This is a genomic window from Rhizobium ruizarguesonis (assembly GCF_012349115.1).
Classification (GTDB): Bacteria; Pseudomonadota; Alphaproteobacteria; order Rhizobiales; family Rhizobiaceae; genus Rhizobium; species Rhizobium ruizarguesonis.
Genome location: NZ_PQIG01000133.1, coordinates 111,593 through 225,686, shown reverse-complemented (window position 1 = coordinate 225,686; position 114,094 = coordinate 111,593). Strand labels below are relative to the sequence as shown.

107 protein-coding genes, 1 tRNA gene, 1 other RNA gene and 1 pseudogene (2 of these 110 cut by a window edge) are annotated in these 114,094 nt (G+C 61.3%); 74 read left to right on the top strand and 36 right to left on the bottom strand.

Annotated features, from left to right (window positions below):
• Together C3Y91_RS35845 and C3Y91_RS35840 are read left to right on the top strand one after the other, a co-directional pair.
• Positions 1-252 carry the 3' end of a Crp/Fnr family transcriptional regulator gene (locus C3Y91_RS35845; protein ID WP_024319583.1) on the top strand. It extends 468 nt beyond the left edge of the window, so only the last 252 of its 720 coding nucleotides appear in the window; the start codon falls outside the window, past its left edge; the stop codon is at positions 250-252.
• A 78-nt stretch (positions 253-330) separates the two neighbouring features.
• Entirely contained in the window at positions 331-1,266 is a 936-nt protein-coding gene (locus tag C3Y91_RS35840; RefSeq protein WP_024319584.1) for a LysR family transcriptional regulator, read from the top strand.
• Between the two features lie 140 nt (positions 1,267-1,406).
• On the opposite strand, the gene C3Y91_RS35835 is transcribed toward C3Y91_RS35840, so the two are convergent.
• Both C3Y91_RS35835 and C3Y91_RS35830 read right to left on the bottom strand, forming a co-directional pair.
• A complete protein-coding gene (locus C3Y91_RS35835; RefSeq protein ID WP_018074055.1) occupies positions 1,407-2,333 on the bottom strand; it encodes an NADP-dependent oxidoreductase in 927 nt (308 codons plus the stop codon).
• Entirely contained in the window at positions 2,333-2,800 is a 468-nt protein-coding gene (locus C3Y91_RS35830; protein ID WP_018074056.1) for an ester cyclase, read from the bottom strand. The genes C3Y91_RS35835 and C3Y91_RS35830 overlap by 1 nt, the downstream gene beginning before the upstream one ends.
• Positions 2,801-3,037: 237 nt before the next feature.
• On the opposite strand from C3Y91_RS35830, the gene C3Y91_RS35825 reads away from it, so the two are divergent.
• From C3Y91_RS35825 to C3Y91_RS35795, 7 genes are all read left to right on the top strand, one after another.
• Complete coding sequence (locus tag C3Y91_RS35825) at positions 3,038-4,258, top strand: MFS transporter (RefSeq protein ID WP_130655939.1); 1,221 nt, start codon at positions 3,038-3,040, stop codon at positions 4,256-4,258.
• A 96-nt stretch (positions 4,259-4,354) separates the two neighbouring features.
• Entirely contained in the window at positions 4,355-4,951 is a 597-nt protein-coding gene (locus tag C3Y91_RS35820; protein ID WP_130655938.1) for a DUF922 domain-containing Zn-dependent protease, read from the top strand.
• A gap of 108 nt (positions 4,952-5,059) precedes the next feature.
• Positions 5,060-5,413: a DUF1428 domain-containing protein gene (locus tag C3Y91_RS35815; RefSeq protein ID WP_130664884.1), complete on the top strand. Its 354-nt coding sequence runs from the start codon at positions 5,060-5,062 to the stop codon at positions 5,411-5,413.
• Between the two features lie 175 nt (positions 5,414-5,588).
• Entirely contained in the window at positions 5,589-6,338 is a 750-nt protein-coding gene (locus tag C3Y91_RS35810) for a carbonic anhydrase (protein WP_168576376.1), read from the top strand.
• Positions 6,339-6,521: 183 nt separating this feature from the next.
• Positions 6,522-6,944, top strand: coding sequence for a secondary thiamine-phosphate synthase enzyme YjbQ (locus C3Y91_RS35805; RefSeq protein WP_018486007.1), 423 nt, complete (start codon positions 6,522-6,524; stop codon positions 6,942-6,944).
• 209 nt (positions 6,945-7,153) lie between these two features.
• Positions 7,154-7,465 (top strand): SRPBCC family protein, encoded by a 312-nt coding sequence (locus C3Y91_RS35800; protein WP_168576375.1) that lies wholly within the window; start codon positions 7,154-7,156, stop codon positions 7,463-7,465.
• 177 nt (positions 7,466-7,642) lie between these two features.
• Positions 7,643-8,002 (top strand): hypothetical protein, encoded by a 360-nt coding sequence (locus tag C3Y91_RS35795; protein ID WP_130655934.1) that lies wholly within the window; start codon positions 7,643-7,645, stop codon positions 8,000-8,002.
• A gap of 503 nt (positions 8,003-8,505) precedes the next feature.
• On the opposite strand, the gene C3Y91_RS35790 is transcribed toward C3Y91_RS35795, so the two are convergent.
• The gene (locus C3Y91_RS35790) at positions 8,506-9,246 is read right to left on the bottom strand and encodes an SIMPL domain-containing protein (protein WP_130686701.1); all 741 of its coding nucleotides are present in this window, start codon (positions 9,244-9,246) and stop codon (positions 8,506-8,508) included.
• 311 nt (positions 9,247-9,557) lie between these two features.
• Between C3Y91_RS35790 and C3Y91_RS35785 the strand changes: the two genes are divergently transcribed.
• The gene (locus tag C3Y91_RS35785) at positions 9,558-10,109 is read left to right on the top strand and encodes a hypothetical protein (RefSeq protein WP_024320729.1); all 552 of its coding nucleotides are present in this window, start codon (positions 9,558-9,560) and stop codon (positions 10,107-10,109) included.
• A gap of 164 nt (positions 10,110-10,273) precedes the next feature.
• Here C3Y91_RS35785 and C3Y91_RS35780 read toward each other — a convergent pair whose 3' ends face one another.
• Positions 10,274-10,420, bottom strand: coding sequence for a hypothetical protein (locus C3Y91_RS35780; RefSeq protein ID WP_003561157.1), 147 nt, complete (start codon positions 10,418-10,420; stop codon positions 10,274-10,276).
• Between the two features lie 254 nt (positions 10,421-10,674).
• Between C3Y91_RS35780 and C3Y91_RS35775 the strand changes: the two genes are divergently transcribed.
• Positions 10,675-10,866 carry a hypothetical protein gene (locus tag C3Y91_RS35775; protein ID WP_018074065.1) on the top strand — a complete coding sequence of 64 codons (192 nt, stop codon included), beginning with the start codon at positions 10,675-10,677 and terminating at the stop codon, positions 10,864-10,866.
• Positions 10,867-10,969: 103 nt separating this feature from the next.
• On the opposite strand, the gene C3Y91_RS38315 is transcribed toward C3Y91_RS35775, so the two are convergent.
• Positions 10,970-11,164 (bottom strand): hypothetical protein, encoded by a 195-nt coding sequence (locus tag C3Y91_RS38315; protein ID WP_024320730.1) that lies wholly within the window; start codon positions 11,162-11,164, stop codon positions 10,970-10,972.
• Between the two features lie 336 nt (positions 11,165-11,500).
• Between C3Y91_RS38315 and C3Y91_RS35765 the strand changes: the two genes are divergently transcribed.
• Positions 11,501-12,205, top strand: a complete 705-nt coding sequence (locus tag C3Y91_RS35765) for an FkbM family methyltransferase (RefSeq protein ID WP_024320731.1) — start codon at positions 11,501-11,503, stop codon at positions 12,203-12,205.
• A 779-nt stretch (positions 12,206-12,984) separates the two neighbouring features.
• Positions 12,985-14,154: a phage exclusion protein Lit family protein gene (locus tag C3Y91_RS35760; protein ID WP_130655928.1), complete on the top strand. Its 1,170-nt coding sequence runs from the start codon at positions 12,985-12,987 to the stop codon at positions 14,152-14,154.
• Between the two features lie 82 nt (positions 14,155-14,236).
• On the opposite strand, the gene C3Y91_RS35755 is transcribed toward C3Y91_RS35760, so the two are convergent.
• A tRNA-Ile gene (locus C3Y91_RS35755) sits at positions 14,237-14,312 on the bottom strand.
• Between the two features lie 200 nt (positions 14,313-14,512).
• On the opposite strand from C3Y91_RS35755, the gene C3Y91_RS35750 reads away from it, so the two are divergent.
• Complete coding sequence (locus C3Y91_RS35750; protein WP_018074071.1) at positions 14,513-14,881, top strand: response regulator; 369 nt, start codon at positions 14,513-14,515, stop codon at positions 14,879-14,881.
• A gap of 118 nt (positions 14,882-14,999) precedes the next feature.
• On the opposite strand, the gene C3Y91_RS35745 is transcribed toward C3Y91_RS35750, so the two are convergent.
• From C3Y91_RS35745 to C3Y91_RS35735, 3 genes are all read right to left on the bottom strand, one after another.
• Complete coding sequence (locus C3Y91_RS35745; protein ID WP_018074072.1) at positions 15,000-15,203, bottom strand: hypothetical protein; 204 nt, start codon at positions 15,201-15,203, stop codon at positions 15,000-15,002.
• Positions 15,200-15,865, bottom strand: coding sequence for an acyl-homoserine-lactone synthase (locus C3Y91_RS35740; protein WP_003541559.1), 666 nt, complete (start codon positions 15,863-15,865; stop codon positions 15,200-15,202). The genes C3Y91_RS35745 and C3Y91_RS35740 overlap by 4 nt, the downstream gene beginning before the upstream one ends.
• A gap of 260 nt (positions 15,866-16,125) precedes the next feature.
• Entirely contained in the window at positions 16,126-16,851 is a 726-nt protein-coding gene (locus C3Y91_RS35735) for a LuxR family transcriptional regulator (protein WP_018074074.1), read from the bottom strand.
• A 123-nt stretch (positions 16,852-16,974) separates the two neighbouring features.
• On the opposite strand from C3Y91_RS35735, the gene C3Y91_RS35730 reads away from it, so the two are divergent.
• The gene (locus C3Y91_RS35730; protein ID WP_018074075.1) at positions 16,975-17,169 is read left to right on the top strand and encodes a hypothetical protein; all 195 of its coding nucleotides are present in this window, start codon (positions 16,975-16,977) and stop codon (positions 17,167-17,169) included.
• A gap of 335 nt (positions 17,170-17,504) precedes the next feature.
• On the top strand, positions 17,505-19,430 hold the full coding sequence (locus C3Y91_RS35725) for a DUF5054 domain-containing protein (RefSeq protein WP_130664879.1): 1,926 nt from the start codon (positions 17,505-17,507) through the stop codon (positions 19,428-19,430).
• A 67-nt stretch (positions 19,431-19,497) separates the two neighbouring features.
• Here C3Y91_RS35725 and C3Y91_RS35720 read toward each other — a convergent pair whose 3' ends face one another.
• Together C3Y91_RS35720 and C3Y91_RS35715 are read right to left on the bottom strand one after the other, a co-directional pair.
• Positions 19,498-19,737, bottom strand: coding sequence for a DUF2934 domain-containing protein (locus C3Y91_RS35720; protein ID WP_024320734.1), 240 nt, complete (start codon positions 19,735-19,737; stop codon positions 19,498-19,500).
• Positions 19,738-19,762: 25 nt separating this feature from the next.
• Complete coding sequence (locus C3Y91_RS35715) at positions 19,763-19,969, bottom strand: hypothetical protein (RefSeq protein ID WP_018074078.1); 207 nt, start codon at positions 19,967-19,969, stop codon at positions 19,763-19,765.
• 360 nt (positions 19,970-20,329) lie between these two features.
• Between C3Y91_RS35715 and C3Y91_RS35710 the strand changes: the two genes are divergently transcribed.
• Entirely contained in the window at positions 20,330-20,713 is a 384-nt protein-coding gene (locus C3Y91_RS35710; RefSeq protein ID WP_024320735.1) for a BRA0787 family protein, read from the top strand.
• 199 nt (positions 20,714-20,912) lie between these two features.
• A complete protein-coding gene (locus C3Y91_RS35705) occupies positions 20,913-21,326 on the top strand; it encodes a DUF4174 domain-containing protein (RefSeq protein WP_018074080.1) in 414 nt (137 codons plus the stop codon).
• A gap of 66 nt (positions 21,327-21,392) precedes the next feature.
• Here C3Y91_RS35705 and C3Y91_RS35700 read toward each other — a convergent pair whose 3' ends face one another.
• Entirely contained in the window at positions 21,393-22,103 is a 711-nt protein-coding gene (locus C3Y91_RS35700; protein WP_024320736.1) for a GntR family transcriptional regulator, read from the bottom strand.
• Between the two features lie 267 nt (positions 22,104-22,370).
• Here C3Y91_RS35700 and C3Y91_RS35695 point away from each other — a divergent pair, with 267 nt between their 5' ends.
• The 8 genes and pseudogenes from C3Y91_RS35695 to C3Y91_RS35660 all read left to right on the top strand — a co-directional run bounded on the left by C3Y91_RS35695 (position 22,371) and on the right by C3Y91_RS35660 (position 29,280).
• A complete protein-coding gene (locus C3Y91_RS35695) occupies positions 22,371-23,459 on the top strand; it encodes an ABC transporter ATP-binding protein (protein ID WP_168576374.1) in 1,089 nt (362 codons plus the stop codon).
• A 53-nt stretch (positions 23,460-23,512) separates the two neighbouring features.
• Positions 23,513-24,811, top strand: a complete 1,299-nt coding sequence (locus C3Y91_RS35690; RefSeq protein ID WP_018074083.1) for an ABC transporter substrate-binding protein — start codon at positions 23,513-23,515, stop codon at positions 24,809-24,811.
• Between the two features lie 278 nt (positions 24,812-25,089).
• Entirely contained in the window at positions 25,090-26,004 is a 915-nt protein-coding gene (locus C3Y91_RS35685) for an ABC transporter permease (RefSeq protein ID WP_018485015.1), read from the top strand.
• A 1-nt stretch (position 26,005) separates the two neighbouring features.
• Entirely contained in the window at positions 26,006-26,827 is an 822-nt protein-coding gene (locus C3Y91_RS35680) for an ABC transporter permease (protein ID WP_024320739.1), read from the top strand.
• Between the two features lies 1 nt (position 26,828).
• Positions 26,829-27,572 carry an aspartate/glutamate racemase family protein gene (locus C3Y91_RS35675; protein WP_024320740.1) on the top strand — a complete coding sequence of 248 codons (744 nt, stop codon included), beginning with the start codon at positions 26,829-26,831 and terminating at the stop codon, positions 27,570-27,572.
• Between the two features lie 4 nt (positions 27,573-27,576).
• Positions 27,577-27,883 (top strand): annotated as a pseudogene (locus C3Y91_RS35670) (flavin reductase family protein); the annotation flags it as partial.
• A gap of 143 nt (positions 27,884-28,026) precedes the next feature.
• Complete coding sequence (locus C3Y91_RS35665; RefSeq protein ID WP_130686699.1) at positions 28,027-28,524, top strand: heme-degrading domain-containing protein; 498 nt, start codon at positions 28,027-28,029, stop codon at positions 28,522-28,524.
• Positions 28,525-28,656: 132 nt separating this feature from the next.
• Positions 28,657-29,280 carry a DUF2799 domain-containing protein gene (locus C3Y91_RS35660; protein ID WP_075224138.1) on the top strand — a complete coding sequence of 208 codons (624 nt, stop codon included), beginning with the start codon at positions 28,657-28,659 and terminating at the stop codon, positions 29,278-29,280.
• Between the two features lie 9 nt (positions 29,281-29,289).
• Here the strand turns inward: C3Y91_RS35660 and C3Y91_RS35655 are convergent, their stop codons facing one another.
• Positions 29,290-30,549 (bottom strand): AGE family epimerase/isomerase, encoded by a 1,260-nt coding sequence (locus C3Y91_RS35655; protein ID WP_075224137.1) that lies wholly within the window; start codon positions 30,547-30,549, stop codon positions 29,290-29,292.
• Positions 30,550-30,718: 169 nt separating this feature from the next.
• On the opposite strand from C3Y91_RS35655, the gene metH reads away from it, so the two are divergent.
• Positions 30,719-34,492: a methionine synthase gene (gene metH / locus C3Y91_RS35650; protein WP_075224136.1), complete on the top strand. Its 3,774-nt coding sequence runs from the start codon at positions 30,719-30,721 to the stop codon at positions 34,490-34,492.
• A 134-nt stretch (positions 34,493-34,626) separates the two neighbouring features.
• On the opposite strand, the gene C3Y91_RS35645 is transcribed toward metH, so the two are convergent.
• Positions 34,627-35,391 carry a GntR family transcriptional regulator gene (locus C3Y91_RS35645; protein WP_011652849.1) on the bottom strand — a complete coding sequence of 255 codons (765 nt, stop codon included), beginning with the start codon at positions 35,389-35,391 and terminating at the stop codon, positions 34,627-34,629.
• Positions 35,388-36,272, bottom strand: coding sequence for a glucosamine kinase nucleotide-binding domain-containing protein (locus tag C3Y91_RS35640; RefSeq protein WP_075224135.1), 885 nt, complete (start codon positions 36,270-36,272; stop codon positions 35,388-35,390). The genes C3Y91_RS35645 and C3Y91_RS35640 overlap by 4 nt, the downstream gene beginning before the upstream one ends.
• A 526-nt stretch (positions 36,273-36,798) precedes the next feature.
• On the opposite strand from C3Y91_RS35640, the gene C3Y91_RS35635 reads away from it, so the two are divergent.
• The 5 genes from C3Y91_RS35635 to C3Y91_RS35615 all read left to right on the top strand — a co-directional run bounded on the left by C3Y91_RS35635 (position 36,799) and on the right by C3Y91_RS35615 (position 42,143).
• Positions 36,799-38,058, top strand: coding sequence for an ABC transporter substrate-binding protein (locus C3Y91_RS35635; RefSeq protein WP_018074093.1), 1,260 nt, complete (start codon positions 36,799-36,801; stop codon positions 38,056-38,058).
• Between the two features lie 215 nt (positions 38,059-38,273).
• Positions 38,274-39,221 (top strand): carbohydrate ABC transporter permease, encoded by a 948-nt coding sequence (locus C3Y91_RS35630; RefSeq protein WP_018074094.1) that lies wholly within the window; start codon positions 38,274-38,276, stop codon positions 39,219-39,221.
• A gap of 9 nt (positions 39,222-39,230) precedes the next feature.
• The gene (locus C3Y91_RS35625; RefSeq protein ID WP_018074095.1) at positions 39,231-40,070 is read left to right on the top strand and encodes a carbohydrate ABC transporter permease; all 840 of its coding nucleotides are present in this window, start codon (positions 39,231-39,233) and stop codon (positions 40,068-40,070) included.
• Positions 40,067-41,131: a Gfo/Idh/MocA family oxidoreductase gene (locus C3Y91_RS35620; protein WP_168576373.1), complete on the top strand. Its 1,065-nt coding sequence runs from the start codon at positions 40,067-40,069 to the stop codon at positions 41,129-41,131. Before C3Y91_RS35625 ends, C3Y91_RS35620 begins: the two co-directional genes overlap by 4 nt.
• A 10-nt stretch (positions 41,132-41,141) precedes the next feature.
• Positions 41,142-42,143 carry an ABC transporter ATP-binding protein gene (locus tag C3Y91_RS35615; RefSeq protein ID WP_130769100.1) on the top strand — a complete coding sequence of 334 codons (1,002 nt, stop codon included), beginning with the start codon at positions 41,142-41,144 and terminating at the stop codon, positions 42,141-42,143.
• A gap of 74 nt (positions 42,144-42,217) precedes the next feature.
• Here C3Y91_RS35615 and C3Y91_RS35610 read toward each other — a convergent pair whose 3' ends face one another.
• The 6 genes from C3Y91_RS35610 to C3Y91_RS35585 all read right to left on the bottom strand — a co-directional run bounded on the left by C3Y91_RS35610 (position 42,218) and on the right by C3Y91_RS35585 (position 47,709).
• Positions 42,218-42,523 (bottom strand): NIPSNAP family protein, encoded by a 306-nt coding sequence (locus C3Y91_RS35610; protein WP_018074098.1) that lies wholly within the window; start codon positions 42,521-42,523, stop codon positions 42,218-42,220.
• 195 nt (positions 42,524-42,718) lie between these two features.
• Positions 42,719-43,780 (bottom strand): ABC transporter ATP-binding protein, encoded by a 1,062-nt coding sequence (locus C3Y91_RS35605; protein ID WP_024320751.1) that lies wholly within the window; start codon positions 43,778-43,780, stop codon positions 42,719-42,721.
• Between the two features lie 12 nt (positions 43,781-43,792).
• Entirely contained in the window at positions 43,793-44,581 is a 789-nt protein-coding gene (locus C3Y91_RS35600; protein ID WP_024320752.1) for an ABC transporter permease, read from the bottom strand.
• Positions 44,578-45,471: an ABC transporter permease gene (locus tag C3Y91_RS35595; protein WP_020397649.1), complete on the bottom strand. Its 894-nt coding sequence runs from the start codon at positions 45,469-45,471 to the stop codon at positions 44,578-44,580. Before C3Y91_RS35595 ends, C3Y91_RS35600 begins: the two co-directional genes overlap by 4 nt.
• A gap of 71 nt (positions 45,472-45,542) precedes the next feature.
• A complete protein-coding gene (locus C3Y91_RS35590; protein WP_024320753.1) occupies positions 45,543-46,646 on the bottom strand; it encodes an ABC transporter substrate-binding protein in 1,104 nt (367 codons plus the stop codon).
• A gap of 190 nt (positions 46,647-46,836) precedes the next feature.
• The gene (locus C3Y91_RS35585) at positions 46,837-47,709 is read right to left on the bottom strand and encodes a MurR/RpiR family transcriptional regulator (protein WP_024320754.1); all 873 of its coding nucleotides are present in this window, start codon (positions 47,707-47,709) and stop codon (positions 46,837-46,839) included.
• A gap of 179 nt (positions 47,710-47,888) precedes the next feature.
• Between C3Y91_RS35585 and C3Y91_RS35580 the strand changes: the two genes are divergently transcribed.
• From C3Y91_RS35580 to C3Y91_RS35555, 6 genes are all read left to right on the top strand, one after another.
• The gene (locus C3Y91_RS35580; protein WP_130775693.1) at positions 47,889-48,659 is read left to right on the top strand and encodes an N-formylglutamate amidohydrolase; all 771 of its coding nucleotides are present in this window, start codon (positions 47,889-47,891) and stop codon (positions 48,657-48,659) included.
• A 120-nt stretch (positions 48,660-48,779) separates the two neighbouring features.
• Entirely contained in the window at positions 48,780-50,342 is a 1,563-nt protein-coding gene (locus tag C3Y91_RS35575) for an amino acid permease (RefSeq protein ID WP_024320756.1), read from the top strand.
• 145 nt (positions 50,343-50,487) lie between these two features.
• On the top strand, positions 50,488-51,855 hold the full coding sequence (locus tag C3Y91_RS35570; RefSeq protein WP_131707124.1) for a glutamine synthetase family protein: 1,368 nt from the start codon (positions 50,488-50,490) through the stop codon (positions 51,853-51,855).
• Between the two features lie 232 nt (positions 51,856-52,087).
• The gene (locus C3Y91_RS35565) at positions 52,088-53,473 is read left to right on the top strand and encodes an aldehyde dehydrogenase family protein (RefSeq protein ID WP_168576372.1); all 1,386 of its coding nucleotides are present in this window, start codon (positions 52,088-52,090) and stop codon (positions 53,471-53,473) included.
• Entirely contained in the window at positions 53,470-54,621 is a 1,152-nt protein-coding gene (locus tag C3Y91_RS35560) for an iron-containing alcohol dehydrogenase (protein WP_018074108.1), read from the top strand. The genes C3Y91_RS35565 and C3Y91_RS35560 overlap by 4 nt, the downstream gene beginning before the upstream one ends.
• A 230-nt stretch (positions 54,622-54,851) precedes the next feature.
• Positions 54,852-55,565 carry an AAA family ATPase gene (locus C3Y91_RS35555; RefSeq protein ID WP_018074109.1) on the top strand — a complete coding sequence of 238 codons (714 nt, stop codon included), beginning with the start codon at positions 54,852-54,854 and terminating at the stop codon, positions 55,563-55,565.
• A 73-nt stretch (positions 55,566-55,638) separates the two neighbouring features.
• On the opposite strand, the gene C3Y91_RS35550 is transcribed toward C3Y91_RS35555, so the two are convergent.
• Positions 55,639-57,039 carry a L,D-transpeptidase gene (locus tag C3Y91_RS35550; protein WP_018074110.1) on the bottom strand — a complete coding sequence of 467 codons (1,401 nt, stop codon included), beginning with the start codon at positions 57,037-57,039 and terminating at the stop codon, positions 55,639-55,641.
• Between the two features lie 360 nt (positions 57,040-57,399).
• On the opposite strand from C3Y91_RS35550, the gene C3Y91_RS35545 reads away from it, so the two are divergent.
• From C3Y91_RS35545 to C3Y91_RS35535, 3 genes are all read left to right on the top strand, one after another.
• Positions 57,400-58,239 (top strand): aldose 1-epimerase family protein, encoded by an 840-nt coding sequence (locus C3Y91_RS35545; RefSeq protein ID WP_130791756.1) that lies wholly within the window; start codon positions 57,400-57,402, stop codon positions 58,237-58,239.
• Positions 58,240-58,310: 71 nt separating this feature from the next.
• Positions 58,311-58,649, top strand: coding sequence for a protein tyrosine phosphatase family protein (locus tag C3Y91_RS35540; protein ID WP_018074112.1), 339 nt, complete (start codon positions 58,311-58,313; stop codon positions 58,647-58,649).
• Positions 58,650-58,722: 73 nt separating this feature from the next.
• On the top strand, positions 58,723-59,067 hold the full coding sequence (locus C3Y91_RS35535) for a RidA family protein (protein ID WP_018446572.1): 345 nt from the start codon (positions 58,723-58,725) through the stop codon (positions 59,065-59,067).
• A 149-nt stretch (positions 59,068-59,216) separates the two neighbouring features.
• Here the strand turns inward: C3Y91_RS35535 and C3Y91_RS35530 are convergent, their stop codons facing one another.
• Genes C3Y91_RS35530 through C3Y91_RS35515 form a run of 4 tightly spaced genes read right to left on the bottom strand, consistent with a single transcriptional unit; the run spans position 59,217 to position 64,026 of the window.
• Entirely contained in the window at positions 59,217-60,875 is a 1,659-nt protein-coding gene (locus C3Y91_RS35530) for a thiamine pyrophosphate-binding protein (protein ID WP_168576371.1), read from the bottom strand.
• A gap of 13 nt (positions 60,876-60,888) precedes the next feature.
• Positions 60,889-62,091 carry a succinate--glutarate CoA-transferase gene (gene caiB / locus C3Y91_RS35525; protein ID WP_130791755.1) on the bottom strand — a complete coding sequence of 401 codons (1,203 nt, stop codon included), beginning with the start codon at positions 62,089-62,091 and terminating at the stop codon, positions 60,889-60,891.
• Between the two features lie 17 nt (positions 62,092-62,108).
• Entirely contained in the window at positions 62,109-63,065 is a 957-nt protein-coding gene (locus C3Y91_RS35520) for a DMT family transporter (protein ID WP_130791754.1), read from the bottom strand.
• Between the two features lie 13 nt (positions 63,066-63,078).
• The gene (locus C3Y91_RS35515; RefSeq protein ID WP_168576370.1) at positions 63,079-64,026 is read right to left on the bottom strand and encodes an alpha/beta fold hydrolase; all 948 of its coding nucleotides are present in this window, start codon (positions 64,024-64,026) and stop codon (positions 63,079-63,081) included.
• A gap of 158 nt (positions 64,027-64,184) precedes the next feature.
• On the opposite strand from C3Y91_RS35515, the gene C3Y91_RS35510 reads away from it, so the two are divergent.
• The 4 genes from C3Y91_RS35510 to metF all read left to right on the top strand — a co-directional run bounded on the left by C3Y91_RS35510 (position 64,185) and on the right by metF (position 68,765).
• Positions 64,185-64,925, top strand: coding sequence for a ribonuclease T2 family protein (locus C3Y91_RS35510; protein WP_168576369.1), 741 nt, complete (start codon positions 64,185-64,187; stop codon positions 64,923-64,925).
• Positions 64,926-65,023: 98 nt separating this feature from the next.
• A complete protein-coding gene (gene ettA / locus C3Y91_RS35505) occupies positions 65,024-66,673 on the top strand; it encodes an energy-dependent translational throttle protein EttA (RefSeq protein WP_011652822.1) in 1,650 nt (549 codons plus the stop codon).
• Between the two features lie 162 nt (positions 66,674-66,835).
• A complete protein-coding gene (locus C3Y91_RS35500; RefSeq protein WP_018494816.1) occupies positions 66,836-67,861 on the top strand; it encodes an ArsR/SmtB family transcription factor in 1,026 nt (341 codons plus the stop codon).
• A 1-nt stretch (position 67,862) separates the two neighbouring features.
• A complete protein-coding gene (metF, locus tag C3Y91_RS35495; protein WP_168576368.1) occupies positions 67,863-68,765 on the top strand; it encodes a methylenetetrahydrofolate reductase [NAD(P)H] in 903 nt (300 codons plus the stop codon).
• A 479-nt stretch (positions 68,766-69,244) separates the two neighbouring features.
• Here metF and C3Y91_RS35490 read toward each other — a convergent pair whose 3' ends face one another.
• From C3Y91_RS35490 to C3Y91_RS35470, 5 genes are all read right to left on the bottom strand, one after another.
• Positions 69,245-70,150 (bottom strand): DMT family transporter, encoded by a 906-nt coding sequence (locus tag C3Y91_RS35490; protein WP_168576367.1) that lies wholly within the window; start codon positions 70,148-70,150, stop codon positions 69,245-69,247.
• A gap of 133 nt (positions 70,151-70,283) precedes the next feature.
• Entirely contained in the window at positions 70,284-71,501 is a 1,218-nt protein-coding gene (locus C3Y91_RS35485; protein ID WP_026171052.1) for a lytic murein transglycosylase, read from the bottom strand.
• An 81-nt stretch (positions 71,502-71,582) separates the two neighbouring features.
• The gene (locus tag C3Y91_RS35480; protein ID WP_018485179.1) at positions 71,583-72,380 is read right to left on the bottom strand and encodes a glycoside hydrolase family 25 protein; all 798 of its coding nucleotides are present in this window, start codon (positions 72,378-72,380) and stop codon (positions 71,583-71,585) included.
• 126 nt (positions 72,381-72,506) lie between these two features.
• A complete protein-coding gene (locus C3Y91_RS35475) occupies positions 72,507-73,181 on the bottom strand; it encodes a class I SAM-dependent methyltransferase (RefSeq protein WP_024320767.1) in 675 nt (224 codons plus the stop codon).
• Positions 73,178-74,422, bottom strand: coding sequence for a BtaA family protein (locus tag C3Y91_RS35470; protein ID WP_024320768.1), 1,245 nt, complete (start codon positions 74,420-74,422; stop codon positions 73,178-73,180). Before C3Y91_RS35470 ends, C3Y91_RS35475 begins: the two co-directional genes overlap by 4 nt.
• A gap of 218 nt (positions 74,423-74,640) precedes the next feature.
• Between C3Y91_RS35470 and C3Y91_RS35465 the strand changes: the two genes are divergently transcribed.
• On the top strand, positions 74,641-76,065 hold the full coding sequence (locus C3Y91_RS35465; RefSeq protein WP_024320769.1) for a serine hydrolase domain-containing protein: 1,425 nt from the start codon (positions 74,641-74,643) through the stop codon (positions 76,063-76,065).
• Positions 76,066-76,094: 29 nt separating this feature from the next.
• On the opposite strand, the gene C3Y91_RS35460 is transcribed toward C3Y91_RS35465, so the two are convergent.
• From C3Y91_RS35460 to C3Y91_RS35450, 3 genes are all read right to left on the bottom strand, one after another.
• Positions 76,095-77,027: a lytic transglycosylase domain-containing protein gene (locus tag C3Y91_RS35460; RefSeq protein ID WP_168576366.1), complete on the bottom strand. Its 933-nt coding sequence runs from the start codon at positions 77,025-77,027 to the stop codon at positions 76,095-76,097.
• A 115-nt stretch (positions 77,028-77,142) separates the two neighbouring features.
• Positions 77,143-77,778, bottom strand: coding sequence for a LysE family translocator (locus C3Y91_RS35455; protein WP_024320771.1), 636 nt, complete (start codon positions 77,776-77,778; stop codon positions 77,143-77,145).
• 57 nt (positions 77,779-77,835) lie between these two features.
• Positions 77,836-79,047, bottom strand: coding sequence for a pyrophosphate--fructose-6-phosphate 1-phosphotransferase (locus C3Y91_RS35450; protein WP_168576365.1), 1,212 nt, complete (start codon positions 79,045-79,047; stop codon positions 77,836-77,838).
• Positions 79,048-79,456: 409 nt separating this feature from the next.
• Here C3Y91_RS35450 and C3Y91_RS35445 point away from each other — a divergent pair, with 409 nt between their 5' ends.
• From C3Y91_RS35445 to murB, 18 genes are all read left to right on the top strand, one after another.
• Positions 79,457-80,164 carry a J domain-containing protein gene (locus tag C3Y91_RS35445; RefSeq protein WP_003561040.1) on the top strand — a complete coding sequence of 236 codons (708 nt, stop codon included), beginning with the start codon at positions 79,457-79,459 and terminating at the stop codon, positions 80,162-80,164.
• Entirely contained in the window at positions 80,161-80,922 is a 762-nt protein-coding gene (locus C3Y91_RS35440; RefSeq protein WP_024320772.1) for an N-acetylmuramoyl-L-alanine amidase, read from the top strand. Before C3Y91_RS35445 ends, C3Y91_RS35440 begins: the two co-directional genes overlap by 4 nt.
• A 262-nt stretch (positions 80,923-81,184) precedes the next feature.
• The gene (locus tag C3Y91_RS35435; protein ID WP_024320773.1) at positions 81,185-81,712 is read left to right on the top strand and encodes a lytic transglycosylase domain-containing protein; all 528 of its coding nucleotides are present in this window, start codon (positions 81,185-81,187) and stop codon (positions 81,710-81,712) included.
• 99 nt (positions 81,713-81,811) lie between these two features.
• Positions 81,812-83,053, top strand: coding sequence for an NAD(P)/FAD-dependent oxidoreductase (locus C3Y91_RS35430; protein WP_024320774.1), 1,242 nt, complete (start codon positions 81,812-81,814; stop codon positions 83,051-83,053).
• An 11-nt stretch (positions 83,054-83,064) separates the two neighbouring features.
• Positions 83,065-84,240 carry an NAD(P)/FAD-dependent oxidoreductase gene (locus C3Y91_RS35425; protein ID WP_130655907.1) on the top strand — a complete coding sequence of 392 codons (1,176 nt, stop codon included), beginning with the start codon at positions 83,065-83,067 and terminating at the stop codon, positions 84,238-84,240.
• Positions 84,241-84,397: 157 nt separating this feature from the next.
• Positions 84,398-84,795: RNase P RNA component class A (gene rnpB, locus C3Y91_RS35420), an RNA gene on the top strand.
• A gap of 411 nt (positions 84,796-85,206) precedes the next feature.
• On the top strand, positions 85,207-85,644 hold the full coding sequence (mraZ, locus tag C3Y91_RS35415) for a division/cell wall cluster transcriptional repressor MraZ (protein ID WP_024320776.1): 438 nt from the start codon (positions 85,207-85,209) through the stop codon (positions 85,642-85,644).
• A gap of 17 nt (positions 85,645-85,661) precedes the next feature.
• Positions 85,662-86,687, top strand: a complete 1,026-nt coding sequence (rsmH, locus tag C3Y91_RS35410) for a 16S rRNA (cytosine(1402)-N(4))-methyltransferase RsmH (RefSeq protein WP_024320777.1) — start codon at positions 85,662-85,664, stop codon at positions 86,685-86,687.
• Between the two features lies 1 nt (position 86,688).
• Positions 86,689-87,192, top strand: coding sequence for a cell division protein FtsL (gene ftsL / locus C3Y91_RS35405; protein WP_024320778.1), 504 nt, complete (start codon positions 86,689-86,691; stop codon positions 87,190-87,192).
• The gene (locus C3Y91_RS35400; protein ID WP_017965108.1) at positions 87,192-88,952 is read left to right on the top strand and encodes a peptidoglycan D,D-transpeptidase FtsI family protein; all 1,761 of its coding nucleotides are present in this window, start codon (positions 87,192-87,194) and stop codon (positions 88,950-88,952) included. Before ftsL ends, C3Y91_RS35400 begins: the two co-directional genes overlap by 1 nt.
• A 6-nt stretch (positions 88,953-88,958) precedes the next feature.
• A complete protein-coding gene (locus tag C3Y91_RS35395; RefSeq protein WP_168576364.1) occupies positions 88,959-90,479 on the top strand; it encodes a UDP-N-acetylmuramoyl-L-alanyl-D-glutamate--2,6-diaminopimelate ligase in 1,521 nt (506 codons plus the stop codon).
• Positions 90,476-91,909, top strand: a complete 1,434-nt coding sequence (locus C3Y91_RS35390; RefSeq protein ID WP_130763640.1) for a UDP-N-acetylmuramoylalanyl-D-glutamyl-2,6-diaminopimelate--D-alanyl-D-alanine ligase — start codon at positions 90,476-90,478, stop codon at positions 91,907-91,909. Before C3Y91_RS35395 ends, C3Y91_RS35390 begins: the two co-directional genes overlap by 4 nt.
• 22 nt (positions 91,910-91,931) lie before the next feature.
• Positions 91,932-93,032, top strand: a complete 1,101-nt coding sequence (gene mraY / locus C3Y91_RS35385) for a phospho-N-acetylmuramoyl-pentapeptide-transferase (protein WP_003541415.1) — start codon at positions 91,932-91,934, stop codon at positions 93,030-93,032.
• A 7-nt stretch (positions 93,033-93,039) separates the two neighbouring features.
• Positions 93,040-94,452 carry a UDP-N-acetylmuramoyl-L-alanine--D-glutamate ligase gene (gene murD, locus C3Y91_RS35380; RefSeq protein WP_130763639.1) on the top strand — a complete coding sequence of 471 codons (1,413 nt, stop codon included), beginning with the start codon at positions 93,040-93,042 and terminating at the stop codon, positions 94,450-94,452.
• A 1-nt stretch (position 94,453) separates the two neighbouring features.
• Entirely contained in the window at positions 94,454-95,608 is a 1,155-nt protein-coding gene (gene ftsW / locus C3Y91_RS35375) for a putative lipid II flippase FtsW (protein ID WP_012758288.1), read from the top strand.
• A gap of 6 nt (positions 95,609-95,614) precedes the next feature.
• Complete coding sequence (gene murG / locus C3Y91_RS35370; RefSeq protein WP_075224111.1) at positions 95,615-96,739, top strand: undecaprenyldiphospho-muramoylpentapeptide beta-N-acetylglucosaminyltransferase; 1,125 nt, start codon at positions 95,615-95,617, stop codon at positions 96,737-96,739.
• A complete protein-coding gene (gene murC / locus C3Y91_RS35365; protein ID WP_168576363.1) occupies positions 96,736-98,151 on the top strand; it encodes a UDP-N-acetylmuramate--L-alanine ligase in 1,416 nt (471 codons plus the stop codon). Before murG ends, murC begins: the two co-directional genes overlap by 4 nt.
• A complete protein-coding gene (gene murB, locus C3Y91_RS35360) occupies positions 98,148-99,122 on the top strand; it encodes a UDP-N-acetylmuramate dehydrogenase (RefSeq protein ID WP_130655905.1) in 975 nt (324 codons plus the stop codon). The genes murC and murB overlap by 4 nt, the downstream gene beginning before the upstream one ends.
• Before the next feature lie 3 nt (positions 99,123-99,125).
• On the opposite strand, the gene C3Y91_RS35355 is transcribed toward murB, so the two are convergent.
• Positions 99,126-100,055 carry a UDP-glucose 4-epimerase family protein gene (locus C3Y91_RS35355; protein WP_130763638.1) on the bottom strand — a complete coding sequence of 310 codons (930 nt, stop codon included), beginning with the start codon at positions 100,053-100,055 and terminating at the stop codon, positions 99,126-99,128.
• Positions 100,056-100,169: 114 nt separating this feature from the next.
• A complete protein-coding gene (locus C3Y91_RS35350; RefSeq protein WP_168576362.1) occupies positions 100,170-101,483 on the bottom strand; it encodes an MFS transporter in 1,314 nt (437 codons plus the stop codon).
• Positions 101,484-101,702: 219 nt separating this feature from the next.
• Between C3Y91_RS35350 and aqpZ the strand changes: the two genes are divergently transcribed.
• The 10 genes from aqpZ to ligA form a co-directional block, all read left to right on the top strand.
• A complete protein-coding gene (gene aqpZ / locus C3Y91_RS35345; RefSeq protein WP_130655902.1) occupies positions 101,703-102,389 on the top strand; it encodes an aquaporin Z in 687 nt (228 codons plus the stop codon).
• 274 nt (positions 102,390-102,663) lie between these two features.
• Positions 102,664-103,590, top strand: a complete 927-nt coding sequence (locus tag C3Y91_RS35340; RefSeq protein ID WP_018074148.1) for a D-alanine--D-alanine ligase — start codon at positions 102,664-102,666, stop codon at positions 103,588-103,590.
• On the top strand, positions 103,578-104,510 hold the full coding sequence (locus C3Y91_RS35335; RefSeq protein ID WP_130763635.1) for a cell division protein FtsQ/DivIB: 933 nt from the start codon (positions 103,578-103,580) through the stop codon (positions 104,508-104,510). Before C3Y91_RS35340 ends, C3Y91_RS35335 begins: the two co-directional genes overlap by 13 nt.
• A complete protein-coding gene (gene ftsA, locus C3Y91_RS35330; RefSeq protein WP_003561012.1) occupies positions 104,507-105,838 on the top strand; it encodes a cell division protein FtsA in 1,332 nt (443 codons plus the stop codon). Before C3Y91_RS35335 ends, ftsA begins: the two co-directional genes overlap by 4 nt.
• Before the next feature lie 55 nt (positions 105,839-105,893).
• Complete coding sequence (gene ftsZ, locus C3Y91_RS35325) at positions 105,894-107,612, top strand: cell division protein FtsZ (protein WP_018074150.1); 1,719 nt, start codon at positions 105,894-105,896, stop codon at positions 107,610-107,612.
• A gap of 262 nt (positions 107,613-107,874) precedes the next feature.
• Positions 107,875-108,831: a UDP-3-O-acyl-N-acetylglucosamine deacetylase gene (lpxC, locus tag C3Y91_RS35320; RefSeq protein WP_018483854.1), complete on the top strand. Its 957-nt coding sequence runs from the start codon at positions 107,875-107,877 to the stop codon at positions 108,829-108,831.
• A gap of 257 nt (positions 108,832-109,088) precedes the next feature.
• On the top strand, positions 109,089-109,958 hold the full coding sequence (locus tag C3Y91_RS35315; RefSeq protein WP_174827208.1) for an outer membrane protein assembly factor BamD: 870 nt from the start codon (positions 109,089-109,091) through the stop codon (positions 109,956-109,958).
• A 5-nt stretch (positions 109,959-109,963) separates the two neighbouring features.
• Positions 109,964-111,637 (top strand): DNA repair protein RecN, encoded by a 1,674-nt coding sequence (gene recN, locus C3Y91_RS35310; protein ID WP_168576361.1) that lies wholly within the window; start codon positions 109,964-109,966, stop codon positions 111,635-111,637.
• A gap of 99 nt (positions 111,638-111,736) precedes the next feature.
• Entirely contained in the window at positions 111,737-112,264 is a 528-nt protein-coding gene (locus C3Y91_RS35305) for a DUF6886 family protein (protein WP_168576360.1), read from the top strand.
• Between the two features lie 307 nt (positions 112,265-112,571).
• Positions 112,572-114,094, top strand: the 5' portion of a protein-coding gene (ligA, locus tag C3Y91_RS35300; RefSeq protein ID WP_168576359.1) for an NAD-dependent DNA ligase LigA. 634 nt of this gene lie beyond the right edge of the window; only the first 1,523 of its 2,157 coding nucleotides appear in the window; the start codon lies at positions 112,572-112,574; its stop codon lies off the right edge, out of view.

Here is a 114,094-nt window from a genome sequence, read left to right as displayed (position 1 = left end):
GAACTCTTCGTGCGGCTGCAGGTGGTGAAGCGGACGCGCGGCGCAAGCTTCCAGTTTCCGTTGACGCAGATCGAGATGGCCGACGTGCTCGGCGTTTCCGTCGTCCACCTGAACAAGACGCTGCAGGCGCTGAGGCGCGAGGGCGTGTTCACCTGGGAGAACCGGACGATCACCATCGTCGATTGGGAACGCCTGCAGGAAATCGCCGAATTCGATCCCGGCTATCTCAGTATTTCCAGGGAACCGCGCTAAACGTCGACGGTTCTTGCATATGAAGAGGGCTTTCAACATGATCCCGGTCGATAGTCATTTACTGGGATCATCCACACCATGAATAATCTTCAAGCGGTCGATCTCAACCTCCTCGTCGCCTTCGACGCGATCATGGCGGAGCGCAGCGTCACCCGGGCCGGCGCCCGCATCGGCCGCACCCAGCCGGCGATGAGTGCAGCACTTGCCAGGTTACGGCAGCTTTTTCAGGATGAGCTCTTCGTGCGCAGTCCGAGCGGATTGGAGCCGACACCGCGTGCGCTCGATCTGGCCGAGCCGATCGGAAAATCTCTGCGGCATGCGCAAGAGGCGCTGGCTTTCAGTGGCGTCTTCGACCCGCGGTCGTCATCGGCTTCGTTCCGGCTCGGTCTTTCTGAGCATCCAGCCTTCGTGCTTCTGCCGAAGCTGCTGGCGGCGATCAGGCAGGCCGCGCCGAATATCAGTATCGACGTCAAGGGTTTCGTTGCCCGCGAAAGAGCGGTGGAAATGCTCGATGCCGGCGAGGTGGATGCGGCGGTCGGCGTGCCGGTTTCATCCTCGCCACGCATCCTTTCCCGGCTGCTTTTCGAGGAGAGCTTCGTTTCGATCGTCCGCGCCGATCATCCGGCGGCGGCAAGGGGCCTTGATCTCGAAACCTTCGTTGGTCTCGACCACCTGCTCGTATCACCGGAAGGCGATCGTTATGGCCATGTCGACCGGAAGCTTTCGGAATTCGGTCTGCGCCGCAGGCTCGGCCTGACACTGCCGCAAATGTATGCGGCGCCGGCGATCGTCGCCGAGACCGATCTCGTCGCCACGCTGATGCGCGGCATCGTCGAGGTCTCGGACAGCCGTGCCCGGCTGTCGATCCACAAGCCGCCGATCGAACTGTTGCCGGTCTCCTTTGCGCTGTCATGGCATCGCCGCAACGATTCCCATGTCGGCCAGCAGTGGTTCCGCGAACTGATCCGCTCCGTCGCGGCCGCGAAACAGGATCAGTCCGAGGAATTGCGCTGATCCCGCCTTTGGGATCAGCCGGCTCGTTTAGAGCATGATGCCGAAAAGTGTGAGCGGTTTTCGGACGACATCATGCTCTAACTCTTTAATTTAGAACAGGATTCAGATTTTAGGCCGAACGGACCTAAAATCATCCTGTTCTAGGGTCTGACCAGCGTCTTGCCGCGAGCGCCGCCCTTCGACAGCGACCGCAAAGCCTCGACCGTGCTTGCAAGGGCGAACTCCTGGCCGATGACGCTGTGGAGACGACCATCGGCGGCAAGTGCTGCCACTGCGGCCAGGCGGCCGGCATCGCTCTCATGAAAGAGAAACTGCGCATCGATGCCGCGCGCCTTCGGCCCTTCGGTGTCGAACGGTGCCGAAAGGCCGATGAGTTTTCCGCCGGGGCGGATGATGCCGAGCGAGCGCTCCAGCGTTTCGCCGCCGACCGTGTCGATCACCAGGTCGACGGCCCCAGCGAAGGCAGTAAAATCCTGGTTGCGATAGTCGATCACCTCGTCAGCGCCAAGCGAGCGGACGAGGTCGAGATTGGCCGCAGAGGCTGTCGCCGTCACAGACGCGCCGGCACGCTTTGCGAGCTGAATGGCGAAGCTGCCGACGCCACCGGCGCCGGCATGGATGAGCACCGATTGACCGGGCTGGACCGCTGCGGCCTCGAACAGCGCCTGCCAGGCGCTGGCTGCAGCGGTCGGCAGGCCGGCGAGGCTTGCGAGCGGCAGATCGGCCGAAACCGGAACGACCAATCGAGCAGGCACCGCCGCCAGTTCGGCAAAGGCGCCGCCGCCCGCCGGATCGGTGCGCGCGATCACCCTGTCACCCGGCCTGACGGTGGCGACAAGCGGGCCGGTTGCAACCACCGTTCCGGCGAGATCGGTCCCCAGCGTATAGGGGAAGGCGAGAGGGAAGAAGTCCCTGAGATATCCGGCAAGCAGTTTGTTATCCATTGGATTGAGGGCGGCTGCCTCGACGCGGATGAGCACCTCGTCAAGGCCGGGTACCGGCTCGGGCACATCTTCGATCCGGATATCGTCGATCGCGCCATAGGCATGGATGCGGGCGGCCTTCATCACGCGCTCTCCGGATGAAGGGACGTCGTCTTCGGCGGCCAGGCGCCGAGCTGGTGCAGCATGCCGAACCAGTCCTCGAGATGCCAGGTGTGGGAGATCCTGTCGCCTTCGAAGCGGTGGAATTCATGGAGCGCGATCTCGATTCGGCGGTTCGTCGCCGGAATGCCGAAAAGCGCGCCGCGCTGGGTGCCGATGATACGGGCACGGACGCCGGCGCGGTCGTTGAAGCCGATCACTTCGTCGACCACGATCTCCACATCCGGCAGGGATTCGATAAAGCCGAGGATGATCGGTTTCAGTCCGGCTGGCCCCGGACCCTGGCCCGGTGCCAGCGGAATATCCTGCCAGTCTGATGTGACGGCTTCGTCGAGAAGATCGGGATTTTTGCGCGTGAAGGCGCCGTAGAAGGTTTCAAGCGTTGCATGCTGACCTGCAGTCAGTGCGCTTGCTGTTGTATCGAAGGTCATCGAGAGCCTCTTTGTTTATGACAAGAGGAGGTTAGGGCATGCGGCCGTCATATCGGAAATCGATATAATATATGAACGATCATTGATAATTGATATGCCGACGGGCTGAGACCAATACAAACCGGCGGCTGCTGGGCATTGCGATTGACAAATCGTCCATTCGGGCAGAACAACGCTCCGACCTTCCTAAACTCCTTATAAAGGCTGGCGCGACCGCAGCCGGCCGGTGACATCGCAATGGACATATCCCAAGGACCGGGGAGCGTTCTTCGCCACCCCGGCTATCTGAACTTCGCTGCCTCCCGCGTTTTTTCCTCGCTCTCCTTCCAGTCCATTGGCATCGCCATGGGATGGATGATCTACGACCAGACGCACAGCGCCTTTGCGCTCGGCCTCGTCGGCTTCTGCCAGTTCCTGCCGATGGCGGTGCTGACCTTCGTCGTCGGCCATGTCGCCGACCGGTTCGACCGGCGGCGCATCGGGCTTGTCTGCCAGTTGGTCGAGGCGGTGACGGCGCTGGTGCTGGCGATCGCCACCTGGCAACAATGGCTGACGCCGGCCGGCATCCTCGCCGCCGTCACGGTGCTCGGCGCCGTCGTCGCCTTCGAGCGCCCGACCATGGCGGCGCTGCTGCCGAACATCGTGCCGGTCTCGATGCTGCAGAAGGCGGTCGCAACCTCGACCTCGATGATGCAGACGGCGCTGATCATCGGCCCCTCGCTCGGCGGCCTGCTTTATGGCCTCCACCCCGTCGCGCCCTTTGCTATAGCAGCGCTGCTTTTTGCCGTTGCGAGTTTCAACGTCATCTCGATCCGGATGCAATGGAGCCCTGCCAAGCGTGAGCCGGTGACATTAGCCTCGGTCTTTGCCGGCGTCTCCTTCATCCGCAGCCGGCCGGTGATGCTCGGCACGATCTCGCTCGATCTCTTCGCGGTGCTGCTCGGCGGCGCCACCGCGCTGCTGCCGATGTTTGCCCGCGATATCCTGCATGCCGGTCCGTGGGGGCTCGGCCTGCTGCGCGCGGCGCCGGCGATCGGCGCGCTCGCCATGTCGATCGTGCTTGCCCGCCGGCCGCTCGAGAGCAATGTCGGGCGCAAGATGCTTGCCGCCGTCGCCGTGTTCGGCGTCGCCACCATCGTGTTCTCGCTTTCGACCAATATCGCGCTTTCCGTCGTGGCACTGTTTGTCGTCGGCGCATCCGATACGGTGAGCGTCGTCGTGCGCAGCTCGCTGGTGCAACTGCTGACACCGGACGAAATGCGCGGCCGCGTCAGTGCTGTCAACTCGCTGTTCATCGGTACCTCTAACCAGCTCGGGGAATTCGAATCCGGCATGATGGCGGCAGCCCTCGGACCGGTCGCTACAGGCGTTGTCGGCGGGCTTGGTACGATCGTCGTCGTGCTCCTGTGGATGCGGCTCTTCCCCGATCTCACCAAGGTCAAGACGCTGCAGGGTTAGCCAGGTCGTTCTTCGACGTGCGGCTCATTCAGCCTTGTTGAATGCCGCGCTCGGCCCCATTAGGTTCGGCGCGAACATCATAGGGCAGGGGTTGGCGTGACGAGGCATTTTCTATCTGTTGTGCTGGCGGCGGTTTTCACGTCGGTGCCGGCCATGGCGCTGGCTGAGTGGCAGGCGGTCGAAGAGGTGCGGCCTTATTCGATATCAGGCAAAACGGGCGCTGAGCTCTATGAATCGATCGGCGCGCGAGGGCCCGAAGCCGGTGCGGGCAGGGCGATCGCGCATACGACTTTCAAGCTGACCTGGACCAGGAAATACGAACCGCAGGGAAATGCTTGCGTCATCGTGACCAACCGGCCGAAGCTCATCATCACCTATACGCTGCCGAAACCATCTGGTGAGCTGCCGGCGGCCGCCAAGAGCAGTTGGGAGGCCTTCATATCAGGCGTGCAAGCCCATGAGCGGGTGCACGGCGAGACCATCAAGGAGATGGTCAAGGAAATCGAGGCGACGAGCATCGGCCTCACCGTTGCCGACGATCCTGATTGCAAGAAGATCAGGATCGAGCTGACCCGCCGGCTCGGCGAGATCTCCCAAAGACAGCGCCAGCGCGGCCGCGACTTCGACAAGATCGAAATGGGTGATGGCGGCAATATCCAGCAGCTCATCCTCAAGCTGGTGAATGGTCCCTGATCGCCAGGAGGCTGATAAGGGCGCGCGGTAGCCGCTCGGCAGCGGACTGGACCCGTTTGGCAAGTCTCCTATCTCCTCCACGATAACGACACGCAGAGGAGGAGCGAGATGTCCTATGTCGATGGTTTCATCGTCGCGGTGCCGAAGGGGAATATCGAGGCCTACAAGGAATTCTCGACCTTCGCCGGCTCGATCTGGAAGGAATATGGCGCGCTCGAATATGTCGAATGCATCGGCGATGACGTGCCCTACGGCGAGTTGACCTCCTTTCCCCGCGCCGTGCAGGCGAAGGAGGACGAGGTGGTGGTGTTTTCCTGGATCGTCTACGGCTCGCGCCAGGAGCGTGACGATATCAATGCCAAGGTGATGGACGATCCGAGGCTCAAGGGCGACCAATGGCAGATGCCATTCGACGGCAAGCGGATGATCTATGGCGGCTTCGAGATGCTGCTCAAGCTTTGAAGCTTGACTTCCAAACTCTGCCGCCGCTCAGGAATGACGATGCGCATGCAAGACTTCAGGCGAGCCGTGCGAATGGCAGGATGCTTGGCCTCCCATGTTCCCTTCTGCCTTGCGCGAGCGCATAATCGCTCCGCGGGGCTCGGCAGGCCGCCGGCTGCCACCGTGGGGGACGGACATGCAGCGACGTGATTTCATCAAGGGAGTGATCGTGCTTGGCGCCTGCCCGGCTTGTGCCGGCGCTGGCTTTGCCGCCGAAGGTGCGCATTGGAGCTACGAGGGCCAGTCAGGCCCGGACCACTGGGGCGCGATGGCGCCGGAGAATACCGCCTGTTCAGCCGGCTCGCAGCAATCGCCGCTCGATCTGACCGGTGCTGTCAAGGCGGAGCTTCCGCCGATTGCGATCGACTGGAAGGCCGGTGGCAAGATCGTCAACAACGGCCACACGATGCAGGTCAACATGCCTGGTGGCAGCCGGCTTTCGCGCGCCGGCAACAGCTACGAGCTGCTGCAGTATCATTTCCATGCGCCGAGCGAACATCATGTCGACGGCAGGAGCTTCCCAATGGAGGCGCATTTCGTCCACAGGCACAAGGAGACCGGCACGCTTGGGGTGCTTGGTGTATTCGTGACGCCGGGTGCCGCCAATCCCGGCTTCTCGCGGCTGGCGGCCGCCTTTCCGAAAACGGCAGGCGGCGAAGCCGCGGTCGATGTCGACCCAAACGGCCTGCTGCCGAAAGAGCTCACCTATTGGTCCTATGAGGGGTCGCTGACGACACCGCCTTGCAGCGAGATTGTCGATTGGATGGTGCTCAGGCAGCCGATGGAGGTCGACGAAAGGGATATAGGAGCCTTCACGACGCTCTATCCGATGAATGCCCGGCCCGTGCTTGCCGCTAACCGGCGCTTCATCCTCTCTTCTTTCTGAAGCGATCATCGACTTCCCACGCAAGCTTGACTTGCACACGCAAGCTTGACTTGCGCACGCAAGCTTGACTTGCACACGCAAGCTTGACTTGCGCACGCAAGCTTGACTTGCACGCGCAAGCTTGACTTGCGGCAAGCAGCGCGCCAACTCGCGAGACATGTCATCTCGAAGCGGGAGAGCGCCTTGCCCCAGACGATCCTCACTTTGTCCACACGCGGACAGGGCCTTTACGAATTCACCGGTGAGGCGGAGGCCTTCGTCAGCGCGTCGGGGCGGGAGGAGGGGCTTCTCACGGTCTTCGTGCGCCACACATCCTGCTCGCTGCTGATCCAGGAAAATGCCGATCCTGACGTGCGCACCGATCTTCTCACCTTCTTCCGCCGCCTCGTGCCGCCGGCCTCCGATCCCGACATGAGCTGGGTCGTTCACAGGGCCGAGGGGCCTGATGATATGCCGGCCCATATCAAGGCGGCGCTGACGCAGGTCTCGATCGGCATTCCCGTTGCCGACGGGCGCTTAACGCTCGGCACCTGGCAGGGGCTCTATCTCTATGAGCATCGCGACCGGCCGCACCGGCGCGAAATCGTGCTGCATCTCAGCTCATGAAAGAGTTAATCCCAGATCCGGATGATCATCCGGATCTAAATCGAAGAAGGAGGGCATGATGTCGTCCGAAAACCGCTTACACTTTTCGGCATCATGCTCTTGTGAATGCAAACTGAATGTCTGGTTCGAGCGCCGTTCAGTTTGCGGCGGTTACTGTCGAGACAATCCCTAAAGGGAGAGCTTGGAATACCAATCGACGGAGACACTCCATGACGCATTTCCTGACCAAGGCTTCGCTTGCCGCATTGCTCGCCCTCTGCTCCATTCCGGCCACCGTTTCCACGGCGGCAGCCGCAGGGCCGCAGACGGGCCTCGTCGTCGAGGCGCAATATTACCACCGCCCACCGGTGCGTGGCAGCTCGCCGGTGCACGCGGTGCGCAAGGCGCGTTATTTCGGCCTGCGGAATGCCCATATCACCCGCATGTCGCCGCGGGTCATTGTCGTGGCAGGACGCGACCGTCGCGGCTGGGACAGGATGACCTTTGCGAATGTCCGCGGTTGCCCGCTGATCCGCCGCTGAGGACTGCGGCCGGAGGCGCCGATGCGGCGCTTCCGGTCCGTTTTTGCCTTGACGCTGACACTTTCCGCCGTCTCTTCTCTGACCTGTATGAGTGATTCCCAAATGACGCCTCGGCGTAATGCGGACTAATGGGGAGGGCGGCTTGACCGGCCCGACTTTCAAACGAAAGGTTTTTCGATGATGCAGTTTCTGGCAAAGGCGGGTCTTGCCGCCATGCTGACAGCCGGTACCCTGGCCGGCACGGTGGCCCCCGCTGCCGCCCAGTTGAATATCATTATTGGTGAGCCGGACCGTGGTCCGCCGCAGGATTACCGCCGTCCGCCTCCGGGTTATGACCGTCCGCCTCCGGGCTACGGCCGCCCGTCGCGCGGCTGCAATCCGCAGCTCGCCGAAAATCTCGCTCGGGATTACGGCTTCCGCCGTGCGCGGGTCGTCGACATCACGCCACGCCGCGTGATCGTCCAGGGCTGGACGCGTCGCGGCCCCGATGAGATGAGCTTCGCCAATGTCCGCGGTTGCCCCGCCCTGCGCCGTTAATCGTTAGAAGAAAACGCCGCCCCGTCTCCCCGATGCGGCGGCACTGCATAATTTCCTAAATCGGAATCGATTTAGGGATAAAATTATGCAGCAATTCAAAGTGTTACAGTGTCCTTTGCGCGTCTGAAAAGACGCGCGGCGCTGTAAAAACCGCCTTTGCCAGTCTCCCCGGATCGGCAAGGGCGGTTTTCTTTTTGCGCTCAGTCTGACTGCGCTCTTTCCTCCGGCATTCATCGTGGGTCTTGTGCCACGGCTGTCCGGTTGGCGCCAATGGCTGCCCCTCACCCTAACCCTCTCCCCGTAAAAACGGGGCGAGGGGACGTGCCCTGCGAGGGGCTGGTGGTGAACGGGGAGGGTGCGGCATGGTCCCTTCGCCCCGTTTACGGGGAGAAGGTGGCGGCAGCCGGATGAGGGGCCGGCATCGGCGTTCTCTCGGGCCGAGGCGCAGAAGATGACATTGAACCGAGCGCCGTGCGCCTGAAAAGATGCGCGGCGCTTTCATTTTACTGTTCGATGGCGAAGGTCACGGTGACGCTGACATTGTAATTGTTCTCGCCGCTCTGGACGGGAACGGCAGCGTCGGAGGCCTCCTTCATCATCGTGGCGCGATAGACCGGCTGCGGCATCGCGCGCGGCACATTCTCGTTGATCTCGAGAATGCGGCCGAGCTTGACGCCGGCGGCTTCACTCAGCGTCTTCGCCTTCTTGACGGCACTGGCGACAGCATTCTTGCGTGCCTCGTCGATCACGGCGTCCGGCTTGTCGTTGGTGAACTGGATATCGCCACCCTGGTTGATCCCGAGGCTGACGGACTGGTCGATCACCTCGCCGAGCTTGGCGAGATCGCGCAGCCTGACGGTGATCGAATTGATGGTCTGGTAGCCGATCAGCTGCGGCTGCTGCTGCTGGCCGTCGACCGGCTGCGGATAGTTGTATTGCGGCTGGATGGAAAAGCCCGAGGTCTGCAGATCGCGCTCGGCGATGCCGCCGCTCTTCAGTGCGGCAAGCACGTCGTTCATCGCCTTGTTGTTCTCATCGAGCGCTTCGCGGGCGGTTTTCGCCTGTTTGACGACGGCGAAATTGACGACGGCCATATCGGGAGCGATGGACGATTCGCCATCGCCGGTCACCGAAATCACCGGCTCACGCGGCTTCATCTCCTGCGCGAAGGCGGGCGCTGCGGCGGCGAGCGGCAGCGCCAGAAGGGCGGTCATCAGGACAGTTCTGGTATAGTTCGGCGCCATGTTTTCATTCCTTGGTTGTCGATTCCCTGAACAGCTTTCTGTCGGTTGATTGTGAAGCTATTGCGGCGGAAAAGACAGGCGGATGCGTAGCGGGAGAAAAATGTGGGGTAACGAGGAGAGGGGCTCACACGGCGGCACTGATCATCATCACAATGCCCGGATCAGAAACGCCGGACACCGGCAAATAATGCTCCTCTCCGCACACCGACCTAGCGACTCGACCGCTTCCCAAATCCCGCAAACCTGATAGCAAATACGGCGGGTTAAGGAACAAGCGGCGGCCGCGCTATGTGGCCGACAAGGGGGGCAGCATGCGCTTCATGGCAATTCTTTCGATCAGCCTCGCCATCGGTCTGGCGGGGTGCTCTCAAGTGGCGGAAAAGGCGGAGAACGCCGCCAACCGCTCTTACACCAGCTATGCGCTGGGCAAGCCCTATACAGAGGTCGCCAATCTTGGCCAGTCGCCAATGGCGCGGCTTTCCGGCTCCGAAGCGACCTTCGGGCCGATGATCGGCGCAACGCCCTTGAAGAACGGCATGACGATCTACCGGCATATGGCGCCCGGCGCTCAGACCGAGACCGGCACGAATTTCGCGGGTCTGGTCGGCAGCTCCACCGTTTCGCAGAACAACCGGCTTTCCTATTTCCTGGTGGGCGCCGATGGGATCGTCAAGGATTGGGCCACGGGCTCCGTGCAGGGCAGCGCCAGCGACTGCGTGCAGTATATCGGCGGCATCATCAACCGCTGCAACGATATGCGGCAGCTCCAGGCTTCGCTCGCGCTCTACGACATGAGGGTGGCGACCAAGGCCGGCCAACCCATTTCCAGCTGGGGCGAACCAGCCGCACCCGCAGTCAACTGAGGATGCGCGCCAGCCGGGATGAGGTCACTACCTTACCCGGCGGCGAGCGGATGCCTTGGATGGCCAAAGCATGTCGTGCAAATGTGTGGAGCGGTTTTGCGATAAAGAGATGCGCAAAACCAAAGCTAAAGCGGGGCAGGGAATCTAAAAGATCGCTACGCGCTTCAGGCGCCGAAATCGTCCATGAAGGATGGATGGATGGCGGGCTTGCGCTCTTCGCGTGCGTCGCGAATGCGCTGGGGAACCGCACCGAGACCAGCGACGAAGCGGGTCAGGAGATTGCGGTTGAAAAGTTTATGTATGGCACTCATGGCAGTTCACTCATTCTTTTTTTTGTTAGCCGGCAGCATATATTTTGCCCAGGCTGCCGTAACAATGGGCAATTTAGCATGACAGTTATGCGACAGTGCATGGCTGGAGAGCGGCTGGCCTAAAAGGTGATCACATTGGCGTTAGAAGGGGCCGCCGAGAGCGGTCGGGCGCTATAAATCCTCGTCGGTATTCGCCGTGGGTGGTAGATTGCCCGCTTGGGGTAAAACCATGCCCTTCCGAAGGAGAAGCTCAGATGAACCGATTTTTCGCATTTGTCGCGACCGGAACGCTGATCAGCCTTGCCACGATCATTTCGGCTTGCACTTCGTCCGGAAGCCTCGACCAGACTTCGTCGATCGGCGGCGGTTATTATGAGAGTCAGCCGCTTAATCCGGCGTGTGGGGGTGGGTTCAGGCCGAGCGATGGGCGTTCTTGTAGCTATTAGAAATGTGCACCGATCGGGCATGATGCCGTCGGACGAAGTCGTGTGCTACTGGCCATCGCCGGAAGCGAACTATCGCGGCAATTAGACTTCTAATTTCCCAGCGCTAATAGCTGCATGGGCGATCATTGCCGAATCCATCGCGGCAGGCGGGCCGAAGGGCAAAGTCAGCGCTATGAGCGGTATAGCCGATCGAGCCCGTTTGTATCGAGTCGTTTGGGCTCGTGCTGCAGGCCGATGCCGACATGGCAATGACGAAGACGGCTGTCATGGCCTCCAATAGTTTGCGAGTTTGAAGCATCTCCCCACTCCTCACTGTCCAAAGTGTCCGTATAATCCTGGCAAGTAGGGCCATGGGGCGTCCTGATAACTGTCATTGTCGATCAAGATTTTGTTATTGGCTGAAAACCCCTTCGCCAGCGCTCGCTGCCACGATCAAGGTTGCATGGCAACGCCTACAGAAGGGATCCACGGCTACGTCGGCTTCACCTAAAGAACTAGGCTTGGTGAAATGGCCGCGCAAGGCATCAACTATCGATGATCTAGCCACGGGTTGCCAATTCACCGAAGATGGAAAAACAGGGTCACGCCGCTCGACGAGCGGATAGCGCATGCGTTCGAGTTACCGGGAGCCTACATGCTTCATATCGCTAATATTGCGCCACCTCGGCTCAGGCTATGGACGCGCGCTTCACGAGAATGGCGCCATGGTGAGCCCGAGCTTCGGATCCTCGATAGATTATGCCGTCGGGGCCAGACTGCAATCGATATAGGTGCGAACTACGGTGTCTATTCCTGGTACTTGACCAAGTATGCGGGCGATGTCGTCGCCTTCGAACCTCAGCCTCACATGGTCGCTTTTCTGAAGGCTGCGCTTGGTTCGTCGGTTCGGGTCGAGCAGGTCGCACTTTCCGACAGCGCTGGCGTTGCAACGATGCGGATCCCCAGTGATCAGCTCATGGATGGCTGCGCCACGATTGAGGAGCAGAATACGCTTTCGACGCAAAATGTTGAAGAAATTTCCGTTCCAACCCGGCGCCTGGATAGCTATCAGTTCGGCCCTGTAGGCTTCATTAAGATCGACGTTGAAGGGCACGAACTAAAAGTACTCAAAGGCGCGCAGGCTATACTGAACCGGGATCACCCAAACCTGCTCATCGAAGCGGAAGACCGACATCGACCCAACGCTGTCGCCAGCGTGATCGACTATCTTAAGCCGTTTGGCTATTCTGTATATTGCCTGAAAGATCGAAAATTTCGTTCCCTGTCGATCGACGAGGTCCAGAAGGACTCTTCCGGAACGCCCTATAACTACGTCTTTTCTATTCGCAAGGATCTATAAAGCGCCTTTCGTGTGCCCCGTGCCCACCACCCCTTCATCAGATGCTGTCATGGCGGCAGCCGATGTTTCGCCCCATATCGCCCCTATGGCCCAATCCATGACTGGCTTTCCATGGACCGAGCGAGCGGAGATTGCAGTTGGGCGATTGCGGCCAACTGCCTACAGCCGGCGGCTCCGCTCTCCCTTCTGACAACCATCGCCGTGCCGAAAGATGCGGATCAAGGCTGCCTCGGACACGCTTAAGATGTCGTTTGTTTGGACAACGACGATATGGGGAGCCGCAGCCTGTCGAAGGGGTCCCATTCACCCCGGTCGATTGCCGATCTGGAGTAGTAGGAGGCTCATGCGTGCGGCCATGAATCCAGAGCGAAGGTCAAGCCCGGTCGGCGACGAATTCACCGAGGTGGTAGCCTTTCGCAAAGGAGATAAGGCGGCCGAATAGGCACTCTGCTCGAACATCCGCCATCTGCGCCAGCAGCTTGCATTGGCAGAAGGCGCCTTGAGGCGCGGATGCCGTATCCGGCGCCCACCGGGTCAGGTCGCATTGAAACCCTTGGGTTCCACGGCAAAAAACAGCAAGCGGCAACGAACAGGGCTTTGGAAAACAAGGCAGAAGTCCTGTCGCAAGTCCTTCCAACCAGGAGAGAACTTAAGTTTATAGGGAGAACAACCTGCGACAGGGAAATTCGGCTTCTGCGCTGGAGCTATCAAATTGACATATTAAGTTGCCGGCGGAAAAGGTGTCGCCGCTGCCGGGTTGATTATACAAGGGTAGAACGATGCCTGACGAGAAGCCCATCGAGTCGCCAATATTAAATTACGCGCCCGATCACTTAGTTACAAAAACAATGAATGGAGGGCGAAGCGGTGCAGTTCATGTGTACACACTAGATGAAGCCACCTCGAAGTTTGATTATTTCGTCAGACGGTTCGAGCAGGTATTTTCCGGTCTAAAATGGGCTTTGCCAATCGAACGAGGAAGCGTCTTTTTCGCATTTGTAGGAGGTGGTGTTCCCTTTAGAGCCGCGCCTGTAGAGCCCGATGCGTTTGTTATTTTAGCTGACCCGCGAGCGATCGATTATGCGCTGGTTCTGACATCGCGTCTCCAGGTGTTAGGCCCAATGGCCAAACGTTTTCGGACCGAAAGCGTCGAGCCCACCAAAGATTACTCCGGCATGTACCTGCTGGACATCGCAAAGGACCTAATATTTCACGAGGAGTTGGTTCGAGAATCGATCGAGGCCAATGGTGTCACCACCAACGTGTTCTTCTCTTTGCTTTGCTATGTCATATGCCACGAATATGCTCACATTGCCCACGGACATCTCGATTTCCGGTTGTCCAATGACTTTCGCGAATTTACTGCCACCCAACAGGATTCGGAGCTTACGGCTCGGACACTCGAGATGGATGCTGACGCATCCGCGGTGACTTTAACCTTTACGCTCTTGGAGCAAATTTTTCTTGCAGGTATCAAGCCTCGCATTCCAGCCGAACGTGTTGAGGAGTTTACTGCGCAATATCGTCTACAATACTTAGTCGGTATCACGTTGGCCCATATCTTCCTTGATTCCCTGGCCGGCAAGGACACGGTGCCGAGATATCACCCGATGACCTACGTCAGGTTTGTTGCCTTTCAGATAGTGCTTCTGAAGGTCGGTGAGAGCCAGGGCATCGATACTGATTTCGTCGAAGAAGCCCGAAAACTGGTGGTCGACACGTTCGTCCACCTTAGTGGAGACGTTTCGAACCTACATCATCCAATCGCGGCAAACACGCTGGTCCACGAAGGAGAGGGCGAGCCAGTCGGGGAATACACCTCGCTGGGCTTTCATTCAGCAGCGGCCCATCTTGAGGACTGCGGTAGACGGTGGACGAGGCTTTATCCGATTCTTGCTAAATTCTTACGAGGTGGCCGATTGGCGCCACCGTATGCAGATCCACTTTGAAGAGCACTGTCTCCTTCAAAGCCGGCTTCGAGGAAGCTTTGAAAGATTTTCAAAAATTCCGGAACCTCGAAACTAAACGGAATGGTGGGCCCGGAGGGACTCGAACCCCCAACCAAGCGGTTATGAGCCGCCGGCTCTAACCATTGAGCTACAGGCCCTGGCGTCGGGTGTCCGGCGCTGTGATGCTGGGGCAATGGTTCCCGCAGCACGGGTTTCGCTCTAACGCAAATCCGGGGGAGCCACAAGCGGTGAGCGCAAGCATCTGTGGACGATGTATATTTCGTGGGCAGCCACTGGAACCTTCTCGGGCGGGCTACACTTATTCAAGTGACATTCCGCATGAAGAGGGCGATCGCAGATGGTGGCTTCGAACAGTGCCGTGGTGCTCATCGTGGAGGACGAGCCGCTGATCCGGTTCAATATCCTCGATGTGCTGGAGGATGTCGGTCACGTGGCGCTGGAGGCGGCGAATGCCGATGAGGCTCTGGTGGTGCTGAAGGGCAGGCAGGATGTCGATATCCTGTTCACCGACGTCAATATGGCCGGTTCGATGGACGGTCTGCAGCTTGCCAATCGGGTGAGGGCGATGCGTCCGAATATCGGCATCATCATCACCTCGGGCATGGTGCGGCTCGATCCGATGGCGTTGCCCGCCAATACCGCCTTCCTGCCGAAGCCCTACATGCACGACACGCTGATTTCAACGATCGATACCCTGATGACGTAACGGCAATACCCTGATGACTGGACAGGGGCGCGCAGCCGCAAAACGNTGTTTTTGCGGCTGCGCGCGAGGCGCCGGGAGACATGCTCGTCTTCAGGCGGGGCGGAGGGGAACCACACCCTCAGCTGAAGCTGCTCCTCAGCGCCTCGTTCTCGTGATGGGCCTTCTTCTCGTAGATCGTGAACAGCGCCATCGAAAGGAGATAGGAGAGGAAGGGATCCCCTATCTGCGTGGCGATGTCGCGGGATGCGAGAACATGGCGCTCCAGCGCGCCGATATCCTTCTGCATTGCGGTCTGCGTGGCGGTTTCAGCGAGGCGGTTCATGCTGCCATCTCCAGGAATTGGGTCACGACCGAGCGGGCCGGCACGTGCCTGACATAAAGGGGTAGGGTGAGGCCGAGGGCGGCGCGCATCTTGCGCAGCACCCGGTCCGATACTTCGAAGGCGCCGCAGCAGACGGGGTATTTGCCGTAACCGTCTGCACGGCCGAGTTCTTCCACTTCGGCGCCGGCGCGCTTGTAGACGCGCTTGAGGTAGGGCTCGTAGTTGGAAATCATCGTATGGATGCCGTGATCGAGCGCGCATTCGCAAAGCGCAAGCAGCATCATGGAGAAGGCGCGACCGGCATCGACATTGGAGAAATCCTTGGCGATCGCCTCCTCGTCGATGCACATGCGCGTGCCTTCCCAGATGCCAGGGGCGATGAGATTGGCGGCATCGGGAAACGTCTCGCGGAAGACGTCGTAGAGAAGGGTCGGGCCTGTCGTCGGCATCAGGCGCATGCCGCCATAAAGGCGGGTGCGGCTGTCGTTGCACCAGACGAGATAGGCGGGGGCGAGCGAATCGTAGCTGTCGCGTTCGTAGGGGCCGATGACGGGAACGTCCCAGCCGAGCGTATCGGCGAAGACCTTCTTGCGCAGGCGAAACATCTGGTCGAGTACGGCAGCGTATTTCTGATACTCATGTGCCTGAATGATAACGAACATTTTGCCCTCCAGCGTTTTCAAGTTCGTGGAAAGCAGAATGGTTCAGGCGAGCCGGATCGGAAATTCCCTCAGATGGGCCCCCTCAGATGAGGGGGTAGAGCATGTCACGCAAAAGTGCGCAGCGGTTTTGCGAGAACGACATGCGCCAACAAAAGACCTAGAGCGCCGTGCGTCCTTTCGGACGCACAAAGGACGCTCTAACACTTTGAACCTACGCATCGTGCTTTGCGAAAATCGATTCCGATTTTCGGGCCGATGCGCTAGGGATTGATGATGCGCAATTGAACGGCCCGGGAGGCGGCGGCCGAGATCGTGGCGCAGCCGAGCTTGAAGCGGGCGGTCTTCAGATAATCGCGCGTCGTGTGCTCCGATATGCCGAGGATGACCGAAATATCCTTGTAATCCTTGCCCAGCGCCGTCCAGTGCAGGCACTCGATCTCGCGCGGCGACAATGACGGCACAGGATCGTTCTCGCCATGCAGTTCGTAGACGGCTTTGCGGTGGATCAGATGGGCGATCTCGATCCATTCGTTGCGGCAGCGGCGGACGAGTTCGGCCCATTCGTCAGCCGGTATGCGGGCATTCAACGACAAGAGGGCGCGACGCTGCGCCTTGTCGGCGACGGGAATGGAATAGCCGTTGCCGCCGATGCCGTGCTTCTGGGCGTCGACCAGCATGGCATAGGCCTCCGGCGTCGGTTCGACCTCGCTCCAGTCGAAGGGCAGCTGGCGTTCGAAGCCCTGCTTGACGATCGGGTCGACCTTTACATAGCTGTTCAGAAGGTAGCGGGAGACCCAGGAATCCGGGTAGGTGGTGCGCACGAAGGGCGAATCGATCTTGCTCGCGATCGTCTGGGCGAGATGGTAGGTGACGAAATCGAGGCCATATTCCGCCTGGAGAATGCGGATGGCGGCATCCACATTGGCCGCGGCCTTGATCTGTTCGAAAGCGGACTCGAACTTTTCGCTGTAGGTATTTTCAATCATTTCCACTGCCCCAATTCCCTCAATCCTACCGCGAGCGCTGTCATAAATACAAGGCATCCCCACATATGCGGGGAATGACAATCCGGGTCCCATCTGCTAGCGCCTGTCATGAGGAGACCTCATATGGACAGCAAGAGACCATTCGAGATTGCCGAATGCCAACAGGCCGCCAAGGGCCTGAAATCCAGCTGGCAGGACATGGCAGGCTCCGAAGCGCTGATCCGCGCCCTCGTTGCCGAGCGCAACGGTGACACGTCGCTGGCGCTATTCTGGACCGAGGTTCACCGGGCGCTCTGCCAGGAAACCAACGCCTTCTGACGATCGGCCTTCCAGAACGGCTCAGCCTTTTTCTCCACAATTCAGGCAGGGCACCCACGCCGGTCGGCAGGGACATCCCATCCGCTTTTCTCCAAAACTGCCGATGAACACGTCTTCATTCTTGTCGCGATTCGATCTGACGGCGAAAGCGTTGGACACTGCGTTCTGGATTTATGGTTAAGAAACCCGCATTATTTCATCGATTTGTGCCAAAACTGGTTGACGGAGCGTTTGCGGCAGGAGCTATGGTGTTGTGGAAACGGTTACATTCCGTCTTGCCTGTACAGCGCCGGCTGCAGAATGTTTCGGATGTCCTTACTGATGTGTGGAATGGAATGACTGAAAAGCGCGTGCATCTGGTCTTCAAGACCCATCTCGATATCGGCTTTACCGATCATGCCGAGAAAGTCCGCCGGCAATATCATGAGCGCTTCATTCCGCAGGCGATCGAGACGGGCAGGCATTTTCATGCCGAAAATCCCGACGAGCCGAAATTCATCTGGACGACCGGCGCCTGGCTGATCTGGGACCATCTGAATTCGCGCTCCGGTCCTGAGGTCGCGGCGCTGGAAGAGGCGATCGAGCGCGGGCTGATCCGCTGGCACGGGCTGCCGTTCACCACGCATACGGAGCTGATGTCGCCGGATCTCTTTCGGGCCGGGCTCTCTTATTCGCATGAGCTCGACCGGCGTTTCGGCAAGACGACGATCGCGGCAAAGATGACCGATGTGCCCGGCCATACGCTCGGCATGGTGCCGCTGCTTTGCGAGGCGGGCATCCGCTTCCTTCATCTCGGCGTCAATACAGCCTCACCGCCGCCTGATGTGCCCGATATCTTCCGCTGGCGGGCGCCTGGCGGCGAGGAAGTGGTCGTCATGTACCAGCGCTCCTATGGCGAAACCTGTTTCCCCGATGGTTTGGAGGATGGCCTGAGCTTTGCCCATACCAACGACAATATCGGGCCGCAGAGCGTGCCGCAAACGGCCGAGGCCTATCGCGAATTACGCGCTCGTGAGCCGGATGCGATCATCCGCGCGGCGACGCTTGACGAGTACGGCGCCATCCTCTGGAGCGAGCGCGAGCGTTTCCCTGTCGTCGAGCTGGAACTCGGCGACAGCTGGATCCATGGTAGCGGCAGCGATCCGGTGAAGACGGCGCGGTTCCTCGCGCTGCAGCGGCTCTACGACCGTTTCGCGGCGGATGGTCTCGACGCGCGGCGTCTCGCCTTCGGGCGCGGACTGGCGATGGTGGCCGAGCATACCTGCGGCGTCGATATCAAATCCTATCTGCGCGACGACAAAGCGTGGTCACGGGCCGATTTCGAGGCCGCGCGCCGATCCGATTATCGCTTCGCCTACACCGAAGCCTCATGGGACGAGCAGCGGGCCTATCTCGATCAGGCGGTCTCGGAGCTCGACGAGACGGACCGGAAGGCGGCCCACGCCGTGCTTGCCGAACTCGCCACGCCTGCCGTGATCGAGGGCGGTGGGCGGGAGCTCCGCCTGCAGGTCGGCGGCTGGTCGATCGCGCTTAACGGCGTGAGCGGCGATGTCGCCGAAATCACCTCGCCCTCCGGCAGGACGATCTCCGGACGTGACGGCTCGCTGATCGCCTATCGATACGAGAGCTACGATGCCGGCGACGTTATCAGGCACATGGAGACCTACCTGACCCATCGCCAGGAATGGGCGGTCCTCGACCATGACAAGCCAGGGCTAGCTCGTTCTGGTGCGGCGCTTTCGAAGGTTTTTCTGCCGGCGCTGGAAGCGACTGACGAGGCGAGCATCCTTCTCTCAATGCCGGCCGAGGCCGTGCAGAAATATGGCGCGCCGCCGCATGTGATGCAGCATTTCACCGCCGAGGGCGATCGCCTCGATCTTAGCCTGACATTGCACGACAAGCCGGCCAACCGTATGCCGGAGGCAAGCTTCCTATCCTTCACGCCTGATGGTGCCGGGGACTGGAATTTCCGCAAGATGGGCCTCTGGCATCGATCCGGGAATATTGCGACGAGCGGCGGCGGACAATTGCAGGCGGTGACATCAGCACGCAACGATCTCGCTCTGGGTGCGCTGACGATCGAAACCTTCGATGCGCCGCTCGTTGCGCCGCAAAGCTCAGATTTCATGACGTTCTATAAGACGCGGCCGGACTTCGGCTCTGGCATTCGCTTCAATCTGCACAACAATAAATGGGGAACCAATTTCCCGATGTGGTGGCAGGGAGATTTTCAGGCGCGCTTCCGGTTAAGGTTCGACTGAGTTGCTCTCAGGGATCAATCTGCTCGGCCCGGTGCGGATGGGCCGTCCGGGCCGAACAGGACGGGGTTCAGCCGACGCTTACCGATCGGCCGATCCAGCTGATGCGGGGCGCTTCGGGCTGTTGCGGCCTCGGGCGAAACTTCACCAGTACCTCGCGGCCGTCGGAAGAGGCCTTCGTGCGCTCCAGCGCATCGCGTTCGGCAACCGCCTGGCGCCAGTGTTCGTCGTCGCGGCCGTAAGGGCGGCCCTGTTCCTCCCAGATCGCGTAAGCTCTTTTGCTGATCCATTCGTGGCGTTTATCGCTCATCTGTCTATTCCATTCGTCAAAAGTGTTATTCGGCAATTCTGTCCTGTAGAACCGGCGGCCGGCGTTTGGCTGCCATCAGCAGGTCGAGTTCGATCGAGGAGGGGCCGAAACGGGTGAAAAGACTTTCGGCCTGGTCGCTCAGGAGACCATATTTGGAGGCGAATTCATCAAGGCTATAGGGGCGGCCGCGCAGGATTCTGCTTCGGCGCTCCGGTTCACGGATTTGCGTCATTGGTGATAACCCCAGACTGTTTTGCGAATGTGAGAACAAAACAAATTACAGAGACAAAAGTTCCGTGAATTTTCAGGGTTTTTTCGTCTCGTCGTGCCATTCCGGAGCGATCTCAGGCGGGTGGCATAGATTTTTAAGACTGGTGGTCGCCGAGAAAATTTCGACCAAAAGACGCAAGAATATCAGGGCGTTATGGAATTCGCTTCCGCGGCGGCGGATAAATGGGCTTTACCCCGGCGCGTTACTCTATAGAATCAATAGTGTTATTCGGTTCGCAGGGGCAGCAAAACGCTCCGTTCCCCGCGTTGGCGCGACCGATACCGGAGGACTTTGGCTTCAACCCATCAAGAGGAGACAGACATGATGAATGCACTGCCGCCACTTCATGACGGCCATGCGCCGTTCAACCTCCAGCAGCTGTTTCGCGAAGCGCTCTATGCCTTCGAGGAATGGGACAGTGAATTGACCGAACCGATCGTGACCTACGAAGGACGGGTCATCCCTATCAGCTTCGTTTTCGAAGCCATGCGTGAATGCACCGACATCGTGCCGATGAACATCGTCGGCGCCGTCACCGAACGGCTGAGCAAGCCGTGGGAGGGCGAAGGCCCGCTCGACCAGATGACTTTCTCGACGGCGGCGCGCGTCATGCGCGTGCTGGTGCGCAAGCGCCTTCTCGCCACGGGTGCCGTGGATCTCGTTGCCGTTTCGGCCCACGCGTCCGAAGACCAAAGCCGCGACTGACAGGATAAGGATCGCGGCCATGGCTGCGATCCTTTTCCGCTTCTTGGCGGAACCTCACCCATTCCCAACCGTTTAATTCGGCAGACACGGCCCGCCGCTACAGCGCCGCTGTGGCACTTTGAATTGCCGCATAATTTTATCCTTAAATCGATCCCGATCTAAGGAATTATGCAGTGGTGACGGGCGAGGAATAAGTACCATGCTAAAATCCATCGTTCATGAAATCATCGGCACACCTCGGCGTGAGCCTGACCTTCCGCAATCGCTCGAGCAGTTTCGCGACAGGAAGCGGGTGCTGATCATCTTCGCAGATGCGCAAGACGACCGCGCTCTCATTCAGGACGAATGGCTGCGCAAAGCGCATATGCGCCTCATCGAAGAAGACGTCGAAGTGTTCAGCATTGCCGGCGGCGGCGCGTTTGCGCTGTTCGACGATGACTGGGAACTCGATGCCGACGATATTCGCGAGCGGCTGCAGGGGCCGCCGTCCGGCGAGTTCGGGCTGATCCTGATCGGACGCGACGGAACCGTGAAGCTGCGCTCGAGCGAGCCAATGACCGCTGAGGATATCTTCGCGGCTTTCGAGATGTTGCCGAAGAAGACGCCTTGGTAGTGTTTCGAGATTCCGTTTGAAGCGGGGCGCGGTGAAGCATCATCCGCGCCCGCATCTTTTGCATGTTCAGAGCTCGAAAGCTTCCTTGAGGCCCAGGCTCTTGCGTTCGCGCAGGTCGAGATCGGCCTCGATATGGGCGATGTGGTGCAGCATCAGCTGGCAGGCGCGGTCGAGTTCGTTGGCTTCGATCGCCGAGATGATGTCACCGTGTTCGGAATGACCGCAGCTCGATGCGGTCGACTGCCCGTAGAGCGCAATCACCAGGGACGAGCGGGCGACGAGCTCTTCCATGAAGCGTTGCATGATCGAATTGCCTGATATGAGCGCCAGCGTCAGATGGAAATCGCCCGATGCCTTGATTTCAGCGCGCCGCGCCGTCTGGCCGCGTTCGCTCATCAGGCGACCTTCTTCCAGCAGAAGCTGTCTCAGATGCGCGATGTCATCGGGCGTGATCTGCGCCGCGGCCTCGCGTAATATGCCGGGTTCGACCAGGCGGCGGGCGGAGAAGATCTGGCGAGCCTCTTCGGGCGAGGGGTAGGCGACGAAGGCGCCGCGGTTCTTCTCGACGCTGACGAGGCCCTCATAGGAGAGCGCCTGCAGGGCGGCGCGCGCAAGCGTGCGGCTGACGTTGAAGAGATTGCCGACATCGCTTTCCGAAAGCTTGGTGCCGGGCGAGAGCCTGCGTTCGACGATCGCTTCGCGGATGGCATCGCGGATCTGTTGCGCGCCGGTATCGGCGGAGTCTTCGGCTTGCTGAGCCTTGGCGGCGGATTTCATGAAAATCGATTTCCTGATGACGACAAACCATATCCGTGTTCGCGGCAAAAGTTAAACAGAATTTGTGCTCGAAATGGCGGCAAAATTGTATACGATTTTCTGCACAAATTGCGCACGATAGCCTAAATCATGTGCAGATACCGCTGTGCCTATAATTTGCTCTCGCAAGTTCGGTAGCGATAAAATCTTTAATTCGCAATGGCTTGATGTGAGCCACGGAGTTTGGCACGGCAGATGCATCGTCTTTTCCGAACAGGGGAAGGCATGATGTCGAAAGCGGCAGAGATCGATATAGTATCCGTTTCGAAGGTCTATGGCGCGACGACGGCGGTCCATGCGATCAGCCTGAAGATTCCGGCCGGCTCCTATTGCTGTTTCCTCGGCCCGTCGGGCTGCGGCAAGACCTCGACGCTGCGCATGATTGCCGGCCACGAGAGCATTTCGTCGGGCGATATCCGGCTCGGCAATGTCGTCGTCACCGATTTTCCGCCGGCCAGCCGCGGCACGGCGATGATGTTCCAGTCCTACGCGCTCTTCCCGCATCTCGATTTGATCGACAACGTCGCCTTCAGCCTGAAGATGAAGGGCGTCGACAAGCAAGAGCGGCAGGCCAAGGCGCTCGAGATGCTGAAGCTGATGCAGATGGAGGGCTATGCCAACCGGCGTCCGGCCCAGCTTTCCGGCGGCCAGCAGCAGCGCGTGGCACTGGCGCGCGCGCTGATCACCGATCCGGAAGCGCTGCTGCTCGACGAGCCGCTGTCGGCGCTCGATCCGTTCCTGAAGATCCGCATGCGCGCCGAACTCAAGAAACTCCAAAAGTCGCTCGGCATCACCTTCGTACACGTCACCCATAGCCAGGAAGAGGCGATGGCGCTCGCCGACGTTATCGTCATCATGAATGACGGCCGGATCGAGCAAGCGGCGGCCCCTCGCGAGGTCTTCGAGCGGCCGGCGACTGCCTTCGTCGCGCGGTTCATGGGCGACCACAATGTGCTGTCCGGCCGGGTGACGTCGAGCGAGAACGGCGTGCTCGTCATGACCGTGCCGGAAGGTCAGAGCTTTTCCGTGCGCGGGACGGGCAGGGAGGTCGGCGAGCCTGTCGATATCGGTATCCGCACCGACCGCGTGCGCCTGCAGGTGGCGAGCGAATGGACGCTCGGCTTCGACGGTATCGTCTCCAACATCGAATATCGCGGCTCTTCCGTGAAGATCACCGTAATCGGCGCCGGCAGCGACGACTTCACCGTCATTGCCGACGACGGCGATTATTTCGCCCGGCCGGTCGCCGTCGGCGACACCGTCTCGCTCAGCTGGGCGCTCGAAGATGCCGTGCTTCTCGGCCGCGCTTCCGCATGAACCATTACCATCAAGAACACTGAACCTTCCGTATCAAGAAAAGGGGAACTGACATGACGACTGAAACGACATCGACCAAAGCGGAAAAGGGGCTTTCCCGCCGCACGCTGCTGAAGACGGGTGCTGCCGCCGTCGGCGCCATCGCCGGCTCCGGCGCCATTACCGGCTTTCCCACCATCTGGGCGCAGACGAACATCACGCTTCGCCAGTTCGGCACCGGCGTTTCGAACATCAATGCCATCGCCGAGAAGTGCAAGGCCGATCTCGGCATCACGCTGGAGATGACGGCAACCGATTCCGACGCCGCCGCCCAGCGCGCCGTCACCCAGCCTGACAGCTACGATATTGCCGACATCGAATACTGGATCGCCAAGAAGGTGTTCCCGACCGGCGTGATGCAGCCGATGGACGTCAAGAAGCTGAAATATTACGACAAGATCGTGCCGCTGTTCATCAACGGCAAGCTAAAGCCGGAGAGCGTCATTGCCCAGGGTACGGCGCCGCATACGGTCGGCTTCGTCGAGGCGCAGGGTTCCAAGAAGTTCGCCAAGGAGCCGACACAGTGGATGACGATGGTTCCGACCATCTACAATGCCGACACGCTCGGCATCCGTCCTGATCTCACCGGCCGTCCGATCACCAGCTGGGCCGATATTCTCGATCCGGCCTTCAAGGGCAAGACCGCGATCCTCAACATCCCGTCGATCGGCATCATGGATGCGGCGATGATCATGGAAGCCTCCGGCAAGATCAAATATGCCGACAAGGGCAACATGACGAAGGAAGAAATCGACAAGACGATCGACTTCCTGATCAAGACCAAGGGCGACGGTCAGTTCCGTGCCTTCTGGAAGTCGTTCGACGAAAGCGTCAACCTGATGGCCTCGGGCGAAGTGGTCATCCAGTCGATGTGGTCGCCGGCCGTCGCCGCCGTCCGTTCGAAGGGCATTGCCTGCACCTTCCAGCCGCTCAAGGAAGGCTACCGTGCCTGGGGTGGCGGTCTCGGCCTTGCCTCGCACCTCAAGGGCGCGCAGCTCGATGCAGCCTATGAATATATCAACTGGTACACATCGGGCTGGGTCGGCGGCTACCTCAATCGCCAGGGCTATTATTCCGCCTGCATGGACACCGCCAAGGAATTCATGTCGGCCGACGAATGGGGCTACTGGATCGAAGGCAAGCCGGCGCAGGGCGATATCCTGTCTCCCGAGGGCAAGGTCATGGAGAAGGCCGGCGCTGTTCGCGACGGTGGCTCCTTCGAAGCCCGCATGGGTGCTGTCGCCTGCTGGAACTCCGTCATGGACGAGGACCGCTACATGGTCCGTCGCTGGAACGAGTTCATCGCTGCCTAAGGCCCGGTTGGCGGTTGCCGCTTTTCCCCTCCCCAACCCTCCCCACAAGGGGGAGGGAGTCCGGAGGTGGTGCGGTACAGAAACTCCCTCCCCCTTGTGGGGAGGGTTGGGGAGGGGTCTTCTCAGTCCTCCCTGCCCGAAAGCAGGGTTCGCGGTGGCCCAGGCGCTGCCGCGAATCTCTTCTCCTCGGCGGGGAGAAGGTGCCTGCAGGCGGATGAGGGGGCGGGGCACGAGCCTCTGTCATCACCCCTGACAATGAGACAACGGAGAACCGGATCATGGCGACCATCGCAGCGGAAACGGAGGAGGATGGCCAGGGCGCGCGCGGCGGGCGCGGACTGAGGCTTTCCCCATCGGCGATATCCTATCTCCAGGCGACGCCGCTGTTCGTCATTCTCGGCTTCTTCTTCCTGCTGCCGATCGCCATGATCGCGGTCGTCAGCTTCTGGGACTACGACTTTGCCGGTCTCTATCCCGATTTCCTGACGATGAACTACACCGATACGCTCGGTTCGTGGGTGACGTGGAAGACCTATCTCAACACGCTGAAATTCACAGCGATCGTCTGGTCGCTGACGCTCGTCATCGGATTCTGGGTCGCCTATTTCCTGGCCTTCCACATCCGCAAGACCTCGACGCAGATGATCCTCTTCCTCGTCTGCACCGTGCCATTCATGACGTCGAACATCATCCGCATGATCTCGTGGATCCCGGTGCTCGGGCGCAACGGCCTCGTCAATTCGACGCTGATCGAAATGGGCATCATTCCGCAGCCGATCGAATGGCTGCTCTATTCCGACTTCGCCGTCGTGCTCGCCATGGTGCATCTCTATACGCTGTTCATGGTGACGCCGATCTTCAACACGCTGATGCGCATCGACCGGTCGCTGTTCGAGGCGGCGCGCGATGCCGGCGCCTCCGGCTGGCAGGTTTTATGGAATGTCGTCATCCCGCTCGCCAAGCCCGGCATGGCGATCGGCACGATCTTCGTCGTCACGCTCGTCATGGCTGATTTTTCGACGGTGCAGGTGATGTCCGGCGGCCAGAGCGCCTCGGTGGCGCTGATGATGAAGAATCAGATGTCGCTGCTGCAATATCCGGCCGCTGCCGCCAACGCTGTGGTGCTGCTCGCCGTCGTGCTGTTGATGGTTGCAGCCATCCTGCGCGTCGTCGACATCCGCAAGGAGCTTTGAGATGAACCACGAAAAACGCGGCCTTGAATTCTATCTGCTGGCGATCTTCTTCATCATCTTCGTGCTGTTCCTCTACGGCCCGCTTTCGGCAATCCTGATCCTCTCCTTCCAGGGGCCGGATGGCGGCCTGACCTTCCCGATGAACGGCGTTTCCACGCACTGGTTCTTCAACCTGTTCGAGAAGCAGGCGGTCGGCGATTTCGGCGCTTCCTTCCGTCGCTCCTTCACTCTCGGGCTGATGGTGATGGCGGTGACCGTCATCGTCTCGCTGCTTGCCGGCCTTGCCTTCCGGCGACGGTTTCGCGGTTCGACGGCGCTGTTCTATGCCACGGTCGCAAGCCTCGTCGTGCCGTCGATCATCATCTCGCTCGGCATCGGCGTCGTCTTCCAGGAGGGAGGGCTGAAGCCTGCCTGGTATTCGTCGGCCTTTGGCGCCCATCTCACCTGGACGCTGCCGTTCGGCGTGCTGATCATGTTTGCCGTCTTCAACCGCTTCTCGCCGGCCTATGAAGAGGCAGCGCGTGACCTTGGCGCCAACTCCTGGCAGACGTTCCGCCATGTCGTGCTGCCGATGATCGCGCCGAGCCTGATCGGTGTCGGCCTGTTCGGCTTCACGCTCTCCTATGACGAATTCGCCCGCACTCTGATGACATCAGGCACCTACAATACGCTGCCGCTCGAAATCTACGGCATGACGACTAACGTCACGACGCCGGTGCTCTATGCGCTCGGCACGGTGACGACGCTGTTTTCCTTCACCATCATTCTCCTCGCACTCGGCATCATGACGATGCTCAGCCGGCGGCAGGCAAAGATAAGCTGACATGCGCATCCTCATCGTCAATCCGAACACCACGGCCTCCATGACCGACAAGGCCGCGACCGCCGCGCGTGCAGTGGCGGCATCAGGCACGGAGATCATCGCGGCCACCTCGCGCATGGGGCCGGTCTCCATCGAGGGACATTACGACGGCGCACTGGCGATCCCCGGCCTGCTCGCCGAACTCAAGGAGCGGCAGGCGGCAGGTTATGACGCGGCCGTTATCGCCTGCTTCGACGATACCGGGCTCGAAGCGGCACGAACCTTTGCCGATGTGCCGATCCTCGGCCTTTGCGAATCCGCCGTGGTGACGGCGGGCTTCCTGGCGCAGCGCTTCACCGTGGTGACGACGCTGGAGCGGTCGCGGGTGCTGATCGACAATCTGGTGCGCCGCTACGGCATGGGCGACCGCGCCAGGGTGCGCGCCTCCGACATCCCGGTGCTGGAGCTGGAAGATGCGGCCTCGGGCGCGATAGGCAAGCTCAGGGCCGAGATCGAGCGGGCGCTTTCGGAAGACGGCGCCGAGGCGATCGTGCTCGGCTGCGCCGGCATGACCGATCTGGCGCGTGAGCTGCAGGAGATCTACGGCGTGCCTGTCGTCGATGGCGTTGCCGCCGCCGTCAAGCAGGCCGAAGCGCTGGTGTCGCTCGGACTTTCCACCAGTAAGCGCGGCTCCTACGCATCGCCGTTGCCGAAACCCTTCACCGGGGCGATGAGCAGTTTCTCGCCGGTCCTCAAGGTCGGCTGAACTGATGTCCGTCTCTTTCGATTTCAAGCAGCTCACCGAGCGCGAACGCTACAAGCTGATGATCGGCACGATCATCCCGCGGCCGATCGCGCTGGTGACGACGGTCGACGAGAATGGCCGGGTCAACGCCGCACCCTTCAGCTTCTTCAACTGCCTTTCGGCCGATCCGCCGATCCTCGCGATCGGGGTCGAGAACAATGCCGACATGTCGTTCAAGGATACCGGCCATAATATCCGCATGACCGAGGTGTTCACGGTCAATATCGTCTCCTTCGCGATCGCCGAGGCGATGCATGTCTGCGGCGCTCTTTGTCTTCGCGCAATTCCGGACGCAAAACCGCTGCGCAGTTCTGCCGGAATTGCTCCAGGGATAGCCCCAAGTTTTTGCTTTACTTTTTCGGCTCCCGCAAGAATGGTCGGCTACGGATCATTGCGGCAGAGGAGCGCTTTACCCATGACAATCGAGGACGATCTCAGCCGGATCGCGGAGCAGGAGAAAGTCCTAAGCTTCGACGCCTTCGACCTGACGACGGCGTGGCAGCTCGGCAAGCTCCTGCAGGAACTCGCCACCGAGCGCGGCCTCGGCATCGCGATCGACGTGACCCTGCATTCGATGCCGGTCTTCTATGCGGCACTCCCGGGCGTGACGCCTGATAACGTCAACTGGGTCCGCCGCAAGCGCAATATGGTGCTGCGCTATTTCCGCAGCAGCTATGCCTCCGGCCTGAAGCTGCAGAAAGACGGCAAGACGGTCGAGGATAATGGACTTTCCGGCGCCGACTATGCGCCGCACGGCGGCAGTTTCCCGATCAACGTCAAGGGCAGCGGCTGCATCGGCGCCGTCACCGTCTCAGGATTGCCGCAGCGCGACGACCACAATCTTGCGGTCGAGGCGCTGGCGCTGATGCTCGCGAAGGATCTGGATACGCTCCGGCTCGCCCCGTCGCTTTGATGCGGTTTCTCCCGCCGTAATTTTGACAGAAAAAAGCCATGAAAACTGCAAATTCGCGTCGCCGTGCCGGTGACGCGGGCTTGTCCTGCGGCTAAGCTGCGGCATCGCACTCCTCATCTTACCCGGGACGCCATGATCCGCTTGTTCCTTGCGCTTGCCGCCACCATCGGCTTCGGCCTTTTCCTTGCCTCCTGCAACACTCTTTCCAAGGAGGAATGCGTTGCCGCCGACTGGAGAGTGATCGGCGAGAGCGACGGCGCGGCGGGCTACGAGCCGCAACAGCGCTTCGCCGCACATGCGAAATCCTGCGAGCGGGTGAAGATCGTGCCCGATCAGACGATCTGGTTTCAGGGATATCAGGCCGGTCTGGTGCGCTACTGCACGCCGCTCAGCGGGCTTGCGCGCGGCCAGGCGGGCAGCGGCTACGCCAATGTCTGCCCGCCGGAGACCGCGCCCGGTTTCCTGCGCGGCTTCGGCGTCGGCAGCAAGCAGCACGAATTGCAGGCGAGGCTCAGCTCGATGCAGAGCGACTATACCAATAAGGAGATGAGCATTGACGAGCTTTCCGACAAGCTGAGGGATGCCAAGGACGGTGACCGGTCGGAACTGCGCCGGCGGATCGAGGATCTCGAAGACGACATGCACGACATCCGCCGCGACCAGCGCGACGTGCAGGACGATCTCGACCGTGTCAACGAGGATGTCGAATGGTTCCAGCGGAACCCGACTGCCGAATTGCCGGCGCCGGGTTACTGATCCCCGACCTCAGAGCTTCCCGCCGGCCTCGGCGATGCCCTTTGTCAGGCTGCCCGTTGCCGGGAAGAGCGGGATGAGGCAGGCCTGCAGGGCGTGATAAATATCGCCCTTGCCGGGGAACAGTGAGTGCGAGGGAACGAGATCTTCCGTCAATTCCTCGTGCCAGCCGCCGTTCTTGTGGTCGATGAAGGCGCGCTCGATCACGTTCCAGATCTTGCGGTAGCTCTCTTCATGGAAATCGCTTGGCAGGTGCTCGTTGAGGAAATGTGCAGCGGCTGCACCTTCGCAGGCTGGCCACCAGAGCTTGTTGCGCTTGGCAGGCTTGTCGTCCCAATCGAGCGTATAGAAGAACCCGCCCTTGTCGTTGTCCCAGCCGAGCGCCATGGATTGCGCAAAGAGCGCCTTGGCCGCATCCGGCATCCATTCGATGCGTTTGCCGCCGAGCGCCCAGAGCTGCAGGATGAGGCGGGCCCATTCCAGCCAGTGGCCGGGCGTCGTGCCGGCCGGGCGGAACATTTCGTTCGGATGATAGTAGGTCTTGTCGAGATTCCATTCGGCATCGAAATGCTCGGCGACGCGCCAGTCCACCGAACCGGCGGCGCGGCGGATGACGAGATCGGCGATGCTTTCGGCCTTGGTCAGATATTCCCGGTCGCCGGTGGCTTCGAAGGCCGCCATCAGCGCTTCGGTCAGGTGCATGTTGGAGTTCTGGCCGCGATAGGCGCCGCCATCGAGCGGCTGCCAGTCGGCGGTGAATTCCTCGGCGATGGCGCCGTGCTTTTCTTCCCAGAATTTCGTGTTGAGGATCTCGGTGATATCGTCAAGCATGCCGTCGGCAAGGGGATGGCCGATCGTCTTTGCGGCTGAGGCGGCCAGCAGCACGAAAGCATGGCCATAGCCCTGCTTGTTGGAATCGACCGGACCGTTATCATCAAGCGACCAGAAATAGCCGCCGTTTTTCCGGTCGCGATGATGGTTCCAGATATAATCCATGCCGTGGTCGACGACGTCGGAGGCGCCGGGACGTCCGAGCAAGGCGCCGATCGAGAAGCAATGTACGGCGCGCGCGGCGATATGGATGCCGCGAACCTGGCCCTCGGCGTCGAGAGGCCTACCTTCGTCGTCGAGATCGTAGAAACCGCCCTTGGGGTTGACTGAATTGTGCTGGAAGAAATCGAAGAGACCGTTCGCTTGGGTCAGCAGCCAGCCGCGGTGATAGGCGCGGGTCGTCCAGTTTCCAAGCACGGCGTTGCCGGTTGCGGGTGCCATGATGCTCCTCCGATTTCGTGCACAAAGCGTTGTAAACGCCTATATAGGCGTCGTGCGAGTCTGTCATCCGGCGAGATTTGCAAAGCACGAAATCGACAGGCATATATTGACATAAAGATATCTTTATGTGATTTGGAAGTCTGGTCTTACGACGTCAAGGAGCCCTCCCGTGTTTGACAATCTCTTTGGTCCGGAAACGGGCAAGCGTGACGGCAGTGAAGTTTTCGCAGCTTTGAAACAAGCCGCGAGCGAGCGCATCCTTGTTCTCGACGGCGCCATGGGCACGCAGATCCAGGGGCTCGGCTATGACGAAGACCAGTTTCGCGGAACGCGCTTCATCGGCTGCGCCTGTCACCAGAAGGGCAATAACGACCTTCTGATCCTGACCCAGCCGGACGCGATCGAAGAGATCCATTACAGATACGCCAAGGCTGGCGCCGATATTCTCGAGACCAACACCTTCTCCTCGACCCGCATCGCCCAGGCCGATTACGAGATGGAAGGTGCGGTCTACGACCTCAACAAGGAAGGTGCGGAGATCGTGCGCCGGGCAGCGCAGCGCGCCGAGCGCGAGGACGGCCGCCGTCGTTTCGTCGCCGGCGCCATCGGCCCGACTAACCGCACCGCCTCGATCTCGCCCGACGTCAACAATCCGGGGTTCCGCGCCGTGACCTTCGACGATCTGCGTTCCGCCTATGGCGAGCAGATCGACGGGCTGATCGACGGCGGTGCCGACATCATCCTCATCGAGACGATCTTCGACACGCTGAACGCCAAGGCGGCGATCTTCGCCTGCGAGGAGCGCTTCGAGGCCAAGGGCGTGCGCCTGCCGGTGATGATCTCGGGCACGATCACCGATCTTTCCGGCCGCACGCTGTCCGGCCAGACGCCGTCGGCCTTCTGGAACTCGGTGCGTCACGCCAATCCCTTCACGATCGGCCTCAACTGCGCGCTCGGCGCCAATGCGATGCGCCCGCATCTGCAGGAGCTTTCGGGTGTTGCCGACACCTTCATCTGCGCCTATCCGAATGCCGGCCTGCCGAACGAGTTCGGCCAGTATGACGAAACGCCGGAGCTGATGGCGGCGCAGATCGACAGCTTCGCCCGCGAAGGCCTTGTCAACATCGTCGGCGGCTGCTGCGGCTCGACGCCGGAGCATATCAAGGCGATCGCCGAGACTGTTGCGAAATACAAGCCACGGCCGATCCCCGAGCATCGCCCCTTCATGTCGCTGTCGGGTCTCGAACCTTTCGAACTGACGAAGGACATCCCCTTCGTGAATGTCGGAGAACGCACCAACGTCACCGGCTCGGCCCGCTTCCGCAAACTGATCACCAACGCCGATTTCACGGCAGCGCTCGATGTGGCGCGCGACCAGGTCGAGAACGGCGCGCAGGTGATCGACATCAACATGGACGAGGGGCTGATCGACTCCGAAAAGGCGATGGTCGAATTCCTCAACCTGATCGCCGCCGAGCCTGACATCGCCCGCGTGCCTGTCATGATCGACTCGTCGAAATTCTCAATCATCGAATCCGGCCTGAAGCGCGTCCAGGGCAAGCCGATCGTCAACTCGATCTCGCTGAAGGAAGGCGAGGAGAATTTCCTCGCCCAGGCGCGGCTGTTGCACAATTATGGTGCCGCCGTCGTCGTCATGGCCTTCGATGAAACGGGGCAGGCTGACAGCTATGAGCGCAAGGTGGAAATCTGCACGCGCGCCTACAAGCTGCTGACCGAAAAGATCGGCTACCCGCCCGAGGATATCATCTTCGATCCGAACATCTTCGCGGTCGCGACCGGCATCGAGGAGCACAATAATTACGGCGTCGACTTCATCGAGGCGACGCGGACGATCCGCGAGCGCATGCCGCTGGTGCATATTTCGGGCGGTGTTTCGAACCTGTCCTTCTCGTTCCGCGGCAACGAGCCGGTGCGCGAGGCGATGCACGCCGTGTTCCTCTACCACGCCATCCAGGCGGGCATGGACATGGGCATCGTCAATGCCGGCCAGCTTGCTGTTTACGACAACATCGATCCCGAGCTGCGCGAGGCCTGCGAGGATGTAGTGCTGAACCGCCGTCCCGACGGCACCGAGCGGCTGCTCGAAGTGGCGGAGAAATTCCGTGGCGGCGCGGCACGCGAAGGCCGAGTCCAGGATCTTTCCTGGCGCGAATGGAGCGTCGAGAAGCGTCTCGAACATGCGCTGGTCAACGGCATCACCGAATATATCGGGGCCGATACCGAGGAGGCGCGCCAGCAGGCTGCAAGGCCGCTGCACGTCATCGAAGGGCCGCTGATGGCCGGCATGAACGTCGTCGGCGACCTCTTCGGCTCGGGCAAGATGTTCCTGCCGCAGGTGGTCAAGTCGGCGCGCGTGATGAAGCAGGCGGTGGCCGTGCTGCTGCCCTACATGGAAGAGGAAAAGCGCCTCAATGGCGGCGAGGAACGCCGGTCGGCCGGCAAGATCCTGATGGCGACGGTCAAGGGCGATGTGCACGATATCGGCAAGAACATCGTCGGCGTCGTGCTTGCCTGCAACAATTACGAGATCGTCGACCTCGGCGTCATGGTGCCGGCGACGAAGATCCTCGAAACGGCGATTGCCGAAAAGGTCGATGTCATCGGCCTTTCCGGCCTGATCACGCCGTCGCTCGACGAGATGGTGCATGTCGCGGCCGAAATGGAGCGGCAGGGCTTCGAGATCCCGCTGCTGATCGGCGGGGCAACGACCAGCCGCGTGCATACGGCCGTGAAGATCCATCCCGGCTACAATAAGGGGCAGACGATCTACGTGACCGATGCGAGCCGCGCCGTCGGCGTCGTCTCGGCCCTGCTGTCACCGGAGAACCGCCAGGCCTATGTCGACGACATTCGCGCCGAATATGCCAAGGTGGCGGCCGCCCATGCGCGCAGCGAGGCCGAGAAGGTGCGCTTGCCGTTGCCCCGGGCTCGCGAGAATGCGCATAAGGTCGATTGGTCTGCCTACCGGCCGGTGAAGCCGCAATTCTTCGGCACACGGGTGTTCGAGGATTACGATCTGGCCGAGCTTGCCAAATATATCGACTGGACGCCGTTCTTCCAGACCTGGGAGCTGCGCGGCCGGTACCCCGCCATTCTCGACGACGAGAAGCAGGGCGAGGCGGCGCGTGCGCTCTGGGCCGATGCGCAGGCCATGCTGAAGAAGATCATCGACGAGAAGTGGTTCCGCCCGCGCGCCGTCATCGGCTTCTGGCCGGCCGGCGCGGTCGGCGATGATATCCGGCTGTTCACGGACGAGAGCCGGAAGCACGAGCTTGAGACCTTCTATACGCTGCGCCAGCAGCTTTCCAAGCGGGACGGGCGGCCGAACGTGGCGCTCTCCGACTTCGTGGCGCCTGTCACAAGCGGTGCTCAGGATTATGTCGGCGGCTTCGTGGTGACAGCGGGTATCGAGGAAATCGCCATCGCCGAGCGTTTCGAACGGGCGAACGACGATTATTCCTCGATCCTCGTCAAAGCGCTGGCCGACCGCTTCGCCGAAGCCTTTGCCGAGCGCATGCACGAGCGGGTGCGGCGCGAATACTGGGGCTATGCCAAGGACGAGACGCTCAGCAAGGAGGATCTCATCACCGAAGCCTATGCCGGCATTCGCCCGGCGCCTGGTTATCCCGCCCAGCCCGACCACACCGAAAAGGCAACACTCTTCAAGTTGCTCGACGCTGAAAAAGCGGCCGGCGTGAAGCTGACAGAGAGTTATGCGATGTGGCCGGGCTCCTCGGTCTCCGGCCTCTATATCGGCCATCCCGACTCCTATTATTTCGGCGTCGCCAAGGTGGAGCGCGATCAGGTGGAAGACTATGCGGCCCGCAAGGGCATGGAGGTTTCCGAGATCGAGCGCTGGCTCGGGCCAGTGCTGAACTATGTGCCGCGCAAGACCGAAACCGAGATCGAGGATGCGGCGTAACCAGCCGTTTGGCGTCGTCCGCTGATAAAGTGATTCAAGAAACGAGGAAGCCGGAAAGTGATTCACTTTCCGGCTTCATGCTTTTGAAAATCAAGAAGATTATTCTTTGGAGCCGATGATGTCGGCTTTGCGTTTCAAGTCACCGCGATCGTCAGCTCCGCGACGAAATCATAGGCGTCGCCGCGATAGAGCGAGCGGGTGAATTCGACGGCGCGGCCGGAGCCGAGATAGGAGATACGCTCGATCGACAGGCCGGCCGCACCGACGGAGACGCCGAGAAGCTGGGCGTCGGCTTCCTTCATGTTGGTCGCCGAGATGCGCTGCACGGCGCGCACGGGGCGAACCTGGAGGCGTTCGAGCTCGGCATAGAGCGAATTGGTGACGGCTGAGGGATCGGGCAGGAATTCGCCGGAGACGCTGGCGTTCTCGATTGCCAGCGGCTGGTCGTCGGCGATGCGCAGGCGGGAGAGGCGCGAAACCTTGACGTCGGTACCGAGGCCAAGGATCATCATCTCATCGGGCGAGGGGGTATGGATGCCCTTGTGCAGCCATTCGGAGCGGGAGGACATGCCGCGGCGCGCCATATCCTCAGTAAAGGAGGTGAGCTGCGACAGGCGTTGCTCGACCTTGGAGACCGGCTTGGCGACGAAGGTGCCCGAGCCGTGGCGGCGCACCAGCAGGCCGTCGGCGACAAGTTCGTCGATCGCCTTGCGCACGGTGACGCGGCTAACGGCGGCGAATTCGGCGATGTCGCGCTCCGGCGGCAGCGCATCGCCGTGGCCGAGCGTGCCGGTGCGCACGGCCTCTTCGAGCATGCGACGCAGCTTGACGTAGAGCGGGCCGGTGCCGGCAGCCTGCAAGCGCTCCAGGGACAGGATGGTAGCGAGGTCGTCGCTCATGCCGCACCTCTCTGCTTGTTGTTCAAGAGCTTCACCGCAAGTTCCACTGCGCCGTGCAAGGCATCGTTCTTCGGTCTGGCGAGCAGCGGCCTGTAGCGTTCGGAAAGCCAGGGTTCATAAGCTTCGGCAAGACCGCCGAGCAGGCAGATCGAGGGGCATTCGGGCCAGAGCAGCGCGTCGAGGCTTTCGCCGATCGCCGTTGCCGCATCCGTGACGATGCCGACCGCGATGGCATCGCCCTTGGCCGCATGCTGAAAGACGATCGGTGCGTAGCCGGCAAAGTCCTTCGGTCTTGCCGAATGGGCGAATTCGACGATGCGCTCGGGATCGTTGCCGTATTCGGTCATGACCGCGTCGGTGATCGGCGATGCCGGGCGCACCCCGTCATGGGCGAGCAGCGATCGTTCCAGCAGGTCGCGACCGAGGCGGGCGCCGCTTGCCTGGTCGCCGACAACGAAACCCCAGCCGCCGATGCCGTTCAGCCGGCCATCCCTACGGGCATTATAAACCGAGCCGGTGCCGAAGGCGCCGACGATGCCGTCGGCATCGCCGAGCGCGCCCTGCAGGGCGATCAGCGCATCGGTGACGACGCGGCCTTCGGTGAAGGGCAGGGCCTTTTCGATTCGTCTACCATAATCGCCGACATTGGCGCCGGCGACGCCGACGACGGCTGCGACGGAGGAAATGGTTTCAGCGGCAAGCCCGGCATCGCCTAGCGCCTGCCGGGCGGATTCGACGATATTGAGAAGGGAGTTTTCCAGATCCGACAGGATGTTGGCAGGGCCGGCTTTGCCACGGCCGATGACATTGCCGTTCCTGTCCGCGACTGCGGCCCGGCAGCTCGTTCCGCCGCCGTCTATGCCGATTGCAAGCTCCGTCATCGGGCCTCCGAATATGCCGTTCCCTATGTTTTTTAATACAATACCAAAAAAATACCATTTACCAAGTGGGAATGACGTGGAAAATCAATCTTTTTATCATATTGATTTTGCTTGATTAAATTTTTTAATGAGTTTTATCAGGCCGAAAAGTTAATTTCGGCTGGACAATTGGTATTTTTTTGGCATTAATTCGGCAAAAGGGAACAGCACTTCGAAGCCCACGAAAACCGGCAGTTAAGTCAAGCCGGAACCGCTTCGAGGATGATCGAGAGAACGACCCCCGGCCCATCAAGCTGGGGGCGAATTCGGGCATCCATCGGCTTTCCCCATCATTTCGCCGCTCCCGGTGCAGCCGCCGGGAAGGCGCGCAGTTCGGCCGCAGGCGATCCGCCTTCGTGTCCGTCGAGCTTTCGGGACCGGCATTGCTGGCGGTCCTCCAAGGGGCGTTGGGTGTTGCCTCAGACACACCAATTGCTTGTTTCAGATCGAAAACAGCGCCTCGCGGCGCTTAAAACAGGAGAGGGAAATGAAAAACACTGCTCTGAAAAGCCTGCTGCTTGCCTCCAGTCTGCTGAGTTCAGCGGGTCTCGTCCACGCCGCCGACGTCACGCTGACGGTCGAAAGCTGGCGTAACGACGACCTGCAGATCTGGCAGGAAAAGATCATCCCGGCTTTCGAAGCCAAGAACCCGGGCATCAAGATCGTTTTCTCGCCGACCGCGCCGACCGAATACAACGCCTCGCTGAATGCCAAGCTCGATGCAGGCTCCGCAGGCGATATCATCACCTGCCGTCCGTTCGATGCCTCGCTCGAACTCTTCAACAAGAAGCAGCTCACTGACATCACCAGCCTGCCTGGCATGGAGAACTTCTCGCCGGTCGCCAAGGCCGCCTGGAGCACCGACGACGGCAAGTCGACCTTCTGCGTGCCGATGGCTTCTGTCATCCACGGCTTCATCTACAACAAGGATGCCTTCGACAAGCTCGGCATCTCTGTGCCGAAGACCCAGGACGAGTTCTACGCAGCGCTCGACAAGATCAAGGCCGACGGCACCTACATTCCGCTCGCCATGGGCACGAAGGACCTCTGGGAAGCCGCTACCATGGGCTACCAGAATATCGGCCCGAACTACTGGAAGGGTGAGGACGGCCGCGCCGCCCTGATCGCCGGCAAGGAAAAGCTGACGGATGCCGACTGGGTCAAGCCCTATGAAGAGCTTGCCAAGTGGAAGCCCTATCTCGGCGACGGCTTCGAAGCCCAGACCTATTCGGACAGCCAGAACCTGTTCACGCTCGGTCGTGCCGCGATCTATCCGGCCGGCTCGTGGGAAATCTCGCTATTCAACAGCCAGGCACAGTTCAAGATGGGCGCCTTCCCGCCGCCGGTTCCGAAGGCCGGCGACACGGGCTACATCTCCGACCATCCGGATATCGGTGTCGCTCTGAACACCAAGAGCACGCATGCCGAGGAAGCCAAGAAGTTCCTCAGCTGGGTCGCTTCGCCTGAGTTCGCCGATATCTACGCCAACGCGCTGCCGGGCTTCTTCAGCCTGAACTCCAACCCGGTCAAGATGTCCGATCCGCTCGCTCAGGAATTCGTTTCCTGGCGCGGCCCGTACAAGTCGACGGTGCGCTCGACCTACCAGATCCTGTCGCGCGGCACGCCGAACCTCGAAAACGAGACCTGGGTCGAATCGGCCAATGTGATCAACGGCACGGATACGCCTGCGGTTGCTGCCGAAAAGCTCCAGAAGGGCCTCGACAGCTGGTACAAGCCGGCCAAGTGATGTGATCCGGGGCGGCGTTTGCAGCCCCTCATCCGGCCTGCCGGCCACCTTCTCCCCGCTCGCGGGGAGAAGGAGACTCGCAGCGACCTCCCAGCCCGATAGCATCTCAACAGGGCGTGTTCCCTCTCCTCCCAGGTGGCAGAGAGTTAGGGTGAGGCGCAACGTTTTCCACCTGTGCTGCCCTTGCAGCCAGTCGACAAGAACAGGCAAAAGCCATGAGCGAAACAGACAACGCGGCTGATATTGTCCCGATCAAGCGCGCGGTGCGCTGGCACATTTTCGTCTTCATGCTGCCGGCCCTGATCGTCTATTCGGCGGTCATGGTGCTGCCGCTCATCGAAACTCTTCGGCTGTCGCTCTACAATACGGTCGACGGGCAGCCGGCCTTCGTCGGACTGGCGAATTTCAAGGTGCTGTTCGGCGATGCGCGCTGGGCGCGCGATTTCTGGAATGCCCTTGTCAATAACCTGATCTTCTTTGCCATCCACATGTGCGTGCAGAACCCGATCGGGGTGGCGCTTGCCGCCCTGCTTTCGGTGCCGAAGCTGCGCGGCGTCGCCTTCTATCGCACGGCGATGTTCCTGCCGACTCTGCTCTCCTTCGTCATTGTCGGCTTCATCTGGAAGCTCATCCTTTCGCCGATCTGGGGCGTGGCGCCCTGGATGCTGGATCTCATCGGGTTGAAATTCTTGTTCGCGCCCTGGCTCGGCAAGTCCGGTTCGGCGCTGATTGCGGTGTCGCTGATCTCGAACTGGCAATATATCGGCATTCCGATGATGCTGATCTATGCCGCACTGCTCAGCATCCCCGAAGAGGTGATCGAGGCGGCCGAATGCGACGGCATCACCGGCTGGGCCCAATTCTGGAAAATCAAGCTGCCGCTCATCCTGCCGGCGATCGGCATCATCTCGATCCTGACCTTCGTCGGCAATTTCAATGCCTTCGACCTGATCTATACCGTGCAGGGGGCGCTTGCCGGACCTGACATGTCGACCGACATTCTCGGCACGCTGCTCTACCGCACCTTCTTCGGTTTCCAGCTTCAGCTCGGCGACCGCTCGATGGGCGCGACGATTGCCACAGTGATGTTCCTCATCATCCTCGCCGGCGTCTCGCTTTATCTGTTCGTCATCCAGCGGCGCATGCGTCGCTACCAATTCTGAGGAGCGCGCATGTCCAAGGCACGCACATCTCCCATCCGCACCGGCCTAGTGCATCTGGCGCTGAGCGCCTATACGCTGGTCGCGCTGTTTCCGGTGTTTCTGACCATCGTCAACTCGTTCAAGGATCGTGCCTCGATCTTCCGCGAGCCGCTGATGATCCCGACGCCATCGACCTTCAGTCTGGTCGGCTATCAGACGGTGCTCGGGCAGGGCGATTTCGCCACCTATTTCCAGAACAGCTTCATCGTCACGATCGTCTCGATCCTGCTGGTGCTGCTCTTCGGCGCAATGGCGGCCTTCGCGCTCTCGGAGTACCGCTTCCGCGGCAATATGCTGCTTGGTCTCTACATGGCGATCGGCATCATGATCCCGATCCGTCTCGGCACGGTGGCGATCCTGCAGGGCATGGTGGCGGCCGGCCTCGTCAATACGCTGACGGCGCTGGTTCTTGTCTATACCGCGCAGGGCATACCGCTGGCGATCTTCATCCTGTCGGAATTCATGCGCACGGTTTCGGACGATCTGAAGAATGCCGGGCGCATCGACGGGCTTTCCGAATATGCGATCTTCTTCCGCCTGGTGCTGCCGCTGGTGCGCCCGGCCATGGCGACGGTCGCGGTCTTCACGATGATCCCGATCTGGAACGATCTCTGGTTCCCGCTCATCCTGGCGCCCTCCGAGGCCACCAAGACGGTGACGCTCGGCTCGCAGATCTTCATCGGTCAGTTCGTCACCAATTGGAACGCGGTGCTGGCGGCGCTGTCGCTGGCGATCCTGCCGATCCTCGTCCTCTACGTCATCTTCTCGCGGCAGCTGATCCGCGGCATCACGTCAGGAGCTGTCAAGTGAGCCAATCCGAAAAGCCGATCCGTGTCCTCGTTGCCGGCCTCGGCAATATGGGCCGCAGCCACGCGCTCGCCTATCACAACAATCCGGGTTTTGAGATCGTCGGTCTCGTCAACCGCTCGAGGCCACAATTGGAGCCCGAGCTGCAGGGCTATACGATCCATCCCGACTTCACGACGGCGCTCGCCGAGCTGAAGCCGGACCTCTGCTCGATCAACACCTATTCCGACAGCCATGCCGATTATGCGGTCGCCGCCTTCGAGGCGGGCTGTGATGTCTTCGTTGAAAAGCCGCTGGCAACCACCGTCGCCGATGCCGAGCGCGTCGTCGCGGCGGCTGGGAAGGCCGGGCGCAAGCTGGTGATCGGCTACATCCTTCGCCATCATCCTTCCTGGATGAAACTGATCGAGGAGGCACGCAAGCTCGGCCCGCCTTACGTCTTCCGCATGAACCTCAACCAGCAGTCCAGCGGCCCGACCTGGGCGACGCACAAGTCGCTGATGCGTACCACCTCGCCGATCGTCGATTGCGGTGTGCATTATGTCGACGTCATGTGCCAGATCACCGACGCGAGGGCTGTCGAGGTGCGCGGCATGGGGCTGCGCATGTCGGAAGAGATCGCCGCCGACATGTATAATTACGGTCACTTGCAGGTGCTGTTCGAGGATGGTTCCGTCGGCTGGTACGAGGCCGGCTGGGGTCCGATGATCTCGGAAACGGCCTTCTTCGTGAAAGATGTGATGTCGCCAAAAGGCGCGGTGTCGATCGTCATGGATCCGAACGCCAAGTCCGACGATATCGACACGCACACCAAGACCTCGGTGATCCGTCTGCACACGGCCGAGACCGGCCCGGACGGCAAGTTCATCCGGCCCGACCAGGACATGACGATGGAAGGCGAACCCGGCCATCAGGCGCTCTGCGACCTGGAACAGGCCTTCATGCTGAGGGCGATCCGCGAGGATCTGGACCTCGACCGCCATATGGCGGATGCGGTGGCGTCGCTGCGCATCTGCCTTGCCGCCGACGAGAGCGTGCGTACCGGCCAGCCGGTCAGAATATAAGGAAAGACCCGTGGGATCGCTTCAACTCAAATCCATCCGCAAGACCTATGGCACGCATGAGGTGCTGAAAGGCATCGACCTCGAGGTCAAGGACGGCGAATTCGTCATCTTCGTCGGGCCGTCGGGCTGTGGGAAATCGACGCTGCTGCGCAGCATTGCAGGCCTCGAAGACGTCACGTCGGGCGCCGTCGTCATCAATGGCCGCGACGAGACGCTGACGCCGCCGGCCAAGCGCGGCATCGCCATGGTGTTCCAGTCCTACGCGCTCTACCCGCATCTGACGGTCAAGGATAATATGGGGCTCGGTCTCAAGCAGGCCGGCACCGCCAAGGACGAGATCGACAATCGTGTCAGCAAGGCATCCGGCATGCTTTCGCTGGAACCCTACCTGGCGCGGCGGCCGGCCGAGCTCTCCGGCGGCCAGCGCCAGCGTGTCGCCATCGGCCGTGCCATCGTGCGCGAACCGGAACTCTTCCTGTTCGACGAACCGCTGTCGAACCTCGATGCGGCGCTGCGCGTCCAGACCCGCCTTGAAATTGCCCGGCTGCACCGCAGTCTGAAGGCGACGATGATCTATGTCACCCACGACCAGGTCGAGGCAATGACACTTGCCGACAAGATCGTTGTCTTGAATGCAGGGGCAATCGAGCAGATCGGTTCGCCGATGGAACTCTACAAACGACCGGCCAATGTTTTCGTTGCCGGCTTCATCGGCTCGCCGCAGATGAATTTCATCGCGGCCGAGAAGGTCGGCGATCATAGCGCCAAGACCATCGGCGTGCGTCCCGAACATATGACGCTGTCGCGCGAGCAGGGGACTTGGGCTGCGAAGGTCGTGCATGTCGAGCATCTCGGCGCCGACACGATCATCTATCTGGAATCCGACCAGTGCGGCCTGCTGACCGCGCGTCTTTTCGGCGAGCACCAGTATGAGCCGGACGAGATCGTCTATGCGACCCCGGACCAGACGCATGTCCACCGCTTCGATGTAGACGACCAAGCGATCCGCTAAGCGCATGACAGAACGAAAAAGCCCCGCCAGCCAGCCTGGCGGGGCTTTTTCGTTTCCCGCCGCTCGCGGTTCGATCAGCCGAGCACGGGCCGCATGAAGCTGCGTTCATAGCTGACGATGCTGCGGTTACGTTTGTCGAGTTCGAAAGCGGCCTGACATTCCGGATCGTTTGCCATGCGTGTGCGATAGTCCTCGTAGGCGGCAAGGCTCGGGAAGGAAAACAAGGCAACGGCAATATTGTTGGCGCCTTCGGACGGCAGGAAATAACCGTGATGGGTGCCACCCATCCTGTTGACGATCGGAATCCAGAGCCGAGCATATTCCTCAAATTCGGCAAGCTTGTACGGATCGATCACATAACGCAGGTGGCAGGTAATCATTGAAATATCCCATCAGGTAAGATGTTGGGCGGAAGGCTGCCCGGCTGATTTGGTTTGCTCAACTTCTGGCATCGAGCTGGGGGAGTTCAAGTGCTTTTTGGTGATGACTGCATCACGATTGCTGACGGCTCGGACGAGCTGAAATGAAAAAGGCACCGTTTCGCGGCGCCTTATGTCTCAGCAGTATTGGCGAAATCAGTCGCGGATGATGAGCAGGTCGGCTGCCATGAAGCGCAGGGTTACCGTTTCGCCGGCCTGCGGCGGGGTGGTGCCCGGGCTGTTGAACATGTCGAAGGAGATGACGTTGCCTCCGACATTCATGCGGGTGCGGATGACCGACCCCAGGAAGTGGGCCGAAACGACCTGACCGGTCAGTGCCGTGTCGCTCTTGACACTGTCGGAGAGCGAGCCGGCTTCCGGACGCAGCGCCAGCGAAATGGTTTCGCCGGCCTTGTGGGCGGCGACCGACTGCTTCAGCGTTATGCCCTGATCGCCGATCTGGATGCGGTTGGTATCGGGATCGACGACCTTGGCCTCGATGAGGTTCAGCGTGCCGACGAAGGAGGCGACGAAGCGCGTCGCCGGTGTATTGTAGATCTCGAAGGGCGAACCGATCTGGTCGGCCTTGCCGGCGTTCATGACGACGATGCGGTCGGAGATCGACAGGGCCTCTTCCTGATCATGGGTGACGAAGACCGTGGTGATGCCGAGTTGCTGCTGGATCTGGCGGATTTCCTCGCGCAACGACACGCGGATCTTGGCGTCGAGTGCGGAGAGCGGCTCGTCGAGCAGCAGCACTTGCGGCTTGACGGCGAGCGCGCGGGCAAGGGCAACACGCTGCTGCTGGCCGCCCGACATCTGATAGGGGAAGCGGTCGGCCAGGTGATCGAGCTTGATCAGGCCAAGCATTTCCTTGACGCGGGCGTCGATTTCGGGCTTCGGGGCGCCGGCGACCTTGAGACCGAAGGCGACATTGTCGTGCACCGTCATGTTGGGGAACAGCGCGTAGGCCTGGAACACCATGCCGATATTGCGCTGGTTCGGCTTCAGCGAGCTTTGGTCCTTGCCGTTGATGGTCAGCGTGCCGCCGCTCGGCGTCTCGAAGCCGGCGATCATCCGCAGAACGGTCGTCTTGCCGCAGCCCGACGGTCCGAGGAAGGAGACGAACTCACCCTTTTCGATCGTCATGTTGAAGTTCTTGACGACCTGAACCGGGCCGAAGGATTTCTGAATGTTGGTCAGCGTGAGAAAAGACATGAGCCAGATACCTTAAGCCTTTGCCGGGGCGGCTTTGCCGAAGCGGGAAACGAGATTGAGCAGGCCCATGCTGAGCCAGGTGATCGAGAAGGCGATGACGGCGAGCGCCGAAGGCTCATAGGCCTTGTTGGCGCCGACCAGCTGCAGGTAGGGACCGAAGGCCGGACGGTTCAAAAGTGCGGCAAAGGTGAATTCGCCCATGACGATCGCGAGCGTGATGAAAGCGCCTGAGAGCACGCCGCTCATGACATTCGGGAAAATGCACTTGAACATGATGGTCGTCCATCGGGCGCCGAGGCTTTCGGCCGCTTCCGTCAGCGTGCGGACGTCGATGGCGCGCATGGCGGTATCGACGGCGCGGTACATATAGGGCAGGGACAGGGTGATATAGGAGAAGACCAGCAGGATGTTGGTGCCGGTCGTCGAACCCGTCAGCGGTAGGTAAGAGGATGAATTATACATCCTGAGGTAACCGAAGACGATGACGATCGCCGGAATGACGAGCGGCAGCAGCGTGATGAATTCCACGACTGGACGCATCTGCGGCAGGCGCAGGCGCACCCAATAGGCCGTCGGCACGACGAGCAGCATGCCGAAGACGATGGTGAACAACGCCATCAGCATGGAATAGCCGAAGGTCTCACGGAACTGAATGTCGGAGAAGACCGACTCGTAGGCATCGAGGCTGTATTCGCCGCGGCGCATGCGCAACGAAAACTCGATTGTTCCGATCAACGGAATGACGAAATAGGATGCACCCAGAATGACGGCGATCCAGGCTCCGAGACGTTGAGCTTTCATTTCTGCCACCGTTCGGCGCGCATGCGCAGCATGAGGTAAAGGACGTTGGAGACGCCGGTGATGACGATCATGCCAAGCGCAATGGCGTAACCGAGATTGGCATTGTGCAGAACGTCGCCGCGGATCTGTGCATAGAGCAGGATCGGCACGATGTTCAGCGAGCTGCCGGTCAGCGCGAAAGCGGTGGCGATGGCGCCGAAAGCGTTGGCGAAGAGCAACAGCGTCGTGCCTAGCAGGCTCGGCCAAAGGATCGGCAGCGCGACCATCGTCCAGTATTGGCGGTTGGTGGCGCCGAGGATCTGCGAGGCTTCGCGCCATTCCTTCTTCATGCCGTCGAGGGCCGGCGTCAGGATCAGCACCATCAGCGGGATCTGGAAATACATGTAGGTGATGGTGAGGCCGAAGAAGGACAACAGATTAAAGCCGGTGCCGTAGAGATTGAAGCCGAACCATTCGCGCAGGAAAATCGTCACAAGCCCGGTGCGGCCGAGCGTTGCGAGAAAGGCAAAGGCAAGCGGCACGCCGGCGAAATTCGAGGCGACGCCGGAGAAGGTCAGCAGCGTCGAACGGATGGAGGCGGGCAGGCCGCCGAGCACGACGGCCCAGGCGAGGAAGAAGCCGATCAGCGCACCGCCCAGAGCTGACGCCACCGACACACGGATACTGATCGAGTAGGCGCTCATGATGGATGGGGTAAAGAGATCACCGATATTCTTCAGCGTCAAATCGCCCTCGGGCGTCAGGAATGCGCCCGCCACAAGATAAAGCGTGGGGATGATCAGGAACAGCAGGGAGAAAATGATGAAGGGTGCAATGCCCAGCCAGTCGATCACGCGATCTCTGTTGATCAAGGGGGCACTGCGCACCATAGGCGTTGAAACGGTGCTCATGGAAAAGCTCATCCTGGGGCGTCGGAGTGAGAAAACCTCCCCGCCTTGCGGCGGGGAGGCAGGATCAGAGGTTACTTGACGGCGGCGCCGACAACGGAATCCCAGTTCTTGGTGATGGCTTCCTTGCCAGCGGACTGCTCTTCGAGTGTCGGGAAAACAGCCTTTTCATAGGCTGCAGCCGGCGGCAGCTTGTCGAGCAGTTCCTTCGGGATCTTGTTGTTCTTGGCAAGATCGTTGAAGCGGATCGGGTGGCAATAGCCCTTCAGCCAGCCGAGCTGACCTTCGTCGGAATAGAGGTATTCCATCCAGAGCTTCGCAGCGTTCGGGTGCGGAGCGAAGGCGGAGATAGCCTGGACGTAGACGCCGGCAACGACGCCGGTCTTCGGAACGACGACCTCAAACGGAGGATTGCCTTTCAGGCTTTCGCCCCAGGAGAGGGCGTTGTAATCCCAGGCAACGATGATCGGCGTGGAGCCCTGGGCGAACGGAGCCGCCTTGCCGACGACCGGCACGAAATTGCCGTTCTTGTTCAATTCGGCGAAGAATTTCAAACCTTCTTCGCCGGCCTTGGCAGCGTCACCGCCGGATGCGGAAAGACCGGCCGCATAGACGCCCTGGACGGCCTGGTTGGCGGTACGCGGATCGCCTGCGAGGGCGACGGTGTTTGCGTAGTCGCTCTTCTTCAGGTCGGCCCAGTCGGCCGGCGATTCCTTGACGAGATCCTTGTTCACGAGGAACGAGAGAACGCCGTAATAGTCGCCGTACCAGTAGCCTTCGGCATCCTTGGCGGTATCCGGGATGGAGTCCCAGGTGGAGACCTTGTAAGGCTGGATCAGGCCGTCTTTCTTTGCGGACGGGCCGAAAGAGAGGCCGACGTCGATGACGTCAGGAGCCTGCGGGCCGGTGTTGCCCTTGTTGGCCTTGATGGCTTCGACTTCGTCGCCCGAACCCGCATCCGGGTTGAGCTCGTTGACCTCGAGGCCATACTTGGCCTTGAAGCCGGCGATGACTTCGCCGTAGCCGCACCAGTCGTGCGGAAGAGCGATCGTCGTCAGGGTGCCTTCCTTCTTGGCGGCGGCAATAAGTTCAGCGCTCGGCTCGGCGGCGGCAATCGCGGTCGAAGCCACGATCATCGCAGTAGAAAGCGACAGAAGTCGAGAAATGTTAGAGATCACTGTTGTTCTCCTTCGGGTTTTCAGTGTCTGGCGATGCTGTTAATGAGATTACATGAAGCTTGTGTGACAGTAGGATGACGTTAATTCTGCTGTGAATAGCAGAGGTTGTGGCAAATGTTTTGTTTGCGACAACGGCGTCTGCCTTCCCCAAAATCCGTCATTGTTTTTCTTCTGTTTTAGTCTTGTCCTCCTAACCCGGTTTGCGGAAAAGCCTGGTCTGCTCGAACAGGCCTTCCAGTGTCTTCATGCGCTCCTTCGTCTCGTCCCAGGTCGAATTCTGAACGGCCTCGATCAGCGCTTCGACGATGAAAAGGGTGACGACGGAAGAATCCCAGGCCGACGGCGCCTCGATCCGGACGCGAAAAGCATACCTGGCGAGCTTGGCAGCGGGCGATCCCCACTGGTCGGTGAAGACGACGATTTCGGCGCCGCGCTTGCGGGCGGCGGTGGCGAGGCTCACCATCTCCTGCTCGTAGCGGCGGATGTCGAAGATGATCAGGATGTCGCCGGCATTCATGTTGAGGACATATTGCGGCCAACTGCTGGAATTCGACGATAGCAGCGTCGTTGCCGGCCGGATGACCTGCATATGGGTGAAGAAATACTCGGCAAGCGCGCCGGTGATGCGGCCGCCGACGAAATAAAGGCCGCGCTTGCGGTCGGAGAGCAGCGCGGCAACGCTATCGAAAGTCGCGGTGTCGAGATCGGTCAGCGTCTGGCGCAGATTACCCATGATCGCATCGGCGAAACGGTTGAGAATATGGGTGCCCGGGGCGTTCTGCGCCCAGCGGTCGTGTTTGGCGATGGGGTTGGAAATCGTCGCCTCGACCTCCAGGTGCAAATGCGCCTGAAAGTCCGGATAGCCTTTGAAGCCGAGCTTCTGCACCATGCGCACGACGGTCGGCGTCGAGACGCCGGCATTCTCGGCAATGGTGGTGATGCTGCCGAGGCCGGAAACCGGATAATTGTCGAGAAGGCTTTCGGCCAACTGCTTCTCGGCGCGCGTCAACACCCCCAAATGCGAGTGTATGACGTCCGAAACCGTCTTCGACGCAACTGTCACGTAACTATGCTCCCCGGGATGGTCTGGCGCCACTTTCCCACTGAAAGTTAACAACGCTGTCATAATCCATGTCAACCACTGTCATGAAAAGAAATTTTCAGTCGACGCTTGACAGTGGCCGGAACCTGAAGAATTCTTTTCTTCATAAGGAATTTGTTAAGGGATAAGGAGTGGCGCCTTTGGTGCTGGCCCGGCCGAAAATCCTCAGCGAAGCGGACGGTGACTGCGTCGGGATCGAGCGTATCCACGGCCGGAGCCCGGTGCTTCTCATCTGCGAGCACGCTTCGAATGCACTTCCGGCCGTTTTCGGCAATCTCGGCCTGCCCAGCGAAGCGCTCTCCAGTCACATTGCCTGGGACCCGGGCGCGCTTGCGGTCGCCCGCAACATATCGGAAGCGCTCGACGCGACGCTCGTTTACCAGCGGTTCTCCCGGCTTATCTACGACTGCAACCGGCCGCCCAGTTCACCCGGCGCCATGCCGGAGACCAGCGAGATCTACGCCATTCCCGGCAATAAGGATTTGAGCCCCGAAGAACGGCTTGCGCGCACCGACGCGCTCTATGTGCCTTTCCACGATGCTATTCGCGGGCTGATCCGCGATCGCCGAGCGAGGGCACAGGACAGCATCATCGTGACGATGCACAGCTTCACGCCGGTCTATCATGGCCGCGAACGCGCCGTCGAACTCGGCATATTGCATGATGAGGACAGCCGGCTTGCCGACCTTATGCTGGAGGCTGCGGCCGAGGCGCCGCTTTACAGGACGGAACGCAACAAGCCTTACGGGCCCGAGGACGGCGTGACCCACACGCTGATCCTGCATGGGCTTTCGAACGGCTTGCGCAATGTGATGATCGAGGTCCGCAACGACCTCATCGCAGACGATACCGGCCAAGGGGTCATGGCCGACTATCTGAAAGGGCTGCTCCAGCAAAGCCTGGACGCCTGACATAAAAAGAAGACCCGAGGGAGCAGTTTAACTGCGGACGTCCGCACGGCGCAAATGTCGCGGGCAATTGGCACTGAATCGGCCCGCAATCCCGCGGCCGATCGTGAACAGGGGGAAGTCATGTCGGATTATACCGAACTGGACAAGAAGCAGGATGTGCACATCCTGCATTCCATGGGTTATGCCCAGGAACTCGAACGACGCATGAGTTCGTTCTCGAACTTCGCCGTCTCATTTTCCATTATCTGCATCCTCTCCGGCGGCATCAATTCGCTGGCGCAGGCGACCTCGGGTGCCGGCGGCGCCGCCATCGGCATCGGCTGGCCGGTCGGCTGCTTCATCTCGCTCGTCTTCGCCATCGGCATGGCGCAGATCAGCTCGGCCTATCCGACGGCCGGCGGCCTCTATCACTGGAGCTCGATCCTCGGAAACCGTTTCACCGGCTGGGTGACCGCCTGGTTCAACCTGCTCGGTCTCGTCACAGTGCTGGGCGCCATCAATGTCGGCACCTATTATTTCTTCATGGGGTCGTTCGGCACCAGCTATTTCGGACTGACTGACACGATAGCGGTGCGCATCATCTTCCTCGTGGTCATCACCGGCGCGCAGGCGCTCGTGAACCACATGGGCATCGGACTGACCGCGAAGCTGACCGATTTCTCGGGTTATCTCATCTTCGCGACCGCTATCGCGCTGTCGGCCGTCTGCCTCATCGCAGCGCCCTCCTACGAGATCGGCCGTCTTTTCACTTTTGCCAACTATTCCGGCGAAGTCGGCGGCAACGTCTGGCCTTCCACCTCGGGCGCCTGGGTCTTCCTTCTCGGCCTGCTGCTGCCGATCTACACCATCACCGGCTATGACGCCTCGGCGCATACATCGGAAGAGACCGTCAAGGCTGCCGAATCGGTTCCGCGCGGCATGGTCTCCTCCGTCCTGTGGTCGGCTCTTTTCGGCTACATCATGCTGTGCGCCTTCGTTCTGATGCTGCCGAACATGGACGATGCGGCAAAGCAGGGCTGGAACGTGTTCTTCTGGGCAATGGACAGCCAGGTGAACCCGATCGTCAAGGACATTCTCTATCTTGCGATCCTGGTCAGCCAGTGGCTGTGCGGTCTTGCGACCGTCACCTCGGTCTCGCGCATGATCTTTGCCTTCTCGCGTGACGGCGGTCTGCCGGCATCAAAGGCGCTGTCGAAGGTCAGCCCGAAATACCGCACGCCGGTGGCGGCGATCTGGACTGGCTCCATCCTGTCGGTACTTTTCGTTTGGTTTACCTCACTCGACTTCATGAAAATCGGTGAGACGCCGGTTTATACAATCGTTGTCTCGTGCACTGTCATCTTCCTGTTCTTCTCCTTCGCGATTCCGATCACGCTCGGCCTCTTCGCCTGGGGCACATCGAAGTGGGACAAGATGGGTCCATGGAACCTCGGCGAAGGCGTCTTCAAGCTCTTTGCCGTGCTCACGATCATCGCTATGATCCTGATCTTCATTCTCGGCATCCAGCCGCCGAACGGTATTGCGCTTTACGTTACCGTCGGCTTCCTGGTGCTCACCGCGATCGTCTGGTTCGGTTTCGAAAGCCGGCGCTTCAAGGGGCCGCCGATCGGCGCCGAAGTGGCGAAGCGCCAGGCCGACATCGCGGCCGCCGAAGCAGCCGTCGGCGAAAGCGGCGAAAACTAAGCATCGAGGCTTCCCTCTCAAATGGTGGGGCCGCATCCTGCGGCCCCATCACGGTTCAACGAAAAGGCATCGGGCCGCAAAGTCCGGCCGAGCGCATGCGATTTCGTTGCCCCGATTTTGTCAATCCAATTCAGGCGGATCAATCATGAGCAGCAGCTACACAATCGACGATCTCAGGAAGGATGTTGCCGAAGGGCGCATCGACACGGTTCTGGCCTGCCAGGTGGACATGCAGGGCCGGCTGATGGGCAAGCGTTTCCAGGCGGAATATTTCGTCGAGAGTGCCTGGAAGGAAACGCACAGCTGCAACTACCTGATCGCCACCGACATGGAGATGGAGACCGTCTCCGGCTACAAGGCGACGAGCTGGGAGAAGGGCTACGGCGACTACACGATGAGGCCGGATCTGGCGACGCTGCGTCGTATTCCCTGGCTCGAAGGCACCGCGTTGGTGCTCTGCGACGTGCTCGACCATCATACGCATGAGGAGGTCGCCCACTCGCCGCGCGCGATCCTGAAAAAGCAGGTGAAGCGGCTCGAGGATATGGGCATGAAGGCCTACATGGCCTCCGAGCTCGAATTCTTCCTGTTCGACCAGAGCTATGAGGCGGCGCAGACTTCCGGCTACCGCAACCTCAAGCTCGCCAGCGCCTATAACGAGGACTACCACATCTTCCAGACCACCAAGGAGGAAGAGGTGATGCGGGCGATCCGCACCGGGCTGCAGGGCGCCGGCATCCCGGTCGAAAACTCCAAGGGCGAGGCTTCGGCCGGCCAGGAGGAGATCAACGTGCGCTACGCCGATGCGCTCGCCATGGCCGACCGGCACGCGATCATCAAGAACGGCTGCAAGGAGATTGCCTGGTCGAAGGGCAAAGCCATCACTTTCCTGGCCAAGTGGAACTACAATGCTGCCGGCAGTTCCTCGCATATCCACCAGTCGCTCTGGAGCCTGGAGGAAAAGCCGCTATTCTTCGACCATACCGGCAAATACGGCATGTCGCCGCTGATGCACAATTACGTCGCCGGGCTTCTCGCCCATGCGAGCGAGATCACCTATTTCCTGGCGCCCTACATCAACTCCTACAAACGCTTCATGGCCGGCACATTTGCGCCGACCAAGGCGATCTGGAGCAAGGACAACCGTACCGCTGGGTACCGGCTCTGCGGTGAGGAGACCAAGGGAATCCGTATCGAGTGCCGCGTCGGCGGCTCCGATCTAAATCCTTATCTCGCCTTCGCCGCGCTGCTTGCCGCCGGCATCGACGGGATCGAGAACAAGCTCGAACTCGAAGCCCCCTTCGTCGGCGACGCCTATGGCGGCAAGGGTGTCCGCGAAATCCCGCGTACGCTGCGTGCGGCCACGACTGAAATGACGGAATCGGCAATGCTGCGCAAAGCCTTCGGCGACGACGTGATCGACCATTACACCCGCGCTGCCGAATGGGAGCAGGAAGAATACGATCGCCGCATCACCGACTGGGAAGTGGCGCGCGGTTTCGAAAGAGCTTAATAGGCATTTGCGGGTTGCTTGCCTCACCCTAACTCTTTCCCCGGCTGCGGGGAGAGGGACTTGCCACACGGATCGCTTGAGAATTCGGGAAACGGTGCGGCATAGCTCCTTCGCTCCGCGAGCGGGGGTTCGAAGGACGGATCGAAACCAGTGGCTCGACCCGAGTGCCGGCACGCGGATGAGTGGCTATGGCCCTCACTAATTTTGACGCATACGAGGACAGGAACAGATCATGGCAATGATCCAATGCATTTCACCGGTTGACGGTTCGGTCTATGCCGAGCGCGCAGCCCTTTCTCTCGACGCCGCCAAGGACGTGGTGGCGCGCGCCCGCAAGGCGCAGAAGGCCTGGGCGAAACGGCCGCTCGAAGAGCGCGTGCAACTGGTGCTGAAGGGTGCTGCGCGGCTGAACGAGATGTCCGACGTCGTCGTGCCCGAGCTTGCCTGGCAAATGGGCCGGCCGGTCAAATATGGCGGCGAATACAAGGGCTTCAACGAGCGTTCCAACTATGTCGCCTCGATCGCCGCGGATGCTTTGGCGCCTGTCGTCGTCGAGGAGAGCGAGCGTTTCGAGCGCCGCATCGAGCGCGAGGCGCATGGTGTCGTCTTCGTCGTCGCGCCGTGGAATTATCCCTATATGACGGCGATCAACACGATCGCGCCGGCGTTGATGGCCGGCAATACCGTGGTGCTGAAACATGCTTCGCAGACGCTGCTGGTCGGTGAGCGGCTGGTGCAGGCCTTCATCGAGGCCGGCGTTCCCGAGGATGTGTTCCAGAACGTCTTTCTCGACCATGAAACGACGTCGGCGCTGATTGCCGCCGGCAGCTTCAATTTCGTCAACTTCACCGGATCGGTCGAAGGCGGGCGGTCAATGGAGCGGGCCGCCGCCGGCACCTTCACCGGTCTCGGCCTCGAGCTCGGCGGCAAGGATCCGGGTTATGTCATGGAGGACGCCGATCTCGAGGCGGCCGTCGACACGCTGATGGACGGCGCGACCTACAATTCCGGCCAGTGCTGCTGCGGCATCGAGCGCATCTACGTGCATGAATCGCTCTATGACGCCTTCGTCGAGAAGTCGGTTGCCTGGGTGTCGAATTACAAGCTCGGCAATCCGCTCGATCCCGATACGTCGCTCGGGCCGATGGCACATAAGCGCTTCGCCAAGGTGGTGCGCGAGCAGATCGCCGATGCCGTTTCCAAGGGCGCCAAAGCGCTTGTCGATCCAAAGCTTTTCCCCCAGGATGACGGCGGCGCCTATCTTGCACCGCAGATTCTCGTCGACGTCGACCACTCCATGGCCTTCATGCGCGAAGAGACTTTCGGTCCGGCGGTCGGCATCATGAAGGTGAAGAGCGATGAGGAGGCACTCGCTTTGATGAACGACAGCCAGTACGGGCTGACGGCCTCGCTCTGGACCAAAGATGTCGAGCGGGCAGGGCGGCTCGGCCGCCAGATCGAAACCGGCACCGTTTTCATGAACCGCGCGGACTATCTCGACCCGGCACTTTGCTGGACCGGCGTCAAGGAGACCGGCCGCGGCGGCTCGCTGTCGATCATCGGCTTCCAAAATCTGACGCGCCCGAAATCCTTCCATCTGAAGAAAGTCACAGCATGAGCAGCAACATCACCGCAAACTGGAGCTATCCGACATCGGTCAAGCTCGGCCGGGGCCGCATCGCGGAACTGGCCGACGCCTGCAAGAGCCTCGGCATCAAGAAGCCGCTGCTCGTCACCGACCGCGGCCTCGCCTCGATGGCGATCACCAAGACTGCGCTCGATATCCTCGAAGATGCCGGTCTCGGCCGGGCGATCTTCGCCGATGTCGATCCGAACCCGAACGAGAAGAACCTCGAAGCTGGCGTCAGGGCCTTCAAGGACGGCGGCCATGACGGCGTCGTCGCGTTCGGTGGTGGCTCCGGCCTCGATCTGGGCAAGTGCGTCGCCTTCATGGCCGGCCAGACGCGGCCGGTTTGGGACTTCGAAGATATCGGCGACTGGTGGACGCGTGCGAGCCTTGAGGGCATCGCCCCGATCGTCGCGGTGCCGACAACGGCAGGCACCGGTTCGGAAGTCGGGCGCGCCAGCGTCATTACCAATTCCGAAACCCATGTGAAGAAGATCATCTTCCATCCGAAATTCCTGCCTGGCGTTGTCATCTCCGATCCGGAACTGACGGTCGGCATGCCGAAGATCATCACGGCCGGCACCGGCATGGATGCCTTCGCTCATTGCCTGGAGGCCTATTCCTCGCCCTTCTATCACCCGATGTCGGCCGGCATCGCGCTCGAAGGCATGCGTCTCGTCAAGGAATTCCTGCCGCGCGCCTATCGGGAAGGCACCGATCTGGAAGCCCGCGCCAACATGATGGCGGCGGCTGCCATGGGTGCGGTCGCCTTCCAGAAGGGGCTCGGCGCCATCCACGCGCTATCGCACCCGATCGGCGCCGTCTACAACACCCATCACGGCATGACCAATGCGGTGGTGATGCCGGCGGTGCTGCGCTTCAACCGCAAGGCGATCGAGGAGAAGATCGGCCGCGCCGCCGCCTATCTCGGCATCTCGGGCGGTTTCGACGGGTTCTACGACTATGTGCTGAAGCTCCGCTCCGAACTCGGGGTGCCGGAGACGCTGTCGGCGATGGGAATCGCTGCCGACCGCATCGATGAATTGTCGGCCATGGCGATCGAAGATCCGAGTGCGGGCGGCAACCCGGTTGCAATGACGCTCGAAAATACCAAGGTCCTTTTCAGGGATTGCTTCTGACAACATAAGAGCGGACCTACTAACTGGCCTGGAGAACCTCGGTTTTCCGGGCTTTTTTCGTTGCCGCGATATCCCTAGTTTTAGGGATGTGAAAAATACCGGCTGCAATTTCGCCGCGCGTGTTTCCAATTTGTTAACCATGATTAGAAAGGATGGATTAACCGCACGATGCTCCGAGGGTGCGTAAAAGAGCGATATCGGCTCGCACCATTTCCTTCCGAGGACCGAACATGCCTGTCATCACATTCGCAAATACCAAGGGCGGCGCCGGCAAGACGACCGCTGTTCTCCTGCTCGCGACCGAGCTTGCCCGCAAAGGCTATCGCGTCACCATCCTCGACGCCGACCCGCAGCACTGGATTTCGCGCTGGCACGAGATCTCTGGTCATGTGGCCAATCTTTCGGTCATCGATTTCGTGACAACCGCCTCGCTGCCGCTGCATATCAGCGAGAACAAGCACAATACCGACTATTTCATCGTCGACCTGCCGGGTGCGCGCAATCCGCTGCTTGCCACAGCTGTCGGCCTTTCCGACCACGTGCTGATCCCGATCCAGGGCTGTGCCATGGATGCGCGCGGTGGCGCGCAGGTGCTCGAACTGCTGCAGTATCTGGATGAAAAGGCCGGCATCAAGATCGGCCATTCGGTGGTGCTCACCCGCGTCAACTCGATGGTAACGACGCGGGCGCTGCAAGTCGTCAAGTCGCTGCTCAGCGAGCGGCATGTGCCGGTACTCGATACGGCTATCATCGAACGCTCCGCCTTCCGCGACATCTTCGACTGTGGCGGCACCCTGCACACGATTGATCCCACGCGCGTCAGCAATCTCGACAAGGCCCGGGAAAACGCCACCTGTTTTGCCGAGGAAATGATGCGCAAACTGCCGGTGAGGCTGGTGGCATCCGCCCGTGTGACGAACCCGATGGTCCGCTCGGCCGCCTGAACATCTCTCACATGAAACGACAAGGCCGCCGGAGCGATGCGGCGGCCTTGTCGTTTCTATCGCGAGAATGATTTCAGTCGACGAATTCGACCGTCACTCCCGGCTTGACCATCTTGGCAAGCTCTGTCGCATCCCAGTTGGTCAGACGGATGCAGCCGTGGCTCTGGGTGCGGCCGATCTTCGAGGGTTCGGGCGTGCCGTGAATGCCGTATGTCGGCTTGGAAAGCGCCATCCAGACTGTGCCGACGGGGCCGTTCGGGCCGGGCGGGATGTTGAGGATCTTGTCGTTGGCACCCTGCTGGAAATTGATCTTCGGATTATAGGTATAACCGGGATTGAGGGCGACACGCTCGACATTTACCAAGCCCGACGGAGAGGGGGTGTCGGTGGAGCCGATCGATGCCGGATAGGCGGCGAGGAGATTGCCGGCGCCGTCATAGGCGAAGACCTGCTTGCGGCCCTTGTCGGCGATGATGCGGGCAACTTCACCGCTCTTCGGCTCGCCCGGATTGACGACCTTGATGACGGTGCCTGCAACTGTGAAATCGGCACCGGGGTTCATCTCCTTGAGAAAGGCCTCATCCATGTGGAAGCGTTCGGCCAGCATTTCGGTGGTCGAGGTGTAGGCGAGCGACGGTAGCAGCGCCTTGTGCGAATAATCTTCCGGGATCTCAGCGACGAAGGGGCCAGCAGCATCGGCCGGCGTGATCGTGTAGCTGATGACGGGCAGGCCGCCGTTCATGCGCAGCTCTTCCAGAATGGCATCGGTGTCGTTGGGATCGAGCTTCGAGCCGGTCATCTGGTCATAGGCATAGATCCCCTTGGTGACGTTCGAGCCCATATGGCCGTCGATGACGCCGGGAGAGATGCCGGCGCGATCGAGGAAGACCTGCAATGCGACGATCTCGGGCTTCGACTTGTTCTTCAGCGTGATGACGGGCTCATCGGGTGCGGCGTTCGGCTGGTCGGCGGGCGGGATCTGCTGGTCCGGGTCGATCGAGGCATAATCGTCGCTAGGCTGCGGATTGCCGATGCTGTTATCATCGGGATAGGGCTGCTCACCGAGCGGCCGGCGTTCGATCTCGGCATCGCGCGGAATGCCGCCGGTGACGGCGCCGCGCTCTGAATAACGTGTATCGCCATCGGGATTGTTGTCGGAATAATAGGGGTCGTTGCCATACTGGTCGTTATAGACCTCCCGCGGTCCCGGCCGCGGCGGATAGTAGCCCCGCGCGCGCATCTCGGTGGCGACGACATTGCCGTAGCCGTCGATCAACACGCGATTGCCGCTACGGTCCCGGGCGTAGATATAGCCAGCTGGAACATAGTCGAGGATTTCGCCGCTCGGCGTCACAAGCACGATATCGCTCTGGCGGCGATCGCGGAACTGCTGCGCGCCTGCCTCCGGCGCTGCAGCCGCAAGGGCAGCCAGGACGGCCGCGAAGCAAAATGCCGACTTCAAAAAGCGATTCACGTCTCATACCTCGAACAGTGACTGGGCAGACACACACATGCCAATTTTGACGCTAGTGTGGAATTTATGAAACCGTGCTGAACAAAATATGAAAATCACTAAGATTTCCTTTTACTCATAAACGTTTGCGTCCTTGTGTCAGTTCCGCAAAATCCATGGTTGCTGCAAAAGCACAAGATGGAGGCGACGCCGATTGACGAATGGCGACGCGAAACCTAACGCTAGCGCATCCTGCTTTCCGAAAATCGGATTGGATTTTCGGAAAGCAGGATGCGTCAATTCAAAGTGTTAGAGCGTCCTTTGTGCGTCCGAAAGGACGCACGGCGCTCTAAGGGCCGATTATTCCCCGAGGAGACCGTGATGATCGAATTTGCCGCCGCAAGCGGGCCGCGCCTGATGCTGGACGAAACATCGGTGCTGGATATCGGCGGATGCATCGTCGACGGTGTCGACATCGCGCCGAAACGCGCCATTCCCGACGACGGTGATGCGCGAATCGATCACTCGCTCGAAGGCTTTCTCTTCACCTGCGGCCCGGATCATATCCGCCACCGCCAGCCAATTCCCGGTCGGGATGACGGCAAGGTCTATCCGCTGCACGGATCGGCCTCCGGCCATGCGGCAAAAGTGCTATGGACGAAGTTCGAGAATGGCCATGCCGAATGCCGCGCCGATATCGACATCACCACCGTCGAAGGACTGCCACAGCGCATCGAGCGGCTGTGGCGGATCGATGGGGCGACCGGCGAAGTGCGGCTTGAGGACCGGGTCGTCAATACGAGCGATCGGACGGTGCCGACCTTCCTGATGTACCACATGAACACCGGCGGCAAATGGCTGGACGAGGGCACGCGGCTTGAAGGTCGGATGCTGGAGAATGGCGGTTTCCCCTGGGCGTTCGGCGAGGAGCCCGGCGGCATCTTCTGCGTTGCGGCGCCGGCTGCGAAGGAGGGTTTCGCAGAGGTTCGCCTCGGACCGATCGCCGCGATCGGCGGCAGGACGCTGCGCGTGCGCTTCCGCGCCGACACGCTGCCCCATCTGCAGGTCTGGCGAAACCAGAAGGCGCCGGCCCATATCATCGGTATCGAGCCGGTGTCGCATCGCTGGATATCGCGCGACGAGCTTCAGGCAGCCGGTGAGTTCAACATGCTGGCGCCCGGCGAGAGCCGCAGCTATGCGCTGACCTTTGCCTTCCTGTGAGCGAAGTGTTGTTGACGCTGGCAGACCTCCGTCGTAGACCTTCAGCCCACGATTTTTGAGGAGACAAGACGATGGATATTCGCCAGATCGACGATGAATATTCGGTTTCGGGCCAGATCACGCTGGAGGAGCTCGACGAGATCAAGGCGCTGGGGTTCAAATCGATCGTCTGTCACCGTCCAGACCACGAAAGTCCCGACCAGACGTCGTTCTCCGTCATCGAGGCGCGCGCCAAGGAGCTTGGCCTCGAGATCGCCCATGTGCCGGTTGGACCGATGGGCGTGACCGAGGAAGCCGTGCAGGGCATGGTCGACGCGCTCGATGAATTCCCGCGGCCGATGCTTGGCTATTGCCGCTCCGGCGCACGCTCGACGGCGATTTACCAGAAGACCCACCATATCCGTAATTGAGCCCGTTCCGGGGGACCGATTTTCCGGCGTTGAACCTCAGCGCCGCCACCTTCCATTCACTCAGGAGACTATAATGAGCATCAAGCGTATCGACGTCGGCTCGCGCATGAGCGGCGCCGTCATTCACGGCAACACGGTCTATCTCGCAGGCCAGGTCGGCGAGGGCGAAAGCGTTACCGATCAGTGCAAGTCCTCGCTTGCCGAAGTCGACCGCCTGCTGGCTGCATCAGGCAGCAGCAAGTCGAAGATCCTGCAGACGATCATCTACCTCTCCGATATCGCCGATTTCGCCGAGATGAACGCCGTCTGGGAAGGCTGGATCGATCCAGCCAACCCGCCAGCCCGCGCCACCAGCGAAGCCAAGCTCGCTGCGCCGAAATACAAGGTCGAGTTTATCATCACGGCCGCACTCGACTAGAGCAACTCCAGGAAAAGTGCGAAGCGGTTTTCCGTCCGGGATTGCGCAAAAAAACAAAAGATTAGAGCGGCTCTGCGCTTCTATGAAAAGCTGAACCGCTCTAAGTCGTACCATTCCGATTGCCTGAAGCCGGTGAGCACTGCGCGTGCTCACCGGCTTTTTGTTTGCGCGATTTCGGAGAGCGTGCGTGTCGGTGTGATCGCTTCAGGATCGAGCTTGACCTCGATGATTGCCGGCTTGCTGCTGGCGCGTGCCCGCTCGAAGGCCGGGGCGAAATCCGCCGTCGTCTCCACCGTCTCGCCGTGGCCGCCATAGGCGCGGGCAAGGGCCGCGAAGTCGGGATTGGTCAGATCGGTGCTGCTGACGCGGCCGGGATACTCGCGCTCCTGATGCATGCGGATCGTCCCGTAGATGCCGTTGTTGACGACAACTGCGATGATCGGCAGGCCGTAGCGGATGGCGGTGGCGAATTCCTGGCCGTGCATCAGGAAGCAGCCGTCGCCGGCAAAACAGATGACCTCGCGCTCGGGAAAGAGACGCTTGGCGGCGACGGCGGCCGGCAGGCCGTAACCCATTGACCCGGAGGTGGGGGCGGCTTGGGTGTTGAAGCGGCGAAAACGATGGAAGCGGTGCACCCAGGTGGCGTAGTTGCCCGCACCATTGGTGAAGATCGTCTGCGGCCCGGTATTGGCCTCCAGCCATTCCATGATCGGCCCCATCTGGACGGCGCCCGGTCCGCTCAAGGGCGGCTTCGACCAGGCGAGATAGGCCTGGTGCAGGCGGGTGGTGCGCTCCGCCCAGAGCGGTTCGGCCGGCGCTTCCAGATCGGCGAGTGCGGCGACGAAATCGGCAGGTGCCGCGCAGATGGCAAGATCCGGACGGTAGACGCGGCCGAGCTCGGAAGGGTCGGGATAGATATGCACCAGCGATTGCTGGGGGTAGGGGATATCGATCAGCGTATAGGACGAGGACGGCATTTCCGACATGCGGCTGCCAAGCAGGATCAGCAGGTCGCTCTCCCTGATCTCCTTTGCCAGCGCCGGATTGATGCCGATACCGACATCGCCGGCGTAGCAGGGATGGAGATGATCGAACAGCATCTGCCGGCGAAAGGAGCAGCCGACAGGCAGGTGAAAACGTTCGGCGAAGCTCTGAAAATCGGCGACCGCATCGGCATCCCAGCGCGTACCGCCAAGGATTACCATTGGCCGCTCGGCCTTCAGCAGTCTTACATAGAGATCGTCGACCTGGCGGCGGCCGGGATGGGCCTCGACGGTGGCATAGTGCCTGGCGCGGGGTGCTTCGACCTCATCGCGCAGCATGTCCTCCGGCAGCGTCAGCACCACAGGGCCGGGACGGCCGGAAGTTGCGACCGCAAAGGCGCGGGTGACGAATTCGGGAATACGGGCGGCATCGTCGATCTCGCCCACCCATTTGGCGAATTCGGTGAAGGCGCGGCGGAACTCGACCTCCTGGAAGGCCTCGCGCTCACGTGCTTCGCGCTGCACCTGGCCGATAAACAGGATCATCGGGATCGAGTCCTGCTTAGCGATATGCAGGCCGGCGGAGGCGTTGGTGGCGCCGGGGCCGCGGGTCACCATGCAGATGCCGGGTTCGCCGGTCAGCCTGCCCCAACAATCCGCCATCATCGCCGCTCCGCCCTCCTGGCGGCAGACAAGGACGTCGATATCGCTGTCGCGCAACGCGTCGAGCACGGCGAGGAAGCTCTCGCCGGGCACGCAGGAGAGACGCCTGACGCCGTTCGCCTTCAGCGCCTCGACGATCAGTTCTCCGCCCGTCTTCTTCATGACAATGCCTTCTTCATGACGATGCCTTCCTCTCGCGCTCGGCGAGTTCCGCCAGAATTTCTGCCTGGTGTTCGCCGAGACGCGGGCTCGGCCTGATATAACGCAGCGGCGTCTCCGACAGCACCACGGGCGTCCTGACACCGGGGATCACGGTGCCGGCGGCATCCGCAAGGTCGATGCGCAGGCCGCGGGCCTGCACCTGCGGATGGGCGAACATTTCCTCGATCGTGTTGATTGCGCCTGATGGAACTGAATTCTCCTCGCAGGCCTTCAGCAGATCCGCCTTCTGCCACTTCAGCGTCTCGGTGGAGATGAGGCGGCGCACCTCGGCGCGATTGCCGACGCGGGCTTTGTTGGTGGCGAAACGCTCGTCGCCGGCGATGGCCTCCAGGCCGAGGATGCTGCAGAGGCGACGGAACTGGCCGTCGTTTCCAACTGCGAGGATGAGGTACCCGTCCGCCGTCGGCACGACCTCATAGGGCGAGATATTGGGGTGGGCATTGCCGAGGCGGGTCGGTGCCTCGCCGGAAACCAGGTAATTCATGTTCTGATTGGCGAGCACCGCCGATTGCACGTCGAGCAGGGCCATGTCGACCAACTGGCCTTGACCTGACTTCAAGGCGTGGATCAGGGCGGCTTCGATCGCCGAGACGGCATAGATGCCGGTGAAGATATCGGCGATGGCAACACCTGCCTTCATCGGCTGGCCGTCCGGTTCACCGGTAATCGACATGAAGCCGGACATGCCCTGGACGATGTAGTCGTAGCCGGCGAGATGGGCATAGGGGCCGTCCTGGCCGAAACCGGTGATCGAGCAATAGACGAGCTTCGGATTCACCTTGCGCAGGCTGTCGTAATCGAGGCCGAATTTGGCGAGGCCGCCGACTTTGAAATTCTCGATCACCACATCGGCGGTGGAGACGAGGCGGCGGACGAAATCCTGGCCTTCGGCGCTCTTCAGATCGGCGGTGACGGAACGCTTGCCGCGATTGGCCGCGTGATAATAGGCGGCCGAGAGATTTTCGCCATCGGCGCCCTCGACGAAGGGCGGCCCCCATTGGCGCGTATCGTCGCCGCCGTCGGGGTTTTCGACCTTGATCACGTCGGCGCCGAGATCGGCGAGCATCTGTCCCGCCCAGGGGCCGGCGAGCACGCGGGCAAGCTCGATCACCCGGATGCCGGCAAGCGGCGGCTTTTTGGTCACGGTCTCTGTCATGTTCCTCCCGGCAATATCTACGGCGCCAGCGTCACCTCAGATGTATCGGATACAGGCTTTGAAGCAAAGCGGCGCTCGCGCCAGAGGATGTAGAAGCCCGCTGCCACGATGATGGCAATGCCGAGCCATTTGACGGCATCCGGAAAGTCACCGAAGACCAGCCAGGCGAAGATCGTTGCCGAAACGATCTCCAAATATTGCAGCGGCGCCAGCGTCGAGGCCGGTGCTGCGCGATAGGCGTAGACGCCGAGGATGCCGGTGATTGCGGCCATCGCGCCGACGCCGGCGACATAGAACCAGGCGCGGCCTTCCGGCATGACCGGATCGAAGAGGTCGGAGCCGGTTGCCTGACCCAGGAAAAGCAGGACGGCACAGAAGAGCAAGCCCCAGATGCTCATCTGGAACTGCATCGACCAGGGGTCTTCCCTGTGCGAGAGGGCGCGAGTCATCAGCACGAAGATCGCGATGCAAAGAGCACTGACGACAGGTAGAAGCGCGATGTAGCCGACCTCTTCGAAACTCGGCTGGATGATCAGCATCGCCCCGAAGAAGCCGACGCCGCAGGCGGTATAGCGCCGCCAGCCGATCGTCTCCTTGAGGAAGATGCCGCCGAGGATCGTCACCATGATCGGCTCTACGAAGAAGATCGCGATCGCGTCGGCGACCGCCATATATTTCAGCGTGGTGACGAAGGAGATCATCGAGACGGTAATGATCCCGCCGCGGATGGCATGGAACAGGCTCTGGCGCCAGGAGAATTCGGCGAAGCTGCGCCGCCATATCACGATCGGCAGCATGCAGAGCGCTTGGACGACGAAGCGACCGGCGGTGATCTCGCCGGATGGCACGGTCGTGATTGCAAGCTTGGCGAAAATATCGATGAGCGGCGACACCATCACCGAGAGGAACATCAGCACAAGCCCCGTCATCACGTCGGAGGTGGATGATACGGGTCGGGTCGGGGTGCTGTTCACGATAAAATCCTTGTCACTCAGGATATTGGTCGCTCAGGATCTTGCGACCGCCGTCGCACCAGTCGGCGAAGGCTGCGATCGCCGCATCCGCGCCGATCTCGTTCAGCGTTTCGTGTCGCACGTCCTGATATATCTGAGTGCTGATACGAGAGAAGCCCCGGCCTTTCAAATGGTTTGACAGCCAGAGCACCGCTTTTCCCCGCTCCGTCGCCGGGTCCTCTCCGCCGCCGACGAGATGGATCGGCAAGTCCCGCGGCAGCCGATCGAGATGGATCTTTTGCGGCGCGCGGAAGGTCAGCTCGAAGAGATCGAGCCAGAGAGAGACTGAGGCGTCGAAGCCGCAGAGCGGATCGGCGACATATTTGTCGACTTCATCAGGACGACGCGACAGCCAGTCGAACTCGGTGCGGCGGCCGGCAATGGATTTGCCCCAGGCGCCGAAGGTGAGCTTCGGCAGCAGGCCGCTTGGCACGTCGGAGCCCTTCAGCATGCGCTCGGCAAGCAGGATCGCCTGGGCGGCGCGGCCGGCAAGGCCGACGGCGAAATTCGAATTCCAGACGGCGACAGCATCGAAGTCGGCCGGAGCCGTGACGGCTGCATTGAGGGCGATGAGGCCGCCCATCGAATGGCCGAAGAGGGTCACCGGCAGACCGGGATGGCGGGAGACCGCGTGGCCGCGCATGGCGATGACGTCGCCGATCACCCTTTTGACCCCGCCGCGCCGGGCAAAGCGGCCGATCGGCGCATCGGGTGCCGTCGTCTCGCCGTGGCCGCGATGATCGTGGGCATAGACGTGATAGCCGCGCTCTGCCATCGCCTCGGCAAAGGAGCGGTATCGTTTCGAATGTTCGGCCAAGCCATGCGATATCAATAGGATGCCGCGGGCCGCAGCTTCGGCCTCGGCATGATGATAGGCCAGCGACGCCCCTGGCACGGCGAGCCTTTGCGTTTCAGAAAACATGTGGATCCTCCCGGCGGCAACAGACCAGATCGCCGGGTAATTGCAACATGGGCATTTGATTATCTGATAACAATTTGCAGCCTTGTTGCGATTCAGGGTTGCGGCCTTTTGATTTTGATGCTTATTTGTTCCTGTATTGTTCTTTTTAGGGGGTTGAAATGAGCAGCATGCAGTTGCGTACCTTGTCGTTCGCCGTGTCGATGGTTGTTGCCGGCGCCGCCGTGGCGCAGGAGGCTGGCGGGCGCACCCGCTTCATTCTGGCGGCGAGCTGGCAGCCGGCCTTTTGCCAGACGAACCAGAAGAAGGCCGAATGTGCAAGCCAGACCGGCGAGCGCCCTGACGCGACGAACTTCTCGTTGCATGGACTCTGGCCGATGCGGGAGGATTATTGCGGCGTGAGCGCCGAGCAGAAGGCCGCCGACAAGGATGGCGACTGGAACAAGCTGCCGGAGATCACGCTTGCAGCGGAGACGAAGACGGCGCTGGCAAAGGCGATGCCCGGCACGCAATCCGGCCTGGAACGGCATGAATGGGTGAAGCATGGCACCTGCACGAAGATGAGCGCCGACGACTATTTCGGCGTTGGCGTGCATCTCGTGGGCGCACTCAATGCGTCGGCCGTGCGCGATCTCTTCGCTGCCAATATCGGCAAGCCGGTCAAGGCCGAAGCGATCAAGGCGGCTTTCGACAAGAGCTTCGGGCCGGGTGCCGGCGACCGCGTCAAGATGAGCTGCCGGCGGGCCGGCAATGTCAGGATGATCAGTGAGCTGACGATCGGGCTTTCGGAAGCCGCCGGAGCGGTATCGGCGAAAAGTGCCGGGCTTGCCGATTTGATCCAGGGTGCTGGAAAAACGTCGTTCGGCTGCGACGAGGGCGTTGTCGACGCTGCGGGCTTTTGACCGGAAATCCTGAGTAAACCGGGTTTCGGCGTTGCCCGGAGGCGCTGTTTCGCCTACATAGCGGCACAATCAAAGTTTCCCGCCCGGAGCAGCGCAGCATGGCACGTCAGTTCATCTATCATATGTCCGGCCTCAATAAGGCCTATGGCAACAAGAAGATCCTGGAGAATATCCACCTTTCGTTCTACCCGGATGCCAAGATCGGTATTCTCGGTCCGAACGGCGCGGGTAAATCCACCGTATTGCGCATCATCGCAGGCCAGGACAAGGAGTATACCGGCGAAGCCTGGCTCGCCGAAGGTGCGACCGTCGGCTATCTGGAGCAGGAGCCGCATCTCGATCCCAACAAGACGGTGTTCGAGAACGTCATGGAAGGCGTCGCCTCGAAGACGGCTGTCCTCGATCGCTACAATGAATTGATGATGAACTATTCCGATGAGACGGCGGAAGAGGGCGCCAAGCTTCAGGACGTCATCGATAGCCAGAACCTCTGGGATCTGGAAAGCCAGGTCGAGATGGCGATGGAAGCGCTGCGCTGCCCGCCGCGCGACGCCGAAGTCACCAGCCTTTCCGGTGGTGAGCGTCGCCGTGTCGCGCTCTGCCGCCTGCTGCTTTCGCAGCCGGATCTGCTGCTACTCGACGAACCGACCAACCACCTGGACGCCGAAACCATTGCCTGGCTCGAAAAGCATCTGCGCGACTATCCGGGCGCCGTGATGATGATTACCCACGATCGCTACTTCCTGGACAACGTCACCGGATGGATCCTCGAGCTCGACCGCGGCCGTGGCATTCCTTACGAGGGCAACTATTCGGCCTACTTGCAGGCGAAAGCCAAGCGCATGTTGCAGGAAAGCCGCGAAGATGCATCGCGCCAGAAGGCGATCAGCCGCGAACAGGAATGGATCGCTTCCAGCCCGAAGGCCCGTCAGGCCAAGTCCAAGGCCCGTATCAAGTCCTACGAGCAGCTGGTGGATGCCGCCGAGAAGCAGCGTCCCGGCGATGCGCAGATCATCATCCCGGTCAGCGAGCGCCTCGGCCAGGTGGTCATCGAGATGGACGGCATCACCAAGGGCTTCGAGGGCCGCACGCTGATCAACGACCTGTCGATCAAGCTGCCGCCAGGCGGCATCGTCGGCATCATCGGCCCGAACGGCGCCGGCAAGACGACGCTATTCAGGATGATCACCGGCCAGGAAACGCCGGATGGCGGTTCGATCCGCATCGGCGAAACCGTGCATCTCGGTTATGTCGACCAGAGCCGTGACACCCTTGCGGCCGACAAGACGGTCTGGGAGGAAATTTCCGGCGGCGCCGAAATCATCAAGCTTGGCAAGTTCGACATGAACTCCCGTGCCTATTGCGGCGCCTTCAACTTCAAGGGCGGCGATCAGCAGCAGAAGGTCGGCAATCTCTCCGGTGGTCAGCGCAACCGCGTTCACCTTGCCAAGATGCTGAAGGCCGGCGGCAACGTTCTGCTGCTCGACGAACCGACCAACGACCTCGATACGGAAACGCTGGGTGCCCTGGAAAACGCGCTTGAGAATTTCGCCGGCTGCGCCATCATCATCAGCCATGATCGCATGTTCCTCGACCGTCTGGCGACGCATATCCTCGCTTTCGAAGGCGACGGCCATGTCGAATGGTTCGAAGGCAACTTCGAGGATTATGAACAGGACAAGGTTCGTCGTCTCGGCCCCGACGCCCTCAACCCGGGCAGCCAGGCCCATAAGCGCCTGACACGCTGATTTCACCCATTTTTCGTTTGTGAGAGCCCCGGTTCGCCGGGGCTTTTTCATGTCGGGCTCTGTCGCAATCTGAGCAGGCAATTTCGTGGAGAGAGCGAATTGCCGCTTGCCACTGCTTTTCAAATCACATAAAGATATCTTTATGTCTTGATTGGATCAAAGATGAGCGAACCGTTGAAGCTTGGACTGGATGCGCTGGTGGACGTCTTGAAGGCGGCCGGCGAGCCCACGCGCCTGCGTCTTCTGGCGCTTCTTGACGGCGGCGACCTGACGGTGACCGATCTTACCGAAATTCTCGGCCAGTCCCAGCCGCGCATCTCCCGCCATCTGAAGCTGCTCGGCGAAGCCGAACTGATCGAACGCTACCAGGAGGGCGCCTGGGCCTATTTCCGCCTGAAGCAGGACGGCAAGGCGGCCATGCTGGTGCGGGCGCTACTCAAGCATGTCTCCGAGAACGATCCGACCATCCTTCGCGATGGCGAGCGGCTTTCGCAAGTCAAGCGCCAGCGTGCCGAGCGGGCGCAGGCCTATTTCAGCCGCAACGCGGCCGAATGGGACGAGCTTCGCCGCCTGCATGCGGCTGATGAGGAGGTCGACGCCGCTGTCATCCGGCTGCTCGGCAACCAGCCGATCGATTCGCTGCTTGATCTCGGCACTGGCACCGGCCGCATCCTCGAGCTTCTGTCCGGCCTCTACCGCCGGGCGATCGGAGTCGATGCCAGCCGCGACATGCTGAGCGTGGCGCGCGCCAATCTCGACAAGTCCCGCATCACCAAGGCCACCGTGCGCCACGCCGATATCCTGAACCTGCCGTTCGAGGGACAGGATTTCGACCTGGTGACGATCCATCAAGTGCTGCATTTCTTCGATCAGCCGGAAATTGCGATCGCGGAAGCGGCGCGCATGCTCCGGCCGGGCGGTCGGCTCGTGGTCATCGACCTGGCGCCGCACACGCTTGAATATCTCCGCGACGAGCATGCGCATGTCCGTCTCGGCTTTTCGCACCAGGCGATGTCCGACTGGTTGCGCAAGGCCGGGCTCGACGTCGAGCAGGCCGTCGATCTTCATCCGGGTCAGCAAAGCGGGCAGGGGTTGACGGTCACCGTCTGGCTCGCGCGCGATCCGAGGCGCCTCATGGCTTCGCAGACGAGCGAGGGCGCTGAACCTACATTTGCCGGGAGGGTATGACATGGCTTTGAAAAACGAAGCACGCGGCCGTAACATCAGGGTCTCCTTCGAATTCTTCCCGCCGAAATCGGAAGAGATGGAAGGGCAGCTCTGGCATACCGTCAGCCAGCTGCAGGACTGGGACCCGGATTTCGTGTCGGTGACCTATGGCGCCGGCGGCACCACAAAGGCGCCGACGCTGACCGCTGTCACGCGTTTCCTCTCACAGACGCCGCTTGCCACTGCCTCGCATCTCACCTGTGTCGGCGCGACCAAGGAGGAGACGCATCAGGTGGTCGATACGTTCCGCAAGGCCGGCGTAACGCATTTCGTGGCGCTGCGCGGCGATGCGCCAGGCGGCGCCGGCGCGCCCTACCAGCCGCATCCCGGCGGTTATGCCAATGCGGCGGAGCTGGTGGCTGGCCTCAAGGAAATTGGCGATTTCGAGATTTCGGTCTCCGCCTATCCGGAAAAGCACCCGGAAAGCCGCGATACGGCTGCGGATATCGACATGCTGAAGCGCAAGGCCGACAATGGCGCCGACCGGGCGCTGACGCAGTTCTTCTTCGACAACGACAATTTCGAGCGCTATCTGGAGCGGGTGCGCGGCGCCGGCATCTCGATCCCCGTTGTGCCCGGCATCATGCCGATCCAGAACCTGACGCAGCTGAAACGCTTTGCCGGGGCCTGCGGCACAATCATCCCCGCCTTCCTCGACGAGCGCTTTGCAGGCTTCGACGACAAGCCCGAGGAGCGGGCGAAGGTCGCCGCCGAAGTCGCTGCCGAACAGATCGAGGATCTCGTCCGGCGTGGCATCCATGATTTTCATCTCTATACGATGAACCGTGCGCCGCTGGTTTCCGCTGTGCTCGACAATCTCGGCCTCTCCCGCTCGGCGGCAAAAAGTGCGGGCGCAGCCGCCTGATCTTTGCGCGTCTGAAAGACGCGCGGCGCTGTAAAAGTGAAAAGCGCATGTCGGGCGGGACATGCGCTTTTTCGTTGGCGGATTGATCAGCTATCCAGGAGTTTAGGCACTATCAGTCGTCATACTTTCGTCGGCCGGCTCAGATGAAGAGCATGGACAAGACGAAAGCAAACGCTGCACTGACCAACAGAACATTCAAGGATTGCGTGAGTCCCATGTCTGTCTCCTCGCGTTAACCGGCCGATAATATGTCTGAAATATGTCGGTTGGGAAGCAGATCTTATGCTGCGCTGCAGAACGGTTCGGTGGATAAGTCGAATAGCGCTCTTGCAAGCCTTTGAAATAGATCAGTAATTTTCAACAAATTTTTGTTCACACAATTTAACATGCCGTTAAATCAGGCGATCGTGGATTTACCTATGCGTCCAAAACATGGCGGATCGGCAACCGGTTGAAAACATACGAAATTCGCAACCGGTTCAAACAGCTTTCGCCAGCAGGCGATAGGCGCGGCCATCGAGAATGATGAGGCCGAAACCGATCAGCGCCATGCCGGCCAATTCGCCAAATGCGAGCCTTTCGCCGAGGAAAAGCACGCCGAGAAGGATGGCGCTCGGCGGCACCAGTAGGGTGACGAGCGAGGCGTTGGTGGCGCCGGCGGTCGCCATGATCCGGAAATAGAGGATGTAGCCGAAGGCCGTCGACAGCAGCGCCAGCGCCAGGATGGCCAGGAGCGCATCCAGCGGCGGTGCGGCAAGCGCCCAGGGACGATCGGTCAGCAGCGACAGCGGCAGCGCAATCAGCGAGGAGGCGCTCAACTGGCCGGCTGCAGTGACAGGGGCAGGAACATCCTTGAAGCGTTTGCCGTAAGTGGCGGCGAAGCCATAGGAGATGGCGGCAAGTACGGGAAGAAACAGCGCCCAGAGCGGCGCTTCGCCACCAGCCGACATGCCGGGGCCGATCAGCACGATCGTTCCGGCCAAACCGACGAGGCAGCCGGCGATCTTTGCCGGTGACAGCTTCTCGTCTGATGTGAAGTAGTTGGCGATCAGCACGGTCCAGATCGGTGTCGTCGCATTCAGGATCGCCGCAAGACCGGCGCCGATGCGGGTCTGGCCGAAGAAGATCAGCGCATGCGGTAGGGCATTGTTGATGAGCCCGAGGATCAGGAATTCGCACCAGCGGGCCTTGAGGATCGCATAGAATTCAAAACGGCCGGCGATATAGATATGCAGCGCCAGCGCCGCGAGCAGCAGCCTGAAGAAGACGAGGGTCAGCGGCGGCACATGCTGGACGGCGATGCGGGCAAAGAAGAAGGAGCCACCCCAGATCAGGCCGAGCAGGACCAGCAGGCCCCAGGTCCAGGCATTCATCCTGCTGTCCATGCCGATTCCTCCACCGTGAGCCGCTCGTTTTGCCGAAAGCCGGCACCGGATTTCGACTTGATGCTTTAGCGCAGGTGGCGGACCGCGCCACCCGTTTCTTGCGAAGCGGGCGGCGGTAAAATGTCAGCGGGGATCAGAGAGCATTGAGAAGGGCAGGCGTCGCCCAGCCGTCGGCCGGCATGCCGAGGCGCTGCTGTTCTTTCTGGATCGCGACACGCGTGCCGGAGCCGAGGATGCCGTCGATCTCGCCGACATCATGGCCGAGCGACTGCAGCTTGGTCTGCAGCGCCTTCATCTGGTCGCTGGCGAGCCCCTGTTCCGGCACGCCCTTGAGATAGGGTTCGGCGCCCGAAAGGCGCGTCCCGAAATAGGCAGCCGAGGTCGTGTAGATGAACGACTTGTTCCATTCGAGATAGATCTTGAAATTGGGATAGGCGATGAAGGCCGGTCCCATGCGGCCCTGCGGCAGAACGAGGTCGCCTTCGAGGTTGCCGAAGGCGGTATTGCCGTCGCGCGGCTTGACGCCAAGCGCGAACCATTCTCCCGCTTTCATCGTGCCGCCGAGGCCGGATTTTTCCCAGGGCAGATTATCGGGCAGGGTCACTTCCTGCAGCCAGGGCTGGCCGCGCTCGAAGCCGAGATGCTGGATGAATTTCGCCGCCGTCAGGATGGCGTCCGGGCTGCTTTGCTTCAGGCGGATATGACCGTCACCGTCGCCATCCATGCCATAGGCAATGATGTCGCGCGGCAGCATCTGCACCTGGCCGATCTCGCCGGCCCAGGCGCCGGTATTGGTGGCGGGGTCGAGGTCGCCGTGCTGAACCATCTCGACAAGGGCGATCAGTTGCGGGCGGAAGAGTTCCGGGCGGCGGCAGTCATGCGACAGCGTCACCAGGGCGTTGCGGGTGTTGAAATCGCCTTGGACGGCGCCGAAATCGGTTTCCATCGCCCAGAAGGCGGTGATGACGCCCGGCGGCACGCCGAACTCCTGCTCGGCGCGGGCAAAGACGTCGGCATATTGCTTCATCTTCTGGCGGCCGATGTCGAGGCGGGCCTGGCTGACGGTGCGCTGGGAGAATTCGAGGAAGGTCTGCTTGAAGACGCCCTGGGCACGATCCCGGCTCAGCACCTTGGGGTCGATCTCGGCGCCGGCGAAGGCCTCGTCGGCGGCTGCAGCACTGGCGCCGGCTGCGACCGCATCTTTCTTGACGCCGTCGAGGAAGGCGGACAGATCGCCGCCGCAGGGCGCTGCCGGGGCTGCGTCTGGCGCCTGCTGGGCGGCCGCGCCGCCTGCGAGGGCGAGGGCAAACAGAAGGGCGAGTGCAGAGCGGCTTGCGAGCGAGCGGTGCATGGATGCGGTCCTTATATCAAACAGATTGCCGTCGCTTTCACAGACGAATGTGACGGAAGCAAGAAACATCGCAAGACGTTACTAAGAATTTCTATCCTTGGAAACGGCCGCGACCCAATTGTTCCAGTTCTTTGCGCTGCCGGCGAAGACATTGATATCGGTCGGCCCACTGATGCCAGGAATAACGCCGGTCGAGGTATATTGCCAGAAGGCCCAGCGGCGGTCGGAGTAGGTCACCTCGGGGTGTTTTGCCACCGAACGGACCCAGAAATGATAATCCTGGAAGTAGCCGGCGAGATTGTCGCGATGGAAATCGACCGAGGTATAGATGATCGGGCGTTTGCCGTAATAGGCCTCCAGCCGGTCCATGAAACGCTGCATTGCGGCGCGCACCGTTTCAGCGTCGGGGCGGTAGCGGCAGGTCTTCGATTCGGCGTTCCATTCGACGTCAAGCACCGGCGGCAGGCGCATGGCCTCCTTCGGCACGTTGCGGATGAACCAGTCGGCCTGCTCGTCGGCGGAGGAGCAGAAATAATAGAAATGATAGGGAGCGTGCGGGATGCCGGCGGCGCGGGCCTCGCGCCAGTATTCGTCGAAGCGCGGATCGACCCTGTCCTTGCCTTCCGTCGCCTTGATGAAGGCGAAGGCCACTCCGGAATTCTTCACCGTGCCCCAGTCGATATCGCCCTGCCATTTGGAGATGTCGATGCCGTGGATCGCGTTCTGCTGCGGGTGCTTCGCCCCGAAATCCTGCGGATCGGTATCCTTGAAGCGTGTCTTCGGTTTGATCGACGCCGTTTCGAGATAGTCATGACCGGAGGAGCTGCAGCCGGCCAGCAGGATGGCCAGGGGCAAAACGCAAAACAAAAACCGGCGCATGGGCGTCCTGTCGTAACTCGAATGATCTCTTTGCCCCACAGCCTGACCTTCGAAAAAGACGAGTCAGCAGAGGAATAACCCTCTTTTCACCATATCAACGTAAAAAATCGGTTAGTTTCAAGCGAATTATAAGCGCTTGCTGATAATAGCAGCCCGCCAAGCATAACCGCCGCCGACGGTATCGAACAACAATATCGCGTTGTTTTCATGGGCTTGCGCTTCCAGAATCTCACGCAGATCGGGGCGCGGGGTGACGTGGAATTTCGCAAGCCAGGACTGCAGCATGCGCCGGAACCAGGCCGGCAAGCCTTCCTGCTGGCCGAAATCGACGATGTGCAGCTGGCCGCCGGGATTGAGTGCGGCGATCGATGCATCGACGGCGCGCTCCCAATCGGTGATCATCGACAGGGCGTAGGAAATCAGGATGCGGTCGAAGCCGCTGACGCCGAATTCGCGCGGTGTGAACGCCGTGGCGTCGGCGACGCGGAATTCCGGGATCGTCGCCTTGGTGGCGAAGGTTCTGCGCGCCGAAATCAGCATTTCCTGGGATATGTCGAGGCCGAACAGTTTGGCGGTCGGGAAATGCCTGTGGGCGAAAGCCATGTTGCGCCCCGTGCCGCAGCCGACTTCAAGCAGGGTGCCGCCTTCGGGCACGTCGAGATTGCGGATCGTGCTGTCGCGGCCGAGAAGATAATATTTGCGGGTCAGGTCGTAGATATGGCGCTGGTAGCGATACATGCCATCCATCAGGCTGGCATGTTCATCGCTCTTTCCTGCCGTTTCAGTGCCGACCTTGCTCACGCCTTCTTCCCGTAGATGTGGAAGCCGCCATAGATTGCCGAGCGATCGAGCGCGGTCAGCTCACGTGACTTCTCCTCGAAGTAATCCCACTGGTCGCGGATCACAGAAGCCAGACGGCCTTCGATGATGCTCTTTTCGGCGGCGGTGCGGAAGATCACGCGGGCGCCTTCGCGCGCCGTGCGGGTGATTTCCGTCCAGACGTCGTTCAGTTGCTCGTCGGTCATCCAGTCCTGTGCGTCGAGCAGGATGTAGCGGTCGCGCGAGGCGGCCGGCTCGCGCGCCAGAAGCTCGGTGAAGCTTGCGTGGTGGACGTTGACGCGGTCGACATTGGCGCGGATCACCTCATAGTGCTCCGACTTCAGATAGGTCGGCAGCGGGCCTTCCGCTTCGGTGCCGTAGCGGCGGCCAAAGGCCTGCCAGGCGAAATAGTTGTCGCTCATCGGGAAATGACAGGCGAGCTTTTCCAGGCGGTGCTTCAACACCGGCGCGATCGAATGATCGGCGGCAAGGCTTGCAAGTTCGTCATATTGCTGCGGCGGAATGCCGAGGCCGAAGAGCGAGCTCTTGCGACCGGTGATCCAGCGCACGACCGGCTTTTCGAAGAGCGGCGCGATCTGCTCGTCGAAGAACTGGCGCTGCTCGCGGATCGAGCGGGTCTTGGTCATCTCGCGCAGCTTGACACCATGCAGGCGGGCAAGAAGATGGGCCGCGCCGATGAAGCGGCCGAGCAGACCGGTTTCGTAGATGTTGCGGTCGAAGACGGTGACACGGCGGCGGCCGAACTTGCGGCCGTTCCAGTAGCTGCGGGTCGCCTCATCGAGGCGTGCGGCGAGATGCTGGTCGTAGGCGCGGCTGTTCGACTTCTCGTTCGGCATCGCCAGGAAGCGGACGAGATCGGTATGGCCGGGAAGGTGTTTGAAGGCGGCAAGCTTCAGGCGGTTCAGGGCGATGTGATGCGGGTTGAGATCGACGACGTCGATTGAGGCCGGCGCCTTGGAGAGATAGGCGAGCATGTTGCAGCCGCCAGAACCGATGGTGACGATGCGATGGTTGGGCTTCAGCTCCATCGCCTGCATGTCGAGATCCGGATCCTCCCAGATCTGCGGATAGACGAGGCCGGAAAAGAGAAGGCCGAAGAGACGCTCGGAAAAGCCATCCTTCGAAAAAGCCTTGTGGCGGAGAAGGGCGTCCTTGAGTTTCCGGTTCTTGCGGAAGCCGGCATCCGGTGCAAATTCTGACATGAGTCTGTCACCTTTTTAGCGTTCAGGGCGTGTAACGCGCCTCTGCTACAGTTTGATGACGCGGGCTGTGGAGGCGCCGTTCCTGGGAGACTTCGACCTCCTCGGCAGAGCGACCGGGTGGCTCTCCTGTGAAAGTGATCGGGATGATGGCCGTTCTTCGCTTCGGCCCCTTTCCGGCGCGTGCGATTCCTGCTTCTCTCCCGGCAGGGAGGAATGCCATGCGATTTGTCCTGCGTATCCTGAAGGCGCTCGCTCTCCTTCTCGTTCTCGTCGTCATCGCTGCTGCCGGCTGGCTCTTCATCCGGCCGCCGGAATTGCTGCGCGTCGGCGACGGTTATGCCGCCAAGATCGTCTGCTCCAACGTCTTCATTGCCGGCCGAGGGGCTGAGGATGTGCTCCATGACGATGTCCAGGCGCCCGGAAATCCGTTACTGCGGCTGGTGCGCGTCAGCGTCGACCGCGACAACGACCGTGTGACGGCGCGCTTCATGGGGCTGTTTGCGCCGAGTTATGCGCTCTATCGCGGCGCTTTCGGCTGCACGAGCGTGCCGGACGGCAATTTTGAGGCGGCGGCGAATGCGGTGCCCTTCGATCCGCCGGCCAAGGTGCAGGCGAACGATGCATTATGGCCCGAGGGTGAGGGCACCGGCGATCAACAGGACGGAAAGATCGCCGCGCTGCTTGCCGATACCGGAGTTGCCGGCCCGGCAATGCGGGCGATCGTGGTGGTGCGCGATGGCCGCATCGTCACTGAGGCCTATGGCCCCGGCTTCTCGGCAAAGACGCCGCTGATCGGCTGGTCGATGACGAAGACGGTGAATGCGGCGGTCCTCGGCCGGCTGATGCTCGGCGGCAAGATCTCTTTCGACGATGATAACCTGTTGGCGCAGTGGAAGAACGATACGCGCGCCAGAATCAAGGTTTCCGACCTGCTCGGCATGGAGAGCGGCCTCGCCTTCAACGAGGACTATGGCGACGTCGCCGATGTGACGCGCATGCTCTATCTCGATCCCGACATGGTATCGCTGCCGGCCAATGCACCGATGGAGGCGGCACCCGGCCAACGCTTCCGCTATTCGAGCGGCACTGCCGTGCTGCTGTCGCGCATCTGGATGGACAGGGTCGGCAATGCTCAGGCGGCCTTTTCTTATCCGCACGACGCCTTGTTTTCGCCGCTCGGCATGACGAGCGCGGTGTTCGAACTCGATGCGCGCGGCACCTTTGCCGGAAGCTCCTATCTCTATGCGACGGCGCATGACTGGGCGCGCTTCGGGCAGTTCCTGCTGCAGGATGGCGTGTGGAACGGCCAGCGGCTGTTACCGGAGGGTTTCGTCGGCGCCATGCGCACCCCGACGGCAGCATCGAACGGGCGGTATACGCAGGGTCAGGCTTGGCTCGCTCCTGGCGGCTCAAGCGCCGCGTTCGGGCTGCCGGAGGATACGTTCTGGCTGACGGGGCATGACGGGCAGAGCATGGCGATCGTCCCCTCCGCCAATCTGATCGTCGTCAGGCTTGGCCTGACGCCGAGCCGGCTCGACTATCAGCCGCAGGTGCTGCTCAAGGTGATCCTGGCGGCATTGCCGCAACCACGTGGGCCGCAACAGCAGGCCGGATCGCAACGACAGACACAGCCGCAGCCATAGGCAGCGGCTTCAGCCGTTATCTCCAGATTTCAATAATTACCTTGGGCGATGTCGGTCATGCCCTTGCGCTTGGCGTCGTAATAATAGCCGCGCGCATACAGGCGGACGGCATCGTCTTCCTTACTGTCGGAGACGAGCCAGGCGCCGCGCAGATATTTCGCGGCATATTTGATGTTGGTCTCGGCATCAAAGAGGCCGCCCGGGGCACCGTCATAACCCATGGACTTGGCGGTGTTGTACTTGATCTGCATGAGGCCGAAATAGCCGCGCTTATTGTAGGCCTTCGGATTATAGCGGCTCTCGCGATGGACGATGCGGTGAAGCAACGTCTCGGGAATTTCGTAGACCTTCGAATATTTGGCGATGAGCTTGGTGACGAAGCCCTTCTCGACCGTCGGCGCGTCGTCTTTGTCGTCGTCGCTGAACATCGGGGGCGCCGTCGGCGGATCGATCGGCCCGGATTCGTCGAAACCGTAGTCCATGCTGGCGCGCGGCGTGGTGTCGACTGCGGCAAGTGCTGCAAGCGCGCTGTTTTGCGGTGTGGCGGCAAAGGCAAGCTGCGTTGTCGGCTGTGCCGGCGTTCCCGGACGCGGCGTCGGCACGACGGACTGGATCGCCGTCATCTCGGGCGTCAGCGGGATCTGCGCATAGGCTGCCGGCTGCATGGTAAGATCGCCAGGCTGAGAAGCTGTCACGGCCGGCATCGCCGTTGCGGTCAGGGAGGGGGATGATGCCTGGGGAATGGTGGCGCCTGCAACCGCCTGACCGGCTGCGCCTTCGGCTGTCGGGATCGCGGCGAGTGTTGCATCTTCGCCAGGTTTCGGCATCGGCACGACGGTCTGGACAGCTGTCAGTTCGGCCTGGGATGTGTATTCGACGCTCGCACATCCCGTCATCATGCCGCAGAGTATCGTGGAAACGACAAGACTGCGTTTCAGGCCGGATAATCCGATCGCTACCATTCCGCCACTTTCGTGAAATCGCGCCGCCCCGGCAGCGTATAAAAGTTACCAAAAACCTTAAGCCCTAGTGACCCCATTAACCTATTCGTGACATTCCGGCAACCACGGAATATTACTAGGCTGCAATACGGCGATACCCGGCTGTTACGGCACCTGCAGCGATTAGCAGAGTGCCTCCGGTGCGGTTTACGGCGCGCTGGATGCTCGCCTTGCGAATCAATCCGCGCGCGGTATGGGCGAGAAAAGCGTAGGTGGAGGCGTTGAGGATCGCCAGCACAAGGAAGGTCGCTTCCATGATCGCCATCTGCCCGACGAACGGCAGGGCCGGATTGAGGAACTGCGGCACGAAGGCGACGAAGAAGATGATGCTCTTCGGATTGAGGGCGGTGACGACATAGGCGTGGAGGAAGATCTTGAGCGACTTCTCCTCCGGCAGATTGTCGTTGTCGGCAACCGGTTCGCCGATGATGGGAGCCCGCCAGAGCTTGATTCCCAACCAGATCAGGTAGGCGCCGCCGATCCACTTCAAGATGGTGAAGAGGGTCGCGGAGGCGGCCAGAACGGCACCAAGACCGAAGAGGGAAGCCGTCATCGCCGTGAAGTCACCAAGCGCCACGCCGCTCACCGTCGCAAACGCCGTCCTGCGTCCATGACCGAGCGCATAGGAAACGACGAGAAGTATCGTCGGTCCCGGTATGGCCAGCATGATGGCGGATGCGGCCGCAAAAGCGAGCCAAGCTTCAAGTGACATGGTGTCTCCTCCTATTCCTCAGGAATAAGCAAAGACATCATATTAACCATCCGTCAATCACGCTTCTTTGTATTTCTGGCCTATATTGTCCATGACTTCGGCAAACCATCCGGTCGAAAGGTCAAAAGTCTTGCCGCCCTTGATGCGCGGGAATTCTATAGTGCGCAATTTACCGTTCTGGCCTTCATCGTGGCCGGTGACGCCGGACACTCTATTGAGAGCGCTTTCGACGGCGAGATCGACCATGCTCTGGATCAGCCTGAGGTCATCGCCGTTGGCAGGCGCGGAGCGGGCGAAATAGCCCGATTTCTGCACCAGGGAACGCTCGGCGTCGAGCAGATTGGCGAACTGCTTCTGGAACCAGGCGCCGACATTGATCGTGTCGATTTTCACATGGCCGAAAGCATCGCGCTTGACGGTCTCGCCGGCGGCTTCGCGCTCGGCGACGATGGCGTCGAGGCAGGCGCCTTCCGAGACGAAGACGGTAGCGTGGCCGTTGCGGTCCATGCTCTCCTTCAGACGGGCGGCCTCAGCGTCGAGGTCGAAGGCCATCTCAGGCAGGTAGACGGCGTCGATGCTCTTCAGATGTGCGTTCATCATCAGGCCATCGACATATTGGTTGCGGCTGGTGCGCTGGAGATAGGCGCGAGCGGTGGCGGCCGTCAGCCAGCCAGAATGGCGGCCCATCACCTCGTGGATGACGAGAGTGCGCGGCGCGGCCGTCTGCTCGTTGCCGACATTGTCGAAGAAATGCGCGCCAACTTCGGCGGCCGTCCAGGCGCCGAGCGACTGGCGGATCGGTACGACGTCATTGTCGACAGTCTTCGGCAGGCCGACGACGGTCAGATCGTAGCCGTTGGCGGCGAGGTAGGCTGCAAGGTCGGCGGCCGTGGTGTTGGTGTCGTCGCCGCCGATCGTGTGGAGAGTGGTAATGCCGTCATTGGCAAGGCGTTCGGCGGCGACCCGCAGCGGATTCTCGCCTTCCTTGACCAGGCCGCGCTTGACGCAGTCGGCGGCATTGGTGAGCTTGACGCGGCTATTGCCGATCGGCGAGCCGCCATAGCGGTGCAGCAGCGGCGCCTTTTCGCGCATCTCGCGGGTGATCTCGAGGCTGTCGCCGATGAGCACACCCTGGTAGCCCGACTTGTAGGCGACGATATCGAGATCGGGCGCGACGTCGCTGTAGCGTTCGATGAGGCCACCGACAGCGGAAGAGAGACAGGGCGCCAGGCCTCCGGCGGTCAGCATTGCGACTTTCTGCTTGGCCATGATCCCTCCTATGGCGTTTCGGTGCGGCGGCGTTACCTAGCGCATGGATGCGGCAGGGAAAGGGGCCTGTAAAGTAAAGAATTTACGAAAAACGCGCCTTTCTGCCGCGTTGGACTGCAAAGGCGACTGGAAGTGCGATATAATCGTTTCAAGCCCGATCTGCTTGCCGAGAACTGTTGTGGAAATTTCCGTCGCGCGCACCGGAGCCCCGTGCCGGGCGGTGCCGGCGACTGCCGGCCAGTCGCCTTATACGAGATGAAGCGGGCGCGATGAATCGTTTGCTGCGGTGCGACAATTACCAAATCGTGAAAACTGTGTTCGGCCCTACGACCAATAGTCGCCTTGCAAAGGCTGCGATTCTTTGGTCAAGCTGTTTTGCGTATAAATTGACAAGTGTGTGAGATTTTCGATGTCCTTCTGGGAAAAACTGTTGAATGCCATTGGCAATACCGCAGGCAATGCGCTGTCTGCGGTGGTCGAGGCTATCCGCACGGTTTTCGAAGGCGATCCCGAGACCCGGCGTAAGGTGGCTTTCTCCGTGGCGATCATCGCTCTGTCGGCCAAGATGGCCAAGGCCGACGGCATCGTCAGCGAGAAGGAGGTCGAAGCCTTCCGCGAAATCTTCGAATTCCCGCAGGATCAGGCAAAGAATGTCGCCAGGCTTTACAACCTCGCGCGGCAGGACGTCGCCGGCTACGAAGCCTATGCCGAACGGCTCTCCACGCTCTGCGTCACCTGTGCGGCCAATTGCCCGGTGCTGGAAGACGTGCTCGACGGCCTCTTTCACATCGCCAAGGCCGACGGGCTGATCCACGAGAAGGAACTGAATTTTCTGCGCCATATCGGCGAGATCTTCCAGATGAGCGAAACTCGCTTCGAGCAGATTGCCGCCCGCCACGTCTCGTCCGGCGGCGATCCCTACAAGGTGCTCGGCGTCTCGCCTTCGGATGATTTCCCGACCATCCGCCGCCGTTACCACGGCCTCGTCAGCGAACATCATCCCGATCGGCTGATCTCGCGCGGCGTGCCGAAGGAATTCCACGTGATTGCCAATGAGCGCATGGCGGCGCTGAACGCGGCCTATGAGGCGATCGAGAAGGAACGCCGCGCCGCATGACCTCTTTCGAGGCCGACTGCAGCAGCGCCCGCGTGCAGCCTTCGCCGAACCATGGCGAGCGGGCGGATGGGCGCCGTCCCGACATGATCCTGCTGCACTATACCGGCATGCCGACGGCAGATGGTGCGCTCGACTGGCTCTGTCGCGCCGAGAGCCAAGTTTCCAGCCACTATTTCGTGCATGAGAACGGCGAGGTGGTGCAGCTCGTGCCGGAAACACGGCGTGCCTGGCACGCGGGAAAAAGCAGCTGGCACGGCGAGACTGATATCAATTCGCTGTCGATCGGCATCGAGATCGCCAATGCCGGCCATCCGGGCGGGCTTCCTGATTATCCGAAAGAGCAGATCGCTGCGGTGATCGAATTGTGTCGCGACTGTGTCAAACGTTGGTCGATCACGCCGGAACGGGTGCTCGGGCATTCCGATGTCGCCCCGATCCGCAAGGTCGATCCGGGCGAGAAATTCCCCTGGGCCGAGCTCCACCGGGCAGGCATCGGGCACTGGGTCGAACCGGCAACGATCACCGGCGGGCGCTTCTTCCAGCGCGGCGATACAGGCCAGCCTGTCGAGGCGCTGCAATCGATGCTGTCACTCTATGGTTACGGCACTGAAATCACGGGTGAATTCTCCGAAAAAACGGCGGGCGACGTGAAAGCTTTCCAGCGCCATTTCCGGCCCGAACGGGTGGATGGCATCGCCGATTTCTCGACGATCGACACGCTGCACCGGCTGCTTTCAGCATTGCCGCGTTATTCCTGACCGGAAGAGCCGGATATCAGGGCTGATTTCTTGCGGCCGGCGTGAAATCCACCTCGCCACATCATTTCCCTATTATCTCCTCATTGCGATGGTCTAAGAACGCCCGCTGAACAGCGCTCACGGCTGTTTTCAAGTGTAACCATGAGCGCCAAATGAAACGATAAGAATTGCTGCGGAACGCGATCAGTCATTGATCGCGTGTGACCGGATGACAGCGAGGCGCGCAGTCCTGTAATTCTTTGGGTCGGAGTGAAGAGACTACATGAAGAATATGATTGTTGGTGCTGCGGCATGTGTTGGCATGCTGCTGGCGGGATATAGTTTTGCCTTGGCGAATGATGACTGGGGTGCCAGGGCCGAAACCATCTCGCTGAAAACCGTCGATCGCCAGAGCGGCTATGCCATGCCGGATTTCTCCACGAGCACTCCCTATGCCTCCCTGATCAACAAATATGCCGCTGAATACAACGTGCCCGTGGCACTCGCCCAGGCCGTCGTGCGCGTCGAGAGCAATTTCAATCCGAATGCCCGCGGCAGCGCCGGCGAAGTCGGCCTGATGCAGATCAAGCCGGCGACGGCGCGGATGATGGGCTATTCCGGCTCGAGGAAGGGCCTGTTCGATCCGGAGACCAACATCAAATACGGCATGAAATATCTGGCGGCCGCCCATCAGCTTGGCGGCGGGCAGACCTGCAACACCATCCTGAAATACAATGCCGGCCATGCCGCCACGCGCATGAACCCGGTGTCGAAGACCTATTGCGGCAAGGTCCTGGCAATGCTCGACTGAGCATGGCCAGTCGCGTCGGGACGAAATTCCCTTGCGGCATTTTTGCGGATATGAATCAGCACGCTTGCCGTGATATCCCGCCTTGAAACGAGGTGGGATATGGCAGTCGATTTCAGGTTCATCATCATCGGAAGCGGCATGATGGGTGCCGCCGCCGCACGGCATCTCTCCTCGATGGCCGACGGCATCGCGCTGATCGGCCCGCGCGAGCCGGATCAGCGCATGACCCATCACGGCGTCTTCGCCAGCCACTACGACGAAGCGCGCATCACCCGCACTTTCGACGGCAATCTTGCCTGGGGAACCTTCGCCGCCCGCGCGCTCGACCGCTACGGCGAGATCGAGGCAAGGAGCGGCATTTCCTTCTATTCGGAGGTCGGCTGCCTCTTTGCCGGTCCGACCCCGACGGACGAACAGGACTACATCAACCGGGCACTGGCCGTCAGCCGGTCGCTCGGCAGCAATATAGAGACCATCGCACCGTCGGAGCTTCCCCAACGTTTTCCCTATCTTGCCGTTGCCCCTGATTTCAGCGGATATTTCGAGCGTAAGCGCGCCGGCCACATCAATCCCCGTGCGCTGGTGCGGGCGCAGATCAAGCTTGCCGAACAGGGTGGTGTCTCGCTGATCGAGGCAACCGCGACATCCGTGCACGACGCCGGTTCCCATGTCGAGGTGACGGCCGGCGGCAGAAGCTACAGCGCCGAGCGCGTGCTGGTCGCCGCTGGCGGTTTCAGCAATTTCCATGCCCTGCTGCCGCGTCCCGTCGATACCAGGGTCATGGCGCGCACCGTCGCCTTCTACGAAATCGGCGAGCGCGAGATGGCGGTTTTCGGCGATATGCCGTCGACGATCGTGCTCGGTGACCGGGAAGAGGATCACATCTATATCCTGCCGCCGGTGCGTTATCCCGACGGCAAGACCTATCTGAAACTCGGTGGCGATACCGAGGCGCTTTCCTTCGAGAGGTTGGAGGATGCCGGCGCATGGTTCCGTTCCGACGGCAATGCTGCCGAGCGCGATCATCTCTCGCGTGTCGCCTTGCAGCTGATGCCGGAGCTTGCCGGTTGCCGCGTGACCTCGGCGCCCTGCGTGGCGAATTTCACACTCACCGGTTATCCCTATGCCGGATTTACGCAGTCGCCACGCGTCGCGGTGCTGACAGGGGGCAATTTCGTCGCGGCCAAATCCTCCGACGAACTAGGGCGGCTGGGGGCGGTGCTTCTGGCGGAAGGACGGCTCGGCGATCAGGATTTCGGCGGCGAACTGACGCCGGTCTTCGCAGCAATTCAAGATGATACAGCGTCCTTTGCGGGTCTGAAAAGACACGCGGCGTCGTAGAGAGGAAAAGCATGGCAGTCGATTTCAAATATATCGTCGTCGGCCGCGGGCTGATGGGGGCAGCGGCGGCGCGGCATCTGGCGCGCCAAGTCGACGGTGTCGCGGTGATCGGTCCGGACGAGCCTGATGACCGCAAGGCGCATCAGGGCGTCTTCGCCAGCCATTACGACGAGGGGCGCATCACCCGTACCATCGATCCCGACCGCAATTGGGCGCTGCTCGCCAACCGTTCGATCGGCCGTTATGGCGAGATCGCCCGCGACAGCGACATCGACTTCTATCGCGAGGTCGGCTGCGTCGTCGTCGCGCCGACGGAAAGCGATTATCTCGAGAGAACCCGACAGGCCGCCATCTCGCTCGGTGTCGAGACCCGCCTTCTCGATGGGGCCGGCCTGAAGGCCGTCTTTCCCTTTTTCGCCTTTCCTGATGGTGGCGCCGGCGTCTTCGAGGCGAGGGGGGCCGGCCACATCAGTCCGCGCAGCCTGGTCAAGGCGCAGTCGCTGCTCGCCGAAAAGGCAGGCGCCACCGTCATTCGTGACTATGTCGTTTCGATCCGTAGCGAGGGCGGCGTGGCTGTCGTCGAGACGGCCGGCGGCCGGACCTGCCGCGGTGAAAAGGTGCTGCTGGCAGCGGGCGGATTTTCCATTGCGGAGAATCTGTTGCCGCGGCCCGTTGCCATGACCGTTTATGCCCGGACCGTGACGCTTTTCGAGGTGGGCGAGGCCGATGCTGTGCGCCTGGCCGCGATGCCGTCGCTCATTCTCCGGGCGCCCGGCATCGATATCTACCTGCTGCCGCCGATCCGGTATCCCGACGGCAAATTCTATCTGAAGATCGGCGGCGATCCCGACGATCTGGCACTCAGCGGCGACGCCGACATGCGCGCCTGGTTCAAGACCGAGGGCCGCGATATGGTGCGCGCGCATCTCAAACGCATCGTTGAAGGTCTAGTGCCCGATATCGTGCCGCTCTCGATTTCGACGGCGGCCTGCGTCGTGTCGCATACGGAAAGTGGCTACCCGATGATTGGCTACACCTCATCGCCAGAAATCGCGGTGCTGACGGGCTGTGCCGGAACGTCGGCCAAGAGCTCGGACGAAATCGGCCGGCTTGGAGCCGAGCTGCTTTTGTCAGGTAGAATCGGCGAACAGGGCTATTCCACGGATTTCACACCGCAATTTCGCTAGAGCATTTCCGTTTTTCTCCGAATCACGGAGGTGCTCTCTCTTTTTGTTGTTCCGCAATTCCGGACGCAAAACCGCTGCGCATTCTTGCTGGAATTGCTCCGAGCGATATCGTTTATTTCGATAGCAATTGCGATCTCTCTCGTTTATGGGAGCCCTGCCAGTTGGCTGGGCAGCCGCGCTTTACCAATGCCGAAAGGCGGTAGGGTGAGGAAAGTCCGGGCTCCACGGAAACACGGTGCCGGATAACGTCCGGCGAGGGCGACCTCAGGGAAAGTGCCACAGAAAGCAAACCGCCTGTCATGACAGGTAAGGGTGAAAGGGTGGGGTAAGAGCCCACCGCATCTCCGGCAACGGAAATGGCACGGTAAACCCCACCGGGAGCAAGACCGAATAGGGATGACGTGGCAGGTCGAAAGGCCTTCCGGCCGGTTTCCAGGCCAGTCATCCGGGTGGGTTGCGCGAGGCAGCGTGCGAACGCTGTCCCAGAGGAATGGCTGCCACGTTCCGGTTCACGCCGGAGCCATACAGAACCCGGCTTACAGGCCAACTGGCGATTACCATCTTGTGGCGCGGCAGCCGGATTTTCAGCGTAAGTCGCTGAAACCGGCTGTTTTCAAGCGGCTGTTTATGCATCCATCGGATGGATTTTTCCTGCAGGCATACCAATGCGTGTCATTTGTAAGATGACGCTGCTAACCCTTTGTTAAACTTAACGGCTTATAAATTTTTGATCATGCGTCCATTGCAAAATGGACGTATCCCATTGACGCCCATATGGTCCCATGCTATCCCAAATGCGCACTGCACCAGGGCAATCATCTGCCCATTCATCGCAAAGCAAAGGCGTCTTCCTCTCCGGAAGCGTCGGAGGGGTTTTCGCTCATCCGGCTTGCGAAGCTGTGCCTGATATCGGGAGTTTCGGGCGTCTTTTGGTCCGGATCCCTGCGGGAACGGATGTTTCGTGTGATGAGCCGCTTCCTTTCGAACGCGACCAACAGGATCGACGCCAAGGGCAGGGTTTCCGTGCCTTCGGCTTTCCGTTCCGTGCTGGCGCAGCGCAACGTCCAGGAGCTCTACTGCTTTCAGGACTTTGTGTTTCCGGCGATCAGTGTCGGCGGTCCGGATCTTCTCGAAAGATTCGAACGGCAGATTGCTGCGGAGGATCCGTTTTCGCCGGATGCAAACGAGATGTCGCTTCTCATTCATGGAGGCGGGGTCTTCATGAAGCTCGACGCCGAGGGGCGGCTGATGGTCACGGATTTCATTCGGGGCTTCACTGGCATCTCGGACGAAGTGACCTTCGTCGGTCGGGCGGATCATTTTCAGCTCTGGCAGCCGCAGGCTTTTGTGGCCGCACAGGCGCAAGCACGAGGGGAGCGCAAGCTGGCGGGCAAGCGTTCCTGAAAGAACGAGGGAACGGAATGGTGGCGAATCCTGGCGGAGGTTCAACTGATGCCGGTGGCGGACCGGTTCGTCACATTCCTGTTCTTCTCGACGAAGTCCTTGCGGCACTGGCGCCCGCGCCCGGCAAGCTCATCCTCGATGGTACATTCGGTGCGGGCGGTTACAGCTCGGCCATCCTTGCCGCCGGCGCCGAGGTGATCGCGCTCGATCGCGACCCGACGGCGATTGCATCAGGGCAGGCAATGGTCGCCGCCCATGGCGGTCGGCTCAGGCTCGTTCATTCGCAATTCTCGCATCTTGGCGATCATGCGCCGCAAGGCGGGCTCGACGGCGTCGTGCTCGATATCGGTGTCTCTTCCATGCAGATCGACGAGGCCGAGCGCGGCTTCTCCTTCCAGAAAAACGGTCCGCTCGATATGCGCATGTCGGCCGAAGGCGTTTCGGCCGCCGATGTCGTCAACCGCGCCAAGGTCGCTGATCTCATCCGCATCTTCCATTTTCTCGGTGAGGAAAGCCAGGCGCCGCGCATCGCCCATGCGATCGAGAAGCGCCGCGCCGAAAAGCCGTTCGAAACGACACGCGACCTCGCCGGTCTCATCGAGCTCGTCACGCCGCGCAAGATGAAGGACAAGATCCATCCGGCAACGCGCGTCTTCCAGGCATTGCGCATCTTCGTCAATGACGAGCTCGGCGAGCTGGCGCAGGCGCTGTTTGCGGCGGAAACGTCGCTGAAGCCAGGCGGGCGGCTTGTCGTCGTCACCTTCCATTCGCTCGAAGACCGCATCGTCAAGAAATTCTTCTCCGACCGCGCCGGCAAGGCGTCGGGTTCGCGGCACCTGCCGGTCGCGCATGAGCGGGCAGCAACCTTTGCGGTCATCGGCAAGTCGATGGTTTCGGCAAGCGAGGCGGAGGCGGAGATCAATCCGCGCGCCCGCTCCGCCAAGCTGCGCGCCGGCCTGAGGACGGACGCTGCCGCCGAGGCCGCGGATATGTCGCTCTTCGGGTTTCCCAGTCTTGCCAGCCTCGGAAAGCTTGGTGGTTGATATGCTGAAAACGTTCGATCTCGTGCTCATCGGCGTCATGACGGCCACTGCCGCCGTGACCTACACGATCAAGCACCGCGCCGAATTGAAGCTCGAGGAGGTTCACCGCCTCGAAGCCGAGATCAAGCTCGAGAAGGACACGATCGACCTTCTCAAGGCCGACTGGGCGCTGCAATCGCAGCCGAACCGGCTGGAGCGACTGGTCAGAGCCTATAATGACGAATTGAAGCTGCAGCCGACGGAATCGACGGCGCTGGTGCATGCCAAGGAATTGCCGATGCTGAAATCCGAGGTTCCCGTGCCTGATGTGACGGAGGCCAAAGCCAGCGCCAAAGGCGCGACCGAGGCCGGCGCCAAGAGCGCGACCGTGGCCAGCGCCAAGAGCGCGCCAGACACCGCCAAGGGCGCGCAAGCCACCGCCAAGGCGCAGCCCATTCCAATGCCTGCGCCACGCGGTGAGGCAGAAGATGCAGATCAGATCGAAACCGGATCGGTGGAGGAATAATGTCGTTTCTTTCCCGCATCATGGTTTTGAAGAGCCAGGCGCATTTCTCCGCCGGCGTCTATAACCGCTTCGGTGGTCCTTCCCCCGCCGGCCTGGCGATCGAGGGATCGCGCAAGAAGAAATCAGGGCAGGCGAAAAGCCGCGTCGGCCTGCTGATCCTTGGTTTCATGGGTGTCTACGCCGTCATCGGCGGCCGTCTCGTCGAATATGCGATGAAGGACCAGGAGGTCGTCTCCAGCATCCTGCCGCCCGACCGGCTGATGGCCTCGCGCCCCGACATTCTCGACCGCAACGGCGAGGTGCTGGCGACCGACATCCGCACCGTCTCGCTGTTTGCCGAACCGAACAAGATCGTCGACGCCGACGAGGCGGTCGAGAAGCTTGCGACGGTGCTGCCCGAACTCGACGTCAAGGACACCTATAAGAAACTCTCGGTCAAGACCTCGCATTTCGCCTGGCTGCGCCGGCAGCTGACGCCGAAGCAGCAGAGCCAGATCCTGGCGCTCGGCATTCCCGGCATCGGCTTCCGGCCGGAGAAGCGCCGCTTCTATCCGGGCGGTTCGACCGCCGCGCATATCCTCGGTTACGTCAACATCGACAACCGCGGTGTCGCCGGCATGGAGAAATTTATCGACGACCAGGGGCTGGCCGATCTCGCCTCCGTCGGCATGACCAGCGACCAGCCGCTCGAGCCAGTGCGGCTATCGATCGACCTGCGCGTGCAGAACATCGTGCGGGACGCGGTCGTCAACGCCGTCAACAACTTCCAGTCCAAGGGCGCGGGTGCTGCGGTCATCGACGTGCATACGGGAGAAGTGCTGGCGATGGCATCGGCGCCGGATTTCGATCCGAACGATCCGCAGGAGGGCGCCAAGGAGGGTTGGCTCAACCGAATGACCAACGGCACCTTCGAAATGGGCTCGACCTTCAAGACCTTTTCGCTGGCCATGGCGCTCGATAGCGGCAAGGTGAAGATGACCGATAGTTTCGATGCCAGCAAATCGATCTATATCGGCGGTTTCACTATCCACGATTTTCACGGGCAGCGCCGCTGGCTGACTGTTCCCGAGATTTTCCAATATTCTTCGAATATCGGCACGGCGCGCGTCATCGACATCGTCGGCATCGACGCGCAGAAGGACTATCTGACCAAGTTCGGCCTGTTGACAAAGATGCAGACCGAGCTGCCCGAAGTGAAGATGCCGAGCCAGCCGCGCGTCTGGAAGAAGATCAATTCGATCACGATTTCCTTCGGCCATGGCGTCTCGACGACGGCGCTGCAGACAGGGGTGGCGGCCGCCGCTCTCGTCAACGGCGGCAAGCTGATCGAGCCGACATTCCTGCCGCGCACGCGCGAACAGGCCGATGAGATCGCCACGCAGGTGATCAAGAAGTCGACCAGCGACGAGATTCGCTATCTCCTTGACTTCAACGGCTACAAGGGATCCGGGCGCGTCGCCCGCGTGCCGGGCTTTTCCGTCGGCAGCAAGACCGGCACGGCCGACAAGGTGGTGAACGGCCGTTATTCGGCGACCCTGAATTTCAATTCCTTCATCGCCGCATTCCCGATCAACGATCCCAAATATGCCGTGATCACCTTCTGCGACGAGCCGAAGACCGGTGAGAAGGCCTATGGCGGAACGATCTCCGCCGGTACCGCCGGTCCGATTGCCCGCGAGATCATCAGCCGCGCGGCCCCCATTCTCGGCATCGAGCCGAAATTCGGGGAGGGCGGATCGGCCTTGCTGGTGTCTTATTGAGTGTGAATGAATATCGACGCCGATTCGCGAGGGGTGAACCGGATTCAAGAGAGAAAAGTGCGTTCGATGAAATTGCGAGACCTGGCCGGAGATCAGTTTCCGGAACTTGAAGCACAGCTCGAAGGCCCGGCAGGCTTGCTTGATATCTCAGGCCTGTCTTCGGACAGCCGCAAGGTGGCGCCGGGCAATGCTTTCGTCGCGGTCGCCGGCACCAAGGCGGACGGTGCGGGCTTCATCGCGGATGCTGCCGGCCGCGGCGCTGCCGTCGCGATCGCCTCCCAAGCCGTCGCTGCTTCGATCCCGGTGCTTGCGGTCAAGGAGCCGCGCCGTTTCCTTTCCATCGCCGCCGCGCGTTTCCACGGCAGGCAGCCCGATACTATGGTCGCCGTCACCGGCACCGCGGGCAAAACCTCCGTCGCTTCTTTCACCCGGCAGATCTGGGCGCATGCCGGCCACGCGGCCGCGATGATCGGCACGACGGGCGTCCTCTCGCCGACGCGCAACGAATATGGCTCGCTGACGACGCCCGATCCTGTGTCGCTGCATGAGCTGCTGGCGGAACTTGCCGGAGAAGGCGTGACGCATGCCGCGATGGAGGCCTCCAGCCACGGCCTCGACCAGTGCCGGCTCGACGGCGTCAAGCTTGCGGCAGCCGCCTTCACCAATCTCGGCCGGGACCACATGGATTATCATCCCACGATCGAGGCCTATATGGCCGCCAAGATGCGGCTTTTCGATACGCTGTTGCCGAAGGGGTCGCCGGCGGTGATCTTCGCGGACGATCCGTGGTCGGCGCAGGCGATCAAGGCCGCGACCGATGCCGGTCACGACGTTCGTACCGTCGGGCGAAAGGGTAACTACCTCTCGTTGAAGCGCGTCGAGCACTTCCGCCACAAGCAGATGGCCGAGATCCATATCGGCGGCGAGATCTTCGAGGTGGACATTCCGCTGGCCGGCGACTTCCAGGTCGCCAACGCGCTGGTCGCGGCGGGGCTTGCCATGTCGACCGGCGTTGAGGCGAAGGTTGCGATGGCTGCGCTCGAGAAGCTTGTCGGCGCGTCCGGCCGTCTCGAACTCGTCGGCCATACGAAAGACGGCGCGCTCGCTTATGTCGACTACGCCCACAAGCCGGACGCGCTGGAAAACGTGCTGGGCTCGGTCAGACCATTCACCACCGGCCGCGTCATCGTCGTCTTCGGCTGCGGCGGCGACCGTGACCGCGGCAAGCGGCCGATCATGGGCGAAATCGCCTGCCGTCTTGCCGACGTCGTCATCGTCACCGACGATAATCCCCGTTCTGAGGAGCCGGCCTCGATCCGGGCGGAGATCATGGCGGCAGCGAGTTGCGCCTCGGAAATCGCCGATCGCGCCACGGCGATCCGCGAGGCGGTCAGTATGCTGAGATCCGGCGATACGCTGATCGTCGCCGGCAAGGGGCATGAGGAAGGGCAGACGATCGGCGACGTCACCCTGCCGTTTTCCGATCATGCGGAGGTGCGCAAGGCCTTGGAGGACCTGAAATCTTGAGCTGGCTCTGGACGACCGAAGACATGATCGCGGCGATGGCGGGGCGCCCCTTCGGCACTCTGCCCGAAGGCATCACCGGGATCTCCATCGACAGCCGCTCGATTGCCCCAGGCGAAGCCTTCTTCGCGATCAAGGGCGACCGTGTCGATGGTCACGATTACGCATCGATGGCGATGGCGAACGGCGCCTCCCTTCTCGTCGTCAGCGAGGCGAGGCTTCCCGCCATGGGCCGCCTGACGGTGCCGATGATCGTCGTGGAAGACGTGCTGGCGGCACTTGGCCGGCTCGGCCTTGCCTCGCGCGAGCGCTCTAAGGCTCAGATCATCGCGGTGACGGGATCTGTGGGAAAGACGACCACCAAGGAAATGCTGCGGCATGTGCTGTCGCCCTCCGGCAAGGTGCACGCCTCCGTCGCCTCCTTCAACAATCATTGGGGCGTGCCGCTGACGCTGGCACGCATGGCTGAGGATACGGATTACGGCGTCTTCGAAGTTGGAATGAACCATCCCGGCGAGATCCGGCCGCTAGTGGCGATGATTCGTCCCGATGTCGCCATCATCACGACGATCGCGCCGGCGCATCTCGGCAATTTCAAGAACATCAAGGAAATCGCCGCCGCCAAGGCCGAGATCTTCGAGGGGCTCGAACCCGGTGGGCATGTCGTGCTCAACCGCGACAACGACCAGTTCAATTTCCTCGACCGCACGGCGCAATCGCTCGGCATCGAGCATATCCATTCCTTCGGCCAGCATGCCAAGGCTGAATTCCGGCTGGCAGAATTCAATGGCTCCGACGAGAATTCGACGCTGTGGCTGACGATCGGCGGCGAGACGCTGGAAGTTGCGCTCGGCGCGCCGGGCCGCCATATCGCCGAGAATGCGCTCGCAGCACTCGGCGTCGTCAGGATCGTCGGCGCCGATATGCAGAAGGCGATCGAAGCGCTTGCGACGCTGAAGCCGGAAAAGGGCAGGGGCAAGCGCCACCGGCTTTCGATCGGCGTCGGCAGCTTCACGCTGATCGACGAGAGCTACAATGCCAATCCGGCCTCGATGCGCGCGGCGATCGCGCTGCTGGCGGCCTCCGAGCCGACCGGCCGCGGACGCCGTATCGCCGTGCTCGGCGACATGTTGGAAATGGGCGAGTATGCGCAGAAGGTCCATACCGACCTTGCCGTGCCGCTGCTTGCTGCCGGTATCGAACATGTCTGGCTCGCCGGAGCCGAGATAGCTGCGCTCAAGGAATCGTTGCCGGAAAGCGTCCATGTCGAATATCGCGAGAACACGGGCGAATTGACGGACTATGTATTGAACTCGGTCGCGCCAGGCGACGTGTTGATGGTGAAATCGTCTCTGGGCATCGGTTTCGGCAAGATCGTCGCCGCGCTCCTTGACAAGTTCCCGCCATTTGCCGACACGCAACGCGAATTTTGATCGGGTAAACAAGGGGCCCTGAATGCTGATCTGGCTTGTCGAACTGTCAGAATATTTTAAATTTCTGAATCTGTTCAGATATATTACCTTCCGCACGGGAGCCGCTCTCTTCACCTCAGCGCTGATCGTCTTCCTATTCGGGCCGACGATCATCAATTCGCTGCGCATCCGGCAGGGCAAGGGCCAGCCGATCCGCGCCGACGGGCCGCAGACACATTTCAAGAAGGCCGGCACGCCGACCATGGGCGGGTTGATGATCCTCGCCGGCATCGTCGGCGCATCGCTGCTCTGGGCCGATCTTTCCAACGTCTATGTCGTCGCGACGCTGCTGGTGACGCTGGGCTTCGGCGCGATCGGCTTCTACGACGATTATCTTAAGGTCACGAAGCAGAGCCATATGGGCTTTTCCGGCAAGGCGCGTCTCGGCATCGAATTCGTCATCGCCGGCATCGCCGTCTATTTCATGATGCGCACCGCCCTTGCCTCGGGGATTGCCGGCTCGACCTTCGGCTCCTCGATCGCCTTTCCCTTCTTCAAGGACTTCATGATCAATATCGGCATCATGTTCGTCGTCTTCGGCGGCTTCGTCATCGTCGGCGCCGGCAATGCCGTCAACCTGACGGACGGCCTTGACGGACTTGCCATCGTGCCTGTGATGATCGCCGCCGCCTCCTTTGGCGTCATCGCCTATCTCGCCGGCAACGTGGTGTTTGCGAACTACCTGCAGATCAATTTCGTGCCCGGCACCGGCGAGCTCGCCGTCGTGCTCGGCGCCGTCATCGGAGCCGGCCTCGGCTTCCTCTGGTTCAACGCGCCGCCGGCCGCCATTTTCATGGGCGACACCGGGTCGCTGGCACTCGGCGGCACGATCGGCACCGTCGCTGTTGCCACCAAGCATGAGATCGTCATGGCGATCATCGGCGGCCTCTTCGTCATCGAGACGTTGTCCGTAATCATCCAGGTCGGCTTCTTCAAGATGACCGGCCGGCGCGTCTTCCTGATGGCGCCGATCCATCATCACTTCGAGAAGAAGGGCTGGACCGAGAGCCAGGTGGTGATCCGCTTCTGGATCGTTGCCGTCGGCCTTGCCATGCTCGGCCTTTCGACGCTGAAGCTCCGGTGAGGCGGCGATGATCCCGGTCACGACGCTCAAGGACAGCAAGGTCGCCCTCTTCGGGCTCGGCGGTTCCGGCTTTGCTACCGCCCGGGCGCTGATCGCAGGCGGTGCCGAGGTGACCGCCTGGGACGATAATCCCGACAGCGTAGCCAAGGCCGCTGCCGAAGGCATCAGGACGGAAGACCTGCACAGCATCGACTGGAGCCAGCAGGCGCTGTTCGTGCTGTCGCCTGGCGTACCGCTCACCCATCCGAAGCCGCATTGGACTGTCGATCTTGCCCGCGCGGCCGGCGTCGATATCGTCGGCGATGTCGAGCTCTTCGTACGCGAGCGCCGCGCCCATGCGCCGGATTGCCCTTTCATCGCCATAACAGGCACCAACGGCAAGTCGACGACGACGGCGCTGATCGCCCATATCCTGAAATCCGCCGGCTACGACACGCAGCTCGGCGGCAATATCGGTACGGCGGTGCTGACGCTCGATCCGCCGAAGGCCGAGCGTTATTACGTCGTCGAATGCTCCTCCTACCAGATCGATCTGGCGCCGACGCTGGACCCGTCGGCCGGCATCCTGCTCAACCTGACGCCCGATCATCTCGACCGTCACGGCACGATGCAGCATTATGCCGATGTCAAGGAAAGGCTGGTCGCCGGCAGCGATGTCGCAATCGTCGGCATCGACGACAGCCATTCGGCGCTGATTGCCGACCGCGTGGAGCGGGCGGGCGTCAAGGTGGTCCGCATCTCGCGCCGCAACGTCGCGGCCGACGGGATTTATGCCGAGGGCACCAAGCTCATCAAAGCTGCCGGCGGAGCGATGCTGCCTTTCGTCGATCTCGACGGCATCCAGACGCTGCGCGGCAGCCACAATGCGCAGAACGCCGCCGCAGCCGTCGCTGCCTGCCTTGCCGTCGGCGTGTCGGCCGATGACATCCGCGCCGGCCTTGCCTCGTTCCCCGGCCTCAAGCACCGCATGCAGCCGGTCGGGCAGCGTGGCCGTGTCGTTTTCGTCAACGATTCCAAGGCGACCAATGCCGATGCCGCGGCGCCGGCCCTTTCGAGCTATGATCGCATCTACTGGATCGCCGGCGGCCTGCCGAAGGCTGGCGGCATCACGACGCTCGCTCCCTATTTTCCGCGCATCGCCAAGGCCTATCTGATCGGCGAGGCGGCGGCGGAATTCGCCGCGACGCTCGGCGAGGCTGTTCCTTACGAAATATCGGATACGCTGGAGCGCGCCGTCGCGCATGCGGCCGCCGATGCCGAACGCGACGAGAGCGCCGCTTCGGCCGTGATGTTATCCCCGGCTTGCGCAAGCTTCGACCAGTATAAGAATTTCGAAGTCAGGGGCGAAGCCTTCGTCGGCCACGTGGCAGCGCTTGACGGGATTGCGATGCTGATCGGTCCGGCAACAGGAGAGAAATGACATGGTAAGCCGCGCGGAACGTGGGCCTCTGGCCGATTGGTTCTGGACCATCGACCGCTTCTTCCTGGCGATGTTCATCTTTCTGATGGGCATCGGATTCATGCTGTCATTTGCGGCATCTCCTGCGGTCGCCGAACGCATCGGGCTCGAGCCTTTCCACTTCGTAAAGCGCCATGCCGCCTTCATGATCCCCTCGATCGGCGTCATGCTCGGGCTGTCGTTCCTGACGCCGCGCCAGGTGCGACGAACCGCGATCCTGATCCTGATCATCTCGGTCGCCATGATGGTGCTGGTGCTGTTCGTTGGGCAGGAGGTCAAGGGTGGCAGGCGTTGGATCTGGATCGCCGGCCTTTCCATCCAGCCATCGGAATTCATGAAGCCCGCCTTCGTCGTGGTCTGCGCCTGGCTGTTTGCCGAACATGCGCGCCAGCCGGAGATCCCCGGCAATCTCTTTGCCATCATTCTGTTCGGGATCGTCGCAGCCCTTCTCATCGCGCAGCCGGACCTCGGCCAGACCATCCTGACCACGGCCGTCTGGGGTGGGATGTTCTTCATGGCCGGCATGCCGTGGATCTGGATCATGCTGCTCGGCATCGGCGGCGCCGGCGGCCTGCTCAGCGCCTATTACGTCTTCCCGCACGTTGCGTTGCGTATAGACAAATTCATGACCGGCGAAGGCGACACGTTCCAGATCGATACGGCGCGCGAGGCGATCATCCGCGGCAGCTGGTTCGGCCAAGGGCCGGGCGAAGGCATCGTCAAGCGCATCATCCCGGATGCGCATACCGACTTCATCTTCTCGGTCGCGGCCGAGGAATTCGGCATCGTCTTCTGCATGGCGCTCGTTGCGCTGTTTACCGTTCTGGTGCTGCGCGGCCTCTCGCATGCCTATCGCGAACGGAATGACTTCAACCGCTTCGCCGTCGCCGGCCTGGTGCTGCAGATGGGCATCCAGTCGATCATCAATATCGGCGTCAATCTCGAACTGTTGCCGGCGAAGGGCATGACGCTGCCGCTGATTTCCTATGGTGGCTCGTCCATGGTGGCGATCTGCGTCACCGCCGGCTTCATCTTGGCGCTGACCCGCCATCGACCGGAAAAACGCGCGCAGGACCGGAGCCTCTTCCGCGTCCCGCACGGCATGCCGGCGGAGTAGAAGACCATGAGCAAAGGCATCGTGCTGCTTGCCGCCGGGGGGACCGGCGGCCATGTGTTCCCGGCGGAGGCGCTGGCCTTCAAGCTGAAGGAGCGCGGCTATTCGGTGCATCTCGTCACGGACAGCCGGGCCGAGCGTTATGCCGGCAAGTTTCCGGCCGAGGAAATCCATGTCGTGCCGTCGGCAACGATCGGCTCGAAGAACCCGGTTGCTGTCGCCCGCTCGCTGTGGACGCTCTGGAGCGGCATGCGGGCGGCAAAGAAGCTGATTCAGCGGCTGCGGCCTATCATTGTCGTTGGTTTCGGTGGTTATCCCACCGTGCCGCCGCTGCTTGCCGCCACCCGGCTCGGCGTGCCCTCGATGATTCACGAGCAGAATGCCGTGATGGGGCGCGCCAACAAGGCCTTGGCAACCCGCGTGCAGGCCATCGCCGGCGGGTTCCTGCCGGAGGGAGGCGCTGCCTTTCCAGACAAGACGGTGACGACGGGCAATCCGGTCCGCCCGGCGATCATCGCCGCGGCCGAGGTGCCTTACATGCCGTCGCATCCGGGCGAGGCCTTCAACCTCGTCGTCTTCGGCGGCAGCCAGGGCGCGCAATATTTCTCCAAGGCGCTGCCGACGGCGATCAGCCTGCTCGACGAGGCGCTTCGCGTGCGCCTGCGCATCACCCAGCAGGTGCGTCCCGAGGATATGGACATGGTCAGCGGCTGCGTCGCCAAGCTGGAGATGGGGGCCGATATCGCCCCCTTCTTTACCGACATGGCCGAGAGGCTGGCGAAAGCGCATCTCGTCATCTGCCGTTCGGGCGCCTCCACCGTTTCGGAAATCTCCGTCATCGGCCGGCCAGCCGTGCTCGTCCCTTACCCGCATGCTCTCGATCACGACCAGGCGGCGAATGCGGCGGCACTCGCTGCGACCGGCGGAGCGAAGGTGATCGCCCAGTCGGAGCTTTCGCCGGAGAAGATCGCGGCGATCCTGACGGCTGTCATGAATGATCCGGAAAAGCTTTCGCACATGGCGGCGGCGGCGAAACGCGCCGGGAAACCCGATGCCGCGAACTTGCTTGCCGACATGGTTGAGGCTATTGCCGCCAGACGGACAATTGCGGAATTCAAGAGGACACGCGCATGAAACTGCCGAAGACGATCGGCCTCGTCCATTTCATCGGCATCGGTGGCATCGGCATGAGCGGCATTGCCGAGGTGCTGCACAATCTCGGCCACAAGGTGCAGGGATCGGACCAGGCTGACAGCGCCAATGTCCAGCGCCTGCGCGACAAGGGCATCGAGGTGTTTGTCGGTCACCGGGCCGAAAACCTGGGCGAGGCCGAAGTCGTCGTCGTGTCGACGGCGATCAAGAAGAGCAATCCGGAGCTCATCGCCGCGCGCGAAAAGCTGCTGCCGGTGGTGCGCCGCGCCGAAATGCTGGCCGAGCTGATGCGCTTCCGCAATGCGATCGCCATCGGCGGCACGCATGGCAAGACGACGACCACCTCGCTGGTCGCCACACTGCTCGAAGCCGGCGGGCTCGACCCGACCGTCATCAATGGCGGCATCATCAATGCCTACGGCACTAATGCCCGCATGGGTGAGGGCGAGTGGATGGTGGTCGAGGCCGACGAATCGGACGGCACCTTCCTGAAGCTTCCGGCCGATGTCGCGGTCATCACCAATATCGACCCGGAACATCTCGACCATTACGGCAATTTCGACGCCGTGCGCGCAGCCTTCCGGCAGTTCGTCGAGAACGTGCCGTTCTACGGCTTCGGCGTCATGTGTCTCGACCATCCCGAGGTACAGTCGCTGGTCGGCCGCATCGAGGACCGCAAGATCATCACCTATGGCGAGAACCCGCAGGCCGACGTGCGCTTCAAGAATGTGCGCATCGACGGCACGCGCTCAATATTCGACGTCGAAATCCGCCGCCGCCGCACCGGCCAGGTGATCGAGCTCAAGGGGCTGGTCATGCCGATGCCGGGGCGCCATAATATTTCCAACGCAACGGCGGCGATCGTCGTTGCCAACCGGCTCGGCATATCGAGCGCCGATATCGCCAAGGGACTTGCCTCCTTCGGTGGCGTTAAGCGCCGTTTCACGCTGACCGGCGAGTGGAACGGCGTGCAGATATTCGACGATTACGGCCATCATCCCGTCGAGATCAAGGCGGTGCTGCGCGCCGCCCGGGAATCCTGCAAGGGGCGTGTCATCGCCGTCCACCAGCCGCATCGCTTTAGCCGTCTTGCGAGCCTGTTCGAGGAATTCGCCGCCTGCTTCAACGATGCCGACAGCATCTTCCTGGCACCCGTCTATGCGGCCGGCGAGGATCCGATCGAAGGCATCGATTCCGTGTCGCTGGTCTCACGCATAAAATCCGGCGGCCATCGCGACGCCCGCTTTATAAACTCGGCGGAGCTTTTGCCGCAGATGGTCGCGGAGGTTGCAAAGCCTGGCGATTTCGTGGTTCTGTTGGGGGCTGGGAGCATCACATCCTGGGCGGCGGCGCTGCCCAAGCAACTGGAAGGCCTATCGGGAAAGTCCGTATGAAACAGGTGAATGGGGAAAAGCTTCTCGCGTCTCTCGGAGACGGTGTAAAGGATATCCGCGGCCGTATCACGCCGGATGCCCCGATGGACCGTGTCACCTGGTTCAGGGCCGGTGGCCTGGCCGAGCTGATGTTCCAGCCGCATGACATCGACGATCTCATCGCCTTCCTGAAGATATTGCCGGAAGAGGTGCCGCTGACGGTGGTCGGCGTCGGCTCCAACATCCTGGTACGCGACGGCGGTATTCCCGGCGTCGTGCTGCGCCTGTCGGCCAAGGGGTTCGGCTTCGTCGAGCTCGCCGGCGAAAACCGCATTCTGGCCGGCGCCATCTGCCCGGATAAACACGTGGCGGCGATGGCGATGGACAACGGCATCGGCGGCTTTCATTTCTTCTACGGCATTCCGGGCGGCATCGGCGGCGCGGCGCGCATGAATGCCGGCGCAAACGGCGTGGAGACGCGCGAGCGGCTGATCGAGGTCCATGCGGTCGACCGCAAGGGCGACAAGCACGTGCTTTCCAATGCCGAGATGGGCTATTCCTACCGGCATTCCACAGCATCGACAGATCTGATCTTCACCTCGGTGCTGTTCGAGGGTTATCCGGAAGAGCGCGCACAGATCCGCGCCGAGATGGACGCCGTGCGCAATCACCGCGAGACGGTGCAGCCAGTGCGCGAAAAGACAGGCGGCTCGACCTTCAAGAACCCGCAGGGCCATTCGGCCTGGAAACTGATCGACGAAGCGGGCTGCCGCGGTCTCGTCATCGGCGGCGCGCAGATGTCGGCGCTTCACTGCAATTTCATGATCAACATGGGGCAGGCGACCGGCTACGACCTCGAATATCTCGGCGAGCAGGTGCGCCGCGAGGTCTTCGAGAAAGACGGCATCAAGCTCGAATGGGAAATCAAACGTCTCGGCGTCTTCATGCCCGGCCGCGAAGTGCGTCCGTTCCACGGTGTGACGAGCGAGTAACGGTTACTTCACCGCAAGCTTCAGGCCTTCGCGCGCCGTGACGAGGGGCGACCAGCCAAGCACGCCGCGAGCGTGGGATATATCGACCTGCAGGGAACCGCAAAGACGCTGGTAGACTGCGTCCTTTCCCGTGACCCTCGCGCCCATCTGCAACAGGGCGGGGGGGAACGGGAGCAACATCGGTTTGACACCCAGCCCTGCGGCAATCCCTTCGATAAGCCCGGGAGTCGAAAGATCTTCTCCATCGCCTGCGAGAAAGGTCTGGCCGGCTGCGCCGGGATGCTTCATCCCGGCGATGATCAGATCGACGAGATTTGGAAGCGCAACCAGTGTCCGGCGGTTCTTCAGCGACGCGAAAGGGAGCGGTATCTTCTTCCTGACCAGTCCGACGAGCAGGGCGAAGTTGCCCCGCGCGCCGGGTCCATAGACGAGCGGCGGGCGAATGACGACGACTTCCATGCCTGTTCGGGCGGCGATTTCCTGCAGCCCGATTTCAGTTTCCAGTTTCGAGATGCCATAGGGATCGATCGGCATTGGCGTATCGTCGTGCCGGAAGGGGCGATCGTTTTCCTCGCCATTGACCTTGATGCTGCTGATGAAGACGAACCTTTTTACGCCTGCGCGGGCGGCCTGTTCGGCGAGGTTCAACGTGGCGGCGGTGTTGATCCGGCGAAATTCCGCAAGCGGATCGGCTGCGCGGTCGTTCATGATGTGAACACGAGCGGCGAGATGGACGATGACATCGATACCCTCGAGAACCGCTGTCCAATCGGTTTCGCTTGTTATCTCGATGGGGAAATGCCGCACAGATGTCGGGAAGCTGGCGGCTGCAGATCGCGTCGTCACTGCAAGCTCGCATATCCGCTCTCCATGCAGTCTCTCGACGAGTGGTCCACCGACAAAGCCGGCTGCGCCGGTAATGAGGCATCGCATGATCTGTTCCCCGTTTTGCCGTGAGTGCTCGGGTTAACCGGAAGTGCTCATGGCATCAATACAAAAGCCGCGACGTTAGCCGTCGCGGCTTGTTGTTCACTTGCTACTCGAGGTTCAGACTTCCTCGCGGCCCGACAGCTGGATGCAGACCAGCGAGATTACGGCCGAGGCGGCGAGATAGTAGCCGACATAGTCCAGGCTGTAATGGGTGGCGAGCCAGGTGGCGATATAGGGAGCGAGCGAGGCGCCGAAGATGCCGCCGAGGTTGAAGGTCATCGAGGCGCCGGTATAGCGCACCGTGGTCGGAAAGGGGGCGGCCAGGGCAGCGCCGATCGGACCATAGGTGAAGCCCATCAAGGCGAGGCCGATGATCGAGCACAGGAAAGCGCCTGTGAGGCCGCTGGTCAACAGCGTCGCGTAGAAGAAGCCGAAGATCACGATGGCAATTGTCGTCAGCGTCAGGATGATGCGGCGCGAATAGAGATCGGAGAGCCAGCCGGAGAGCGGGATTGTCAGGCCGAAGAAGACGACGCCGACAAGCTGGACGACCAGGAACTGCTCTCTCGTATAACCGAGCCCGCCCTTTTCCAGAGGTGTCGTGCCCCAGGAGAGCGTGAAGACCGTCATCAGGTAGAACAGCACGAAGGTCGCGACGGCAATGAAGGTGCCGAGGATCAGGCTGCGCAGATGGTTGCGGAAGACCACTTCGATCGGCACGGCGACGCGCTCGTGCTTTTCGACGGCTTTGCGAAATTCCGGCGTCTCGGCGATCTTGAGGCGGACATAGAGGCCGACGGCGACAAGGGCGAGGCTGGCGATGAAGGGAATGCGCCACCCGTAATCGAGGAAATCCTCGTTGCTCATCGTTTCCGCCAGGATGAGGAAGAAGCCGGAGGAGAGGATGAAGCCGATCGGCGCGCCCAGCTGCGGGAACATGGCGTACCAGCTGCGCTTGCCGGGAGGAGCGTTTTCGGTGGCAAGCAGAACGGCGCCGCCCCATTCGCCGCCGAGGCCGAGGCCCTGGCCGAAGCGGCAAAGCGCCAGCAACAAGGGTGCTGCGATGCCGATCGCATCATAGCCCGGCAGCATGCCGATCAGGACCGTCGAAAGCCCCATCGTCATCAGCGCGGCGACGAGTGTCGCCTTGCGGCCGATGCGATCGCCGAAATGACCGAAAATGACGGCGCCGATGGGGCGGGCGAAGAAGGCGATCGAGAAAGTGACGAGCGACTGCAGCGTTGCGGCGTTCGAATCGCTTGCCGGGAAGAAGAGATGCGGGAAGACGAGGACGGCTGCCGTCGCGTAGACGTAGAAGTCGAAGAATTCGATGGTAGTGCCGACAAGGCTGGCGATGAGAACGCGAGCCGGGGAATTGACTTGCGCGCTGTTCGAGGCGGGACTCGGCGATGCGGAGATCGCGTCTGTCATTTTCATTCCAATCAGTATTTTTATGGAGCGCCTGGGGAGGCTGGCGGGTCTTAACGCAATTTCAGGTCTGAGAAAACGTCTCCTCGCGCCGCACTTGCTGCATCTCCACCCGTTTCTTGATCCTTGCCTGGAGCTTGCCGCGGCAATGTCCGCGCGCTTGACCGGAATCAAATTGTAACGGATTCATTTAAACTCTTGGTTGAGGTTATGGAGGCGAGCATGCAAAAGAGTCTAGTTGCTGAGTTTCTCGGCACGTTCTGGCTGGTCTTCGGCGGATGCGGCAGCGCCGTGCTGGCCGCGGCCTATCCCGAGCTTGGGATCGGTTTTCTCGGCGTAGCCTTTGCGTTCGGTCTGACGGTGCTCACCATGGCCTATGCCGTGGGCGGCATTTCGGGCGGTCATTTCAATCCCGCCGTCTCCCTCGGCCTTACGGTTGCCGGACGGTTTCCCGCGGCGCGTCTCGTTCCCTATGTCGTCGTGCAGGTTGTCGGCGCCATCGCCGCGGCGGCGCTGCTTTATCTCATCGCCAGCGGCAAGGCAGGTTTCGAACTCGGCGGCTTTGCTGCCAACGGATATGGCGATCATTCTCCAGGCGGTTATTCACTGCTTTCGGCGCTGCTGATCGAAGTGCTGCTGACCATGTTCTTCCTGATCATCATCTTGGGGTCGACCAGCAGCCGGGTGCCTGCCGGCTTCGCGCCGCTTGCGATCGGCCTCGGGCTGACGCTGATCCATCTCGTTTCTATCCCCGTGACGAATACCTCGGTCAATCCGGCGCGTTCCACCGGCCAGGCGCTTTTCGTTGGCGGCTGGGCGCTGCAGCAACTCTGGCTGTTCTGGATTGCGCCACTTGCGGGCGGCGGGCTCGGCGGGCTCGTGTGGAAATTCCTCGACGACGCCGACTGACTGCAAGATACCGAGCTATCCCCTTGAGCCCGCGCGGTTTTTCCGCGCGGGCTTTTCTGTTTTCGCGGATCGGCGGGCATCTTCGCTCCGACACTCCCGAAGAAGCGAAGGTTAAAAAATCAAGGGCGCGGCAATACGAAGTTAACGAAAGTAAACACTTCATTAACCATAATGATGCTCTAATGCACCCAGGTCGGACAAAGGCCTGAAACGGCGCAGACAGCTTCGCGCAAGCGTCGATTTCGAAAATGGAAGTTATTTTTTGGGGGTGTTGATGAGTCGCAAGCATGTCGCTGTCCTGATGGGCGGATTTTCCTCGGAAAGGCCCGTCAGCCTTTCCTCGGGAAAGGCTTGCGCAGAAGCCCTCGAAGCGGAAGGCTTCGACGTGACGCGCATCGACGTTGCGCGCGATGTCTCGGAAAAGCTTGCCGCGCTGAAGCCGGATGTGGTCTTCAATGCTCTTCACGGTCCGTTCGGCGAGGACGGCACCATTCAGGGCATCCTCGAATATCTCGAAATCCCCTATACGCATTCGGGCGTGCTTGCCTCGGCGCTTGCGATGGACAAGGCCAAGGCGAAGCGTGTCGCCGCTGCCGCGGGCATTCCGGTTGCCGAATCGCAGGTGGTCAACCGTTTCGCCTTTCCCTCGACGCATCCGATGAAGCCGCCCTATGTGGTGAAACCCCTCCGCGAGGGGTCGAGCTTCGGCGTCGTCATCGTCACGGAAGATCAGGCGCATCCGCCACAGATCGTCAGCTCGCCCGAGTGGCGTTACGGCGAGGAGGTGATCGTCGAGCGCTATGTTTACGGTCGCGAACTCACCTGCGGTGTCATGGGTGAAACTGCGCTCGGTGTCACGGAAGTGGTGCCGCAGGGACACAATTTTTATGATTACGACTCCAAGTATGCGGCAGGCGGTTCAAAACACGTCATCCCCGCGAAAATTTCACCGAATATTTACCAAAAAATACAAACATTGTCCCTAAGGGCGCATCAGGCAATCGGTTGTCGCGGCGTCAGTCGGTCCGACTTTCGTTACGACGATCGTTTCTCCGAAGACGGCGAAATCATCTGGCTGGAGGTCAATACCCAGCCAGGTATGACTCCAACCTCGCTCGTGCCCGAAATGGCCGGTCATGCCGGCTATTCATTTGGTCAGTTTCTCCGGTGGATGGTGGAGGACGCGTCTTGTTTGCGTTGACGGTCAAGAGGATAGGGCGCCCCAGCCATCATGCCGTGCTTCCGATCGTGGAAGCCGAAGAGCGGTTCGTGCTGCCGCGCCCGCTGCGCCGGGTCACGCGCTTCCTGATCAGCCTCTGCAGCGGCCGCATCCACATTCCGGTTCATACGGGCACGGTCTCGGCGCTCGTTTTCTTGGGTGCGACAGGGCTTTACGGCATGTCGCTCGGCGGTCACACGGAAGCCGTCGCGCAGGCGACAACAACGGCCGCGGGTTTTGCGATCGAGGACGTCAAGGTCTCCGGCAATTCGGAGACCTCCGAAATCGAGATCCTGCAGCTGATCGGCCTTGACGGCACGACCTCGCTGGTTGCGCTCGACGTCGATGCCGCCCGCAGGAAGATCGCCCATCTTCCCTGGGTCGAAAGTGTCGAGGTCCGCAAGATTTATCCGAAAACGATCGAAGTGAAGCTCAAGGAGCGCCAGGCCTATGCGATCTGGCAGCACGGACAGGAGCTTTCCCTGATCGAGAAGAACGGCAGCGTCATTGCGCCGCTGCGCGACAACAAGTTTTCGGCGCTGCCGCTCGTCGTCGGCCGCGATGCCGAAACGGCGGCGGCTTCGCTCGACGACGCCTTCTCGAAGTGGCCCGACGTGAAGGCCCGCGTGAAGGCCTATGTCTGGATATCAGGCCGTCGCTGGGACCTGCACATGGACAACGGCGTCGTCGTCAAGCTGCCGGAAGATGGTATCGACCAGGCACTGGCGACGCTTTCGAAGTTCGACAAGGAGCACCAGCTCCTGGAGCGGGACATTGCCGCAGTCGATCTCAGACTGTCCGACAGAACCGCGATCCAGCTGACGCCGGAGGCGGCGGTCCGCAGGCAGACGGCAGTGACGGAGCGTACGAAAGAATTGAAGAAGGCGGGGCAGAATATATGAGCTTGTTCGGTTCATCCCATTTCGGATTGCCGCGCCTGAAGCCGCTTTCGTCGAAGCGGTCACATGTCGTTTCGGTGCTCGACATCGGCTCGACCAAGGTCGTCTGCATGATCGGCCGGCTGACGCCGCGAGAGGAAAGCCAGATCCTGCCGGGCCGCACGCACAATATCGAGATCATCGGCATCGGCCACCAGCGTTCCCGCGGCATCAAGACTGGCGTCATCGCTGATCTAGACGCGCTGGAAGGCGTCATTCGCCTTGCCGTCGACGCGGCGGAGCGCATGGCGGGACTGACCGTCGAAAGTCTGATCGTCAACCTGACGGCCGGCCGCCTCGGCAGCGACATCTACACCGCGACGATCGATCTCGGCGGCCAGGAAGTCGAGCTCAACGATCTGAAGAAGGTGCTGTCGGCCGCTTGCCAGCAGTCGCTGCGCCAGGACCGTTCGGTGCTGCATTCGCTGGCGACCGGCTTCTCGCTCGACGGCGAGCGCGGCATCCGCGATCCGCTGGCGATGTATGGCGATGCGCTCGGCGTCGACATGCATGTGGTGACGGCGGAGCGCTCGGCGCTGAAAAACCTCGAGCTTAGCGTCAACCGCGCGCATCTGTCGGTCGAGGGCATCGTCGCGACGCCCTATGCATCGGGCCTTGCTGCTCTCGTCGACGACGAGGTCGAGCTCGGCTGCGCGGCGATCGACATGGGCGGCGGCACGACGACGATCTCGGTCTTTGCCGAGGGCAAGCTCGTCCATACGGATGCTGTCGGCCTCGGCGGCCATCACGTCACCACCGACCTGGCGCGCGGCCTTTCGACCCGCATCGAGGATGCGGAGCGGCTGAAGGTCGTGCACGCCTCGGCCCTTTCGAATTCCTCCGACGAGCGCGAGCTGATCTCGATTCCGCCGATCGGCGAGGATGATCGCGACCAGCCGTCGCAGGTGCCGCGGGCACTGGTTTCGCGTATCGTGTCGGCCCGAATCGAAGAAACGATGGAACTGATCCGCGACCGTATCCAGCGCTCCGGCTTCAGCCCGATCGTCGGCAAGCGCGTCGTGCTGACCGGCGGGGCGAGCCAGCTGACCGGCCTTGCCGACGTGGCACGGCGCATCCTTGCCCGCAACGTCCGCATCGGACGTCCGATGGGCGTTTCGGGGTTGCCGACGGCGGCCAAGGGCCCGGCTTTTTCGACGGCCGTCGGCCTGATGATCTATCCGCAGGTCGCGGACATGGAGACACATGCGTCACAGAGCGGTCTGCTCATGTCGCTTGGGGGAAATAACAGCCGCATAGCCCGCATGGGCCAGTGGCTGAAGGAAAGTTTCTGAAATTGAGTAATTGGCCGGCGTGGCGATGCGGCCAGAGAGAGAAGGAACAGGTACCATGACCATCAAGCTGCAAAAGCCTGACATCACAGAGCTGAAGCCGCGCATCACCGTGTTCGGCGTTGGCGGCGGTGGCGGCAATGCCGTCAACAACATGATTACCGCCGGCCTCCAGGGCGTCGACTTCGTCGTCGCCAACACGGATGCGCAGGCGCTGACGATGACGAAGGCTGAGCGCATCATCCAGCTCGGTGTCAACGTCACCGAAGGCCTCGGTGCCGGCTCGCAGCCGGAAGTCGGCCGCGCGGCCGCCGAGGAGTGCATCGACGAGATCGTCGATCACCTGAACGGCACGCATATGTGCTTCGTCACCGCCGGCATGGGCGGCGGCACCGGCACAGGTGCTGCTCCCGTTGTCGCGCAGGCCGCCCGCAACAAGGGCATCCTGACGGTCGGCGTCGTCACCAAGCCGTTCCATTTCGAAGGCGGGCGTCGCATGCGTCTGGCCGAGATGGGCATCCAGGAACTGCAGAAGTCTGTCGATACGCTGATCGTCATTCCGAACCAGAACCTCTTCCGCATTGCCAACGACAAGACGACCTTCGCCGATGCCTTCGCCATGGCTGACCAGGTTCTCTATTCGGGTGTTGCCTGCATCACCGACCTTATGGTCAAGGAAGGCCTCATCAACCTCGACTTCGCCGACGTCCGCTCGGTGATGCGCGAGATGGGCCGCGCGATGATGGGCACCGGCGAAGCCTCGGGCTCCGGCCGCGCGCTGCAGGCCGCAGAGGCTGCGATCGCCAATCCGCTGCTTGACGAAACCTCGATGAAGGGCGCTCAGGGCCTGCTGATCTCCATCACCGGCGGTCGCGACCTTACCCTTTTCGAAGTCGACGAAGCCGCGACCCGCATCCGCGAGGAAGTCGATCCGGACGCCAACATCATCCTCGGCGCCACCTTCGACGAATCGCTCGAAGGCATCATCCGCGTCTCGGTCGTCGCAACCGGCATCGACCGGGCGATGAACGAAGCCGCCGAGCGGAACCTCCAGCCGGCAGCAAGGCCGGTTATCCGTCCCTCCGCGGCTGTTGCTCCGGCAGCGGCCGCAGTTCAGCCTGCCCCCGTGATGCAGGCACCGAAGGCCATGGATCCGATCGCGCAGACCATCCGCGAAGCCGAGATGGAACGCGAGCTCGAAATTCCGGCCCCGCGTGCTGCCGCACCGCTGCAGCAGCCCGTAGTACAGCAGGAAACCTTCCGTCCGCAGAGCAAGATCTTCGCGCCTGCACCGGAAGCTCTGGCAATGCGTCCGGCACCGGTGCAGCAGCAGGCTCCGGCGCCCGTCATGAGCCAGCCGGTCATAAGCCAGCCGGTTCAGCAGCAACCGGTCCGGCAGGAGCCGATCATCCGCCAGGCGCCCGAACCGATGCGCATGCCGAAGGTCGAGGATTTCCCGCCTGTCGTCCAGGCCGAACTCGACCACCGCACGCAGCCGGCCTCCGCGCATGCGGCAGAGGAGCGCGGTCCGATGGGCCTGCTCAAGCGAATCACCAATTCGCTGGGCCGCCGTGACGACGACGCCGTTGCCGCCGATATGACCGCCGCACCGCCGGCCGCTTCGCAGCAGCGCCGTCCGCTGTCGCCGGAGGCAAGCCTCTACGCACCGCGTCGCGGCAACCTCGACGACCAGGGCCGGGCAGTTCCGCAGGCCCGGATGATGCAGGAAGACGACCAGCTGGAAATCCCGGCATTCCTGCGTCGCCAGTCGAACTGAGTGCGTGCTTCGGCACCGTTCATGCCCGGGATCAAGGTCCCGGGCATTGCTGTTTTTCAGCCTGCGATTCGCGAGCAATTTCAATCGCGTGACTTCGTAACAAAGCGAAAGAAACAGTGATTTGGATTGGAGCGCCGGCGCACGTAAGTATGGTGCAAGGAAACTGCCCTAGGAGACCTTTCGACAGACTCCTTCTGCAGAATGAACGATGACCGCGCCGATCGGACAGACCGCCGGTACGGAAGAATAAAAGGCAGATTTTATGGCAATTGGCTTGCTGGGTTTTCAAACGACGGTATCGCGTCCCGTGACGCTTTCGGGCATCGGGGTGCATTCGGGCGCTGACGTCTCGATCACCCTGAACCCGGCTGAATCGGACACCGGCGTCGTTTTCCAGCGCCTGCATGATAATGGCGACATTACCGAACTCAAGGCTGTTTCCTCGCAGGTCGGCAATACCGACCTCTGCACCGTGCTCGGCTTCTCACCCGCCCATTCGGTCGCGACGATCGAACATGTCATGGCCGCCGTCTATGCGCTCGGCCTCGACAATGTGGTGATCGAGGTGCAGGGCTCCGAAATGCCGATCATGGACGGCAGCTCGCTGCCCTTCGTCGAGGCGATCGAGCAGGTCGGTCTCGTCTCGCTCGGTGTCAAGCGCCGTTATATCCGTATCACCAAGCCGGTGCGAATCGAGCATGGCGGCTCGTGGAGTGAATTCCGTCCCTATGATGGTACGCGCTTCGAAGTCGAGATCGATTTCGACTGCCCGCTGATCGGCCGGCAGAAGTGGGCCGGCGACATGACCGCCGCCGTCTTCAAGACCGAACTTTCCCGCGCCCGCACCTTCGGCTTCATGCGCGATGTAGAGCGTCTCTGGGCGTCGGGCCATGCGCTTGGCTCCTCGCTTGAAAATTCAGTCGTCATCTCGGACGACAACACCGTCATCAATGTCGAAGGTTTGCGTTACGCCAAGGACGAATTCGTCCGCCATAAGACGCTCGATGCCGTCGGCGATCTGTCGCTTGCCGGCGCCCAGTTCATAGGCTGCTACCGCTCGTATCGCGGTGGTCACAAGATGAATGCCAATGCGCTGAAGGCGCTGCTCGCCGATCCCTCCGCCTACGAGGTTGTGGAGACGTCGACGCCACGCCAGCGTGTCGCTGCCCGCGAACTGATCGCAGTCAGCGCTTCGGAATTCGCTCCCTGGTCGGCATGACCTCCAGCATATTCTCAAGACCAGGCCGCCTCTTTCCCGGAGGCGGTTTTTTTATGTCCGGCCGTGTCTGCGGCAATAGACCGATGCTTGGCCGCCCCAGGTCGGGAAGAAGTTGAAAAGCCGATCATTCTTCGGCTGCTGCCACAAAAATGCGTTAATGCCTTATCATTGCGTTGCTCTTGATGCACATTTGTGGCTAGAAACGCCAGCGAGGCGTGGCTGCCGTGGAGAGAGCGGCAGCAGTGGGGTTCTTTCGAATGGGTTATGCAGGATCTGAAGGTATGATGAAGACAGCGCGCGCCTTGTTCGCATCGCTTCTGGTGCTCAGCGCAGGCGCCTCGATCTCTGGTTGCCAGTCGGACCCCGATATCGACATCACCAAGCTCGGCCTCGAAACCGATCCGCCTGACGAGCTCTACACCCAGGGCCTTGCCAATATGAAGGCCGGCAACATGGCGGAAGCAGGGCGCAAGTTCGACGCGATCGACCGCGAAAACCCATTCTCCGAATGGGCGCGCAAGGCGCTTGTGATGAGCACCTTCGTCAAATACCGCCAGGGCCGCCTGGACGATGCGCTTGCTTCCGGCAACCGCTACATGTCGCAATATCCGAAGTCCCAGGATGCCGCCTATGTGCAGTATCTCATCGGTCTCACCTATTCCAAGCAGATCGTCGACGTGACGCAGGACCAGCGCGCCTCGGCCAAGACGATCGAGGCGATGCAGGCCGTCATCGACAATTATCCGAACTCCGAATATGTCGATGACGCACAGGCCAAGATCCGCTTCGCGCGTGACCAGATCGCCGGCAAGGAAATGCAGATCGGCCGCTACTACATGGAGCGGAAGGAATATCTCGCCGCGATCTCGCGCTTCCGCATCGTCGTCGAGAAATATCCGAATACGAACCAGATCGAAGAGGCCTTAGCGCGTCTCGTCGAAGCTTATTACGCCATGGGCATTGTCGACGAGGCGCAGACAGCCGCTGCCGTTCTCGGTCACAATTATCCCGACAGCCAGTGGTATGCTGATTCCTACAAGCTGCTGCAGAGCGGCGGTGCCGAGCCGCGTGAAAACAAGGGCTCGTGGATCGCAGCAGCGGGCAAGAAACTTCTTCTCGGTTCCTGAGGCCAATGCTGATCCAGCTTTCGATCCGCGATATCGTCCTGATCGAGCGGCTGGATCTTGCCTTCGAGACCGGCCTCTCCGTGCTGACGGGCGAGACCGGGGCGGGCAAATCCATCCTGCTCGACAGCCTGTCGCTGGCGCTCGGTGGGCGCGGCGACGGCGACCTGGTGCGCCATGGCGAGGATAAGGGCCAGGTGACGGCGGTGTTCGACGTCGGCATGCAACACGGCGCCCGCACACTCCTGCGTGAAAACGGCATCGATGACGAGGGCGACCTGATTTTCCGCCGCCAACAATCGGCGGACGGGCGCACCAAGGCCTATGTCAACGACCAGCCGGTCAGCGTGCAACTGATGCGCCAGGCCGGTCAGATGCTGGTCGAAATCCACGGACAGCACGACGATCGCGCCCTTGTCGACACCAATGCTCACCGCACTCTGCTCGATGCTTTCGCCGGTCTCACCGACGAGGTTTCGGAGGTCTCCCGGCTCTATCGCCTGTGGCGCGACAGCGAGCGGACGCTGAAGAAGCATAGGGAGAGGGTTGAAAGTGCTGCGCGCGAAGCCGACTACCTGCGCTCTTCGGTCGAGGAGCTCGAGAAGCTCTCGCCGCAGGATGGCGAGGAGGAAGAGCTCGCTGATCGCCGGCAGAAGATGATGAAGGCCGAGCGAATCGCCGGCGATATCGCCGAGGCGTCCGAATTCCTGAACGGCAATGCCTCGCCGGTGCCCCATATCGCCTCGCTGGTGCGCAGGCTGGAGCGCAAGAGCCATGAGGCGCCCGGACTGCTCGAAGACACTGTGGCGCTGCTCGACGCAGCACTCGACCAGCTCTCCAACGCGCAGATGGAAGTCGAGGCGGCACTGCGCAAGACCGAATACGATCCGCGCGAACTGGAGCGGGTGGAGGAGCGGCTTTTCGCGCTCAGGGCCGCCTCGCGCAAATATTCCGTTCCCGTCACCGAGCTGCCGGCGCTTGCTGTGCGCATGATCGCCGATCTTGCCGATCTCGATGCGGGCGAGGAGCGGCTTGCTCGGCTCGAAGCCGAGGTCGGCCTGGCGCGGGAAAGTTACGATGCGGCGGCGCGCGCGCTGTCCAACAAGCGCCATCATGCCGGCACTGCGCTGGCCGGGGCTGTCATGGCCGAGCTGCCGGCGCTGAAGCTTGAACGCGCCTGTTTCATGGTTGAGATCAGCACGGACGCGGGGGAGGCGCTCGCCGAAGGCATCGACGTCGTCGAGTTCCATGTCCAGACCAATCCGGGCACGCGACCAGGCTCGATCATGAAGGTCGCCTCGGGCGGCGAACTCTCGCGTTTCCTGCTGGCGCTGAAAGTGGCGCTCGCCGATCGTGGATCGGCCCCAACGCTCGTCTTCGACGAAATCGATACCGGCGTCGGCGGTGCGGTGGCCGATGCGATCGGCCAGCGGCTGAAGCGGCTGTCTGAGCGGGTGCAGGTGCTGTCGGTCACGCATGCGCCCCAGGTCGCGGCGCGGGCCGCGACGCATCTTTTGATTTCCAAGGGACCGTCGGCCGATGGGTCCGAGAAGATCGCCACGCGCGTCGCGACGATGGCGCAGAAGGACCGTACCGAGGAGATCGCCCGTATGCTGGCCGGGGCTTCGGTCACCGAAGAGGCGCGGGCTGCGGCGAAGCGGCTGCTCGCCGGCAACGGCTGATTTTTCTTCTGATGCTCTTTCCGCTTGAGCTGGTGGGATGACAATCATCCTGCGGCGCGATATGCGCTGAAGCTTCCCGATCGGCGGCGAGCTCAAGCCATGCGACTTTTCCATTTCAGCGACGATCCCGGTATCGTAGCGTTCGAGCCACGCTCGGTTCGCGTCCCGTCTGCCCGCGCGCCCGGCCGGGAATGGCTGAACGGTCCGCTCGTCTGGGCAACCGATGCCGATCATGATTTCATGTATCTCTTTCCGCGCGATTGTCCCCGCATCCTGCTCTGGGCGACAGCCGATACGCCGGAGGCCGAACAGCGGCGCTGGCTCGGCGACTGGCGCGCTGTCGCCTACGTCGAGCGCCATTGGCTGGAAAGGCTCGAAGCGGAGACGATCCACCGTTACGAGATGCCGGCCGAGGGCTTCGAGGATCTGGGTGATGCCGGCATGTGGGTGGCCCGCAGACGCGTCATTCCCATGGAGAGGACCGCCATCTCACGGCTCGACCAGGAGTTTGCGCCGCGCGGGGTGGAGCTTCGGGTGGTGGACACGCTGACGCCGCTGAAAGGGCTCTGGGGCACCAGCCTGCATGTCAGTGGCATCAGGCTGCGTAATGCGGGCGATTGGGAATAGCCGGATAGGGCGGTAACAAGGATTCCACGGCATGGAAGTTGGCGCGAAAGCTCACCTCAATCTCCCTCATCCCTGTACTCGTCACAGGGATCCAGCGCGCCCAAGTCGTTGGGCGCGGGAGATTCTTCTTCGTTGAAAGAGAGCTATTCACGGCGCGGACGCGCCGTGGCTGGATTCCTGTGACAGGCACAGGAATGAGGGAGGAGAGGTGAGCAGGCCGATCCTCCCCACGGCGGATACGCGGCCTCTCTTTTCATCCGGAAATTTTGCTCTAAAAAACAATGCAGATTCTCTGGAGTGATGTTCCATGTCCACCGAAGGTTCCACTGTCGACACGTTGACGATCGAAGAGGCTGCCGCAGAGCTCGAACGGCTGGCAAAGGAGATTGCGCATCACGATGCGCTCTACCACGGCAAGGACCAGCCGGAGATTTCGGATGCCGATTACGACGCGCTGAAGCGCCGCAACGATGCGCTCGAGGCTCGGTTTCCCGAGCTGATTCGCGAGGACAGCCCGTCGCGGCATGTCGGCGCAGCACCCTCCGTCACTTTCTCGCCCGTCGTTCATGCGCGGCCGATGCTGTCGCTCGACAACACTTTCTCGCAGGAGGACGTGCAGGATTTCGTCGCCGGCGTCTATCGTTTCCTCGGCCGGCTGCCCGACCAGTCGATCGCCTTTACCGCCGAGCCGAAGATCGACGGCCTGTCGATGTCGATCCGTTACGAGAACGGCAGGCTGGTGACGGCCGCGACGCGTGGCGACGGCACGACGGGGGAGAACGTCACCGCCAACATCCGGACCATCGCCGAGATCCCCAACGAGCTGCCGAAAGGCGTGCCTGCCGTCGTGGAGATCCGCGGTGAGGTCTATATGGCCAAGAGCGATTTCCTGGCGCTGAACCGGCAGATGGAGGCGGAGGGCAAGCAGACCTATGTCAATCCGCGCAACACCGCGGCCGGATCGCTGCGCCAGCTCGACGCCAAGGTGACGGCGAGCCGCAAGCTGAAATTCTTCGCTTATGCCTGGGGCGAGATGTCGGAGATGCCCGCCGATACGCAGTTCGGTATGGTGCAGACCTTCAAGGACTGGGGCTTTCCCGTCAATCCGCTGATGAAACGGTTGAACTCGGTCGCCGACATCCTGGCGCATTATGACGAGATCGGGCTCAAGCGCCCGGATCTCGACTATGATATCGATGGCGTCGTCTATAAAGTCGACAGTCTCGAACTGCAGGCCCGTCTCGGCTTCCGCTCGCGGAGCCCGCGCTGGGCGACGGCGCACAAGTTTCCTGCCGAACAGGCTTTCACGATCGTCGAGAATATCGACATCCAGGTTGGCCGCACCGGCGCGCTAACGCCCGTGGCGCGTTTGACGCCGATCACCGTCGGCGGCGTGGTCGTCACCAATGCGACGCTGCACAACGCGGATTACATCCAGGGCATCGGCAATAGCGGTGAGCGCATCCGCGACGACGAGCACGATATCCGCATTGGTGATACCGTCATCGTGCAGCGCGCTGGCGACGTCATTCCGCAGGTGCTTGACGTCGTCATGGAGAAACGTTCGGCCGAGGCCAGGCCCTATGAATTTCCGAAGACCTGCCCGGTCTGTGGTTCGCATGCCGTGCGTGAAAGACATGAGAAGACCGGCAAGCTCGATTCGGTCACCCGCTGCACCGGCGGCTTCATCTGCCGGGCGCAGGCGACAGAGCATCTGAAGCACTTTGTCTCGCGCAACGCCTTCGATATCGAGGGCCTCGGCTCGAAGCAGATCGACTTCTTCTTCGAAAACGAAGATCCGTCGCTGCAGATCCGCACCGCGCCCGATAT

Coding starts and splice junctions, on each gene's coding strand:
- C3Y91_RS35840 (WP_024319584.1), top strand. CDS start 331: ATGAATAATCTTCAAGCGGTCGATCTCAACCTCCTCGTCGCCTTCGAC.
- C3Y91_RS35835 (WP_018074055.1), bottom strand. CDS start 2,333: ATGAAGGCCGCCCGCATCCATGCCTATGGCGCGATCGACGATATCCGG.
- C3Y91_RS35830 (WP_018074056.1), bottom strand. CDS start 2,800: ATGACCTTCGATACAACAGCAAGCGCACTGACTGCAGGTCAGCATGCA.
- C3Y91_RS35825 (WP_130655939.1), top strand. CDS start 3,038: ATGGACATATCCCAAGGACCGGGGAGCGTTCTTCGCCACCCCGGCTAT.
- C3Y91_RS35815 (WP_130664884.1), top strand. CDS start 5,060: ATGTCCTATGTCGATGGTTTCATCGTCGCGGTGCCGAAGGGGAATATC.
- C3Y91_RS35810 (WP_168576376.1), top strand. CDS start 5,589: ATGCAGCGACGTGATTTCATCAAGGGAGTGATCGTGCTTGGCGCCTGC.
- C3Y91_RS35800 (WP_168576375.1), top strand. CDS start 7,154: ATGACGCATTTCCTGACCAAGGCTTCGCTTGCCGCATTGCTCGCCCTC.
- C3Y91_RS35795 (WP_130655934.1), top strand. CDS start 7,643: ATGATGCAGTTTCTGGCAAAGGCGGGTCTTGCCGCCATGCTGACAGCC.
- C3Y91_RS35790 (WP_130686701.1), bottom strand. CDS start 9,246: ATGGCGCCGAACTATACCAGAACTGTCCTGATGACCGCCCTTCTGGCG.
- C3Y91_RS35785 (WP_024320729.1), top strand. CDS start 9,558: ATGCGCTTCATGGCAATTCTTTCGATCAGCCTCGCCATCGGTCTGGCG.
- C3Y91_RS35780 (WP_003561157.1), bottom strand. CDS start 10,420: ATGAGTGCCATACATAAACTTTTCAACCGCAATCTCCTGACCCGCTTC.
- C3Y91_RS35775 (WP_018074065.1), top strand. CDS start 10,675: ATGAACCGATTTTTCGCATTTGTCGCGACCGGAACGCTGATCAGCCTT.
- C3Y91_RS38315 (WP_024320730.1), bottom strand. CDS start 11,164: ATGCTTCAAACTCGCAAACTATTGGAGGCCATGACAGCCGTCTTCGTC.
- C3Y91_RS35765 (WP_024320731.1), top strand. CDS start 11,501: ATGCTTCATATCGCTAATATTGCGCCACCTCGGCTCAGGCTATGGACG.
- C3Y91_RS35760 (WP_130655928.1), top strand. CDS start 12,985: ATGCCTGACGAGAAGCCCATCGAGTCGCCAATATTAAATTACGCGCCC.
- C3Y91_RS35750 (WP_018074071.1), top strand. CDS start 14,513: ATGGTGGCTTCGAACAGTGCCGTGGTGCTCATCGTGGAGGACGAGCCG.
- C3Y91_RS35745 (WP_018074072.1), bottom strand. CDS start 15,203: ATGAACCGCCTCGCTGAAACCGCCACGCAGACCGCAATGCAGAAGGAT.
- C3Y91_RS35740 (WP_003541559.1), bottom strand. CDS start 15,865: ATGTTCGTTATCATTCAGGCACATGAGTATCAGAAATACGCTGCCGTA.
- C3Y91_RS35735 (WP_018074074.1), bottom strand. CDS start 16,851: ATGATTGAAAATACCTACAGCGAAAAGTTCGAGTCCGCTTTCGAACAG.
- C3Y91_RS35730 (WP_018074075.1), top strand. CDS start 16,975: ATGGACAGCAAGAGACCATTCGAGATTGCCGAATGCCAACAGGCCGCC.
- C3Y91_RS35725 (WP_130664879.1), top strand. CDS start 17,505: ATGACTGAAAAGCGCGTGCATCTGGTCTTCAAGACCCATCTCGATATC.
- C3Y91_RS35720 (WP_024320734.1), bottom strand. CDS start 19,737: ATGAGCGATAAACGCCACGAATGGATCAGCAAAAGAGCTTACGCGATC.
- C3Y91_RS35715 (WP_018074078.1), bottom strand. CDS start 19,969: ATGACGCAAATCCGTGAACCGGAGCGCCGAAGCAGAATCCTGCGCGGC.
- C3Y91_RS35710 (WP_024320735.1), top strand. CDS start 20,330: ATGATGAATGCACTGCCGCCACTTCATGACGGCCATGCGCCGTTCAAC.
- C3Y91_RS35705 (WP_018074080.1), top strand. CDS start 20,913: ATGCTAAAATCCATCGTTCATGAAATCATCGGCACACCTCGGCGTGAG.
- C3Y91_RS35700 (WP_024320736.1), bottom strand. CDS start 22,103: ATGAAATCCGCCGCCAAGGCTCAGCAAGCCGAAGACTCCGCCGATACC.
- C3Y91_RS35695 (WP_168576374.1), top strand. CDS start 22,371: ATGTCGAAAGCGGCAGAGATCGATATAGTATCCGTTTCGAAGGTCTAT.
- C3Y91_RS35690 (WP_018074083.1), top strand. CDS start 23,513: ATGACGACTGAAACGACATCGACCAAAGCGGAAAAGGGGCTTTCCCGC.
- C3Y91_RS35685 (WP_018485015.1), top strand. CDS start 25,090: ATGGCGACCATCGCAGCGGAAACGGAGGAGGATGGCCAGGGCGCGCGC.
- C3Y91_RS35680 (WP_024320739.1), top strand. CDS start 26,006: ATGAACCACGAAAAACGCGGCCTTGAATTCTATCTGCTGGCGATCTTC.
- C3Y91_RS35675 (WP_024320740.1), top strand. CDS start 26,829: ATGCGCATCCTCATCGTCAATCCGAACACCACGGCCTCCATGACCGAC.
- C3Y91_RS35665 (WP_130686699.1), top strand. CDS start 28,027: ATGACAATCGAGGACGATCTCAGCCGGATCGCGGAGCAGGAGAAAGTC.
- C3Y91_RS35660 (WP_075224138.1), top strand. CDS start 28,657: ATGATCCGCTTGTTCCTTGCGCTTGCCGCCACCATCGGCTTCGGCCTT.
- C3Y91_RS35655 (WP_075224137.1), bottom strand. CDS start 30,549: ATGGCACCCGCAACCGGCAACGCCGTGCTTGGAAACTGGACGACCCGC.
- C3Y91_RS35645 (WP_011652849.1), bottom strand. CDS start 35,391: ATGAGCGACGACCTCGCTACCATCCTGTCCCTGGAGCGCTTGCAGGCT.
- C3Y91_RS35640 (WP_075224135.1), bottom strand. CDS start 36,272: ATGACGGAGCTTGCAATCGGCATAGACGGCGGCGGAACGAGCTGCCGG.
- C3Y91_RS35635 (WP_018074093.1), top strand. CDS start 36,799: ATGAAAAACACTGCTCTGAAAAGCCTGCTGCTTGCCTCCAGTCTGCTG.
- C3Y91_RS35630 (WP_018074094.1), top strand. CDS start 38,274: ATGAGCGAAACAGACAACGCGGCTGATATTGTCCCGATCAAGCGCGCG.
- C3Y91_RS35625 (WP_018074095.1), top strand. CDS start 39,231: ATGTCCAAGGCACGCACATCTCCCATCCGCACCGGCCTAGTGCATCTG.
- C3Y91_RS35610 (WP_018074098.1), bottom strand. CDS start 42,523: ATGATTACCTGCCACCTGCGTTATGTGATCGATCCGTACAAGCTTGCC.
- C3Y91_RS35605 (WP_024320751.1), bottom strand. CDS start 43,780: ATGTCTTTTCTCACGCTGACCAACATTCAGAAATCCTTCGGCCCGGTT.
- C3Y91_RS35600 (WP_024320752.1), bottom strand. CDS start 44,581: ATGAAAGCTCAACGTCTCGGAGCCTGGATCGCCGTCATTCTGGGTGCA.
- C3Y91_RS35595 (WP_020397649.1), bottom strand. CDS start 45,471: ATGAGCACCGTTTCAACGCCTATGGTGCGCAGTGCCCCCTTGATCAAC.
- C3Y91_RS35575 (WP_024320756.1), top strand. CDS start 48,780: ATGTCGGATTATACCGAACTGGACAAGAAGCAGGATGTGCACATCCTG.
- C3Y91_RS35570 (WP_131707124.1), top strand. CDS start 50,488: ATGAGCAGCAGCTACACAATCGACGATCTCAGGAAGGATGTTGCCGAA.
- C3Y91_RS35565 (WP_168576372.1), top strand. CDS start 52,088: ATGGCAATGATCCAATGCATTTCACCGGTTGACGGTTCGGTCTATGCC.
- C3Y91_RS35560 (WP_018074108.1), top strand. CDS start 53,470: ATGAGCAGCAACATCACCGCAAACTGGAGCTATCCGACATCGGTCAAG.
- C3Y91_RS35555 (WP_018074109.1), top strand. CDS start 54,852: ATGCCTGTCATCACATTCGCAAATACCAAGGGCGGCGCCGGCAAGACG.
- C3Y91_RS35545 (WP_130791756.1), top strand. CDS start 57,400: ATGATCGAATTTGCCGCCGCAAGCGGGCCGCGCCTGATGCTGGACGAA.
- C3Y91_RS35540 (WP_018074112.1), top strand. CDS start 58,311: ATGGATATTCGCCAGATCGACGATGAATATTCGGTTTCGGGCCAGATC.
- C3Y91_RS35535 (WP_018446572.1), top strand. CDS start 58,723: ATGAGCATCAAGCGTATCGACGTCGGCTCGCGCATGAGCGGCGCCGTC.
- C3Y91_RS35530 (WP_168576371.1), bottom strand. CDS start 60,875: ATGAAGAAGACGGGCGGAGAACTGATCGTCGAGGCGCTGAAGGCGAAC.
- caiB (WP_130791755.1), bottom strand. CDS start 62,091: ATGACAGAGACCGTGACCAAAAAGCCGCCGCTTGCCGGCATCCGGGTG.
- C3Y91_RS35515 (WP_168576370.1), bottom strand. CDS start 64,026: ATGTTTTCTGAAACGCAAAGGCTCGCCGTGCCAGGGGCGTCGCTGGCC.
- C3Y91_RS35510 (WP_168576369.1), top strand. CDS start 64,185: ATGAGCAGCATGCAGTTGCGTACCTTGTCGTTCGCCGTGTCGATGGTT.
- ettA (WP_011652822.1), top strand. CDS start 65,024: ATGGCACGTCAGTTCATCTATCATATGTCCGGCCTCAATAAGGCCTAT.
- C3Y91_RS35500 (WP_018494816.1), top strand. CDS start 66,836: ATGAGCGAACCGTTGAAGCTTGGACTGGATGCGCTGGTGGACGTCTTG.
- metF (WP_168576368.1), top strand. CDS start 67,863: ATGGCTTTGAAAAACGAAGCACGCGGCCGTAACATCAGGGTCTCCTTC.
- C3Y91_RS35490 (WP_168576367.1), bottom strand. CDS start 70,150: ATGGACAGCAGGATGAATGCCTGGACCTGGGGCCTGCTGGTCCTGCTC.
- C3Y91_RS35485 (WP_026171052.1), bottom strand. CDS start 71,501: ATGCACCGCTCGCTCGCAAGCCGCTCTGCACTCGCCCTTCTGTTTGCC.
- C3Y91_RS35480 (WP_018485179.1), bottom strand. CDS start 72,380: ATGCGCCGGTTTTTGTTTTGCGTTTTGCCCCTGGCCATCCTGCTGGCC.
- C3Y91_RS35470 (WP_024320768.1), bottom strand. CDS start 74,422: ATGTCAGAATTTGCACCGGATGCCGGCTTCCGCAAGAACCGGAAACTC.
- C3Y91_RS35465 (WP_024320769.1), top strand. CDS start 74,641: ATGCGATTTGTCCTGCGTATCCTGAAGGCGCTCGCTCTCCTTCTCGTT.
- C3Y91_RS35460 (WP_168576366.1), bottom strand. CDS start 77,027: ATGGTAGCGATCGGATTATCCGGCCTGAAACGCAGTCTTGTCGTTTCC.
- C3Y91_RS35455 (WP_024320771.1), bottom strand. CDS start 77,778: ATGTCACTTGAAGCTTGGCTCGCTTTTGCGGCCGCATCCGCCATCATG.
- C3Y91_RS35450 (WP_168576365.1), bottom strand. CDS start 79,047: ATGGCCAAGCAGAAAGTCGCAATGCTGACCGCCGGAGGCCTGGCGCCC.
- C3Y91_RS35445 (WP_003561040.1), top strand. CDS start 79,457: ATGTCCTTCTGGGAAAAACTGTTGAATGCCATTGGCAATACCGCAGGC.
- C3Y91_RS35440 (WP_024320772.1), top strand. CDS start 80,161: ATGACCTCTTTCGAGGCCGACTGCAGCAGCGCCCGCGTGCAGCCTTCG.
- C3Y91_RS35435 (WP_024320773.1), top strand. CDS start 81,185: ATGAAGAATATGATTGTTGGTGCTGCGGCATGTGTTGGCATGCTGCTG.
- C3Y91_RS35430 (WP_024320774.1), top strand. CDS start 81,812: ATGGCAGTCGATTTCAGGTTCATCATCATCGGAAGCGGCATGATGGGT.
- C3Y91_RS35425 (WP_130655907.1), top strand. CDS start 83,065: ATGGCAGTCGATTTCAAATATATCGTCGTCGGCCGCGGGCTGATGGGG.
- mraZ (WP_024320776.1), top strand. CDS start 85,207: ATGAGCCGCTTCCTTTCGAACGCGACCAACAGGATCGACGCCAAGGGC.
- rsmH (WP_024320777.1), top strand. CDS start 85,662: ATGGTGGCGAATCCTGGCGGAGGTTCAACTGATGCCGGTGGCGGACCG.
- ftsL (WP_024320778.1), top strand. CDS start 86,689: ATGCTGAAAACGTTCGATCTCGTGCTCATCGGCGTCATGACGGCCACT.
- C3Y91_RS35400 (WP_017965108.1), top strand. CDS start 87,192: ATGTCGTTTCTTTCCCGCATCATGGTTTTGAAGAGCCAGGCGCATTTC.
- C3Y91_RS35395 (WP_168576364.1), top strand. CDS start 88,959: ATGAATATCGACGCCGATTCGCGAGGGGTGAACCGGATTCAAGAGAGA.
- mraY (WP_003541415.1), top strand. CDS start 91,932: ATGCTGATCTGGCTTGTCGAACTGTCAGAATATTTTAAATTTCTGAAT.
- murD (WP_130763639.1), top strand. CDS start 93,040: ATGATCCCGGTCACGACGCTCAAGGACAGCAAGGTCGCCCTCTTCGGG.
- ftsW (WP_012758288.1), top strand. CDS start 94,454: ATGGTAAGCCGCGCGGAACGTGGGCCTCTGGCCGATTGGTTCTGGACC.
- murG (WP_075224111.1), top strand. CDS start 95,615: ATGAGCAAAGGCATCGTGCTGCTTGCCGCCGGGGGGACCGGCGGCCAT.
- murC (WP_168576363.1), top strand. CDS start 96,736: ATGAAACTGCCGAAGACGATCGGCCTCGTCCATTTCATCGGCATCGGT.
- murB (WP_130655905.1), top strand. CDS start 98,148: ATGAAACAGGTGAATGGGGAAAAGCTTCTCGCGTCTCTCGGAGACGGT.
- C3Y91_RS35355 (WP_130763638.1), bottom strand. CDS start 100,055: ATGCGATGCCTCATTACCGGCGCAGCCGGCTTTGTCGGTGGACCACTC.
- C3Y91_RS35350 (WP_168576362.1), bottom strand. CDS start 101,483: ATGACAGACGCGATCTCCGCATCGCCGAGTCCCGCCTCGAACAGCGCG.
- aqpZ (WP_130655902.1), top strand. CDS start 101,703: ATGCAAAAGAGTCTAGTTGCTGAGTTTCTCGGCACGTTCTGGCTGGTC.
- C3Y91_RS35340 (WP_018074148.1), top strand. CDS start 102,664: ATGAGTCGCAAGCATGTCGCTGTCCTGATGGGCGGATTTTCCTCGGAA.
- ftsA (WP_003561012.1), top strand. CDS start 104,507: ATGAGCTTGTTCGGTTCATCCCATTTCGGATTGCCGCGCCTGAAGCCG.
- ftsZ (WP_018074150.1), top strand. CDS start 105,894: ATGACCATCAAGCTGCAAAAGCCTGACATCACAGAGCTGAAGCCGCGC.
- lpxC (WP_018483854.1), top strand. CDS start 107,875: ATGGCAATTGGCTTGCTGGGTTTTCAAACGACGGTATCGCGTCCCGTG.
- C3Y91_RS35315 (WP_174827208.1), top strand. CDS start 109,089: ATGGGTTATGCAGGATCTGAAGGTATGATGAAGACAGCGCGCGCCTTG.
- recN (WP_168576361.1), top strand. CDS start 109,964: ATGCTGATCCAGCTTTCGATCCGCGATATCGTCCTGATCGAGCGGCTG.
- C3Y91_RS35305 (WP_168576360.1), top strand. CDS start 111,737: ATGCGACTTTTCCATTTCAGCGACGATCCCGGTATCGTAGCGTTCGAG.